Source organism: Pseudomonas jessenii (assembly GCF_002236115.1).
Classification (GTDB): Bacteria; Pseudomonadota; Gammaproteobacteria; order Pseudomonadales; family Pseudomonadaceae; genus Aquipseudomonas; species Aquipseudomonas jessenii.
In genome coordinates, this window is record NZ_NIWT01000006.1 from 401,602 (window position 1) to 516,597 (window position 114,996).

The following is a 114,996-nucleotide window of genomic DNA, read 5'->3' on the forward strand; positions in this document are numbered from 1 at the left end:
AGCGTAAACAGCGATACGGGGATGCGCTCTGATGTCGGGTTGGAAGCTGGAACCGGCCTACAGCGAGCTGGCCGATGACTTCGGCAGCCTCGAGGCTGTGTTTGCGCTGCAAGGCGAGCGTTTGACCCGTGACGCGCTCTCGGAGGTCATCCGTGTCGAGCGCAATGGCGTCAACTATTACGTCAAACGGTATGTGGGCGCCGGCAAAGGCTTGCGGCGTTACCTGGGCAAGCCTCGGGTGAAGATGGAATGGCAGAACCTCAAGCGCTTTGCCAAGTGGGGTATCCCCACTGCCGAAGTGGTGGCCTGGGGGCTGGAGCGGCGCGGTGCGGCCTACGCTCGCGGCGCGATGATTACCCGGGAGCTGCCGGGTACCGAGGACTTGTCGGCATTGGCTGAGCGCCACGACCCGAAGCTGGCGGACCGCGCCTGGGTCGATACCGTCAGTCGTCAGCTGGCCCAATACACCCGGACCATGCACGACCACCGCTTCACCCATAATGATTTGAAGTGGCGCAACCTGCTGATCGACGATCAGGCTCGAGTGTTTTTGATCGATTGCCCCAACGGCGATTTCTGGCGCGGTTTCTGGCTCAAGTACCGTATTACCAAGGATCTGGCGTGCCTGGACAAGGTCGCCAAATATCAATTGTCGGCTACACAGCGCCTGCGCTTTTACCTGCAATACCGCAACCGGACCCGGCTCAACGCTGCGGACAAAAAACGCATCCGGCATGTGGTGAGATTTTTCGAGGGACGCGAATGACTGACTTTCTGGCCGCTGAAGACCGTGCGCTGCTTGAGCGCCATGGCCTCGGCACGTTCGAGGCGCTCTGGACCAAACAGCTCGATGCGGTGGACGAACCCAACACCGGTGGCGGCGGCTGGAGCAGCGTGTTTCGGCTGGACCTGGAAGGTCATGGTTTCTACCTCAAGCGTCAAAGCAACTACCTGACCCGCACCTTGCGCGCACCGTTCGGCGAGCCGAGTTTCGCTCGCGAGTTTCGCAACATCTCCCGTTACCGGAAGATGGGCATTCCGGCGCTCGAAGCGGTGTTCTACGGGGAGCGCAAGGTCAATGGCGAGGTCCGCGCGATCCTGCTGACCCGTGCGCTGGACGGTTGGGACGACCTCGACTCGCTGTTGCAGCGCTGGACTCAATTGAGCCCTGAGCAGCACTCGGAAATCCTCAAGGCCAGTGGCGAACTGGCCCGGCAGCTGCACGCCGCACGCCAGGTGCATGGGTGCTTCTATCCCAAGCACATTTTCATGCGCGCCACCGGCAACGGCTATCAGGCTCAATTGATCGACCTGGAAAAGACCCGGCCGCTGCTGTACGGGCAGCGTGACCGAATCAAGGACCTGGAGCCGCTGACGCGCCGTGCGCCCGAGTGGGGCGAGTCGCAACTGCGGCAATTGCTGGCCGCCTATCTGGATCAGCCGCAGGACAGCTCGCTGATCGATAGCTGGCTGCAGCGATTGACTGCGCGGCGCAGCCAAAAGAGGCCGCGCTGATGCGTTTATCCGAACTGAAGACCGCAGGCCGCAATCCCGTTTTGCCGCTGAGCGTTTCGCTGGCCGACGCCGCCGGCCCTGCCGAGTTGCAACTGCTGAGCCTGTTGCGGGTGTTGCCGGGGCAGCGTTATGTCGGTGCCGGCGTCTGGCGTGGCCGGCCGGTGTTGGCCAAATTGCTGGTCGGCAGCAAGGCTGCACGGCATTTTCAGCGCGAACTGGATGGCGTGCGCCTGCTCTCTGCCCAGGGGCTGACCACGCCGCAGCTGTTGGCCGATGGCCTGAAGGACGGCGAGGGTGGCTGGCTGCTGTTTGATTTCCTTGAGCATGCCGAAAGCCTGGGCGACACCTGGATGCAGGTGGAGCAGCAGCCCGTACTGTCCGATGGGCAAGGGGCGGTGCTGGCCGAGGCGTTGGGCGCGATCGGCCAGATGCATCGCAAGGGCCTGTGGCAGGAAGACCTGCACCTGGACAATTTGCTGCGCCAGGGCGGTCGCCTGTACCTGATCGATGGCGCAGGTATCTGCTGCGAGACACCTGGCCAGCCGCTGTCCCGGCAGAAGGTCCTGGAAAACCTCGGGGTGTTCTTCGCCCAGTTGCCGAAGTCGATTGAACCCTTCATTGAAGAGTTGCTGGTGTATTACCTGCTTAGCAACGGCGAACACGCCTTACCCATGGAGGCGTTGCAGAAGCAGATCGACAAGGTCCGCAGTTGGCGCCTCAAGGACTTCCTGATCAAGGTCGGCCGCGAGTGCACGCTGTTCAGCGTCCAGCGCGGAGCCTTCGGGTTACGGGCGATTCGCCGCGAGGAAGTGCCGTCGATGGTGCCTGTGCTGGAGCAGGCCGATGCCTTGCTCGATCAGGGGCACCTGTACAAGACCGGCGGTGCGGCGAGCGTCGGCAAGGTCGAGGTAGATGGCCGCACGCTGGTGATCAAGCGCTACAACATCAAGGGTTTTGCCCACTGGCTCAAGCGCTTCTGGCGTCCGAGCCGGGCCTGGCATTCATGGCGCGAAGGCAACCGCCTGGCGTTCCTCGGGATTGCCACGCCCAAGCCGCTGGCGTTGCTGGAAAAGCGTTTCCTGTGGCTGCGTAGCCGGGCTTACCTGATCACCGAGTACCTGCCGGGGCCGGACATCATCGAGCGTTTTGCGCCGTATGTGGAGCGTGGTGATGCACCGGAAGCCGAACTGGCGGCACTGGATCATCTGTTCGCCGAGTTGATTCGTCTACGCATCAGCCATGGCGACTTCAAGGGGCATAATCTGTTCTGGCAGCAGGATCGCTGGGCGTTGATCGACCTCGATTCGATGTGCCAGCACGGCTCCCTCGGTAGTTTCTCCCCAGCGTATGCAAGGGATCGCGCGCGGTTCATGCGCAATTGGCCTGAAGGCAGTGCCCTTTATCAGGTCATTGATCAGCGGTTGCCCAAGGACATCTCCAGCGCTGCTTAAACCGCTATCGCGAGCAAGCTCGCTCCCACACTGAATCTTTGTCGGGCACATATTTTGTGTGCGACCGAGAACCACTGTGGGAGCGAGCTTGCTCGCGATGAGGCCGGTACTGCCAACCGAGAAAGCAGACAAGTTCTTGTGAACCGTCCTACGCGATCTTGGGAAGTCGTGAACTGTGGCCCAAATCGCCCGGATGCTAGTTTGCCTGACGTTCTCGGAGGGCAGATTGTGACGATCAAAATGGCAGTTTCAGCGGGTGTTTTATCAGTGTCGCTAACGGGTTGCGGGACCGCAGCCACCGTCCTGCAGGATGAAGCCCAAGCCGCGCAGGGGCTGCGTCGGCAAAAGACCTATTGCCAATCCATTCCACGGGTCTACAGCGGCCTCGCCTACGACTTCTGTGTCTTGAATGCACCGCCAGACCCTACGGGTATCCTTGTGCCGCTCGTATTGGTGGACCTGGCCGTGTCTGGCGCGCTGGATACCGTTGTCCTGCCGTACACGATTTACCGGCAAAGCGTGGACGGCAGTATCTCCATCTATTGGCGGCCTGCGCGCGGATAAAAAATGCCGTGAGGTCCCGGCCGTGGTTGCATGCCGCTTGCTGCTAGAGGTTTGCCGCCGCTTTTACGCTATAATCCCGCCCTTTAGCTGTCTCTCGCTCATTGCGAGGGCACATTAATTTTTGAGGCGCTTGCGCCTGCATGCAGACTAAAGAGGCTAGACCCCTGTGGCATTGACGATTCTTGGCCTGTCCGGCGCCCTTAGCCATGATCCTTCCGCAGCCCTGTATATCGACGGCAAGCTGGTCGCGGCGGCTGAAGAGGAGCGCTTCGTACGCGATAAACATGCAAAGAACCGCATGCCCTACGAATCGGCGAAATTCTGCCTGGAACAGGCCGGTATCAAGCCGTCCGACGTTGACGTGGTCGCGATCCCATTCGCACCGATCAGTCTGTTCGGCAAGGCCCGCTGGCAGTACGCCAAGCGTTACTGGTACGCCCCGGACCGTGCACTCGACGCGATCCTGATGGGCAACCGTCGCTACAAGCGCTATCGCAACAAGATCGTCTGGTGCCTGGAGCAACTGGGTTTTGATCCGAAGAAGATCAAGATCGAGCCGGTCGAGCACCACCTTGCCCACGCCTCCAGCGCTTATCACTGTTCCGGTTTCAAAGAGAAAACCGCGATCCTGGGCATCGACGGCAAGGGCGAGTACGCCACGACCTTCTTCGGTTATGGCGAAAACGGCAAGATCCACAAGATCAAGGAATTCTTCGATCCGGACTCCCTCGGCGGCCTGTATGGCGCGATCACCGAGTTCCTCGGTTTCGATATGCTCGACGGTGAGTTCAAGGTCATGGGCATGGCGCCGTACGGCGACGCCAGCAAATATGATTTCTCGCGCCTGGCTTCATTCGAAAACGGCGAACTGGTGATCAACACCGACTACGCCAACGTCATCGGCCTGCGTCGCTACAAAGAAAAGGGCAAGGGTTACTACTTCTCGCCGAAGCTGATCGAGTGGCTGGGTCCAAAGCGCGAAGGCGACATCGCCGACGAGCCTTACATCCACTACGCCGCCAGCATTCAAGCGCTGTTCGAAAAGATTGCGCTGCAGATGATCGACCACTACCTGGGCGACGTGCTCAAGGAAACCGGCAAGCTGGCCTATGCCGGTGGCTGTGCGTTGAACGTCAAGCTGAACCAGAAAATCATCGCCCGCGACGACGTCAAAGAGCTGTTCGTACAGCCGGCGTCCGGTGATGCCGGTACCGCAGTCGGCGCGGCAGCCTATGTGTCCCACGCCCGCGGCGTGCCGGTCGAGAAGATGGAGCACGTCTACCTCGGCCCGTCGTACAGCAACGAAGACGTGATCGCAGCCTGCGCCCGTCACGCCGACAAGCCAACGTGGCGCAAGCTCGACAACATGCCGGAGCAGATCGCCAAAATCATGGTCGATGGCAACCCGGTGGCCTGGTTCCAGGGCCGCATGGAGTTCGGTCCGCGTGCACTGGGCGGGCGTTCGATCATCGGTTGCCCAAGCGTGCCGGGCGTGGCCGACCGCATCAACCACCAGATCAAGTTCCGCGAGCGCTGGAGGCCTTTCTGCCCGTCGATGCTCGACACCGTGGCGCCGCAGATGATCAAGATCGATCACCCCGCGCCGTTCATGACCTTCACTTTCGAAGTGGCGGAAGAGTGGAAAACCCGCGTGCCGGAAGTCGTCCACGAAGACGGCACCTCCCGCGCCCAGGTGCTCAAGCGCGAATACAACCCGCGCTACTACGACATGATGAAAGCGCTGGAAGTGCTCACCGGCAACGGCGTGTCGCTCAACACTTCGCTCAACCGTCGCGGCGAACCGATGATCTGCTCGCCGACCGATGCGCTGAATATGTTCTTCGGCTCGGATCTGCAGTACCTGATCATGGAAGACATCCTGGTGGTCAAAGAGGGCGCAAACGCTTATGACTCGCTCGGCTGAACGCCATGTGCTGCAGTTCTGCCACGGCTATGACGGGCCGTTCCTGGACTGCGCACGGCAGTACGCCAGCCTGTTCGCGGGCACCGGTTATCGGGTGACCACGGTCTTTCTGACCGGGGCTGCCGATAGCGAGGTGGCCGCAGCGTGTGCTTCCGATGAAGTGTTGTTCATGGAATACAGCTCCAAGGCCATTCGTGGCCTGAAGCTGGGTGCCATCGGCGATCTGCGCAAGATCGCCGCGTCGCGCAACTTCAGTTTCTGCATCGCCCATCGCTTCAAGCCGATCTACATCGCCTTGCTCGGCACTTCGTTGCCGGTGATTGGCGTGCACCACGCGTTTGACGATTACAAACGCGGCACGCGCAAGCTGTTCGCGCATATTTTCCGCAAGCGTCTGAGCCTGCTCGGGGTGTCCGATGCGGTGCGCGACGACATGCGCCAATGCCTGCCGAAATGGCCGGCGACGCGTATTCAAACCCTTTACAACCGCATTGACGTGCCTGCGCTGCAAGCCAGTCAGGTTTCCGCTCGCGAAGCTCGGGAAACCCTCGGTCTCTCGGCTGATGCGTGGATTGTCGGCAACGTTGGCCGACTGCACCCGGACAAGGATCAGGCTACTCTGCTGCACGGTTTTGCTGCGGCGTTGCCGGGGCTTCCGGGTAACAGCCAACTGGTGATTCTCGGCAAGGGGCGTCTGGAGCAGGATCTCAAGGAGCTGGCTCGGGAGCTGGGTATCGGTGATCGGGTGCTGTTCCTCGGTCAGGTGCCGGACGCGCGTAATTACTTCCGCGCCTTTGATGTATTTGCCCTGAGTTCCGATCACGAACCGTTCGGCATGGTGCTGCTGGAGGCAATGGCTGCTGGCGTACCCTTGCTCGCCACAGCGTGTGGCGGGGCGAAGGAAGTGGTCGAAGGCGTGGGCATTCTGTTCCCGCTCGGCGATGCTGAACACCTTGCACAAGGCCTGCAACATTTGGCGGGTATGGATGATCAACAGCGCCGTCAATGCGCCGAGATGATGCTCGATCGCTTGCGTGAGCGTTTCTCCGACCGTGCGGTGCGCGACACCTTCTGGCGTCTGCCGCAAGTTACCGATCTGGCACCGAGGGGCTGATGCTCAACCGACTCCAAGGCTGGCGCGAACGTGGCTGGTCGCCCGTTGACGCCTCTACCTACGCAAAAGCCTGGCAGCAATTTGGCGGAAGCGTCGCGACTCACCCTCTGGTGGTCGAACGACTGGCGGATCTTGCCGGCATCCCGGTGCGATACTTGGCCTGGGAGCAACTGGGCGAAGTCAAGGCCGCGATCCCGACCTGGGGCCGCGATGTGGCGCTGTCCAAGGATGTGCTCAAGCGCAACGGCAAAAAAGGCCTGTTCGATCTCGGCAATGCCGAGCTGATTTTGCCGGCTGCCGCTGATGTTCAGGCTCCTCTGCGCCATCGTGCACGCTACTTGTCGGCACTCAACGAAACCCGCTTCAGCGGCATGAAGCTGCAGACAGAACAACTGGCCATGGCCCGTACCCCGGAAGAACTGTCGAAGAAGTTTCGCTACAACCAGCGCCGCGAATTGCGTCTGCTGGAAGAGGCGGGCGGTGTGGTGCGTCCGGTCGGCGAATTTTCCAGCGCTGAATTGGCGGCGATCTACTGTGATCTGTTCCAGCGTCGTTGGGGGTTCCCGGCTACCGGCGCTGCGCGCATGGCCGAAGTCCTCGAACTGCTGCGCGAGTTGCTGATCGGTTCGGTGATCTTCCTCAACGATGCGCCGATTGCGATTCAACTGGTGTACCGCGTCGAAGCACCGGAATGGATCAGCGTCGAGTACATCAACGGCGGCGTTGATCCCGAAACCCGCGAATTCAGCCCCGGTAGCGTATTGAGCTTCATCAATACGCAAAGCGCCTGGGAGCATGCCCGGGCGCAGGACAAACCGTTGCGCTTTTCCTTCGGTCGCGCCGACCGTGAATACAAGGATCGCTGGTGCAACCCCGTGCCGGTCTTCACCGTATGAGCCAAACCATGAGCCGCAAACAGCAACTGCTCAAGCGCCATCGGCGCAATAAACGTATCGGCCTGCTGATTGCGCTGGTGCTGTTGATCGTCATGGGGGTGCTGGTGGCCTGGTGGTTGCCGCTGGTGCTGGCGGTTCTGGGTTGGGTTGCCCACGAAGCCTGGTTTGCCGACCACCTGTTCTACTCACCGAAAGACGATTACCAGTACAGCTTTCCCCCCTACACGCCCCAGCCCAAGGTGCACCTGAACGGTGAACATTTGCGGCTGGACGAGGGCGTGATGCTGGTCGACGATGCGACGCTGGTGCTGGCCCTGCGGGTGAAAAGCACCTGGCTGGGACGTTTTATCGATCCAGTGGTCGAGTTGGTGGGGGGCGAAAACCCTGACCGACAAACCTTCGAACGAGGCGTAAACGGCCTGCGTTACCTCAATCTCAGTGGTCAGGCTCAGGCGCTGTCGCGTGGTGAGCTGCGCTTGCGCGGGCGTTTCTGTCGTGTGTTCGGTGAGCCTGTGCTGTGGGCACTGGAACATCCGGATTATCGGCGTCAAAGGGTGATGGTCATCGCGCCCCATGCCGATGATGCCGAGCTGGCAGCCTACGGTTTGTACAGCCAGGCCGACGAAACCTGGATCGTCACGCTGACAGCGGGCGAAATCGAAGCCGAACACTACCGGCAGATGGGACTGAACAAGGTCGATGCGGCCCGCTTGAAAGGCCGCCTGCGCACCTGGGACAGCATCACCGTGCCACGTTGGGCCGGTGTACCCGAGGCCCGCTGCGTACAACTGGGTTATTTCTGCCTGCAACTGGCGAGCATGCAGGCTGCGCCTGCGGTGGCCGCGGGATCGCGGGAAGCGGACCTGGGCGATACCCGGCTGTTCCGTCAGTTGAATCCTTTCACGCTGCCGGGCGATGCCGATGGCGCGCCGACCTGGAACAATCTGCTGGCGGATCTGCGTGAGTTGCTGCTGCGGGCCCGCCCCGAGGTCATTGTCCTGCCGCATCCGACCCTCGATCCGCATCCCGACCATGTCTGCGCCCAGGCGGCAGTTCTCGAAGCCTTGCAAGGCCTGGACTGGCAGCCGACCACGCTATTGGGCTATGCCAACCACCTGCACGACAACGACCGCTGGCCGATGGGTGATACCGGTGATGGCATCGCCTTGCCGCCGGCCTTCGATCCGGCCCAGCCGATGCAGCCTTATTGCCTGCCCTTGCCGCTGGAGCAGCAGCGAGACAAGGCCATGGCGTTGGGCATGATGCACGACTTGCAATCGGCGATGCCGTTCAAGCGTCGCTTGCGTCGGTTGATACAACGTTTGTTGGCCGGCCGGTTGCCGTCCACCTATGGCCAGAACGAATTCTTTCGCAAGGCCGTCCGGCGCCACGAGCTTTTGTGGTCCATCAAGCACACACCAGGCAATGTTTCTCAGCGGGGAGAGTTATGAGTCAGCGGTCAAAGGTCCTGCAACTGCAGCCTGACTACAACGTCAAAGCCCATGATTTCGCCGACCTCGCGGAGCAAATCGTCAAGGCCCTACCCGGTGATCGCTATGAAGTGACCGCCGCGTTTCTGCGCGGCAAACCCGGGCCGGGCGAAGCAGTGAGCCGAGCCGACCGTTCGGTGTACTTCGAATTTTCCGACAAATCCCTCAAGGGCATGCGCCTGCGGGCCATGTGGCAGCTGTACAAGTTCTGCCGTCGGGAAAAATTCGATGTAGTGATCTGCAACCGCTTCAAGCCGGTGAACATGATGCTGGCGCTCAACCGCTGGTTGAAAGTGCCGCTGTGCATCGGCATTTCCCACGGCTTTGGCGAGTACGACCGTTTTTACCGGCGCCGCCAGACCCAGCGCCTGATTGATCGTCACTGGCGCTTCGTCGGCGTGTCGCCAGCGGTGAAACAGTATCTGCTGGACTGTGACTGTGGCTTCACCGATCAGAATACCTATGCCATCACCAATGCCATCGACATCGAGCAGGCCGAAGGTCTGCAACACAGTCGTGAAAAGGCCCGTGAAATGCTGGGCATCGATCCGTCGGTGCGGCTGATCGGTGCGTTGGGGCGACTGGTGCCGGTCAAGGGCCATATCTATTTGCTGCAGGCCTTCGCGGCACTCAAGGACAAATACCCCAATACCCAACTGGCGATCATTGGTGCCGGCCGCGAAGAGTCGCGCCTGGCCGCGGAAATCGACCGCCTCGGCCTCAGCGGTCGCGCCCATTTGCTGGGGTTCAAGGAAATTGCCCTGCAGTACATTCGGGCTTTCGACATCTGGACCATGCCTTCCTTGGCCGAAGGCCTCGGGCTGGCGCTGCTCGAAGGCATGAGCGGGCATTTGCCGGTGATCGCCTCGAACGTGCCGGCCATGTTGCCGCTCATCGAGGGGGCCGGTGGCCTGGCGATTACGCCGAAGGATGTGCCGACGCTGCAGGCGGCGCTGGACACTTACCTTGGCCTTTCGGATGACGAGCTCAAGGCCAAGGGCGAGCAGTCCTTCCGTTATCTGCAGCAACACCATGACATTGAGGAGTTCCGTCGCGAATACCTCAATCTGATCGATTCCGGCCTGGAACAGGCCCGCAAGGAGCAGCCATGAACGACGCGCAACCCATCGTCACGGTCATCATCGCGTCGTACAACCACGCTCCTTACATCGAGGAAAGCATTCTCAGCGTCCTCAACCAGACCTATCGGAACATCGAGTTGCTGGTGGTCGACGACGGCTCAAAGGATGACAGCGTCGCGCGGATCAAGGCATTGCAGGCCATCCATGGCTTCGACTTCCGGGTTCAGGAAAACCAGGGGCTGACCAATACCCTCAACGGTGCAATTGCCCGGGCCAAGGGCAACCTGATCGTGCCGTTCGGTTCGGATGACATCATGTTGCCGGAGCGAATCGCCACTCAGGTCGCGCATATGGAGGGCAAGCCCGAGGTCGGCATTTGCGCCGGTAACATCGAACTGATCGATGCCGACGGCAATCTCTACCCCGAGAAGCGCCAGCGTCGGGATGTGCCGTTCCGTCGTCTGGATTTCGACGACATGTTCCTCGAGCGCAAGCCCTATCCTCCGGCACCCACCCTGATGATCCGCCGCGAAGCGCTGGACAAGGTGGGTGGTTTCGACCCGACCATTCGCCTGGAAGACTTGCTGATCGAGCTGAAGGTGACCCATGCCGGTTACTTCATCGACGGTCTGAATGTGTTGATGGCGCGCTATCGCAAGCACGCCACCAACTCCTACAAGAATCACCGCTTCATGATCGATAGCATCCTGCGCACCTACGCGCTCTTCAGCGATCACCCGCTGTATGACGAGGTGCGCTACAAGTTTCTCAATTCCATGTTCCTCAAGACCGCCAACCGTGATCGCAAGCTGGCGCGGGAGTTGCTGGCGCAGATTCCGTTCAAGGCCTGGAACAAGAAAACCTGGCGTGGACTGGGCCGGATGTATTTCTCACGGCTGGAGAAAGACTGAGCCGGAGGCTGGATTCAAGGAGGGGAAGGCGGGCATTGTCCTCGGTGACATGCCCCGGCAATGGCTCAACGTTGTTGAGCTGTTTCCTCCGGAAGTTCTTTCCTCGGCTTCCTGTTTTGGCGCAACCAGTGCAGGGTTTTCTTGCCGGCATTGATACCGGGCTTTTCGATGTACAGGTAAGTCAGGCTGCTGATGATGATCAGCAGGCAACTGCACACGGCCAGCAACGGCAGGAAGACCCAGGCTTGCCGGACGTCAAGGTGCAATATCGGCGGCAGCCGCTGCACCAGTACCCAGAGCACGAAACCGTGCAGCAGATACGTGCTGTAGCTGATTTCCCCCAGCCAGCGGATGCTGCGTGGTCTCAGGGCGCCGAACAAGGTATTGCCGGACGCCACGATCACAAAGAACAGTGAAAGCAGCAGCAGCGCTCCCAGGTTGAATGCCCGGTTGAACGCCGTAAAGGCGATCGCCAATGCGAGCAGGGCGATGATGCCCGCCAGCGGAGACAGGCTCCAGGCGACGCATTGTGGACGGCGAATCCAGTACGCCGCAGCGATGCCGCCGAGGAAGCTGGCCAGGAAGTGCTTCTTCAGCGAGTGTTCCCAGCCGACCACCTGGTACAGGGTATAGATGCCGATGAGGCACAGCACCGTCTGCATCCAGCCGCCGCGATAAATGAACACCATGGCGGCCAGTGGCAGGGCCAGATAGAAAAACAACTCGTACCCCAGCGTCCAGGTGACGTTGGAGATCAGCATGCCGGTCTGGTGGTACTGGTTGACGTCTGGCCGGTCGAAGATCAGCCAGGCCAGGGTCTGGCCAATGAGTTGGGTGCCGGAGTCCTTGAGTTCCCAGTCCTGCAAATAGAACACGCAGACAAACACGATTAACATCAGCGGCAGGTAGAGCGGGTAGAGGCGAAACAGCCTCGATACCGCAAATGCCAGCCAGTCGTGTTGCCGTCCGTGGGTGAGCAAGCGGTTCCAGAACAGAAAGCCGGTGATCATGAAAAAGAGGGCGACGCTACCCTGGCCGAGCTGCGAGTAGAAGTTGCTCGGTGGAAAATCCATCACGCCGGTTTGCAGAAAGATCCAGGTAATGATCGAGTGGTGCACGAACACGCCGAAGGCCAGATACCCGCGTAAGCCGTCGATGCCGGCAAAGCGGCTTTCGCCGCAATGCTCCAGCTCTCGGGGGATTCTCGGCACGCTGCGCAACAGTAGCGCAGCGGTCGCGATGGCGAGCAGGTAGGCCGCCATCGCGATAAGCGGGTTGGTTTCTGTCATCAGTGAGCCTGGGCCGGAGGACTCCCGGCCAGCACGTGCCTGTGCAAATTATCCACGTCGGCTTTCGAGGCCGTCGCGGCGTATCCCAGCAGCAGTGCTTCGAAGTGATCCTCGAACAACCAATGCCGATCAGATGCGTAGCGCTGCATGTGGCGCAGGTTACGCCGACGCAGGGAAGGGCTCAATGCCGAGGGGTGAATTCGCAGGTCGGCCAGGTCGATCAGGCCGAACTCGCCGTCCTCCAGCACCAGCACATTGCCCAGGTGCAGGGAGCGGAAGTAGACCCCTTGCTGGTGCAGTTGAGCCATGAATTTGCCGAAGCGCTCCACCAGTGCCTGGCGTACCGCCGGGGCGGTGATGCCTTGCAGGATCTGGCGCAGCGTGTTGCCCGGCAACGGGGAGTAATGCACGGCGGTGCTGCCGTCTTCGAACCGGTAAAGGTCGAGGATGTGCGGTGTCGGGATGCCCATGCCGCGCAGTTGCACGCTATTGACGGCAAAACGATCGGAGTAGGGCGTGAAACTGCCCGAGGTATACCAGCGACGGCGACGGAACAGCTTGAGAAAACTGCCATCGCTCAGGCGCAGGACCTTGGGGCCCAGACCATCCTCTTCGATGACCCTGGCATCGGCAGTCAGCTGTTGCAGGGCGCTTGGTGTCGCCGTCTTGATCGGTGTGTCCAGCAGGCGCCGGGCCCGCTGATTGATGCTCAATGCGGCAATCAGCGCCAAGGGGATCCACAGCAGGAACCAGTGTTCCTTGGGGCGAGAGATGATCCCGCCACCCTCGGTCAGGCCTGCACCGATACCGAAGGCCAGCCAGGCTGAGGCAATGATAAACAGCGGTTGCACGCGATGGCGTCGGCTGCTGATGAAGCCCCATGCGAGAAAGAACAGCCATGGCAGCAGGCCGATAATGCCGACGTAGTAGAGCACGCCCAGGGCAAAGCTATGGGGTTCCTGAAGACTGTAGCCGACGCCGGGGTCCAGTCTCAGTGCGGCGTTGTAGCCGTGCCCGATCCATGGGTGCTCAGCGATCCTGTTCAGGGTCAATTGCCAGAGCTCGATGCGGAAGGAACTGCCTCTTTCGAAGATTTTCTCCGCAAACAACGCGAAAGTCGCCGTACCGGCGAAGAACATGGCGCCAAGCATGAAGACCGAGCGTCGATTCCAGCAGATGAAACACAGCCAAAGCGCAGCCAGCGTCAGTGCAACCAGTGGGGTCCTGGAACCGGTGGCCAGCACTGCGGCGAACATGATCGCCATCGCCGGTACGCTCAGCCAAAGTACCTGGCGTCGCTTGCACGTCATGCTCAGGCTCAGCCAATAGGTACAAAAAAAGCCGAAAACGTGGGAGCTGAGCAGTGGATTGTCAAATGCGCCTACACCGATCAGGCGCATTTCCGGTTGGTAGATCTGGTCGAACCTGTACAGGTTGTAGGCAGAGATGACCAGTGCCACCGTCGCGGCGCAGAACAGCAGGGGCTGGATGATTTCACTGCGAAAGCGCACCAGCAGGTAGCAGCCAACGAACAGTAACAAGGTGTGCAATGGCGGTTTGAACTGGCCAAAGTCGATGTCGTCGTCTGGCCTCCAGCTCAGGCTGAGCAGTGCCCACGCCATAAATAGCAGGACTGCAATGACGATCGGCTCGCGCAGCAACTCTTTGCCGAGCCGCGGCCGCAGGCACAGTGCAAAGAGTGCCGGAATGCTGAACAGGCCATAATAAAGCTTGTGATGCACACTGCGCCCCGGCAGGAAAAACAGCGCACAAAGCAGCAACAAATAACCGAGCGGAAGGATCCACAAACAAATGAAATCGAAGATTCTGTTGGACGTGCTGTTCAAAACGTTTAATTGCATGCTGGGTAACTTATTCCTGAATTGAGCGACCATACCAAGGCAGGGACATCTGGTGGCTGTTTGACGCGCCACAATACACAGACTGTATGCGATTGCCAGAACCCTGGGGAAGCTGTGGTAAAGTCAGCGTCCTTTTCATCGACATTCGCGTGATATGACCGACTCCAGTCTCTGCGCAAGCCCATCGAGCTTGAAAATCTACTTCCGCCTGCTCGGCTATGTCCGGCCGTATATCAGCCTGTTTCTGATCAGCATCGTCGGTTTTCTGATTTTCGCTTCGACACAGCCAATGCTGGGCTACATCCTCAAGTACTTCGTCGACGGTCTATCCAATCCTGAAGCGGTGCTGTTTCCAACAGTGCCCTACCTGCGGGATCTGCAACTGCTGCAGGCGGTGCCATTGTTGATCATCCTGATCGCCGCGTGGCAGGGGTTGGGGTCGTACCTGGGCAACTACTTCCTGGCCAAGGTTTCCCTGGGCCTGGTCCATGACTTGCGGGTCCAGTTGTTCAACAACCTGCTGGTGTTGCCAAACCGGTATTTCGACAAGCATAACTCGGGGCACCTGATTTCACGTATCACCTTCAACGTGACCATGGTCACGGGGGCGGCAACAGATGCGATCAAGGTCGTAATCCGTGAAGGCATGACGGTGATCTTCCTGTTTGCCTCGCTGTTGTACATGAACTGGCGCCTGACGCTGGTCATGGTCGCCATCCTGCCGTTGATCGCCCTGATGGTGCGCACGGCCAGCAAGAAATTCCGCAAGCAGAGCAAGAAAATCCAGCTGGCCATGGGGGACGTGACGCATGTGGCGTCCGAAACGATCCAGGGCTATCGCGTGGTGCGCAGCTTCGGCGGTGAAAAGTACGAAGAGAAACGCTTCTTCGATGCCAGCCAGGGCAACACCGACAAGCAATTGCGCATGACCCGCACCGGCGCCATCTACACGCCGTTGCTGCAACTGGTGATCTACACCGCCATGGCCGTGCTGATGTTCCTGGTGCTGTTCCTGCGGGGCGATGCGTCGGCCGGCGACATGGTGGCCTACATCACTCTGGCTGGCCTGCTGCCCAAGCCGATTCGCCAGCTGTCCGAAGTCAGCTCGACCATCCAGAAGGGCGTGGCCGGCGCTGAAAGTATCTTCGAGCAACTGGATGTCCAGCCTGAAGTCGATACCGGCACCGTCGAGCGTGATGTGGTCAGCGGTCGCCTGGATGTGCGCAACCTCAGCTTTACCTACCCTGACACCGAGCGTCAGGTGCTCAATGACATCAGTTTCTCGGTCGAGCCCGGGCAAATGGTGGCCTTGGTGGGACGTTCGGGCAGCGGCAAGTCGACCCTGGCCAACCTGATTCCGCGTTTCTATCACCACGACAAGGGCGAAATCCTGATCGATGGCGTCGAAGTGGAGCAGTACAAGCTGTTGAACCTGCGTCGGCATATCGCCCAGGTGACTCAGCACGTGACCCTGTTCAGCGATACCGTGGCCAACAACATCGCCTATGGCGATCTGGCTGGCGCACCCCGTGAAGACATTGAAAAGGCGGCCAAGGATGCCTACGCGATGGACTTCATCGCTCAATTGCCTGAAGGCCTGGACACCCAGGTCGGGGAAAACGGCGTGCTGCTGTCCGGTGGGCAGCGCCAGCGCCTGGCGATTGCCCGGGCACTGTTGAAGAATGCTCCGCTGCTGATCCTCGATGAGGCGACTTCGGCGCTCGATACCGAGTCCGAGCGGCATATTCAGGCAGCCCTGGACCAGGTCATGAAAGGTCGCACCACGCTGGTGATCGCTCACCGCCTGTCGACCATCGAGAAGGCCGACCTGATCCTGGTCATGGATCAGGGGAAAATCGTCGAGCGCGGCACCCATGAACAACTGCTGGCGCAAAACGGCTACTACTCGCGCCTCAACGCGATGGGCCTAGACGCCCCGGCCGAAGACATCGCCTGACCCCGAAAGGGCGAGCCTGGCTCGCCCTTTCGCACTCCCGTCGAAACCGGTCAGCCACTACCGTGACTTTGATGATTTCGCCTAGCGGGTTTATTGCTCAAAAAATGAGCGAAAAATGCTGGCGAATCATCCCGTTGCAGCCACCGCACTAGCCGACACCAACCCTGTGTTAATATCGCGCCCCTGTTCATTCTGTATGTGGGTTGCACCATGAAGTTGTCCATGCCGCGATTCGATCAAGCCCCTGTCTTGGTAGTCGGCGATGTCATGCTCGACCGTTACTGGCATGGTGGTACCTCACGGATTTCTCCTGAGGCACCGGTGCCGGTGGTCAAGGTCGATCACATCGAAGACCGCCCGGGCGGTGCTGCCAACGTTGCCTTGAACATTGCCGCCCTGGGGGCTCCGGCTTCGCTGGTCGGTGTCACCGGTGACGATGAAGCCGCCAACAGCCTGGTCAACAGCCTCAAGGGCGCCGGCGTGCGGGCCATCTTCCAGCGCATTGCGCACCAGCCGACCATCGTCAAGCTGCGGGTCATGAGCCGTCACCAGCAATTGCTGCGTATCGACTTCGAAGAACCCTTCGCCACCGACGCGCTGGCGCTGGCCGCGCAGGTCGATGAGTTGCTCGAAGGCATCAAGGTGCTGGTGCTGTCCGACTATGGCAAAGGCGCGCTGAAAAACCATCAGGCGCTGATCCAGGCTGCCCGTGCCCGCGGCATTCCGGTGCTGGCCGATCCCAAGGGCAAGGATTTCTCGATCTACCGTGGTGCGAGCCTGATCACGCCAAACCTCAACGAATTCGAAACCATCGTCGGTGGTTGCGCCGATGAGCACGAATTGGTGAGCAAGGGCGCGCAACTGATGCACGACCTGGACCTCGGTGCCTTGCTGGTGACCCGTGGCGAGCACGGCATGACCTTGCTGCGCCCGGATCATCCAGCGCTGCACTTGCCGGCCCGGGCCCGTGAAGTGTTTGACGTGACCGGTGCCGGCGACACAGTAATTTCCACCCTGGCGGCCGCGATTGCTGCGGGTGAGGAGTTGCCCCACGCGGTGGCCCTGGCCAACCTGGCGGCCGGTATTGTGGTCGGCAAGCTCGGTACGGCGGCCATCAGTGCGCCTGAACTGCGTCGTGCGATTCAGCGTGAGGAAGGTTCCGAGCGTGGAGTGCTGGGCCTTGAGCAGTTGTTGCTGGCGGTCGATGATGCCCGCGCGCACAACGAGCGGATCGTGTTCACCAACGGTTGCTTCGACATCCTGCACGCCGGTCATGTGACCTATCTGGAGCAGGCGCGGGCCCAAGGCGATCGCCTGATCGTGGCGATCAACGACGATGCATCGGTCAGCCGCCTGAAAGGGCCAGGCCGTCCGATCAACAGTGTCGACCGGCGCATGGCCGTACTGGCCGGCCTGGGTGCGGTGGACTGGGTGATCAGCTTCTCGGAAGGCACCCCGGAAAACCTGCTGAGCGCGGTCAAGCCGGACGTGCTGGTCAAGGGCGGCGACTACGGCATCGACCAGGTGGTCGGCGCGGACATCGTGACGGCCTATGGCGGTACCGTGAAAGTGCTGGGGCTGGTGGAAAACAGCTCGACCACCGCGATTGTCGAGAAGATCCGCAAGTCTGAATAATCTGCGGCCACCTGTGGCGAGGGGGCTTGCTGTGGCGAGGGGGCTTGCCCCCGTTGGGTTGCGAAGCGACCCTAAAACCTGCAACTGCGGGGTATCAGGTACACCGCATGCACGGGTTCTACGACTGCTTCGCAGCCGAACGGGGGCAAGCCCCCTCGCCACAAGAATCCACGTGATCTTCCTATCGTGCCGCTTTACGCGGCACTATTTTCTTCAGCAACAGCTTGGCCTTCCCGCGTAACCGCGCCAGGCCCGAATCCTTCCCCGGCGGGGTCAGGCCCTGCTGCCTCACCCAGTCCTTCCAGCGAATTCGCTCGTCGCGAACCAGCCAGCCTTCCTGTCGGGCAAAACTCTCGGCCAGGTACAGTCCGCGCGTGCTGGCGGGACACAGCTGATCCTTTTTCAAGGTGTAGAGCTCAGCCATCGGGTGGCCGTCCTGCAAGGGCATCAAGTACAGATCGGGGCGCTTGCGGTCGAGGCGGGCGACGAGTTGATCGCCTTCCAGTCGTTCATCGACATGGAACAGGCTCAGGGATTTGGCTTCCTTGGGAACGTCCAGGCGCAAGTCGTAGATCAGTTGCAGTGACGCCGTTGGCAAATGCACGTAAGCCCGCGGACGCTCCATCAGCATCAGGTTGGCGCAACGTACCGGTCGCGCCGAGCCAGACAGTGGCGACAAGCGAAACGGCAGGGCTTCACGGTAATGCAGGGCGGCCGAGTAGGGCGCTGGCAGCCAGGTGTCGTTGAACCGCCCACCGAGCCAGCCTTCCGGGGTTTCCAGCAGGCATTCTTCGGCTATCTCCTGGATCGCCGTGTGCAAGGGCAGATTCAGTTCATGGGCGGGCACGTAACCGGAGATCAGCTTGAGTACCACATCGCCACGGTCCTGCCGGCGTTGGCGCACCAGCACCCAATAGTCGCGATTCTGCCAATGCAGGGTCAGGCGCACCGAAACCCCGAGGTTGGCCAACTCCAGGGCAAACCGTTCGCTGTCGCCAACCGTCACCGGCCGACGACGTTGCAGGGTCTGGGAGAAATTCAGCGGCCTGCCGACGCTCTGATAAGCCAGGCCTTCGGGGGTCGCTTCGACGAATAACGGCAGGGTCTTGAAGTTGCTCGGGTTCTTTCTGATGAGCGTACGCGACATGTCGGCTCCTGCTTAAGGCCGCGTGAGCGGCGTCAGTGGCTACGTAGGACCTGGGCAACGGTCGCGACATTGTGGGCGAGGTGCAGCGGATTGATGGTCCCGACAATAGCACTGGCAACACCCGGATGTTCAAACAACAACTCGAAACTGGCGCGCACCGGATCCACGCCCGGACTCAGGCAGACATGACCACTGGCGAGGGCTTTCTTGACCAGAATGGCTTTGCCGTGTGCAGCAGCATAGTCAATGACGGCCTTCTCGTTTTGTTCGTTCAGATTGTAGGTGACCATCGCGCAATCGCCTTGCTCCAGTGCCTTGAGGCCACCGTCGACGGTTTTGCCGGAAAAGCCGAAGCCGCGAATCTTGCCTTCGGCCTTGAGCGCGGCGAGGGTGTCGTAGACTTCGCAGTCATTGAGGATCGCCAGGTCGTTACCATCGGAGTGCACCAGCACCAGGTCGATGAAGTCGGTTTCCAGGCGTTGCAGACTGCGTTCCACCGACATACGAGTGTGCGCGGCGCTGAAATCGTGACGGGACTGGCCGTCGGCAAACTCCTCGCCGACCTTGCTGACAATCACCCAATCCTGACGCTGACCGCGCAGCAACGGGCCGAGGCGTTCTTCGCTGCGACCATAGGCCGGGGCGGTGTCGATCAGGTTGATGCCCAGGTCGCGGGCGAGTTTGAGCAGCCTGCGTGCTTCATCGTCATCGGGAATCTGAAAGCCGTTGGGGTACTTCACCCCTTGGTCGCGGCCCAGTTTCACGGTGCCCAGGCCCAGGGGTGAAACCAGCAGGCCGGTGCTGCCCAACGGGCGATGCAGGTCGTGCAGGGTCGGTTGGCTCATGGCAGCAGTTGCTCCCAGGCCGGTACGCCCATCGGCGGCTTCGGCAGTTCAGGCAGTGCTGCCGGGTGGCTTGGCTGGATACCGTCGCGGGTCAGGCTGGCGATCACCCGGTCGGCGAAGTCCGGGGCCAGGGCGAGTTTGGTCGGCCAGCCCACCAGCAGTCGGCCTTCCTCGGCCACAAAGGCGTTGTCGGGGCGGGTCAGGCCTGATTGCAGCGGTTCGGCGCGATCCACGCGCAAGGTGGCCCATTGCACTGTGCTCAGGTCGATCCATGGCAGCAATTGACCTAGTTCTTTCTGTGCGGTGGCGATCTGCTCGGCGGGCTCACGGGTCACGCCTTCGGATTCCGCGATATCGCCGCCCAGGTACCAGACCCATTGGCCATCCGCCGCCGGGTGCGTGGTCACGGTGATGCGCGGTTTGGTGCCACCACCCAGGCAGTGGGCGTACAGCGGTTTGAGGCTTGGCCCCTTGGCGATGATCATGTGCAACGGGCGGCGCTGCATGGCGGGCTGGCTCAGGCCCAGCGTTTCAAGCAATGCCGCGGTTCCGGCGCCGGCGCTCAGGACGATGCGTTGGGCACGGATCTCGCGCTCGTCCACCTTCAGGCCGACCAGCACGCCGCCTTCGAGCAGCGGCTCGATCTTCTGCCCGGCGAGCAAGCCATCTCCGGCCAGATCGGCCAGGCGCTGGATCAGGCTTGGCACGTCGACCACCAGTTCCGCCAGGCGATAGACCTTGCCCTTGAAACGTTTGTCTTGCAGGGCTGGCGGCAATTGCTCGCCCTTGACCTGATCGACGCGGCCGCGCACGGCTTTGCTGGCGAAGAAACTGGTGAGGTTGCCGGCGAGGGTGCCAGGGGACCAGAGGTAATGGGCTTCGGACAACAGTCGCACCCCGGACAGGTCCAGTTCGCCGTCGCCAGCCAAGGCTTCACGCCAGCGGCGCGGCATGTCGGCGATGGCTTCCGAGGCGCCGGTCAGGGCGCCATGCAGCGCGTATTTGGCGCCCCCGTGGATGATGCCCTGGGACTTGACACTCTGCCCGCCGCCGAGGCTGGCGCTTTCCACCAGCACGGTCGAAAAACCCTGGCGACGCAGGCGCGCATTCAGCCAGAGGCCGGCGACACCAGCGCCGACAATCAGCACGTCGGTGGAAATAACGGATGGCATTCGGCGACCTCTGTGTTCAAGACGAGGGCGCAGTATACAGACTCGAAGATTGGAGGGGCTGACGCCAGTACTCTCGAGTCAACGAGTAACCCTGTGGGAGCGAGCTTGCTCGCGATAGCGGTGGGTCAGTCAACATTGATGCTGAATGCCATGCCGTCATCGCGAGCAAGCTCGCTCCCACAGGGGGGGGCGTGTTTCGAGCTCTAGTGCCCGGCAGTCTTGGAGAAGAGCTGGATGACCACAACACCCAGCACAATCAGCGCCATCCCCATCATCGCCGGCACGTCCAGCTTCTGCCCATAGATAAACAGCGCTGCGATGCTGACCATCACGATCCCCATGCCGGCCCACACGGCGTACGCCACGCCCACCGGAACGCTGCGCACCACCAGGGTCAGCATCCAGAAGGCGATCCCGTACCCGACGATGACCAGCACCAGTGGCAGCGGGGTGCTGAAGCCTTTGACCGCTTTCATCGAAACAGTGGCAATCACTTCGGCGCAGATGGCAATGGCCAGGAAGTAGTAAGCGGTCATGGGTCAATCCTCGTGTGAAGTGTTGCTCTCTGAGGTCGGCATTCTAGAGATTCGCCAGATGCGGTAAAGTCATTACCTATCTGTTTGAGAGATGGGTTGAGCCATGAGCATGCAATGGAATCTGGAGCAGCTGCGGTTGTTTGTGAGCGTAGCGGAGCAGCGTTCGTTTTCTGCTGTGGCGCGCGATCAGCGCAAGGCGCAGTCGGCGGTCAGCAGTTCGATAGCGTTGCTGGAAGAAGACCTGGGCGTCAGCCTGTTCGACCGCAGCAGCGGCCGTCAGCCGAAACTCACTGAAGCCGGCACGGCTTTGCTGGACGAAGCGCGGGAAGTGTTGCGCCAGTGCGAACGGCTCAATGGCCGGGCGCTGGCGATGATGCGCGGGCAGGAAGCTCGACTGCGTGTGGCACAGGATGAGGCGATGCCTTATCAGCCGATCATCGAAAGCTTCGAAGCCCTGGCGGAAAAATTCCCCAGTCTTGAAGTGCAACTGACCAGCGCTGCCCAAGGCGATGTCGCGCGCAAGCTGGTGGAGCGGCGCGCCGATCTGGGGTTGCTGTTCTTTCACGATCAGATTCCCGAGGCACTTGAGCGGCGGGTGCTGGGCAGCGTGGAAATGGTCACGGTGTGCGGCAAGGATCATCCGTTGGCGCGCAAGGGCGCAGTGGACGGCCAGCAACTGGCGCAACATCGGCAGTTGCTGATGTCCACAGAGTCGAGCATTTATCCCGGCAGTGATCCGGCCAGCCCGCAGGTCTGGCGCGCCGACAGCTTTTATGTGATGGCCGAATGGCTGGTGCGCGGCCTCGGCTGGGCCTGGTTGCCACGCCACGTGGTGCAGTACCCGACCTATCAGAACCAGATGGTCGAACTGGTCAGCGAATGGACCCCGCCGGCCCTGGTGGTGGAACTGGTATGGCGCCGGGATGAACCGCTCGGTCCGGCCGCGCGCTGGCTCGCCGAACGTTTTGCCGTGCACTTGCAGACGATAGGCGAAAAAAGCCGATAAACTCCGCCGCCATGAATAGAACTCTCTACACCGCGCTGTTTTATCTGGGGCTGCCATTGGTAGCGATTCGGCTTTGGCTACGCGCGCGCAAGGCGCCGGCGTATGCCAGGCGCATCGGCGAGCGCTTTTCCTACGGGATGCCGACGATGAAACCGGGCGGCATCTGGGTGCACGCCGTGTCGGTGGGCGAAAGCATTGCGGCCGCGCCGATGATTCGCGCCTTGCTGGCGCGTTATCCGAATCTGCCGATCACCGTGACCTGCATGACCCCGACCGGTTCGGAACGCATCCATGCACTGTTCGCCAATGAGCCGCGCATCCAGCACTGTTATCTGCCCTATGACCTGCCTTGCGCTGCCCGGCGCTTCCTCGATCGGGTCCAGCCGAAATTGGCGGTGATCATGGAAACCGAACTGTGGCCCAACCACATCCATCAATGTGCCAAGCGCGGGATCCCCGTCGCGTTGGCCAATGCGCGGCTGTCCGAGCGTTCGGCCAGAGGTTACGGCCGGTTCCCCAGGCTGACCCAGCCGATGCTGGCCGAGATGAGTCTGTTCGCGGTGCAGACCGAAGCCGAGGCCCAGCGCTTGTGCGACCTGGGTGCGCGGACGGAAACCGTCGAAGTGACCGGTTCGATCAAGTTCGACCTGACCATCGACCCGCAACTGCTGGAGCGCGCCGTTGAGTTGCGCGGGCAATGGCAGGCGCTGGAACGACCGGTGTGGATCGCGGCCAGTACCCATGACGGCGAAGACGAGGTGGTGCTGGCGGCCCATCGTCAGTTGCTGGCCAGTCACCCCGATGCCCTGCTGATTTTGGTGCCGCGTCATCCTGAGCGCTTCAATTCGGTGTTCGGGTTGTGCCAGCAACAAGGGTTTGCCACGGTCCGGCGTTCCAGCGGCGATGCGGTCAGTGCGAATACTTCAGTGCTGCTGGGCGACACCATGGGCGAGTTGCTGTTTCTCTACGCCCTGGCGGACAGCGCATTTGTCGGTGGCAGCCTGGTGCCGAATGGCGGGCATAACCTGCTGGAGCCGGCGGCCCTGGCTAAACCGGTGTTGAGCGGTCCGCATCTTTTCAACTTCCTCGAAATCGCCGCGCAGTTGCGCAGTGCCGGGGCGTTGCAGGAAGTGGAAGATGCCGAAGGGCTGGCGGTGGCGGTGCAGCGACTGTTCGAACTGCCGCGAGATGCGCAGCGCATGGCTGAAGCTGGGTTGACGGTGATGCGCACCAATCAGGGGGCGTTGCAGCGGTTGCTGGACGGGTTGGGGCGGTTGATCGACAAGTCTTCAGTTCGCCGCTGATCCTGTGGGAGCGAGCTTGCTCGCGATGGCGGCTGTACATCCAACACCTAAGTTGCCTGTCAGTCCGCTATCGCGAGCAAGCTCGCTCCCACAAGGTTTGTGCTGCCTTGAACTCTGATGGTCAAGGTCGCGCTTTCAACTGCTCCTCTGCCGCCTTGGCCAGATCCGGAGGCAGGAAGTCCTTGTCCGGGTTGTAGTTCGGGTTGAGCCAGCGAGCCAGGGTTTGCAGGTCCCCCGGATTCAACGTACCGGCCTGTTGCTTCAAGCGCAGGTTGTCGAGGATGTAGTCGTAGCGGGTGTTGTTGTAGTCGCGCACCGAGGTGTAGAGCGAGCGCTGCGCATCCAGCACGTCGACGATGTTTCGCGTACCCACCTGATAGCCGATTTCAGTCGCTTCCACCGCGCTCTGGTTGGAGATGATCGATTGCTTGCGCGCCTGTACCTGCTCGACATCGGTGTTCACCGCGCGGTGCAGGTCGCGGGTGTTTTCCACGATGCTGCGGCGCAGGGATTCGCGTTGCTGTTCGGTCTGGTCCAGTTGTGCATAGGACTGACGCACCTGGGAGTTGATCAGGCCACCGCTGTAGATCGGGATGTTCAGTTGCAGGCCCACGGTCGTTTGCTCGACGTTGCCGCCATACGCCTGGGGCAGGTTGTTCGGGTTGCTGAAGCCCAGTGCGTCGTTGTCGCCTTTCTCGTACTTGGCGATCGCGTCAACCGTTGGCAAGTGACCGGACCTGCGTTGCTTGAGGGTTTGCTCGGCGGCGCTGACGGCATAGTTGCTGGCCAACAGATTGAGGTTCTGCCTGCCCGCGGTTTCGACCCAGGCCTTGGCGTCGTTCGGTACTGGAGGCAGGATCGGCAAGTCATGCCTGATGCCCCAGATCGAGTTGTACTGACGGTTGGTCAGGGTAATCAATGCTTCAAAGGCGTCGTCCACCTGGCGCTGCGCAACGATGCGGTTGGCGCGAGCGGTGTCGTAGCTGGCCTGTGAGTTCAATACGTCGGTCTTGTCCGAGAGGCCGACATCGAAACGCTCATTGGATTGATCGAGCTGGCGTTTGAACGCCGCTTCTTCGGCCTTGGTCGAAGCCAGGTTGTCCTGGCTGCGCAGCACGTTGAAATAGCTGTCAGCGGTTTGCAGGATCAGGTTTTGCTCGGTCGCCGAGAGTTGCAGGGCGGCCTGTTCGTTGACTTCCTTGGCGGCCTGGAACTGGAACCAGCGATCGGCGCGGAACAACGGCTGCGCCAAAGTGGCCTGGTAGGAATGAGCGTCGCGGTTGGTCGTGCCCGAAGGTTGATCGAGCGACGTACGCACCTCGGAAACATTGGCGCCGCCCGAGAGGTTCGGCAGCAGCCCGGCGCGAGCCTGGGGCACGACTTCTTTCTGCGCGCCATATTGGGCGATGGCAGCCGCCAGGTCGGCGTTGTTGTTGACGGCTTCTTGATAAACGCTGACCAGGTCCGTCTTGGCCGATAAGGGCACATCTGCTGCCCAGGCCATTCCGTTGGACGCACAAGACACGGCGAGGGCCAGTGAGAGTTTGCGCAGCATAGACGATCCCTAGAATTGATATTACAGAGGTAATTTGAGCGCCAAGGCTAAGGCCCTGCTTTGACAGCGTCAATGCGCGGCTCAGCGTAGCGAGTGTAGTTGTGCATTCGGACGGCAACAATCCTGATACTGCGTGTAATTACGCCATTCATCATGGTGTTTGCCGTGGGGTTGGCGTTCTTTGCCAGTTGTGTCTAGACTGGCCGGGTTCTTGTCGGGGTGCCTTGCTTTGAGGCTGAGATCGAATAATTTCGGATCCCGTTGAACCTGATCAGGTTAGCGCCTGCGTAGGGAACAAGATTTCTCGTCACCCGGCGAGTCCTCTTGTGCTTCGTCCGGGATGTTGTTCGACAATCGAACACCCCTCGAGCACTGAGCACAGCACAGCTGGTTTTCCCAGTGCCCGTGCGTCCATTCGTTTACAGGTTCGCTCCGACAAAAATCCACTGCCTGGATGTGTGTCTGGAGAGCCCGTGATGACTACAAAAGCAAAAATCGCCACCAACCTGAGTGATTCGGCCAAGGTCGATCAGCAATCGGTTCAGCCGTTTACCCGCTCGCAAAAAATCTATGTTCAGGGCACTCGCCCGGACATCCTCGTGCCGATGCGCGAAATCAGCCTGGACGTGACGCCGACCGACTTCGGTGGCGAGGTCAACGCACCGGTGGTGGTGTATGACACCTCGGGCCCGTACACCGACCCCAATGTCATCATCGATGTGCGCAAAGGCCTGGCCGATGTGCGTTCGCCGTGGATCGAATCCCGTGGTGACACCGAGCGCCTGAGCGGCCTGAGTTCGAATTTTGGCCAGGAGCGACTTGCCGATCCGGAGCTGACCAAGCTGCGCTTCGCCCACGTCAACAACCCGCGCCGCGCCAAGCCGGGCGCCAACGTCAGCCAGATGCACTATGCGCGCAAAGGCATCATCACCGCCGAGATGGAATACGTCGCCATCCGCGAAAACATGAAGCTGGAAGTGGCCCGTGCCGCCGGCCTGCTGGACCAGCAACACGCCGGCCACAGCTTCGGCGCCAGTGTGCCGAAAATCATCACCCCGGAATTCGTCCGTGACGAAATCGCCCGTGGCCGGGCGATCATTCCGGCCAACATCAACCACACCGAACTGGAACCGATGATCATCGGCCGTAACTTCCTGGTGAAGATCAACGGCAACATCGGCAACAGTGCACTGGGTTCGTCCATCGAAGAAGAAGTGGCGAAACTGACCTGGGGCATTCGCTGGGGTTCGGACACGGTCATGGACCTGTCCACGGGCAAGCACATCCACGAAACCCGCGAGTGGATCATCCGTAACTCGCCGGTGCCGATCGGTACGGTGCCGATCTACCAGGCCCTGGAAAAAGTCGGCGGCGTGGCCGAAGACCTGACCTGGGAGCTGTTCCGCGACACGCTGATCGAGCAGGCCGAGCAGGGTGTCGACTACTTCACCATCCACGCCGGCGTTCTGTTGCGCTACGTGCCTATGACCGCCAAGCGCGTGACCGGCATCGTCTCCCGTGGCGGTTCGATCATGGCCAAGTGGTGCCTGGCGCACCACAAAGAGAACTTCCTCTACACCCATTTCGAAGACATCTGCGAAATCATGAAGGCCTACGACGTCAGCTTCTCGCTGGGCGATGGCCTGCGTCCGGGCTCGATTGCCGACGCTAACGACGAAGCGCAGTTCGGCGAACTGGAGACCCTCGGCGAGCTGACCAAGATTGCCTGGAAACACGACGTGCAGTGCATGATCGAAGGCCCGGGCCACGTGCCGATGCAGTTGATCAAAGAGAACATGGACAAGCAGCTCGAATGCTGCGACGAGGCGCCGTTCTACACCCTTGGCCCGCTGACCACCGACATTGCGCCGGGCTACGACCACATCACCTCCGGTATCGGTGCGGCGATGATCGGCTGGTTTGGTTGCGCCATGCTCTGCTACGTGACGCCGAAGGAGCACCTGGGCCTGCCGAACAAGGATGACGTGAAGACCGGGATCATCACCTACAAGATCGCCGCGCATGCCGCCGATCTGGCGAAGGGGCATCCGGGCGCACAGATCCGCGACAATGCCTTGAGCAAGGCGCGCTTCGAATTCCGTTGGGAAGACCAGTTCAACCTGGGGCTCGATCCGGACACCGCGCGTTCGTATCACGATGAAACCCTGCCGAAGGATTCGGCCAAGGTGGCGCACTTCTGCTCCATGTGCGGGCCAAAATTCTGCTCGATGAAGATCACCCAGGAAGTCCGCGAGTATGCGGCCAACCAGCGGATCGAAGCGGTCGACGTGGACGTCGCCCAAGGCATGGCCGAACAGGCCGAGCGCTTCAAGCAGGAAGGCAGTCAGCTGTATCAGAAAGTTTGATCTGAGCTGAGGGCGGCGGTGCTTGCACCGCCGCCATCGCGAGCAAGCTCGCTCCCACAAGGGATTTGTGAGCGCCGCAAGTCCCCTGTGGGAGCGAGCTTGCTCGCGATGACGATCATACAAACAACAAATGTCCCTCTGAGATAACACCCTTGAGCATTCAACCCAGCACTTACTCCCCCGATATCGCGGTGCCGACCGACAAACGCGTATTCGGCGGCCGTGATTTGTTTTCCCTGTGGTTCTCCCTCGGCATCGGCCTGATGGTCCTGCAGACTGGTGCATTGCTCGCGCCGGGCCTTGGCCTGTCCGGTTCGTTGCTGGCAATTTTTCTCGGCACCCTGGTCGGCGTTCTGCTGCTGGCGGCGGTCGGCGTGATCGGTAGCGACACCGGCCTGTCGTCGATGGCCGCGCTCAAACTCAGCCTCGGCGCCAAAGGCGCAAGCCTGCCGGCGGTACTGAACCTGCTGCAATTGATCGGCTGGGGTTCGTTCGAAATCATCGTCATGCGCGATGCTGCCAGCCTGCTGGGCGCGAAGGCCTTCAACGAAGGTAGCCTGCTGTCCAATCCCGTGCTGTGGACGCTGTTTTTCGGTGCCCTTGCGACCTTGCTCGCGGTCAGCGGTCCGCTGACTTTCGTGCGCCAGATCCTGCGCAAATGGGGTATCTGGCTGCTGCTGGCCGCGTGTGTCTGGCTGACCTGGAACCTGTTCGCCAAGGCTGACCTGGCCGCATTGTGGGCCCAGGCCGGTGACGGTTCGATGCCGTTCGCCGTGGGTTTCGACATCGCCATTGCCATGCCGCTCTCGTGGTTGCCGCTGATCGCCGACTACTCGCGCTTCGGCAAGCGGGCGAAAAACGTCTTCGGCGGCACCGCCATCGGCTTCTTCATCGGCAATTTCTGGCTGATGAGCCTGGGCGTGGCCTACACTCTGGCGTTCGCGCCGAGCGGCGAAGTCAATGCCTTGCTGCTGGCGCTGGCCGGCGCCGGCCTGGGGATTCCGCTGCTGCTGATTCTTTTGGATGAATCGGAAAACGCCTTTGCCGATATTCACTCGGCGGCAGTGTCCAGCGGGATTCTGTTGCGCGCCAAAGTCGAGCACCTGGCGTTGGCCATCGGCGTTATCTGCACGCTGATTGCCCTGCTGGCGCCGTTGGCCCAGTACCAGAACTTCCTGCTGCTGATCGGTTCGGTGTTTGCGCCGTTGTTCGGCGTGGTGCTGGTGGATCACTTCATCCTGCGCAAACGCAGTGGCCTGGTGGCGTCAGCCGCGTTGCGCTGGCCGGCGCTGCTCGCCTGGCTGGGCGGGGTCAGCACCTATCACTTGTTGGCCAACCTGTATCCGGATGTCGGCGCAACCCTGCCGGCACTGATAGTGGCAGGGTTGCTCCAGCTAGTGCTGGGTCGGGCCTTCAGTTACGGCCGGGAAACAGCTCGGGCTTGATGATGCCGTTCAGGCGAGGGTAGGGGATCTTCAGTTCGACATGGCCCAGCGCGTAAGGCGCGATGGTGCTGGTTTCGTATTTGAGGATTACCCCGCCGTAGGTCAGCGCCACGTTCTGGGTTGTCTGGAACGGCCAGCTCTTCACGAACTCCGGTTCCTGATCGAGCTTGGTGCTGATCAGCCAGCTGTTGTGCGCCACTTGCGCGGCTTTCCAGAACGCGTCTTCCTGCCCTGGCACCAGCATGTCCGACAGCGTCAGCACTTTATGCTGTTGGCGTGAATAGTTGATGAACCCTCGACCTGGGGTGCCATGGGCACCGCCGGTGTCCAGGTAGCTGGACAATTCGACGATCACCAAGCCGTCATGCTGCTCACGTACCTTTGCCTGCAGATAGCTGCTGAAGCGCGGGCCGGCGGTGCGCAAAAACTCTTCGCGATAGGCCGCCAGGGTCGGGGCGACCGGCGCGTCGGGCGAGGTGCGGGTCATTTGCAGCAGGCGCTTTTCGATGATGCCGTCCAGTGCAGGCTCGTCCGGGAAGTGCAGGGTGTCGATGTTGACCAGCGGGCAATCCGGGTTGCTGCAACCGGGCTTGAGTTGCTCGGAGGCGTCGCGGGTGGTTTCCAGCGGCGTCCGGTAGTTGGGCTGGAACAGGCTCGCGCAAGCGCCCAGGGTCAGGGCGATAGCGGCCACGGAGGCGATTTTGAAAAGCGACATGAGCGTCCTTTCTGAAACAGGGAAGGCAAAAAGTTACCGGCTTCGACTCTCAACAAAGCAGTCAGTTCGCCACTAAGCTAATTAGAGTGGGTTTCGCCCTCACCGTCCATCCCGCTGACGGGAAAGGGGCTGCATCAAACGTCACGGGCGCGTTAGGATGGCGCGAAGTCGAGGCCCAGGAAAAAAGCAGCCTCGAACAGGATTTGCAGTAAAAGAGGATAGTCATGACGGATTTTGCCAACGCCATTCCGACCGCCGTTGATATCGTGCGGCGCGAAAAGTGCTACGAGGGCTTCTACAAACTCGAACGCGTGCACTTGCGCCACGAATTGTTCGCCGGGGGCATGAGTCGCGAGATCAATCGTGAAGTGTTCGTTCGCCATGACGCGGTATGCATGCTGCCTTACGATCCACAACGCGATGAAGTGGTGCTGATCGAGCAGTTTCGCGTCGGCGCCATGGGCAAGACCGACAACCCGTGGCTGATCGAACTGGTCGCTGGTCTGATCGACAAGGATGAAGTGCCGGAAGCAGTTGCTCACCGCGAAGCGCAGGAGGAAGCTGGGCTTGAAATCGGGGCGCTCTGGCCGATAACCAAATACTTTCCATCGCCGGGCGGCAGCAACGAATTCGTGCATCTGTACCTGGGGCGTTGCGACACTACCGGGGTTGGCGGCCTGCATGGGCTGGAGGAAGAGGCAGAAGACATCCGCGTCACGGTCTGGGCTTTCGAAGATGCCCTGCAAGCCGTGCGCGACGGGCGTATTGCCAACGCGGCGAGCATCATTGCCTTGCAATGGCTGGCTTTGAACCGCGTTGAAGTGAGGGGGTTATGGTCGTAAACAAGCTGCGCGATCGCTATCGGGTGGACCTGGTGGGGCTGCAAGCGTCCTGCGAGGCGAACTACGCGCGCTTGATGCGACTGCTGCCGGACATGCGCAGCGAGCCCGCCGCGCGGCGCATCGCCGTGACCCATGGCGACCAGATGCTCGGTGTGCTGGCCCTGGAAGTCCTGCTGACCTGCCCCTACACCACGACCCTGCAAGTGCGTCAGGAACACAGCCTGCCCTGGCTGCCGGTGCCGCAACTGGAAGTGCAGGTCTATCACGACGCGCGCATGGCCGAAGTGGTCAGCGCCGAACATGCACGACGCTTTCGCGGCATCTATCCTTACCCGAACGCCTCGATGCACCAGCCGGACGAAAAGGCCCAGCTGAACATGTTTCTGGGCGAGTGGCTGAGCCATTGCCTGGCGCTGGGGCATGAGTACGAAGTGGTACGTTAATTGTGATCAGCAGTTGTGAACTGCGTCAGGTTCACAGATTTCCCCTTTCGATCGTCCCCCAGCATAATTGCGGCACTTACCCATCCCCGTGATCACGCCCTGGGAGAACGCCTTGCCGAGCGTATCCACATTGACCACCGCCGATCCGGCGTTGCTGGTGCAACTCTCCGACAGTCACCTGTTTGCCGAAGCGGACGGCGTGTTGCTGGGCATGAACACCCGCGACAGCCTGCAAAAGGTCATCGAACTGGTGCGCGCGCAACAGCCGCGGATTGACTTGATCCTGGCCACGGGTGATCTGTCCCAGGACGGGACGCTGGAGTCCTACCAACAATTTCGCGACATGACGCGTCAGCTTGATGCGCCGGCGCGCTGGATTCCCGGCAATCACGATGAGCCGCAGATCATGGCCGAGGCGGCGGTGCAGAGCGCTTTGCTCGAACCGGTGGTGGATATCGGCAACTGGCGGGTCACGTTGCTCGATTCGGCGGTGCCAGGCTCGGTGCCGGGTTATTTGCAGGATGAACAGCTGCAGTTGCTCGCCCGCTCATTGAGCGAAGCGCCGGAACGCCATCATCTGGTGTGCTTCCACCATCACCCGGTGTCCATCGGTTGTGCATGGATGGAGCCGATAGGCTTGCGCAATCCCGAGGCGCTGTTCGCCGTGCTGGATCGCTTCGAGCAGGTACGTGCGGTGTTGTGGGGGCATGTGCACCAGGAAATCGACCGGATGCGCAACGGCGTACATTTGATCGCCTCGCCCTCGACCTGCATCCAGTTCGAGCCCGGCAGTGAGGATTTCAAGGTCGGGGAACAGGCCCCCGGGTATCGCTGGCTGCGGTTGCTGCCCGATGGGCGGCTGGAAACGGGTGTCGAGCGGGTCACCGGGTTTGATTTCACTGTGGATTACGGTTCCAACGGCTACTGACCCCCCCCCTGTAGGAGCGAGCTCGCTCGCGATTAGCCTGAGAGCGCCGTGGGGCGTCAGGTTGCACCGTTATCGTTGACGACCATCGCGAGCAAGCTCGCTCCCACATTGGATCTGCGTTGTTCATAAATCCCTTGTAGGAGCGAGCTTGAACTGGTCAAGTAATCCCGGACACCGGTTACGGTGTTTATGCCGCTTTTTGCTCCATGGCTATTGGCGACAGATAGTTGTTGTAGCTGTGGAGCCTGGTGCGGTTGTAGTACATGAAGAAGCGCACCATATCGGTTTTGGCTTCCTCGATCTTGCTGTAGCCACTACGAGGCACCCATTCTGATTTCAGCGTGCCGAAAAATCGCTCTGTTGGAGCGTTGTCCCAGCACTGCCCGCGATGGCTCATGCTTTGCAATATGTCACGACGCTTCAGTTCTTCTTGAAACTTGCGGCTGGTGTACTGACAACCCTGATCCGAGTGAAACATCAGCCCCGCAGGGCACGTTCGAACCTCTGCCGCCATGCGTAGCGCCTTGCTGACCAAGTTGGCGTCATTGACCAGCGAAAATGCCCAACCGATGACCCGGCGAGCAAACAAATCGATGACGATGGCCAGATGAACCCAGCGCTCGCCCACCATCAAGCTGGTCACGTCGCCACACCAGACCTGATCGACTGCAGCCGGTTTGAAGTTGCGCTTGAGCCGATTGGGCGCGACAAACGCTTCCACTCCTTTGGATCTGAATGGGTGAGGCTGGCGTTGTTTACTGACAATGTTGGCCTCCCTCATCAGCGCTCGGACAAGGCCTCTTCCAACTGCAATGTTTTGGGACTTCAGGCCCTTGCTGATCATTCTGGAGCCCATGGCTTCGCGGCTTTCGCTGTGCAGTTCAACCACTTTGAGCTTGAGCTCTTCGCGCCTGATCCGCGGTTGGGCTCGCCGCTGAAGCCACTCGTAAAAGCTGCTGCGCTTCACATCGAAAACACGACACACGACAGCTGTCGGGAACGACTCTCTTAGTTCCGCAATCATCGAAAACGATCGGGATCCGACATCAAGAGAGCGGTAGCCTTTTTTAAGATCTCGGCTTCCATTTCCATGCGCTTGATCTTGGCCTTTAGTTCCTGGATCTGGCGCTGATCTTCGGTAATCGCCTTGGTGCCTTTGACTGGCTGCCCCTCGCGCTCCTTGCGAACCTGATCGACCCAACGCCGTAAAGCGGTGGGCCCGATATCCAGCGATGCACAAACGTCTGGAACCGGGCAGTTATCATCAAGCACCATGCTGGCAGCATGCAGCTTGAACTCGCGGGTATAGACCTTTCTTTCGTTCATGGAACCTCCAAGTTGGCGAAATCATATCGCCCTTAAGAGGTGTCCGGAATTATTAGGCCAGTTCAGCTCGCTCGCGAAAAGCGCTGAGAGCGCCGCGGGGCGCCAGGTTTGCACCGTTATCGTTGACGACCATCGCGAGCAAGCTCGCTCCTACAGTAAACTCCGCCTCTTTAGCCGACGCACAGGGAGCTCAAATGTCCGGTTCGATCCTTTATATCCACGGCTTCAACAGCTCGCCGTTGTCGAAGAAGGCCTGTCAGTTGGTCGAGGTGATGGAGCGTCTGGGCCTGAGCGAACACTTGCGCGTTCCGGCATTGCACCATCACCCGCGCCAGGCTATCGAGCAGCTGGAGCAAGCGATTGCCGAGCTGGGGCGGCCACTGCTGGTCGGCAGCTCGCTCGGCGGCTACTATGCCACTCACCTGGCCGAGCGCCATGGCTTGAAAGCCCTGTTGATCAACCCTGCCGTCAGCCCGCACCGGATGTTCGACGGCTTTCTGGGGACGCAGAAAAACCTGTATACCGAAGAGACCTGGGAAATGACCCACGACCACGTGGTGGCCCTGGCCGAACTGGAAGTGCCGGCGCCCCAGGATCCACAGCGTTATCAGGTATGGTTGCAGACGGCTGACGAAACGCTGGACTATCGCCTCGCCCAGCAGTATTACCGGGCATGCGCCTTGCGTATCCAGGCCGGCGGCGACCACAGTTTCCAGGGTTTTGCCGGGCAATTGCCGGCCATGTTGAGTTTTGCCGGCATTGGCGCCGATTTGTATCAGGCAATCGATTTCACCGCACTGTGAGCGATAGCCCCATGAATTCTTTTTTCACCGAACACTGACGACGAGACCCCATGGCCACTCCCAGCGCTAGCTCTTATAACGCAGACGCCATCGAAGTCCTCTCGGGCCTCGACCCGGTGCGCAAACGCCCCGGCATGTACACCGACACCAGTCGGCCGAACCACCTTGCCCAGGAAGTCATCGACAACAGTGTCGACGAAGCCTTGGCCGGGCATGCCACATCGGTGCAGGTGATCCTGCATGCCGACCATTCCCTGGAGGTCAGCGATGACGGCCGAGGCATGCCGGTGGACATTCACCCCGAGGAAGGTGTTTCGGGCGTCGAGTTGATCCTCACCAAGCTGCATGCCGGTGGCAAGTTTTCCAACAAGAACTACCAGTTCTCCGGCGGCTTGCACGGGGTGGGTATTTCCGTGGTCAACGCCTTGTCCACCGAAGTGCGGGTGCGTGTAAAACGTGACGGCAACGAATACCAGATGACCTTCAAGGATGGCTACAAGGCCACCGAGCTTGAAGTCGTCGGTACTGTCGGCAAGCGCAATACCGGGACCAGCGTGTTCTTTGCGCCGGACCCGAAATACTTCGACTCACCAAAATTCTCCATCAGCCGCCTCAAGCACGTGCTCAAGGCCAAGGCCGTTCTGTGCCCGGGCTTGCTGGTCAGTTTTGAAGACAAGGCCACCGGCGAGAAAGTCGAATGGCATTACGAAGACGGCCTGCGTTCCTATCTGGTGGATGCGGTCAGCGAATTCGAGCGTCTGCCGAACGAACCGTTCTGCGGCGCTTTTGCCGGTAACAAGGAAGCCGTGGATTGGGCGCTGCTGTGGCTGCCGGAAGGCGGCGATGCGGTGCAGGAAAGCTACGTCAACCTGATCCCGACGGCCCAGGGCGGTACCCATGTCAACGGTCTGCGTCAGGGCCTGCTCGACGCCATGCGCGAGTTCTGCGAATTCCGCAGCCTGCTGCCGCGTGGTGTGAAGCTGGCACCGGAAGACGTCTGGGAACGCATCGCCTTCGTTCTGTCGATGAAGATGCAGGAACCGCAATTCTCCGGGCAGACCAAGGAGCGCCTGTCGTCCCGTGAAGCGGCGGCGTTCGTCTCCGGTGTGGTCAAGGATGCGTTCAGCCTGTGGCTCAATGCCAACCCGGAAACCGGCATGCTGCTGGCGGAACTGGCGATCAACAACGCCGGCCGTCGCCTCAAGGCCAGCAAGAAGGTCGAGCGCAAACGCGTTACCCAAGGCCCGGCGCTGCCGGGCAAACTGGCCGACTGTGCCGGACAGGACCCGATGCGTTCCGAGCTGTTCCTGGTCGAAGGTGATTCCGCCGGCGGTTCGGCCAAGCAGGCGCGGGACAAGGAGTTCCAGGCGATCCTGCCGTTGCGCGGCAAGATCCTCAATACCTGGGAAGTCGACGGCAGCGAAGTGCTGGCCAGCCAGGAAGTGCACAACATCGCCGTGGCCATCGGTGTCGATCCGGGCGCGGCGGACATGAGCCAGCTGCGCTACGGCAAGATTTGCATCCTCGCCGACGCCGACTCCGACGGTCTGCACATCGCGACCTTGCTGTGCGCCTTGTTCGTCCAGCATTTCCGCCCGTTGGTCGATGCCGGTCACGTTTACGTCGCGATGCCGCCGTTGTACCGCATCGACCTGGGCAAAGAGATCTACTACGCCCTCGATGAAGCCGAGCGCGACGGGATTCTCGATCGCCTGGTGGCCGAGAAGAAGCGCGGCAAGCCGCAGGTCACCCGATTCAAGGGTCTGGGCGAAATGAACCCGCCGCAGTTGCGCGAGACCACCATGGACCCGAACACCCGGCGTCTGGTGCAGTTGACCCTGGAGGATTTCGAGGCTACCTCGGAGATGATGGACATGCTGCTGGCGAAGAAGCGTGCCGGTGACCGCAAGACCTGGCTGGAGTCCAAGGGCAACCTGGCCGAGGTGCTGGGCTGATGCGCTTGGGCTTTGCCCTGGCGTGTGCGTTGCTGCTGACCTCAATGACGGTGTCTGGCGAACCGACACCGCAACTGCGTCTGTTGTCCGAGCATGCCGTCGATGGCATGCGCGGCGGCAACCTGTCCGGGCTGGCCCAGTGCGGCAAGGAGCTGTGGACGGTCTCCGACCGTGACGATGATCAGATCTATCGTCTCGATACCCAGGCCAACGTCTGGCGCGCAGAGGCCGTGGGCATCGGCGTACCTGAAGTACCTGACAGCGGGTTGCCCTGGGGATTGCGTTCGCGGACCTGGGCCGCTTCGTTCGTGCGTGGCGGCAATCTGGATTTCGAAGGCATCACCTGTGACCGCGCCGGCAATCGTTACGTGGTCAGCGAATCCCATGCAGCGGTGTTGCAAATACCGCCAACCGGGCCGACTTCCTGGCTGAAGATTTCGCCGCTCATGGCGCGCGAAGCCCGGGCCAGAGGCATGTTGTTGCGCTTCAATGCACTGTTCGAAGGCTTGGCAATCAATCCTGAAGGTGACCAGTTGTGGTTGGCTGCCGAGCGCGAGAACCGCGGGTTGCTGCTGATCAAGCGCAAGCAATCGGTGTGGGACTGCGATGGTGGATGCGTGCTGCTGAGTGAAGCCGGGAAAGAAATGCAACCCGCACAGTTTCCCCACGCCAGAGCGATGCCTCGGGATTTTGCCGATCTGTCATTGTTCAACGGCAAGCTGTTTACCTTGGAGCGCAATGCGTTCGAGGTCTGCCGCCGAGATGCGCTGACCGCCAAAGTCGAGCGTTGCTGGTCGTTTGCCGAAGAGGCATTGCAGGAAAATCGGCGTTATCCACAGGATTATGGCCTCGCGGAAGCGCTGGTAGTGGACGCTGACGGTGCCTGGATCGGTATCGACAACAACAACGGTGCTCGCGCCGATGGCGAAGTCCGTCCGGTGGTCTGGCGTTTTGCTGCACCGGAAGGTGGCTGGAGTGCCAAGTCATGAGACAACGAAGCCCGGGGCAGCGCATCGGCCGGGTGTTTATGGTACTGGCCTGGTGTGCCGCGTTGTTTCTGGCCACGCGTTTTTTCGGCCAGTGGGAAGCGCGTCAGCAAAATCCGAACGTGGTGGTCAGCTCGGAGCAGGGCGAGGGTTTCATTGAGGTGAAACTGGTGAGCAATGCACAGGGGCATTTCGTCGCCAGCGGTCAGATCAACGGCCATCCGGTGGACTTCATGCTCGATACCGGGGCGACCGATGTGTCGATTCCGGCGGACCTTGCCAAGCGTTTGAAGCTCGAAGAAGGATTCGGCGTGACCCTGAGCACGGCCAATGGCTTGAGCCAGGGCTATCGCACCCGTATTGAACGCCTGCAACTGGGCGACATCGTGCTGCGGGATGTACGCGCACTGGTGGCCCCGGGGCTGCATGGCGATCAAGTGTTGCTCGGCATGAGCGCACTGAACAAACTTGAATTTACCCAGCGCGGTGGCACCATGCTGCTGCGCCAGACAACGAACCGATGAGGCCCGCATGAGCGACTCCCTTGATCTCAGCCTGGACGGTGTAGAACGCCGGTCACTGGCTGACTTCACCGAAAATGCCTACCTCAACTACTCCATGTACGTGATCATGGACCGTGCCCTGCCGCATATCGGCGACGGCCTGAAACCGGTACAGCGGCGTATCGTCTACGCCATGAGCGAGCTGGGGCTGGACGCTGATTCCAAGCACAAGAAGTCGGCACGTACCGTCGGTGACGTGCTCGGTAAATTCCACCCCCACGGCGACTCGGCCTGCTACGAAGCCATGGTGCTGATGGCCCAGCCGTTCAGCTATCGCTATACGCTGGTCGACGGCCAGGGCAACTGGGGTGCGCCGGATGATCCCAAGTCCTTCGCCGCCATGCGCTACACCGAAGCGCGGCTGTCGCGTTATTCCGAAGTGCTGCTCAGCGAACTGGGCCAGGGCACGGCGGATTGGGGCCCGAACTTCGACGGTACGCTGGACGAGCCGCTGGTGTTGCCGGCTCGCCTGCCGAACATCCTGCTCAACGGCACAACCGGTATCGCCGTGGGCATGGCCACCGACGTGCCGCCGCACAACCTGCGGGAAGTCGCCACGGCATGCGTGCGTTTGCTCGATGAGCCCAAGGCCACGGTCGAACAGCTCTGTGAACACATCCAGGGCCCGGACTACCCGACCGAAGCGGAAATCATCACCCCGCGCGCCGACCTGCTGAAAATCTACGAAACCGGTCGCGGTTCTGTGCGCATGCGCGCCGTGTATCACATCGAAGACGGCGACATCATCGTCACCGCGCTGCCGCATCAGGTCTCGGGCGCCAAGGTGCTGGAGCAGATCGCCGCGATGATGCAGGCCAAGCCGTCCAAGGCGCCGCAAATTGCCGACCTGCGTGACGAATCCGACCACGAAAACCCCTGCCGGATCGTGATCATTCCGGGCGCACGGAAAAACTTCGACCACGATGCGCTGATGCAGCACCTGTTCGCCAGCACCGAGCTGGAGTCGAGCTACCGGGTCAACATCAACATCATCGGCCTGGACGGCAAGCCGCAGCTGAAAAACCTGCGGGCGCTGCTGGTCGAGTGGCTGGAGTTCCGGGTGCAGACCGTGCGTCGTCGCCTGCAATTCCGCCTCGACAAGGTCGAGCGTCGCCTGCATCTGTTGGACGGTTTGCTGATTGCCTACCTCAACCTGGATGAAGTGATTCACATCATCCGTACCGAGGAGCAGCCGAAAGCCGCGCTGATCGAGCGCTTCGCCCTCAGCGAAATCCAGGCCGACTACATCCTCGACACCCGTCTGCGTCAGTTGGCGCGACTGGAAGAGATGAAGCTGCGTGCCGAGCAGGATGAACTGCTCAAGGAACAAGCCAAGCTGCAAGCCCTGCTGAGCAGCGAAGCCAAGTTGAAAAAACTGGTGCGCAGCGAACTGATCAAGGACGCGGAAACCTACGGTGATGACCGCCGGTCGCCTATTGTCGAGCGCGCCGAAGCCAAGGCCCTGACCGAGCACGATCTGCTGCCGAACGAGAAAGTGACGGTCGTGTTGTCGGAAAAAGGCTGGATTCGCTCAGCCAAAGGCCACGAAATCGACGCCACCGGGCTTTCCTACAAGGCCGGGGACGGCTTCAAGGCACTGGCAGCCGGGCGCTCCAACCAGTTTGCCGTGTTTATCGACTCCACGGGCCGCAGTTATTCGGTGGCCGCCCATACCTTGCCGTCGGCCCGTGGCCAGGGCGAGCCGCTGACGGGTCGCCTGACGCCGCCGCCAGGGGCGAGTTTCGAGTGCGTGCTGATGCCGGAAGACGATGCGCTGTACGTGATCGCCTCCGACGCCGGCTACGGCTTCGTGGTCAAGGGTGAAGACCTGCAGGCCAAGAACAAGGCGGGCAAGGCCCTGTTGAGCCTGCCGAACAACGCCAAGGTCATGCTGCCGCGCCCTGTGGCCGATCGTGAACAGAACTGGCTGGCGTCGGTGACGACCGAAGGTCGCCTGCTGATCTTCAAAATCAGCGACCTGCCACAATTAGGTAAAGGCAAAGGCAACAAGATCATCGGGATTCCCGGTGAACGAGTGGCCAGTCGCGAAGAGTATGTGACGGACATCGCGGTATTGCCGGACGGTGCAACACTGGTGTTGCAGGCCGGGAAACGTACCTTGTCACTGAAAGCGGACGATCTTGAACACTACAAGGGTGAACGTGGTCGTCGTGGCAACAAGTTGCCGCGTGGCTTCCAGAGGGTCGATGCGCTGCTCGTCGAAAACCTCAATTAGGCGACCTGGGGGCGTTCTCGACTAGTTTCACCGCCGCGCCGGGTCTGCTGTTGAGCAGGGCAAGGCGCGAGAAGCGAGGTTTGGTCATTCCAAATAAGCTTCGAGCAACACAGCCCTGCACAACAGCAGGCCCGGCCCTTCGGGTTGTGCCTTAAAGCGGGCCAGGCTGCGTTGGAGGCCTTGGAAAGGGAACAACCATTACCTGCGGCCTCCGCCTTGCCTGGCCCGCTTTAAGGCGACAACTCGGTGGTGAAACTAGGCGAGAACGCCCCCTGGAAGCGCCGAACTACGAATTAACCCGTAGTTCGGCGCTTTACGCTGGAGTCGGAACGCATATTCACGGATGATATGGCCTTTCAAGCGCCGGCGTTGCCGCGCGTTCTTCATATTTATTGAGTATTTTCACTGTGGTCAGCCTTTTAGCGACCACCTGGATGGGACGATGACTGCTCTGCGCCTTCCTTTTTTTCTTTTGCTCGCCGGCGTTCTTGGCCTGGCGGGTTGCAGCGTTCACCAGCCGGTGTCGTTGTATCAACTGGACGCTGGTAGTCCGGTTCAGCCCGCACAGAACGCGGGCATGGCGGTATTGTTGGGGCCGGTCACCGTGGCCGACTACCTGCAACGCGAAACCCTGTTGCAGCGTCAGCCGGATGGCAGCCTGCAAGCCTCGACCGACGGTCGTTGGGCTGGCAGCCTTTCGTCGGATATCGATCAACTGCTGCTGCGCCAGGTCGCAGGTCGCCTGGACAGCCAGCGCGTTGTGCTGGCCCCGGCGACATTGGGCTTCACCCCGGACGTTCAGGTGCTGCTGACCATCACGCGCCTGGATTCGGGTGAAAAACAGCCGGCGATCCTCGACGCGCAATGGCGCCTGATCGACCGTCGCGGGCAGGTCCGCGACAACCGCATCATCCATTTGCAGGAACAGCATGCCGGTACCACGGCGGCTCAGGTCCAGGCACAGGGTGTGTTGTTGCAGCGCCTGGCCGAACAACTGTCGGTGGCGCTCAAGCCTTTGGCCAATCAGCCTCCGATCGCCGAAGCCCTACGCAAGCCGGCAGCCAAGGCGGCAGCACCTGCGGTAGAACAGGAAAAGCAGCCGAAGATCCCGATGGCCGCGCCTATTCGTACGGATATGGAAGTGTTCCGCTTCTAAGTGTGGACTGAATCCATACAAAGCCCGCATTGATGCGGGCTTTGTTGTTTTTACAGGTTGGAGATATCTAGCGCCTGTTCTGGCCTCTTCGCGAGCAAGCTCGCTCCCACAGGGGATCTTCAGTGAGCACACCCTTGGGCTAACCCGGATCAAGTGTGGGAGCGAGCTTGCTCGCGAAGAGGCCAGAACAGGCAACAAAAAAGCCCGCAGACGATCACTCATCTGCGGGCTTCTTCATATCGAGGTTAAGGCTTAAGCTCGACGCTCATGCATCCGCGCCAATTGCCGTTCAAGCATCGACGGATACGGCTCCATCAACCGCTCTACGCAGCAAGCACCCTCAGGGCTGGCGATCGGGCGGATCCGTGCACGTTGGCGGATCAACGCGTCGTCACTGATCTTGCGCTCCACCAGCAGCAGGTTGCGGCTGTGTTGCGACAGGGCCAGGGCGTCCTGGGCAGGGTCGGTCAGCAGCAAGTCGATCTGGCTCAGGCCAAACAGTTCGTCGCCCAGGGTCAGCCCCAGCTGCAATTGCAGGGTGATGCCACTGTCCGCGACTTCGATCTGCAACTGGTGGCCCAGGGCCCGCAGCAGCTCGCCACAGCAAATGGCGTTGGTCAGGTAATCGTCGCCGCTGTCTTCGGTGTGGAACAGCATCAGCGTGCTGCCATCGTTCAAGGTCTCTACTTCGCCCTGATACAGGGAAGCTGCCTGGTCTAGGCAATCGCGATAGCGCTCGAGCAGTTCTTCAAGACGCGCCCGCGGCAGGCGTCGCAGTTGCTCCTGGGAGCCCAGTTGCACCGCCAGCACCGCGCTGTGTTGCGGCACGCTCGGCGTGGCTTTGCGAATCACCGGTTGTGGGGTGCTGTCCAGCGACTCGTCGCGCAGATCGGCGAACGGGTCTTCGTCATCGTCGTCTTCAACGGTGCTGACGATCTGTCGTGGCGCTGGTTTGAGCGCCGCTACCGGGCGGCTCTCGTCGAAACTCGGATCGCGCAGGTTACGGACTTCGAAGGCCGGGTCGGCCTCGTCATCCATGTCGTCGAACTCCAGTTCCGGTTCTGGCACAGGGGCGGGCTCAGGGGCGAAGTTGGCGTGCAGCTGGCGCGCCAGGTCGCCGATTTCGTCCTGGCGGTCGGTGGCCGGGGTGAATTCATCGATATTGCGCAGCCACACCCGCAATTGCAGCAGCGGCGTGGAGAGATAACGCCCCATGCGCAGGCTCAGGGCCAGGGACAGGGCAAGCAGGATTGCACTCAGAATGCCCATGCTTTGCAGGCTGATGGTCATCGGCTGCTGGAACTGGTCCATGTCCAGGCTGATGCGCAATTGCCCGGCAGTCACGTCCTGGAAGGTGATCTTGCTTTGGTACATGCCCTCGGCTTCGCCCAGCAGGCCATGCTTGGGGCGCTGGCCGGATTCGGCGAGGATGCGGTTGTCCGGGCTGTAGATGGCGGCGTGGGCCACCAGCTTGTTCTTGGTCAGGTTGTTGAGCAGCACGTTCAGGCTGAGGATGTCGTTGGACACCAACAGCTCGGTGGCCGAGGTGGCCGTCTGCGTGGTCAGGCTTTCGCCCAGCGCATCCGCCTGCTCGTGCATGGTCTGCTTGAACTGCAGGCCCATCACACCGGCATAGATGACCAGAGCCAGGGCGACCAGGATCACGTTATGGCTGGCGATGCGCAATGCAATCGGTACACGGCGGTGGCGCAGTGCCCGGAAGATCAGCAGGAAGAAGTTGTCGGTTTTTACTGGCGTGGGCCGGTTCACTTGAGCTCGGCTCTTTTGTCCGTGAAGTTGACGCGCAGTATAGCGACAGGCCCTAGACCGTCAAAGCGCTCACGGTGCCCGATGGTCACTGAAAGTGGGTAGAATGCGGTTTTTTTCCACTTGCGGGGGTGCGCCTTGCGCGAAATCGTCCTGATAAACATCACGGGAGTCGACCGTCCGGGTCTGACTGCGGCCATTACCGGCGTTCTGGCCCAGGGTGGTGTGAACATTCTCGACATCGGTCAGGCGGTGATCCACGACACTTTGTCGTTCGGCATCCTGGTTGAAATTCCCGACACCGAGCAAGGCAAGTCCGTGCTCAAGGACATCTTGTTCAAGGGCTATGAACTCGATCAACAGGTGCGTTTCACGCCGGTGTCCGAACAGGATTACCAGCAGTGGGTCGGCAATCAGGGCAAAAAGCGCCACATTGTGACCCTGTTGACCCGCAAGGTGACAGCCGGGCAGTTGCAGGCCGTGAGCTCGATCACCGCCAAATATGGCCTGAACATCGACCACATCGATCGCCTGTCCGGGCGCATGCCGCTGGACACCCCGGCCGACAAGGGCAAGGGCTGCATCGAGTTTTCCGTGCGTGGCGAGGCGGCTGATCCACAGGCGCTGCGTGCCGAATTCCTCAGCGTCGCCCAGGAACTGAACGTCGACATTGCCTTCCAGGAAGATTCGCTGTTCCGTCGCAACCGTCGCCTGGCGGTGTTCGACATGGATTCAACGCTGATCGAAGCCGAAGTGATCGATGAGCTGGCCAAGGCGGCCGGCGTCGGCGACAAAGTGTCGGAAATCACCGAACGGGCAATGGCCGGTGAGCTGGATTTTCGCGCCAGCTTCAAGGAGCGCCTGGCCTTGCTCAAAGGTCTGGACGTCAATGTGCTGGACTCCATCGGTGCCTCGCTGCGCCTGACCGAAGGCGCCGAAACCCTGTTCGCCGAACTCAAGCGCCTGGGCTACAAGACCGCGATTCTGTCGGGCGGCTTCACCTACTTCGCCAAGCAATTGCAGGCCAAGCTGGGTATCGACTACGTGTTCGCCAACGAACTTGAAGTGGTCGACGGCAAAGTCACCGGCGTGGCGGTCGAGCCGATTGTCGATGCACAGCGCAAGGCGGATTTGCTGAAGGAACTGGCACACAAGGAAGGCTTGCGCCTGGAGCAGACCATTGCGGTCGGTGATGGTGCGAATGACTTGCCGATGCTGGCGATTGCCGGGTTGGGCGTGGCGTTCCGGGCCAAGCCGCTGGTCAAGCAGTCGGCCAAGCAGGCGATTTCCACCTTGGGGCTGGATGGTGTGCTCTACCTGCTGGGTTTCCGCGATCGCGACGGCCAGCTGTAACACCGCAAAACAACTGTAGGAGCGAGCTCGCTCGCGATGGTCGTCAACGAAGACGCGGGCTTTCTGAATGCCCGCGTCGCTCTATGGTTCATCGCGAGCAGGCTCGCTCCTACAGGTATGTGCGTTGATCAGGCTTTTGGTGAGCCCATGCCCTGACCCATCTGCACCGCTGTGCCAGCGGTCATTTCTTCAGCCCACTTCACCTGATCCGGCCCGAACAGCACGACGGCGGTCGAACCCAGTTTGAAGCGACCCAGTTCCGCACCTTTTTCCAGGTGGATCGGCGCGCGTGCGGCTTCGTCGTAACGGAAGGTTTTCAGCTCGCGCTTCGGCGGTGTCACCAGACCGGCCCACACGGTTTCAATCGAAGCCACAATCATCGCACCCACCAGTACCACGGCCATCGGGCCGCGTTCGGTGTCGAAAATGCACGCCACGCGCTCGTTGCGGGCAAACAACTCCGGAACGTTTTCAGCAGTGGTCTGGTTGACCGAGAACAGACGGCCCGGGATGTAGACCATCTCGCGCAGGGTGCCGGCCAGCGGCATGTGCACGCGGTGGTAGTCCTTCGGCGACAGGTAGATGGTCGCGAAGTCGCCACCCATGAACGGCGCAGCGTTTGCCGCATCGCCACCCAACAGTTCCAGCACGCTGAAGCTGTGGCCCTTGGCCTGGAACACGCGGCCGTGCTCGATCGGGCCGAGCTGGCTGATCGCGCCGTCGGCGGGGCTGAGGATCGCGCCCGGAGTTTCGTCCAGCGGACGGGCACCGTCTTTCAGTGCGCGGGTGAAGAACGCGTTGAAGTGCTCGTAGGCGGTCAGGTCTTCGACCAGCGCCTGGGACATGTCCACCTGATAACGCTTGGCGAACCAGGCGGTGAAGGCATTCTTGAACCAGCGCACGCGGCATTCGGCGATGCAGCCGGCCAGACGCGAGAGCAAGTTGTGGGGCAGCAGGTACTGGCCGAGGAGAAACAGACGCTTGTTCATTAACGGTCCTTAAAAATCTTAAATTTCTACCGGGGTATCGGGATGATTGCCCCATTCGCCCCAGGAGCCGGCGTAGCCTTTGACCCGCGGATAACCGAGAGCCTTGGCCACCAGATAGGTGAAACCAGAACGATGATGTGTCTGGCAGTGGGTAATCACTTCTTTGTCTTTGCTGATCCCGAGTTGTTCGAGGATCTGCGGCATGTCGGTGCGGATGCGTAGCTGGCGTGCCCGATCCATGCCAGCAGTCCATTCGAAATTGATCGCGCCGGGAATGTGTCCGCCCTTGGCTGCCAGGACTTTCTCGCCGGAGTACTCCAGCGGCCCGCGCGCATCCCAGATTGCCAGGTCGGCGGCGCCGAGACGGCTTTGCAGGTATTCGCGGGTGGCGGTGGGTTCATCGTGCAAGGTCAGTGGAACCGGGCCGCCCACCGGTGGCGGGACCTGGATCGACATGGGCGAACCTTCCGCCAGCCAGGCCGGCAGGCCGCCATCTATATAGTGGTACTTGCTGTGGCCGATGACATCCAGCAGCCAGATGAAGCGTCCGGCCCAACCGCCGCCTTCGTCGTCATACACCACGTAGACCGCATCGGGGTTGTGCCCCAGCTCACCAAACAGCGTTTCGAGTGCTGCCTGCGGGGGCATCAGCCCCGGGGCGGGGGCCTGGCCGAGCTGCGTACGCTTTGGATCGACAAAGCGCGCGCCGGGAATGTGCCCTTCGGTGTAGCGGGCGGCACTGGTCAAGTCCACCAGAATCAGTTCGCGGGCGTCGAGGCGAGGGAGCAAGTCGCTCGGCTCGATCACCAGCGGCAAGCCAGAGAAGTCAGACATGTGAGGTCTCCAGAGCACAAAAGGGAGGATTGTAACGCAGCTTATTGGCCACGGTGGCTAAAGCTGTGCAGGGCTTTCTCGATGCACTGTGCGGTTTTGCCGAAGGCCTGTACGGAAATTTCCGAAAACGGCCCGCCGCCTTGGTCCGCCACGACGATCATGATCACCCGGCCATTGTTGATCAGCGAACGCAGCAGCAAGTGTTCACCGCTGAACTGCGAGCGCAGGCTATTGGGCAACATGGCCGAGAATTGCGCGTTGTTGGCAGGCGTCAGGCGCACCTGGGCCTGCTGCGCGAGCAGGCGTTGCAACACGTTGCTCTGGCTGACCACGAAATTCAACCCGGCCGCTTCCTTCGGCAGGCCAGCCGTCTGGTGCACGCGCAGGTTGGCGTGGGTGCGATCGGCCATCAGGATCATCACCCGGCGCATGCCGCAGGCCACGAGGGCGTCACGGGCGGCGATGGTCAGGTGCATGGCGTTGGTGAAACGGCTCGGCTCGACCAGCAACTCGGCGCATTGCTTGCGCCACTTCGCCAGGTCTTCGGCGGTAGGTGCCGCTGCCGGCAGCAAGCCTGCGTGGACACGGTTCATGCCCCACGGCCAGATCAGCGACTCGGCAGGGTGCCAGAGGTCGGGCATGGCGTGTTGGCGTGCGCTGTTGGCGGCTTGCTGGTGCAATTGCTGCTGCAGTTCGTCCATCGGCATTTGCAGGTAAAGGCTGGTCAGGTACTGCCAGCGCTCGCTGTGGGGGCTGTCCCAGGCGTGTTGCGCCGACAGCGCCAGCCCATTGGCCAGCAGCACTGTATTGGCCGGTTGATTGAGCCAGCGGCGCAGGGTCGGATCGTCGTCAAGGCGATTCTGCTGGCGCAGTGGATGGTCGCTGTCACGGGCGATGCGCAGGACTTTCACCAGTTCCCGCTGCTCGGTGAGCAGCAATCGATAGCCTTGCTGCACCCAGATCGGCAAGCGCCAGACCTCCACCAGCGCCTGGCCGATATCCAGCAGGCGTACGCCAAACAGTTGCTGCTCGACTTTGCGTGCCGACTCGCCTTTATGGATGACCCGTAGCTCCCAGTCTTCGAGCAGTTTCGGATGGGTCAGTGCCAGCGGCCACAGGGGCGAAAGAAACAGCAGGCTGCCCCAGTGGATGTCCTGCCACAGGCGCGCCAGGCGGCTGGCAAAAAAACCGTTGGCCTGTTGCGTGGCGTGCTGGCTGATCATCTGCAACTGACGCAGGGCTTTGGGAATCTCGAGCTCGGGTTCGGCGGGTAGCCGCGCGAGCAGCTCTTCGGTGCGCGTCAAACCGAGGCGGTTGATTGCAATTTCAAGGTTTTCCGCAGGCTCGGTCATGCTGCCATGGGTATGCCGGTTGGCTTCGCGAATCACGCTCAAGGCCAGGGCCGGGCTGCCTTGCATGAGGTCGGCGATGTCGCGCAGCGAGCTGCGATTATCGCGGATGGCCTTGCAGACACGGTCATGGCTGGCTTGCGGGACGGGAAGACGTACGCCATCGAGCAGCTTGACCCAGCCTTCGAGGGTCGTTGGTTTTGGCGTTGGAACGTTCGTTTCGTTAACCATGGTGGGAGGCGATCATCGTCAACATTACCTGTGCCCGGAGGGGGTCAAATTAGCTTTTCGCCTGAACGGGCTATAGTCTGGCGCAGTTTTGCCGATAAGTAGAAGAAGAGATTTTTTAACTTCCGAATATGACCTTGAACCCGACTCAGTAAGTGCTCTCCTAACCTATGGCTAAAATTATCGGCATCATCGTCGTATTCGCGAGCGTGCTCGGCGGATACGTGCTTTCCCACGGCAAGATTGCCGCCCTGATACAACCTTTCGAGGTCATGATCATTGGCGGTGCTGCCCTCGGCGCCTTCTTGCAGGCCAACCCCGGCTACATGACGATGCACGTGCTCAAGAAGTCCCTGAGCATGTTCAGTTCACGTTTCAACCACGCCTTCTACCTTGAAGTGCTGGGCCTGATCTACGAGATCCTCAACAAGAGCCGCCGCGAAGGCATGATGGCCATCGAAGGCGACATCGAAGATGCCGCTGCGAGTCCGATCTTCGCGAAGTACCCGACGGTACTCAAGGACGAGCGCATGACCGCGTTCATCTGCGATTACCTGCGCATCATGTCTTCCGGCAACATGGCGCCGCACGAGCTGGAAGGCCTGTTCGACATGGAATTGTTCAGCCTCAAGGAAGACCTGGAGCATCCGTCCCACGCGGTGAACGGCATCGCCGACGCCATGCCCGGTTTCGGTATCGTCGCGGCGGTACTGGGTATCGTGGTGACCATGGCTTCGCTGGGTGAAGGCGACCAGAAGTCCATCGGCCTGCACGTAGGTGCGGCACTGGTGGGTACCTTCTTCGGTATTCTCGCCGCCTACGGCTTCTTCGGCCCGCTGGCCCATTCCCTGGCCCATGATGCCAAGGAAGAGCTGAACGTCTACGAAGCCATCAAGGCCTCGCTGGTGGCTTCGGCTTCCGGCATGCCGCCATCGCTGGCCGTGGAGTTCGGGCGCAAGGTCCTGTACCCGGCGCATCGTCCAAGCTTCGCCGAGCTGGAACAAGCGGTTCGCGGTCGTTAAGCCATGGAAAATAACCAGCCGATAATCATCAAGCGCGTCAAGCGCATCGCCGGCGGGCATCACGGGGGCGCCTGGAAAATCGCCTTCGCCGACTTCGCCACGGCGATGATGGCGTTCTTCCTGGTGTTGTGGCTGTTGTCCACCGCTACGCCGGAACAGAAAATTGCCATCGCCGGTTACTTCAAGGACCCGATCGGCTTTTCCGAAAGTGGCACGCCCTACATCATCGATCTGGGCGGCACGCCGACCCTGGCGCCGGAAAACACTCTCAACCCCGAGGTGAAGTCCCAGCCGCAGCCGGACAAGGTCACCATCGATACCGATCAGGTCGAAGGCATGGCCGAGCAGGTCGAAAAAGAGCGCCTCGAGCTGTTGCTGCAAGAACTGCAGAACAAGGTCGAAGAAAACCCGCAGATGCAGAAGTTCAAGGATCAGATCCTGTTCGAAATCACGCCGGACGGCCTGCGAATCCAGATCATGGACGCGGAAAACCGCCCGATGTTCGATTCAGGTTCAGCGCGCTTGAAGCCGTATTTCGAAGACATCCTGCTGGCCATGGCCGACACCATCAAGGCGGTGCCGAACAAGATCAGTATCAGCGGCCACACCGATGCCAAGCCATACACCGGCACCGGTGATTTCGGTAACTGGGAACTGTCTGCCAACCGTGCCAACGCCGCACGGCGTGCGCTGGTGGCGGGCAGCTATCCGGATGCGCAGGTGGCACGCGTGGTCGGTTATGCCTCGTCGGCCCTGTTCGATCGCGAGCATCCGTTCAACCCGGTGAACCGCCGTATCGACATCGTCGTCCTGACCAAGAAAGCACAGCGTGCCATCGAAGGTTCGCAAGGTGCTGAACCTGCTCCTGATGCACCGCAAGGTTCGACTGCGCCGGGAGCCGCACCGGCTGCACCGGTTGACCCGAACGCGTTGCCGGCGGACAAGGAACCGCTGCCGGCGCACGAACTGCGCGAGCGTCTGAATCTGTTCGATGATCCGGCACCGAAGCCGGGTGAGCCAGCCAAACCGGCTGAACCGCCCAAGCAGTGACCGACAAAAAAGCCGACAGCGATGTCGGCTTTTTTGTGTCTCGTGCCAGTGCTTCCGAGTTTTGTGTTTGCTTAGTAGTTGTAGGAATGATCTGAAATTTCGTACCAAGGTTTTCAGTCGTGCACGCATCTATTTATAGTTCAGCCGTTGCTGCTCACGTGGTGACCGATCTTAGCCGGTCGAAACAAAGATGGAACCTCACCCACATGATCGGAGTTAGACCTATGGCTAAGTACCACCCTCTACAAGGCAACTTCAGTGTCGGCACGACGTTGTACATCGACACCGAAGCCAAAGTTTCGGATCTTCTCGAAACCGCCACTCACCGCATCAAAGCCGCACGTAATCTGCTCAATAGCGTCACCTGCCTATGCGTCAAAGAAGCAGAAGGACATGACCTGGAGCATTTTGCCAACGCTGCGCATATGTTGATCCAGGACGGCTGTGACGCCTTGGATGTGCTGGGGTGGAAGCTGGAAAAAGCAGCAAATGGTATTTAGTCCTGGACTAGAGACCCCCGATCATCTTCGTGACGTCACGAAGATAATCGGGGGCTGTGAGTCGATTTCAGGACTAGACACGACAAAAAATCTGCTTACCGCAGTCCTGTAGGAGCCAGCAATTCGGCTCCTACAGATGTTGTGTGAGAGAAAACCCGACCGGTCAAGAGGATGGATCTGGGAGCGAAGTGGCGTCAGAAACCGCGGATGATTCGCGACTTGAGGTCGGCGTGAAAGCGATCCGCATTGGATTTGTTAACTCTGCGCACCGACTCGCTACCGGTCACCGAATCCAGTGACATCGAGCGCTTGAGCATCGACTCGTTGCGATAGGCATCGATGAAGAACTCGATGTCCCGGTCGCTGGTCAGCTTCGGCCATTTGTCGAGGTACAGCGGCAGCTCTGTCGGGCCGGTCTTGAACGAGCAGATGCGCCGGTTGGTGATGGTCGCTTCGCCGATTTCGAACGGCACCCACCAGGACAGTGCGGTTTTCTCCGACACTACCGCCAGCAGGTGTGTGCATTCGCTGATATTGCGGGTGATCACCCCGGTGATGTCGTCGGTGGTCTGGGATTCGGCATCCAGTACGTCGAGGTAGGTCTTGATGTTGGCCTGCATCAGGCGCGTGTTGATGTTGATCGCGTGGGCGCGGTCCATGTGGCGGTAGCTGATAAACACTGGCATCAGAAATGTCCCTTGATCGCGAGCTCGCGGTAATAGGCGCCGAGGGCGGTGAGGCGGCAGCCGGTGGAGTGGATGGCGGCGTAGTACATGTGTTCGGCGTCCACCGGTTCGACCAGGCTGTGGCGGTTGCACTTTTGCAACTGGGCGAAGACCTCGCCCTGTTCCGGGTTGAACTCGGGCTCGGTGGGCTCAAAGCTGGGGGCGAGGGGGTACACCGACTCTGCTTCGGCAAACCATTCGGGGAGTTTGCGCAGGATTTCCTTGGGGATCAGCGGGGACACTTCGCGCAGGGAAATGAACTGCGAGACATTGGTCTTGAACACCGGACGCTGTTCCCAGGCATCAAGGGCATTGTCGACAAACGAATAGAGGCTGCCGGGGGTGATCTTGCCCAGGATATTCGCGGCTCCGCCGTGCAGGGCCTGGAGCAGCAATCCGGTGAACACGCCGTGCTGCATGCCCTCCATCGCCGGCTCTTCCTTTTTACAGGCGGTCAGAATGGTCATGCCTTCGCCGACCACGCTGCCTTCGCTGCGCAAGGCGCGCAGTTCGCCGGCCGAGCCGCTCTGGCAACAATCGAGAATGATCACTTTGTTTTTGATCTTGGTGGCCTTGCTCGCCCAGTTGAGGATGTCGCTGAGGCGAATCCCGTCCTTGGCGCTCTTGTAATCCTGCGGGATCAACATGCCTTCGTCAGTGTCGGTATCGAAGCTGCCGTGGCCGGCGAAATACAGTAGCGCGACGTTGCAGTCACCGGAAAACAGCTCGCGGATCTGGTCTTCGAGTTTTTCCCTGCTCAGGAAGTCCTCGGCGGAAGTCAGCACGATGTTCTTGAAGTTCGGATCGCCATTGGCGTCGGTTTTCAGCACGGAGGCCATGGCCATGGCGTCATTGCTGCAACCGCTCAGGCGCGACACATGGGTGTAGTCGTTGATGCCGATAAACAGTCCCTTGCGCATGGTTACACCGCCGTATGTTGGCGAATCGCGTTGATGATGCTGTTGGTGTTCCACGCACATTCGGCATGTGCCGCGTCACGTACCACCGTGGAAATGCGCTCGGCACCGAACGGCTTGATCGCAATGATCACCTTGCCCATGCGCTTGGCGATTTCGATTTCCTTGTTGATCCACTTGCTGTAGGTGGAGTACATCCCGGCCATGATCAACACCGCCGAACACGGGCGAATCTTGTTTTCGATGGCCTCCTCAAGTTGTTTGTCGGTTTTCGCGCCGACAATCGGGTTGTCCGGTGGAACCGAAAAATTCTTGTACGTGAAACCAGGCTTGGCGTTGAGCAGGCGCACGAGATTGTCGTGGGCGTCGGAGTAGTTCCACGAGTGGCTGATGAACAGGTGGTAGGTTTGCATAGGTGTCCCTCGGAGTCGCTGAAGTGCGAAGAGGGCTAGAACTTAGGCGAATACAGGGCGGCTACAAGGGGGCGGTGCGGAAAGAGAAATGCCCTACAAGCGAGCGTGCACAGGTCTTACAGAAAGGTCTGATGTTTAAGCGGGGGGAAGATCCAGCCGCCGGCCACCCCGCTGAAGGCAGGGTGGTCGGCGCGTCTGTTTAGTAGCCGTTTTCCGGCAGACTGGCGATGATCGAGCGGTAGCTGTTCATCCGCTGTTGCTGCACGCGGCCGTCTTCAAGGGCCTTGAGCAGGGCGCAACCGGGTTCGCGGTCATGCTTGCAATCACGGAAACGGCAGGTGCCAAGCAGGTCGTTGAACTCGATGAAGCCGGCTTCGACGTCGGCACGGCTGACGTGGCCCAGGCCGAATTCGCGGATACCCGGGGAGTCGATCAACTCACCGCCACCGGGGAAGTGGAACAACCGCGCGGTAGTGGTGGTGTGGGTGCCCTGGCCGGACAGTTCGGACAACGGGCCGACGCGGGTTTCGACATCCGGCAGCAGGCTGTTGACCAGCGACGACTTGCCGACGCCGGACTGGCCGACGAATACGCTGATGCGTCCGTCCAGCTGTGTCTGCAATTGCTCCATGCCGTTGCCGTGGTGCGCCGACACTTCCAGCACCGGATAGCCCAGGGTGCGGTATACGGCGAGCAAGGCATTCAGTGCAGGAGCGTTGTTTTCGTCGATCAGGTCGAATTTGTTCAGCAGTAACAGTGGCTTGATGCCAGCATGCTCGGCCGCCACCAGGTAGCGGTCGATCAGGTTGGCATGGGGCTCGGGCAGCGGTGCAAACACGATGACGATCATGTCGACGTTGGCCGCAACCGGCTTGAGCTGACCACGGCTGTCCGGGCGACACAGCTCGGTGTTGCGCGGCAGTTGCGCCACGATCACGCCGATACCCTGGTTGCCGGCACGCCAGACCACCTGATCGCCGGTCACCAGCGCCGGCAGGTTGGCGCGCAGGTGGCAACGGAATACCTGGCCGGCCAGTTCGCCGTCGCGGGCCTCGACCTCGACCTGCACACCGAAGTGCGCGATCACCAGGCCGTGCTGTTCCGGGCCCAGATCGCCGCCCTCAAGTGCCTCGACGGCCGAGGACTCGCGTTTGGCGGCGCGGGCAGCGCGTTCGCCCTGAATCTTTTCGATGCGCCAGTTTTGACGACGATTGAGTTGGCGTTTGGCCATGGGTGTTCCGTATCAAGAATGCAGCGATTAGGTAAAACGGCCGCGAGTTTAGCACGCCCGGCCACCGGCCTAGGCTAAACTGCGCAGCATTGCCTAGGAGCCGACACATGCAAAACCCACAGAACCTGATCTGGATCGACCTGGAAATGACCGGTCTGAACCCGGACACCGACGTCATCATCGAAATGGCCACCATCGTCACCGACAGTGACCTGAACACCCTGGCCGAAGGCCCGGTGATCGCCATTCACCACAGCGACGAAATCCTTGCCGGCATGGACGAGTGGAACACCCGTCAGCATGGCGGTTCCGGGCTGACCCAGCGGGTTCGCGACAGCCGCATCAGCATGGCCGAAGCCGAAGCCGAAACCATCGCCTTCCTGGAGAAGTGGGTGCCGAAGGGCAAGTCGCCGATCTGCGGCAACAGCATCTGCCAGGATCGTCGCTTCCTTTATACCCACATGAAATCCCTGGAAAGCTTCTTCCACTACCGCAACCTCGACGTGTCGACCCTCAAAGAGCTGGCTGCGCGCTGGGCACCGGATGTGCGTGACAGCTTCAAGAAGGGCAGCACGCACCTGGCCCTGGACGACATCCGCGAATCGATCGCTGAGCTGCAGCACTACCGCAAGCATTTCATCAAATTCTGATTCACGGTCGTCCGTTCCGGCCCCATCGCGAGCAAGCTCGCTCCCACAGGTGCAACGCCGCCCCTGTGGGAGCGAGCTTGCTCGCGATGGCGTCAGTTCAGTCACCTTAGATGGTTGGAGCGAATCTCGGGCGCCCTCTTTTGGTGCCAGGGTGAACTGAGTAGACTGCGCGCCTTTCTGCAAGGACCGCCACTATGCTGCTGATGCTCTACCTGATCGCCATCACCGCCGAAGCCATGACTGGCGCCCTCTCTGCGGGCCGACGGGGCATGGACTGGTTTGGTGTGGTGCTGATCGCTTGCGTCACGGCGCTGGGTGGCGGGTCGGTGCGCGATGTGCTGCTCGGGCACTACCCGTTGACCTGGGTCAAACACCCGGAATATCTGGTGCTGACCACGGCAGCCGCGATGATCACAGTGTTCACGGCCCGCTGGATGCGGCATTTGCGCTCACTGTTCCTGGTGCTCGACGCCATGGGCCTGGTGGCGTTCACCCTGATCGGCTGCATCACCGCCCTGGAAATGGGCCATGGCATGTTGGTCGCCTCCGTTAGCGGCGTGATCACCGGCGTCTTCGGCGGCATCCTGCGGGACATTTTCTGCAACGATATTCCGCTGATCTTCCGGCGTGAGCTTTATGCCAGCGTTTCGTTCGCCGCGGCGTGGTGCTACATGCTCTGCATCTATCTGCAATTACCCGACGAACAATCGATTCTGATCACCTTGTTCGGCGGTTTTCTGCTGCGCTTGCTGGCGATCCGTTTTCATTGGGAAATGCCCAAGTTCGTCTATAACGACGAAGCCTGACGTTCGGCGTGTTGCCGCAACGCCCACGCGACATGTTCACGTACCAGTTCCGAAGGATGTTCCCGTCGCGCCTTCAGCGCCTCCAGCACCGGGATCGTTGAAGGCGCATTGCCCAGGCCCACCGCCAGGTTGCGCAACCAGTTTTCATAGCCCGTCCGGCGCAGCGGCGAGCCTTCGGTGCTGCTCAGGAATTTCTCTTCATCCCACATGAACAGTTCCGCCAGCCCGGCATTGTCCAGATTGTGCCGCGGCTTGAAGTCGCTTTCACCGGAAGGGCGGGCGAAGCGGTTCCACGGGCAGACAATCTGGCAGTCATCGCAACCGAACACCCGGTTGCCGATCAGTGGCCGCAGGTCTTCAGGGATCGCGCCTTTGAGTTCGATGGTCAGGTAGGAAATGCAGCGTCGGGCATCCAGCACATAGGGGCCGACGAAAGCGTTGGTCGGGCAGATGTCGAGGCAGGCACTGCACCGCCCGCAGTGTTCGGTAGCATGGGGCGGGTCGACCGGCAGCGGCAGGTCGACGAACAGTTCGGCGAGAAAAAAGTAACTGCCGGCCTTGCGGTTCAAGACCAGGGTATTTTTGCCGATCCATCCAAGCCCCGCCTGTTCGGCGATGGCTTTTTCCAGCACCGGGGCACTGTCGACGAAGGCGCGGTAGCCAAACGGGCCGATCTGCGCCTGAATTTTTTCCGCCAGGTGTTGCACGCGTTTGCGGATCAGCTTGTGGTAATCGCGACCCAGGGCATAACGCGAGACGTAGGCTTTTTCCGGTTGGGCGAGCATTTTTGCCATCTGCGTGTCGCCGGACAAGTAATCCATGCGCAGGGACACCACGCGCAAAGTGCCCGGCACCAGCTCTTCGGGGTGCGAGCGTTTGCTGCCGTGGGCGCCCATGTAATCCATTTCGCCGTGGTAGCCGGCTTCGAGCCAGCGCTCCAGGTGCTGCTCATGCTCGGCCAGGTCGAGGCCGCTGATGCCGACTTGCTGAAAGCCCAGCTCGCGGCCCCAGTCCTTGATGGATTGGGCGAGGGCGGGCAGATCTGTGGTAATAGCGGGCATGAGACGAGAGAAACCGGGGCTGAGATGCGTATAATTCTGCCAGACATCGGAGCCCGAAGACGCATGCCGCACACTAAAGATGAATTACCCGACGTGCTGTATAGCGCCGCCCAGGTGCGAGCACTCGACGCGAGCCTGATCGCCGCCGGCACGGCGGGCTTCGAATTGATGCAGCGCGCGGCGCGGGCGACGTGGCGGGCGCTGGTGCGGCAATGGCCGACGGCAAACGAGCTGAGCGTGCTTGTCGGACATGGCAACAACGCAGGCGACGGGTACCTGGTGGCCGTACTGGCCCAGCGTGCCGGTTGGTCGGTGCGGGTGCTGGCGGTGGGCGATCCGCAGCGCTTGCAGGGTGATGCGGCGTCGGCCCATGCCGAGGCGGTGTCTGAACAGGTGCTCATCGAGCCCTGGACGGCACAATCCGGATTGCGCGGCATTGTGCTGGATGCTTTGCTTGGCACCGGTCTGAGCGGTGACGTGCGTGATCCCTATGTCAGCGCCATCGCCGCGATCAATGCCAGCGGACTGCCGGTTGCGGCGGTGGATATTCCGTCAGGGTTGTGCGCGGATACGGGCCGCATCCTTGGTGATGCAGTGCATGCCGACCTGACGGTCACGTTCATTGGCTTGAAGGTGGGGTTGTTCACCGGTGATGCCGCGGATGTGACGGGTGAGTTGGTGTTCAACGATCTGCAGGCTGATCCGCAGTTGCTGAACGGTACTGCGTTCACGGCTCGGCGCTTGTGTATCGCTAACCTACCGCGTCTGGTGTCCCGGGCACCGGCATCCCACAAAGGCAAGTTCGGCCATGTGCTGCTCATTGGCGGTGATCGCGGTTACGGTGGGGCAATTTTGCTGAGTGCACAAAGTGCTCTGCGCAGCGGTGCGGGCATGGTTTCGCTGTCCACCCGTCCGGAACACGTTTCGCCAGCGCTTTCTCGAATTCCGGAAGCCATGGTGCTGGGCACGTCGTCGGCCAATCAACTGATGGGGTTGCTTGAGAAGGTATCGGTGTTGGTGGTCGGGCCGGGCCTGGGTCAGGCAGGGTGGGGGCGCAGCCTGCTGTCGACTGCGGCCAATGCGCCTTTGCCGCAAGTCTGGGATGCCGATGCCTTGAATCTGTTGGCGGGTGGACAGGTCGATCTGCCCAAGGGTTGCGTGATTACCCCGCATCCGGGGGAGGCGGCACGTTTGCTTGGGGTGAGCACTGCCGACGTTCAGTCTGACCGTCCCGCCGCAGCCCATGCATTGAGTAAAAAATATACAGCTGTCGTCGTCCTGAAAGGTGCCGGCAGCCTGATCGCCCATCCCGATGGACGTCTGGCGCTGTGTCATCAGGGGCACCCGGCCATGGCCACCGCCGGTTTGGGCGACGTGCTGGCCGGTTTGCTCGGCGCATTGCTGGCCCAGGGCATGGAGCCGTTCGACGCGGCCTGCCTGGCGGTCTGGCTGCACGCCAATGCCGGCGAGCAACAAGGAAAATTGGGCCGTGGGCTGGCGGCCAGTGATCTGATCCCAGCCATTCGTCAGTTGTTGGAGGAGCAAGCACCGTGTCTGAAGTAACCCTGTACCTGGCCGATGAACAGGCCATGAGCGACTTTGGCGCACGCATTGCCCGAATCACCCAAGGCCATGGCCTGATCTTCCTTGAGGGCAACCTGGGGATGGGCAAAACCACGTTGTCCCGAGGCATCATTCGCGGTCTGGGACATGTCGGGGCAGTCAAAAGCCCGACCTTCACCCTGGTCGAACCCTACGAGATCGGCGACATTCGCGCCTTCCATTTTGATTTGTACCGTCTGGTCGATCCGGAAGAGCTAGAGTTCCTCGGTATCCGCGACTACTTCGAAGACGATGCCCTGTGTCTGATCGAATGGCCCGATAAAGGTGCAGGCTTTTTGCCAAAGCCTGACCTGACCATTACCATTAGCCCGCAAGACAGCGGGCGTTCGCTGAAAATTTTATCCCAGGGCTCGCGTGGCGAGGCCTGGTGTGCCGCTTTGGCATTGGAATCCAAATAGATGATGGGGTTAGGTATGCGCTTTCGCGCGTTGGTGGCTGCCGTAGGGGTGTTGTTCTTGGCGGTGACCGTCGACGCTGTGGCCGATTCGAAGGTCAACAGTGTTCGTCTGTGGCGGGCACCGGACAACACGCGACTGGTGTTTGACCTGACCGGCCCGGTGCAACACAGCGTCTTTACCCTGACGGCTCCGGACCGCCTGGTCATCGACATCAATGGCGCGACCCTCGGTGCGCCGCTCAACGTCAACACCTCGAACACCCCGATTACCGCCATGCGCTCGGCCCAGCGCACGCCGACGGACCTGCGGGTGGTCATCGACCTGAAAAAGGCCGTGACGCCGAAAAGCTTCTCCCTGGCGCCGAACGCTCAGTACGGTAACCGATTGGTGGTCGACCTGTTCGATAACGCCGCCGACGCCGCGCCACCGCCAGCGCCGACACCGTCGGTCGCCACGGTGCCTGCCGTGCCGGTCACGCCTGCGGAACCGGCGATCAAGCTGCCACCGGCTCCGGCCGGCAAACGCGACATCATTGTGGTGATCGACGCCGGTCACGGTGGCGAAGATCCGGGGGCTTCCGGCTCCCGAGGCCAGCGCGAGAAAGACGTGGTGCTGCAGATTGCCCGTGAAACCCAACGCCAGGTCAACGGCATGAAAGGTTTCCGTGCCGAACTGACCCGTACCGGCGACTACTTCATTCCATTGCGCGGCCGTACCGAAATCGCCCGCAAGAAAGGCGCCGACCTGTTCGTCTCAATCCACGCCGACGCCGCGCCTTCTGCCGCCGCTTTCGGTGCCTCGGTATTTGCCCTGTCCGATCGCGGCGCAACTTCCGAGACCGCCCGTTGGCTGGCCGACAGCGAAAACCGTTCCGACCTGATCGGCGGTGCCGGCAACGTCAGCCTCGATGACAAAGACCGCATGCTCGCCGGCGTGCTGCTCGACTTGTCGATGACGGCATCCCTGACCTCCAGCCTGAACGTTGGCCAGAAAGTCTTGAGCAACATCGGTCGGGTCACGCCATTGCACAAGCAGCGGGTTGAGCAGGCCGGGTTCATGGTACTGAAGTCGCCGGATATTCCGTCGATCCTGGTGGAAACCGGGTTCATCTCCAACGCCAACGAAGCCTCGAAGCTTGCCGCGTCAAGCCATCAACAGGCGCTGGCGCGCTCGATCAGCAGCGGCGTGCGCCAGTTCTTCCAGCAGAACCCGCCGCCAGGCACTTACATTGCCTGGCTGCGTGATTCCGGAAAAATCGCCCAAGGTCCACGTGACCATAGGGTAAACCCTGGCGAGACGCTGGCGATGATCGCCGTTCGTTATCAGGTTACGCCGGCCACCCTGCGCAGCGCCAACAACCTGTCGAGCGATGAACTCAAGGTTGGTCAACACTTGACCATTCCGGGCACTGAACTGGCGGCCAAAGAATGAATCAGGTCGTGAACAACAGCGCTCGCATCGAGCTGCTCAGCCCGCGGCTGGCGAACCAGATTGCCGCGGGTGAGGTGGTCGAGCGCCCGGCTTCGGTGATCAAGGAACTGCTGGAAAACAGCCTTGACTCCGGCGCTAAACGCATCGACGTCGATGTGGAGCAGGGCGGCGTCAAGCTGCTGCGGGTGCGCGACGATGGCAGTGGCATTTCCGCCGATGACCTGCCATTGGCCCTGGCCCGTCACGCCACCAGCAAGATCCGCAACCTGGAAGACCTCGAACAGGTCATGAGCCTGGGGTTTCGCGGCGAGGCCCTGGCATCGATCAGCTCCGTCGCGCGCCTGACCTTGACCTCCCGCACCCGCGACGCCGATCAGGCGTGGCAGGTCGAGACCGAGGGCCGTGACATGGCGCCCCGTGTGCAACCTGCGGCCCACCCGGTGGGCACTTCGGTTGAAGTGCGCGACCTGTTCTTCAACACGCCGGCGCGACGCAAGTTTCTCAAGACCGAAAAAACCGAATTCGATCACCTGCAAGAAGTGATCAGGCGCTTGGCCCTGGCGCGCTTCGATGTGGCGTTCCATCTGCGCCATAATGGCAAGACCATCCTCAGCCTGCACGAGGCCCATGATGATGCGGCCCGTGCCCGGCGCGTGGCGGCGATCTGCGGGCCGGGTTTCCTGGAGCAGGCGCTGCCGATCGAAATCGAGCGCAACGGCCTGCATCTATGGGGCTGGGTCGGCCTGCCGACCTTCAACCGCAGCCAGGCCGACTTGCAGTATTTCTTCGTCAATGGCCGTGCCGTGCGCGACAAACTGGTGGCCCACGCGGTACGCCAGGCCTATCGCGACGTGCTGTTCAATGGTCGGCACCCGACCTTCGTGCTGTTTTTCGAAGTCGATCCGACCGGCGTCGATGTCAACGTGCACCCGACCAAGCACGAAGTGCGCTTCCGTGAAGGGCGCATGGTCCACGATTTCCTCTATGGCACCTTGCACCGCGCCTTGGGCGATGTGCGCCCCGACGATCAACTGGCGGCGCCGGTTGCCACGGCCATCGTCCGGCCTACCGGCCTCGAAGCCGGTGAATTCGGACCCCAGGGCGAAATGCGCCTGGCCGCCAATGCGCTGCTGGAACAGCCTCAGGCTCAGCCGTCGTTCAATGCGCCGGCGGGTTCGGGGGCTGGCGCGGGTTATCAATATCAATACACGCCGCGACCGCAGTCCGGTGCACCTGTCGCCGAAGCGCAGGCCGCCTATCGCGAGTTTTTTGCACCGCTGCCCGAGGCCAATGCCGTCGCGCTGCCGGCCGGGCAGGACGACATCCCGCCGCTCGGTTATGCGCTGGCACAACTCAAGGGCATCTACATTCTTTCGGAAAACGCTCAGGGCCTGGTGCTGGTGGACATGCACGCCGCCCACGAGCGGATCATGTATGAGCGTCTGAAGGTGGCGATGGCCAGTGAGGGCCTGAGCGGCCAGCCGTTGCTGGTGCCGGAGTCCCTGGCCGTCAGCCAGCGTGAAGCCGATTGCGCCGAGGAGCATGTCGCCTGGTTCCAGCGCCTGGGCTTTGAATTGCAGCGTCTGGGCCCGGAAACCCTGGCGATACGGCAGATTCCGGCACTGCTCAAGCAGGCCGAAGCCAACCGGCTGGTCGCTGACGTCCTGGCTGACCTGATGGAGTTCGGCACCAGCGACCGCATTCAGGCGCACCTGAACGAATTGCTCGGGACCATGGCCTGCCACGGCGCGGTTCGTGCGAATCGGCGATTGGCCCTGCCGGAAATGAACGGTCTGCTGCGTGACATGGAAAACACCGAGCGCAGTGGTCAATGCAACCATGGCCGACCGACCTGGACCCAACTGGGCCTGGACGATCTGGACAAACTGTTCTTGCGCGGTCGTTGATGAGCCAGTTCCCACCTGCGATTTTCCTGATGGGCCCGACCGCCGCCGGCAAGACCGACCTGGCCATCGAGCTCACCAAGGTCCTGCCTTGCGAGTTGATCAGTGTCGATTCGGCGCTGGTCTACCGTGGCATGGACATTGGCACCGCCAAGCCTTCCAAAGAGCTGCTGGCGCAATTTCCGCATCGTCTGATCGATATTCTCGACCCGGCCGAGAGCTATTCGGCTGCGGATTTCCGCCGTGACGCCCTGGAAGCCATGGCCGATATCACCGCACGGGGAAAAATTCCGCTGCTGGTGGGCGGCACCATGCTCTATTACAAGGCTTTGGTTGAAGGTCTGGCAGATATGCCGGCCGCCGATCCCGAGGTCCGTGCGCAAATCGAAGAAGAGGCTGCGCGCCTTGGCTGGCAAGCCTTGCACGAACAATTGGCGGTGATCGATCCGGAGTCCGCGGCGCGAATACATCCGAACGATCCCCAGCGATTGAGTCGAGCGCTGGAAGTTTATCGTGTCAGCGGTCAAAGCATGACCGCCCTGCGTTTGCAACAATCTGCGCAAAGTACTGAAGCAGCCGCTTCGGGACTGCAACAATTGCCCTATACTGTCGCGAACTTGGCCATTGCTCCGGCAAATCGCCAGGTACTGCACGAGCGAATTAAACAAAGATTCACTTTAATGTTGGAACAGGGATTCATTGACGAGGTCGTAGCCCTGCGTAATAGAGGAGACCTGCATACCGGGTTGCCGTCTATACGTGCAGTAGGCTATCGCCAAGTCTGGGACTACCTGGATGGCAAGCTGACGTCAGCCGAGATGCAGGAGCGTGGGATCATTGCCACGCGCCAATTGGCGAAACGCCAGTTCACCTGGCTGCGCAGTTGGACTGATCTGCATTGGCTGGACAGTCTGGATTGCGACAATCTGCCGCGCGCCTTGAAATACCTTGGGACCATCTCCATATTGAGCTGAGTCCTTGCAATTGCCGTCTATCCTTGGGGGTGTGACGGCCAAAGCCATCTGATTACCTATTTTTTATATTGAATCCTTAAAGGAGTGCGGCACATGTCAAAAGGGCATTCGCTACAAGACCCTTACTTGAATACTTTACGTAAAGAGAAAGTTGGGGTGTCCATCTACCTGGTCAACGGTATCAAGCTGCAAGGCACGATCGAGTCTTTCGACCAGTTCGTTATCCTGCTGAAAAACACCGTCAGCCAGATGGTCTACAAACACGCCATCTCTACAGTGGTGCCGGTTCGTCCAATTCGTCTGCCTAGCGCAACCGAATCCGATGCAGGTGATGCTGAGCCAGGTAACGCCTGATAGGAGTCTCCTTTGTTCTTTGAGCGCCACGGTGGTGGTGAACGAGCCATTCTCGTTCACTTGGATGGTCAGGACCCTGAGGCGCGCGAAGATCCGCAGGAGTTTCAGGAGTTGGCAATTTCGGCTGGCGCCGAGACCGTCGCGTTTTTCAACGTGCCGCGTCATCGGCCAACCGCCAAAACCCTGATCAGCAGCGGCAAGGTCGAAGAGTTGCGCGACCTGGTCCAGGCCGAACAGGTCGATCTGGTGATTTTCAATCACATCCTCACGCCCAGTCAGGAACGTAACCTCGAACGTATTTTCGAGTGTCGCGTGATCGACCGCACGGGTTTGATTCTCGATATTTTCGCCCAACGCGCCCGCACCCATGAAGGCAAGCTCCAGGTCGAACTGGCCCAGCTTGAGCACATGAGTACGCGGCTGGTTCGCGGCTGGACTCACCTTGAACGGCAGAAAGGCGGTATCGGCCTGCGCGGTCCGGGTGAAACCCAGCTGGAAACCGACCGGCGCCTGTTGCGGGTTCGCCTGCGGCAGATCAAGGGGCGCCTGGAAAAGGTCCGCAGCCAGCGTGAACAATCGCGCCGTGGCCGCAAACGGGCTGACATTCCGACGGTTTCGCTGGTGGGTTATACCAACGCCGGCAAATCGACGCTGTTCAACTCGGTGACCGACTCCGACGTCTTTGCTGCTGACCAGTTGTTCGCCACCCTCGACCCGACCTTGCGCCGGCTCGAGCTCGATGACCTCGGCCCGATCGTGCTGGCTGACACCGTGGGCTTCATTCGTCACTTGCCACACAAGCTGGTCGAGGCATTTCGGGCTACGCTCGAAGAGTCGAGCAACTCCGACCTGTTGCTGCACGTGATCGACTCCCATGAGCCTGAGCGCATGGCCCAGATTGAACAGGTCATGGTGGTTCTTGGAGAGATCGGGGCTCAAGACTTGCCGATCCTGGAGGTCTATAACAAACTCGATTTGCTCGAGGGCGTGGAGCCGCAGATCCAGCGCGATGCCGATGGCAAACCGCAGCGGGTCTGGCTTTCGGCGAAAGATGGCACAGGTCTTGATCTGCTCAAGCAGGCCGTGGCCGAGTTGCTAGGCGATGAGTTGTTTGTTGGCACCTTGCGCTTGCCGAACCGATTTGCTCGACTGCGTGCGCAGTTTTTCGAACTCGGTGCGGTACAAAAGGAAGAACACGATGACGAAGGCATCAGCTTGCTGGCCGTTCGTTTGCCACGGGCCGAATTGAATCGGCTGGTGAGTCGCGAAGGTTTGCAACCGATGGAGTTCATCGAGCAACACACTTTGCAATAAAAGCCTGAGAAAGCGGTTGTGCCGCGGTGACAGGCATTCTGTAGCATTGGTCGGCGCGCCGTGGGTGCGTCTTTGCTTTATCAGATGGAGAGCGCTATGGCTTGGAATGAGCCGGGTGGCAACTCGAATAATCAGGATCCTTGGGGTGGCAAGCGTCGTAACAACGGCGACCGCAAGGGGCCACCGGATCTCGACGAGGCCTTCCGAAAGCTGCAGGAAAGCCTGAACGGTTTGTTCGGTGGTGGTAAGAAACGTGGTGGCGACGACGGCGGTGGTCCGGGCAAGAGTGGCGGCTTTGGCGGCCTGCTCGGCATCGGTCTGGTCGTGTTGGCGGCCGTTTGGCTGTACAGCGCGGTCTATGTCGTCGACGAACAGGAGCAAGCTGTGGTGCTGCGCTTCGGCAAGTACTACGAAACCGTGGGTCCGGGCCTGAACATCTACTTCCCGCCGATCGACAAGAAGTACATGGAGAACGTCACGCGTGAGCGTGCCTACACCAAGCAGGGCCAGATGCTGACCGAAGACGAGAACATCGTCGAAGTGCCGCTGACCGTGCAGTACAAGATCAGCAACCTGCAGGACTTTGTGCTGAGCGTCGATCAGCCGGAAATCAGCCTGCAGCACGCGACCGACAGCGCCTTGCGCCATGTGGTGGGCTCCACCGCGATGGACCAGGTACTGACCGAAGGTCGTGAGTTGATGGCCAGCGAGATCAAGGAGCGTCTGCAACGCTTCATGGACACGTATCGCACCGGTATCACCGTCACCCAGGTCAACGTACAGAGCGCAGCGGCACCGCGCGAAGTCCAGGAAGCCTTCGATGACGTGATCCGTGCCCGGGAAGACGAACAGCGTTCGCGCAACCAGGCCGAAACCTATGCCAACGGCGTCGTGCCGGAAGCTCGTGGTCAGGCCCAGCGCATCCTTGAGGATGCCAATGGTTACCGTGACGAGACCGTCTCGCGCGCCAAGGGTGAGGCCGATCGCTTCACCAAGCTGGTCGCCGAGTACCGCAAGGCCCCTGAAGTCACCCGCCAGCGTCTGTATCTGGACACCATGCAGGAAGTCTTCACCAACACCAGCAAGGTTCTCGTGACCGGCAACAAGAACGGCCAGAACAACCTGTTGTACCTGCCTCTGGACAAGATGGTCGAAAGTGGTCGCAGCACCAGCACCCAGGTGAGCAGTGCGGCAGCCACCAGCAATGAAGCGAATGCGCGTGCGGCAGCTGATCTGCAGCAACAGCCAGCACGTACCAGGGAGAGTCGCTGATGAGCAATAAATCGCTGATCGCCCTTATTGTCGGCGTCGTCGTGGCGATCGCTGCCTGGAACTGCTTCTACATCGTGGCTCAGACCGAGCGTGCGGTGTTGCTGCAGTTCGGTCGCGTGGTCCAGGCCGATGTTCAGCCAGGCCTGCACGTGAAAGTGCCCTACGTCAACCAGGTGCGCAAATTCGACGCACGCCTGATGACGCTGGATGCACCGACACAACGCTTCCTGACGCTGGAAAAGAAAGCCGTGATGGTCGATGCCTTCGCCAAGTGGCGCGTGAAGGACGCGGAGCGTTACTACACCGCGACTTCCGGCCTCAAGCAGATCGCCGACGAGCGTCTTTCCCGTCGTCTGGAATCGGGCCTGCGTGACCAGTTCGGTAAGCGCACCCTGCACGAAGTTGTGTCGGGTGAGCGTGATGCGCTGATGGCGGATATCACGGCATCGCTGAACAAGATGGCCGAGAAAGAGCTGGGCATCGAAGTGGTCGATGTTCGGGTCAAGACCATCGACCTGCCGAAAGAAGTGAACCGCAGTGTGTTCGAGCGTATGAGCACCGAGCGTGAGCGTGAAGCTCGCGAGCACCGCGCCAAGGGTAACGAACTGGCCGAAGGCATCCGTGCCGACGCCGATCGTCAACGCCGCGTGCTGCTGGCTGAAGCCTATCGTGAATCCGAAGAGGTTCGCGGTGACGGCGATGCCCAGGCTGCTGCGATCTACTCCAAGGCCTACGGTCAGGATCAGGAGTTCTACGCGTTCTACCGTAGCCTGCGCGCCTACCGTGAAAGCTTCGCGAACAAATCCGACGTCATGGTCCTCGACCCAAGCAGCGACTTCTTCCATTACCTGGAAAAAGCCAAGCCTTGATACGGCGTTGACCTGAATTATCCCCCGCCGGGCGGCTAAAACCTCTGGCGGGGTGATCCTTTGGGAAAACGTGTGTATGATGCGGCAGCCGGGAAATTCCCGGCTTTTTTGCGTCTGCATGTTTGATTGCTGTTTTCAAGCAGATGCCGGGCCGATTGGCTCGACAGTTTTTCGAGGAAAGTGGTTGGCGAAGCCGGTAGAAGGGCTTTTCGCTCCGTCGCTCATGCGCGTGGTTTGTGCGCAAGCCGACCATTTTCTGCTTCACTCAAGGCTCGCCGACAGGCTGGTCGCCCGGAGATAGGGGAAGGCGTAATGGCAACGGTAGACCGCTGGCTTCTGCCAGATGGCATCGAAGAAGTACTGCCACCGGAAGCTGCGCGTATTGAAGTCGCGCGTCGTCAGGTGTTGGATCTGTTCCAGAGCTGGGGTTACGAGTTTGTCGTGACTCCCCATATCGAGTACCTGGAATCCCTGCTGACCGGCGCGGGCCAGGACCTGGATCTGCGCACCTTCAAGGTCATCGACCCGCAATCGGGCCGTCAGATGGGTTTCCGCGCCGACATCACGCCGCAAGTGGCGCGCATCGATGCGCATACCCTGCGTCGTGAAGGCCCAAGCCGCCTGTGCTATGCCGGTAGTGTCCTGCACGCTCAGCCTCGCGCCCTGTCGTCCTCGCGCAGCCCGATTCAACTGGGTGCCGAGTTGTACGGCGACGGCAGTCCGAGCAGCGACGTCGAAGTCATCAGCCTGATGCTGGCCATGCTGCAACTGGCCGATGTGCCGGATGTGCACATGGACCTCGGTCATGTTGGCATCTATCGCGGCCTGGCCCGTGCGGCCGGTTTGTCCGGTGAAGTCGAGCAGCAGTTGTTCGATGCCTTGCAACGTAAGGCCATCGACGAGGTCATTACCTTGACCGAAGGCTTGCCTGCCGATCTGTCGGGCATGCTGCGGGCGTTGGTCGACCTGTGTGGCGGTCGTGAAGTGCTGGCTGCGGCCCGCGAGCGTCTAGCCAAGGCGCCGGCCCCTGTTCTGGCAGCGCTGGACGACTTGCTGGCGATTGCCGAGCGGCTGTCCGTGCGTTTCCCTGAGCTGCCGCTGTATTTCGACCTGGGCGAGCTGCGTGGCTACCACTACCACACCGGTGTGGTGTTCGCTGTGTTCGTACCGGGTGTTGGCCAGTCCATTGCCCAGGGCGGTCGTTACGACGACATCGGCGCCGACTTCGGTCGCGCCCGTCCGGCGACCGGCTTCTCCACCGATTTGAAAACCCTGGTGACCCTGGGGCGTGCTGAGATCGAGCTACCGTCTGGCGGTATCTGGATGCCTGACAGTACGGATGCGGCACTCTGGCAGCAGGTTTGCCAGTTGCGCAGTGAGGGTCAGCGTGTCGTTCAGGCTTTGCCTGGACAACCTTTGGCCGCCGCCCGTGAAGCGGACTGCGACCGGCAATTGATTCAGCAGAACGGGCTTTGGCAAGTATCGCCACTGGCTTCTTGAGTTTTCCTGCCGGCTGCCGCCGGCACCAAGTTTGCGCGAATGAGGACAAGTGTTATGGGTAAGAATGTCGTAGTCCTGGGCACCCAATGGGGTGATGAGGGCAAAGGCAAGATCGTTGATCTGCTGACCGAACATGCTGCCGCCGTAGTGCGCTACCAGGGTGGCCACAACGCTGGCCACACCCTGGTGATCGACGGTGAGAAGACCGTCTTGCACCTGATTCCGTCGGGCGTGCTGCGCGAAGGCGTGCAGTGCCTGATCGGCAACGGCGTGGTGGTTGCACCCGACGCTCTGCTGCGGGAAATCACCAAGCTGGAAGAGAAGGGCGTACCGGTGCGCGAGCGCCTGCGTATCAGCCCATCCTGCCCGCTGATCCTGTCCTTCCACGTAGCGCTGGACCAGGCCCGTGAAAAGGCCCGTGGCGAGCTGAAGATCGGTACTACCGGTCGTGGCATCGGCCCGGCATACGAAGACAAGGTTGCACGTCGTGGCCTGCGTGTTGGCGACCTGCTCAACATGCCGCGCTTTGAAGACAAGTTGCGTGAACTGGTGGATTACCACAACTTCATGCTGGTTGGTTACTACAAAGAGCCAGCCATCGACTTCGACAAGACCCTGGCCGAGTGCAAAGACTACGCTGAGCTGCTCAAGCCGCTGATGCTGGACGTTACTGCCGAGCTGCACGACCTGCGTCGTGCTGGCAAAGACATCATGTTTGAAGGTGCCCAAGGTTCGTTGCTGGACATCGACCACGGTACCTACCCGTACGTGACCAGTTCCAACACCACCGCTGGCGGCGTTGCTACCGGTTCGGGTGTTGGCCCTATGTTCCTGGACTACATCCTGGGCATCACCAAGGCTTACACCACCCGTGTAGGCTCGGGTCCATTCCCGACGGAGCTGTTCGACGAAGTCGGTGCGCACTTGGCTAAACAAGGTCACGAGTTCGGCGCGACTACCGGCCGTGCCCGTCGTTGTGGCTGGTTCGACGCCGTTATCCTGCGTCGCGCTATCGATGTGAACAGCATCTCGGGCATCTGCCTGACCAAGCTGGACGTACTCGACGGTCTGGAAACCATCAACATCTGCGTCGGCTACAAAGATGCAGAAGGCAAGGCCGTTGCCCCGACTGATGCTGACAGCTATGTAGGCCTGCAGCCTGTGTACGAAGAAGTGCCGGGCTGGACCGAATCGACCGTGGGTGCCAAAACCCTGGAAGAGCTGCCAGCTAACGCCCGTGCTTACATCAAGCGCGTCGAAGAGCTGATCGGCGCGCCGATCGACATTATTTCGACGGGCCCGGACCGCAACGAAACCATCGTCCTGCGCCATCCGTTTGCTTGATAAGTCGTTGATGTAAAACACAAAGGCCCCTTCATTGGGGCCTTTGTCGTTTATGCCTGCTGGACGGCATGACCTTTGCTATTAGCTTTGCCTAAAACGTCACTTTTGGCGTGCCATCAATTTAATGGCGCTTTTGCAGAGGGATATCAAGTGTCGGCCGTTCTCTCATTGTTACAGAGCCGTTTGTTGCGGCCCGTGTTCGTTACCCTTGGTATCGCCCTTTTGGTGCAGGTGCTGGTAGCTGTCGCTCTGACCCGGAGCACGGTGACCGCGCTGGAAGCCGATCTGGGCCTGCGCCTGGGCGCGGACAGTCAAAAGCTTTCCGCTGAGCTTGAGCAGGCGGGACGCGAAGTCACGTCGAGCCTCGACAGTCTCTCTACCAGTACGCGTCAGCGCCTGACCGCCGGTTTGTCCTCGCGTCTTGAGCAGGAGCAGGCGCAATTGCGTTTGACCCTGGAAAAGGACCTGAAGGACTCCGCCAGCGACATGGCGCAGCTTCTGGCTTCCGTCGCGCCTCGCGCCATGTGGGACAACGACATTCCGACACTTTCCGAGTTCGCCCGCCGGGCCCAGCGCAATCCCAATGTGCTGTTCGTGGTGTATGACGACGCCACCGGTCAGCACCTGACGCGCTACCTCAATCGGGAAAACCCGATCAACAAGGCGCTGCTGGAAAAAGGCCAGGGCGAGCGTGCGCTGGACAAGGTACTGGATGCGGCGAAGAACGATCCTTCGGTGTTCTACATCGAGGCCCCGATCAATCCTAACGGCGTAGAAATCGGCAAGGTCCTGATGGGGGTCTCGACGGCTTCCGTGGAGACTGATCTGGCGGCCCTCGACAAGCGCTTCTCGGCGTTGATCGCCAGCAGCGATCAACTGGTGGGCGACAGCCTCAAGGGTGCGGCTGCTGACAGCGCAACGGCCATGCGCTCGCGTCTGCAGTCGGCGCAGTCCACGGCGGCGGAAATGAAGGCCAATACCACCAGCACCGTGCAGGAGGCTGCTACGACATTGCGCTGGCGCATCGGCGTGTGTCTGGCGGTGGTGGGCTTCGGTGTTCTGCTGTTGTTGGCGGTGGTGCTCGGTCGCCGAGTGGTCAATCGCCTGAAAATGCTGATCGTTGCCATGGATGACCTGGCGGCGGGCGAGGGTGATCTGACCAAGCGTGTGCAGATCAACAGCAAGGATGAAATCGGCGACATGGCCTCGGCGGTCAATCGCTTTGTGGATAAGTTGCAGCCGATCGTGCGTGAGGCGGGGGATGTCGCCCAGCGTACCGGCGTGGAGATCGGCGCCATGACCTTGCGCAACGCCGGTGCGGACGCGGCGGCTGGCATGCAGCGCGACGAGGTGGCGGAGAGTTTGCGCGCCTTGTCGCAAATGGCTGATGAGGCGCAGTCGGAAAGCCATGCCATGCAGGCGGCGCTGAAGCAGGTGGTGGACATTCGTCAGGCCACCGATGAAAACACCCGGACCTCGGCGAAAGTCGGCAGCCTGATCGAGGAGCTGGCGGGTCAGGTCAACACTGGCGCGCAAGTGATCGAGCGCCTGGCGCAGCAAAGTGAGCAAATTGAGGTGGTGCTGACGGTGATTCACGGCATCGCCGAACAGACCAACCTGCTGGCGCTGAACGCAGCGATTGAGGCGGCGCGTGCCGGCGAGACCGGGCGCGGGTTTGCCGTGGTGGCCGATGAGGTGCGGGCGCTGGCGAGCAAGACGCAGAGCTCCACCGGCGATATTCAGGCGCACATCGTGGCCTTGCAGCAAGGTGCGCGTGAGGCGGTGGCGGCGATTGGTCAGGCCGGGCGCCAGGCCAGTGAGGGTTTACTGGTGCTGCGTGACAGTGCGCGGTTGCAGCAGTCGGTGCAGGCATCCGTCGAGCAGGTCCATGCGGCGATCGGTTTGGCTACCCAGGCTGCAGCGCATCAGGCGCAGGGCGCGCAGGCAGTTCGGGGGCGGGTGCAGACCATTCATGCCCAGGCCGAGAAAGCGGCGCAAGCTGTCGTGGAGACTACGGCGAGCGGCAAGGTGCTCGATGGTCTGGCGGCGCAGTTGAAGGCGAGCCTGGGGCAGTTCAGGGCTTAATGCTGTTTCAGGGATGGCCTCATTGCGAGCAAGCTCGCTCCCACATTTGATCCGGGGTGTTCACAAACTTTGTGTCCACCATCGAAACCTGTGGGAGCGAGCTTGCTCGCGATGACGGTCTTAGCGGCTCAGATACATCCGGGTCGTCAGTAGATAGACCGGCAACCCCGACACCAATATCAACAACGCCGCATAAGGCGCCGCCGCCGCAAACTCCACATTCGCGGTATGCGCCCAGACTTCCGTCGCCAGTGTATTGAGCCCGGTGGGGCTCAGCAGCAAGGTCGCCGTCAGCTCCTTCATCGCATCCAGGAACACCAGGGCAAAAGCCGCCCCCAGCGCCGGGAAAATAATCGGCAGTGTCACTCGGCAGAAGGCACTGAATGACGAGGCTCCCAGCGTGCGCGCCGCCTCCTCAAGCTGCGGTGCCGCCTTGTTCAGGGCGGTGCGGATCGGCGCCTGGGCCAGCGGCAGAAACAGCAGGGCATAGGCGATCAGCAGCAATGCCGAAGTCTGGTAAAGCATCGGCACGTAGTGCAGGGCGAAATACACCAGGGTCAGGGCAATGACCAGGCCCGGCAGCGCATGCAGCAGATAGGGCAGGCGCTCGGCCCAGATCGCCAGTTGGCCTTTGTAGCGCACGACCAGCAGGCCGACCGGCACCGCCAGCACCAGGCACAGAGCAGCGCCACCCAGCGACAGAGCGAGGGACGACAGCAATGCTTCGCCGATTGCCGCTACGGGAAAGGCTGCCGATGTTCCTACCGCCAACCAGTAGACCAGCATCCCCAGCGGAATCCCGCTGCCAATGATTGCCAGCAACAGGCAATAAAGCTGTCCCGCCACAGCCCAGGGTCCCAGTTGAACCTGTTCCGCGCGTCGCGCCGCACCCTGTCCGGTGCGCACGTGTCGACCCTTGCCGCGCACGCGCAGCTCCAGCCACAGCAGCGCCAGGCACAACATCAGCAGTACGGCGGAGAGCATCGCCGCGTTGGCATTGCTGAACTCCAGCTCGAACTGCTGATAGATCGCCGTGGTGAAGGTTTGCAGGCCGATGATCGACAAGGCGCCGAACTCCACCAGCATGTGCAGGGCAATCAGCAACGAACCCGCCAGCAGCGAAGGCCAGAGCAGGGGCAGGGTGACGCGAAAGAACACGCCCCAGCGATTTTGCCCCAGCGTGCGAGCCGACTCTTCCAGGGACGGATCGAGATTGCGCAAGGTTGCCGCCACGGGCAGAAAGATCAACGGATACTTGGACAGGCTCATCACCAGGATCGCCCCGCCGAGTCCTTCGAAATGAGCGCTGAGGGAAACCCATGTGAAGCTGCTGACAAAGGCCGGTACGGCAAACGGCAGGCAGAGAATCACGCCCCACAATCGTCGGCCCGGCAGATTGCTGCGCTCGAGCAACCAGGCCAGCGACAAGCCGATCACCCCGCAAACAATGGTGACGCCAATCATCAATGCGAGTGTGTTGCGCAGCAAGCCGAACACATAAGGTCGCCATAGCAAATGCAGTGCTTCTGCCCAGCCAGCTTGCCAGGCTTTGAGTCCGACATAGGCCAGCGGCAGGAAGCTGAGTACGACCAGCAGCAAGACCGGCAACACCAACCCTATGGGAGGACGCTTGCGGCGGGGCACGTTGTTACTGCGCAGACTGGTGGCGGATAGCGATGCGCTCATCAGTTCAAGCCAACGTCACGTTCCAGGTCCAGGGCCTCTTCGGCATTGCCGAGGTCGGCTGGCGTGACTTTCGGCGCTTGCAACTCGCTGAATGGCTTGAGTCCGCGATCAGACTCCATGCCTTTGTGCAGCGGGTATTCGGCGGTGGTCTGGGTGATCACGCGCTGGCCTTCCTCGCTGGCCATGTAGGCGAGCAACTGCTGTGCTTCCTTGGGGTGTTTGCTGGATTTGAGCACCGCAGCACTGGAAACCGTGATCAGTCCGCCGACATCGCCACCGCTGAAGTAATGCAGTTTCGAGTCGAGCTGGCCTTTTTCACGCTGCAGGGCGAACCAGTAGTAGTTGTTGACGAGTACGGTGGCGACTTCGCCATTTTCCACCGCTTTCAATGCAACCATGTTGTTGCTGTAGGTCTTGCCGAATGCTCGCAGACCGGTCAGCCACTCTTCGGCTGCGTCCATGCCGTGCACCTTGATGATCGCGACCGCTTGCTCCTGGAAGGCGCCGCTGGTGGGTACGAAGCCGACCTTGCCTTGCCATTTCGGGTCGGAAAATTCCATCACCGAGGTCGGCAGGTCTTTTTCATCGATCAGCTTGGGGTTGAACGCAACGACGCGCACCCGAGCGGTCACGCCAATCCAGGTGCCGTTGCCGGCGACGTATTCCTTGGGCAGAACGGCCAGTGTGGCGTCATCAGTCTTGGCCAGCAGGCCTTGTTCGCCGAGTTTGTTCAGGGGTGGCGATTCTTCGGTGTAGATCACGTCGGCGGGGGAGCGATCGCCTTCTTCGACGATCTGGCTGGCGAGCTGGTTGCTGCTGCCTTTGCGCACATTGACGTGGATCCCGGTCTTGGCTTCGAAGGCTTTGGCGACCGCATCGCCGACTTCTTTGTGCTGGCCGTTGTAGAGGGTCAGGGCAACCGGATCGGCGGCTTGGGTGAGGGGAGTGGCGAGTGCCAGGCCGAGGAGGGTGGTGATCAGGCCGCGGCGCAGGGTATTTCGAAACATCATTCGCAGGGTTCCTCACTGTCACATTGCAAAAACTTGTAACAATGATAAACGATATTGTTTCTCAAATGCGCCGATAAATCCTGTAGGAGCGAGCTTGCTCGCGATGGGCGTGAACGAAAACGAGGGGTGTCTGGGGAAATGCGTCGCCTGTACATCCATCGCGAGCAAGCTCGCTCCTACAGGGGGAGGAGGCGTGTTTTTAAACCCCGGAAACGCAAAAACCCGCTTTCGCGGGTTTTTGTGAAATCCAAGGTCGTAACCTTGAATTTGAATTGGTGCCCAGAAGAAGACTCGAACTTCCACGACCGTAAGGTCACCAGCACCTGAAGCTGGCGTGTCTACCAATTTCACCATCTGGGCATTCATCTTCAGCGTTGCCGCTGTTGATGTGGCGCACTATACGGAGAGCGTTTTGATCTGTAAACCCCTGATTTTAAAATTAATAAACCAGCGGTCAAAAATACAAAAACCCGCTTTCGCGGGTTTTTGTGTGAGCCTTGAAATTGAACTAATCTCAAGCTCGAAATTGGTGCCCAGAAGAAGACTCGAACTTCCACGACCTTGCGGTCACCAGCACCTGAAGCTGGCGTGTCTACCAATTTCACCATCTGGGCATTATCGACAACGTCTCCGTCGTCGATGGCGCGCACTATACGGAGCGTCTTTTTAACTGTAAACCCCCGGCCTCAAAAAAACCTGAAAAAATTCACCAACGGTCTGCAATTCAGCTTTGAGGTGTCGATACAGGGCTTTAGATGGGTCGTCTTAGCTTGAAATTTCCCGTTTCATTACGCCTATGCCAAACTAACCCGCATATAGACAAGGTGAAAACTCTCTAATGGCCGATTGGCAGTCCCTCGATCCCGAGGCCGCTCGTGAAGCGGAAAAATATGAAAACCCTATTCCTAGCCGCGAACTGATCCTTCAGCACCTTGCTGATCGAGGTTCGCCTGCTAACCGCGAGCAACTGGTCGAAGAGTTTGGTCTGACCACAGAAGACCAGATCGAAGCCCTGCGCCGCCGTCTGCGCGCCATGGAGCGCGATGCTCAACTCATCTATACCCGTCGCGGCACTTATGCACCGGTGGACAAGCTTGACCTGATCCTGGGTCGCATCAGCGGTCACCGCGACGGCTTCGGCTTCCTGGTGCCGGACGACGGCAGTGACGACCTGTTCATGAGCCCGGCGCAGATGCGTCTGGTGTTCGATGGTGACCGTGCCCTGGCCCGGGTATCCGGCCTGGACCGTCGTGGTCGCCGCGAAGGCATGATCGTCGAAGTGGTGTCCCGCGCTCACGAAACCATCGTCGGCCGCTACTTCGAAGAGGGCGGCATCGGTTTCGTGGTTGCGGACAATCCGAAGATCCAGCAGGAAGTGCTGGTGACGCCGGGTCGTAACGCCAACGCGCAGATCGGTCAGTTCGTCGAAGTGAAGATCACTCACTGGCCGACGCCACGCTTCCAGCCGCAAGGCGACGTGGTTGAAGTCGTGGGCAACTACATGGCGCCGGGCATGGAAATCGATGTTGCCCTGCGTACCTACGACATTCCTCACGTCTGGCCTGACGCCGTGCTCAAGGAAGCCGGCAAGCTCAAGCCGGAAGTCGAAGAGAAAGACAAAGAGAAGCGCATCGACCTGCGCCATCTGCCGTTCGTCACCATCGACGGCGAAGATGCCCGCGACTTCGACGATGCGGTCTATTGCGAAGCCCGTCCGGGCAAGCTGCGCCTGTTCTCGGGCGGCTGGAAGCTGTACGTGGCGATTGCCGACGTATCCAGCTACGTGAAACTCGGTTCGGCGCTGGATGCCGAAGCGCAGGTTCGCGGCAACTCGGTGTACTTCCCCGAGCGCGTGATTCCGATGCTGCCTGAGCAGCTGTCCAACGGTTTGTGCTCGCTGAACCCGCAAGTCGATCGCCTGGCCATGGTTTGCGAGATGACCATCTCCAAGTCCGGTGAAATGACCGACTACTGCTTCTACGAAGCGGTGATTCACTCCCATGCGCGCCTGACCTACAACAAGGTCAGCGCGATGCTGGAAACGCCGAAAGCCACCGAAGGGCGCAAGCTGCGCGGTGAATACACCGACGTGGTGCCGCACCTCAAGCAGCTGTACTCGCTGTACAAGGTGTTGCTGGCGGCCCGTCACGTACGTGGCGCGATCGATTTCGAAACCCAGGAAACCCGGATCATCTTCGGTTCCGAGCGCAAGATCGCCGAAATTCGTCCGACCGTGCGCAACGATGCGCACAAGCTGATCGAGGAGTGCATGCTGGCGGCCAACGTGGCCACCGCCGAATTCCTGAAGAAACACGAAATTCCGGCGCTGTATCGCGTTCACGATGGCCCGCCACCGGAGCGCCTGGAAAAGCTGCGCGCGTTCCTCGGCGAGCTCGGCCTGTCCCTGCACAAAGGCAAGGACGGTCCGTCGCCGAAGGATTACCAGGCACTGCTGGCCGGTATCAAGGATCGTCCGGATTTCCACCTGATCCAGACTGTCATGCTGCGTTCGTTGAGCCAGGCGGTGTACAGCGCCGATAACCAGGGCCACTTCGGCCTGAATTACGAGGCGTACACCCACTTCACTTCGCCGATCCGCCGCTACCCGGACTTGCTCACGCACCGGGCGATTCGCAGCGTGATCCATTCGAAACAGGACACCCCACACGTTCGCCGTGCCGGTGCGATGACCATTCCGAAAGCGCGCATCTATCCGTACGACGAAGCGGCCCTGGAGCAACTCGGCGAGCAGTGCTCTATGAGCGAGCGCCGTGCCGACGAAGCGACCCGCGATGTAGTGAACTGGCTCAAGTGCGAGTTCATGAAAGATCGCGTTGGCGAGTCGTTCCCGGGTGTGATCACCGCCGTGACCGGTTTTGGCCTGTTCGTCGAACTGACCGATATCTACGTCGAAGGCCTGGTGCACGTCACCGCGCTGCCGGGCGATTACTACCACTTCGATCCTGTGCACCACCGCCTGGCCGGTGAGCGTACCGGTCGCAGCTTCCGCTTGGGCGATACCGTGGAAGTGCGCGTCATGCGCGTCGACCTCGACGAACGCAAGATCGACTTCGAGATGGCCGAGAAAACCATCAGCGCGCCGATCGGCCGCAAGAAGCGTGGTACCGAAAGCACAGCACCCGCTGCGAAAGTCGAAGCAGAACCGGCCACGGCGAAAACCGGTCGTCGTCCTGCCAAGGAAAAGGCTGTAGAGGCCTATCGCCCGAGCGATGCAGCGGCGAAAAACGCCGAAGTGCGCAAAAGTCGTGAAATGAAGCAGGCGTTGCTCGCCGGTGCGAAAAGCGGCGGTAAAGCGGCGTCTGGGGGAAAGACCAGTCGGTCGACGCCTGACAAGGCCGTCGGCGGCAAGCCAGCCAAACCGAGCAAACATCGTAAAGGCCCGCCAAAAGCGGGCTCGGCTCCAGCCAAGAGTGGCGGGGCGCGTAAACCTAAGGCCAAGCCATGAGTCAGTTGGAAAAGATCTACGGCGTACATGCTGTAGAAGCGTTGTTGCGTCACCACCCGAAACGCGTGAAGCAGATCTGGTTGGCCGAAGGTCGCAATGACCCTCGGGTCCAGACGCTGATCGAACTGGCCAACGAAAACCGGGTCCAGGTCGGCCAGGCCGAGCGCCGTGAAATGGACGCCTGGGTTGAAGGCGTGCACCAGGGTGTTGTCGCGGACGTGAGTCCGAGCCAGGTCTGGGGTGAGGCGATGCTCGACGAGCTGCTCGATCGCACCGACGGCGCACCGTTGTTGCTGGTGCTCGACGGCGTGACCGATCCGCACAACCTCGGCGCGTGCCTGCGTTCGGCCGATGCGGCGGGCGCGCTGGCAGTGATCGTGCCGAAGGACAAGTCGGCGACCCTGACTCCGGTTGTACGAAAAATCGCCTGCGGTGCGGCGGAAGTGATTCCGCTGGTTGCCGTGACCAACCTGGCGCGCACCCTGGAAAAGCTCCAGCAGCGCGGCTTGTGGGTTGTCGGCACGGCCGGAGAAGCTGAGGTCAGCCTGTATGACCAGGATCTGACCGGCCCGACCATCCTGATCATGGGTGCCGAAGGCAAGGGCATGCGTCGCCTGACCCGCGAGCATTGCGACTACCTGGTCAACCTGCCGATGGCCGGTAGCGTCAGCAGTCTCAACGTTTCCGTGGCGACGGGTGTCTGCCTGTTCGAAGCCCAGCGTCAGCGCAGTGTCAAAGCCAAGGCTGCTGCCAAGAAATCCTGATCCAGTTGCAGTCCCTGTGGGAGCGAGCCTGCTCGCGATAGCGGTGTAACATTCAGCATTAATGTCGAATGTTGCGACCCCATCGCGAGCAAGCTCGCTCCCACAGTGTTTTTGTAGTGAGGGAAAGATTGGGGGTTGTTCAAATAATCGCCAATTACCTTGCGCCTCCCTCGCCCCTTCTCTACAATTGCGCCCCTTGCTGTGATGGCAGGCACCAACGTGTCTAGCGTCCGCAAGTCCATAAGTGTCATTCACTCCTTGTCTGACCGCTTTTGAGCGGCAGGCTACAACCCGTAAGGAGCATTCATGCGTCATTACGAAATCATCTTTTTGGTCCACCCGGATCAAAGCGAGCAAGTCGGCGGCATGGTTGAGCGTTACACCAAGCTGATCGAAGAAGACGGCGGCAAAATCCACCGTCTGGAAGATTGGGGCCGTCGTCAACTGGCCTACGCAATCAACAATGTTCACAAGGCTCACTACGTGATGCTGAACGTTGAGTGCACTGGCAAGGCCCTGGCCGAGCTGGAAGACAACTTCCGCTACAACGATGCAGTGATCCGTAACCTGGTCATCCGTCGCGACGAAGCCGTTACCGGCCAGTCCGAGATGCTCAAGGCTGAAGAAAACCGCAGTGAGCGCCGTGAGCGTCGCGACCGTCCTGAGCACGAAGGCGCTGAAAGCGCTGATAGTGATGACAGCGACAACAGCGATAACGCTGACGAGTAATCCACGGACCTTTTAAGGAGCCAATTACATGGCACGTTTCTTCCGTCGTCGTAAATTCTGCCGCTTCACCGCTGAAGACGTGAAAGAGATCGATTACAAAGATCTCAACACTCTGAAAGCCTACGTATCCGAGACCGGCAAAATCGTTCCAAGCCGCATCACCGGTACCAAAGCTCGTTATCAGCGTCAGCTGGCCACCGCTATCAAGCGCGCCCGCTTCCTGGCCCTGCTGGCCTACACCGACAGCCACGGCCGCTGAGACCGGGCAGTCGACACGTAGCAAAGGATTGAATGCATGCGGGCCATAGCTGAGTTCATCATGCGCGGCCGTATGCAGGCCACTCTGGTAGTGGCTGGATGCGCGGCATTGCCGTTGTTGTATTGGTTGGGTGCTGCCGCCGGATGCCTTGTGCTCCTGCGGCGCGGATTGAGGGACGCCCTGGGCGTTCTTGCTCTGGGACTGCTGCCGGCATTGGCCTGGTGGCTTTACTCCGACGACCCACGGGCACTTCTGGTGCTGCTGGGGTCTGCGAGCCTTGCGTTGGTTTTGCGCGCAAGCGAGTCCTGGAACCGCGTGCTGCTGGTCAGCATAGCGACGGGGGTGGTGTTTTCAGTGGTGTTGGGGACAGCTTTTGCTCCCCAGATCGAGATGCTGGCGCAGGCTTTGATCAAAGTCATGCCGTCGCTACTCGGTGATGTTTACCAGAAGTTGTCGGTAGACGAACAAGCGCGTTTCGCGTCCCTGATTGCACCGGTCCTGACCGGCCTGATTGCGGCGTTGTTGCAAATCGTCAGCTTGCTGAGCCTGCTTGTCGGGCGTTACTGGCAGGCGTTGTTGTACAACCCGGGCGGTTTTGGTCGCGAGTTTCGCGCCATCCGCATCCCGCTGTTGCCGGCGATGTTGCTGCTGGCGTGCATGCTTCTGGGGCCGAATCTCGGTTCACAGATGGCCATGTTGACGCCGTTGTGCAGCGTACCGCTGGTGTTCGCCGGGCTGGCCCTGATTCACGGGCTGGTGGCGCAGAAGCGACTGGCCAGGTTCTGGCTGGTGGGGTTGTACGTGACGCTGTTGCTGTTCATGCAGCTGATCTATCCGTTGCTGGTGGTCCTGGCCATCGTCGACAGCCTGATTGATTTTCGCGGTCGTTCGGCACCGAAAGATGCCGATAACGCGAACGGTGAAGGTTAAAAGTTAAGAGGATTTTCACATGCAACTGATCCTTCTGGAAAAAGTCACCAACCTGGGCAACCTGGGTGACAAAGTGAACGTTAAGGCTGGCTACGGTCGTAACTACCTGCTGCCTTACGGCAAAGCTACCGCTGCGACCCCAGCCAACCTGGCTGCGTTCGAAGAGCGTCGCGCTGAGCTGGAAAAAGCTGCAGCAGATCGCAAAGCATCGGCTGAAAGCCGCGCTGCCCAACTGGCCGAGCTGGAAGTGACCATCACTGCCACCGCTGGCGACGAAGGCAAGCTGTTCGGTTCGATCGGTACTCACGACATCGCTGACGCACTGACCGCCTCCGGCGTTGAAGTGCAGAAGAGCGAAGTTCGTCTGCCGAACGGCACCATCCGCAACGTAGGCGAATTCGACGTAGCCGTGCACCTGCACGCCGAAGTTGAAGCCACCGTACGCGTTGTCGTGGTAGCAGCTTAAGCAGCACTTGTCGGCTGGCACCCTCGGGTGCTTGCCGGTAACATCGGGCACGATCCTGTTTACAGGTCGTGCCCTTTGTCTTTCTGAAACTTCTGCTTTTTATCACCAAGAACCAAGTGGCCATGAACGATATCTCCGCTCCTGAGCAATACGATCTGCAAACCGCCGCGCTGAAAGTGCCGCCGCATTCCATCGAAGCCGAACAGGCTGTACTCGGTGGTCTGATGCTGGACAACAACGCCTGGGAGCGTGTGCTCGATCAAGTCTCCGACGGCGATTTCTATCGACATGACCACCGCCTGATTTTCCGTGCGATCGCCAAGCTGGCCGATCAGAACATGCCGATCGACGTCGTGACCCTGTCCGAGCAACTGGACAAGGAAGGTCAGACTTCGCAAGTCGGTGGCCTCGGTTACCTCGGTGAACTGGCGAAAAACACCCCGTCCGTCGCCAACATCAAGGCCTATGCGCAGATCGTTCGCGAACGGGCGACGTTGCGCCAGCTGATCGGTATCAGTACCGAAATCGCCGACAGCGCGTTCAACCCTGAAGGTCGCACTGCCGCCGAGATTCTCGACGAGGCTGAACGGCAGATCTTCCAGATCGCCGAGGCCCGACCGAAAACCGGTGGCCCGGTGGGCGTCAACGACCTGCTGACCAAGGCCATCGACCGCATCGACACCCTGTTCAACACCGACAACGCCATCACCGGCCTGTCCACCGGCTACACCGACCTCGACGAGAAAACCAGCGGCCTGCAACCGTCCGACCTGATCATCGTCGCTGGCCGTCCATCCATGGGTAAAACCACCTTTGCGATGAACCTGGTGGAAAACGCCGTGTTGCGCAGCGAGAAGGCCGTCCTGGTTTACTCCCTCGAGATGCCAGGCGAATCGCTGATCATGCGTATGTTGTCTTCCCTGGGGCGTATCGACCAGACCAAGGTCCGTTCCGGCCAGTTGGAAGATGACGACTGGCCGCGCCTGACCTCGGCGGTCAACCTGCTCAACGACCGCAAGCTGTTCATCGACGATACCGCCGGCATCAGCCCGTCGGAAATGCGCGCCCGGACCCGCCGTCTGGTGCGTGAACACGGCGATGTCGGCCTGATCATGATCGACTACCTGCAACTGATGCAGATCCCGGGCTCCAGTGGTGACAACCGAACCAACGAGATTTCCGAGATCTCCCGATCCCTGAAAGCCCTGGCCAAGGAATTCAACTGTCCGGTGGTGGCGCTCTCGCAGCTCAACCGTTCCCTGGAGCAACGGCCAAACAAACGCCCAGTGAACTCCGACTTGCGGGAATCCGGAGCGATCGAGCAGGATGCCGACGTGATCATGTTCGTTTACCGCGACGAGGTGTATCACCCGGAGACCGAGCACAAGGGCATCGCCGAAATCATCATCGGCAAGCAGCGTAACGGGCCGATCGGTTTTATCCGCCTGGCGTTCATCGGCAAGTACACCCGTTTCGAGAACCTGGCGCCGGGTAGCTATAACTTCGACGATGACGAGTAATTTGTAGCGTCTGATCGGTCCTCATCGCGAGCAAGCTCGCTCCCACAAGGATCACGCCGAACTTGTGGGAGCGAGCTTGCTCGATGGGGTCACCGCAATTTCCGACCATGGCCGTCGGAATTGGTCAAAATTTGTGCTATATTCCGCGCCCGCGAAATTCAATGAAAGCCAACACCGGTTATCGACATGCAAGCAGCCAAGCCGTTATTTGACTATCCCAAGTACTGGGCCGAATGTTTCGGGCCAGCGCCGTTCCTGCCCATGAGCAGGGAGGAGATGGATCAGCTCGGCTGGGATTCCTGCGACATCATCATCGTCACCGGTGATGCCTACGTCGACCACCCGTCGTTCGGCATGGCGATCATCGGCCGGCTGCTGGAGTCCCAGGGCTTCCGCGTCGGGATCATTGCCCAGCCGAACTGGCAGTCCAAAGACGATTTCATGAAGCTCGGCGAGCCGAACCTGTTCTTCGGTGTCGCGGCCGGCAACATGGACTCCATGATCAACCGCTACACAGCGGACAAGAAAATCCGTTCCGACGACGCGTACACGCCGGGTGGCCTGGCCGGCAAGCGTCCGGACCGCGCCAGCCTGGTCTACAGCCAGCGCTGCAAGGAAGCCTACAAGCACGTGCCGATCGTGCTCGGCGGCATCGAAGCGTCCCTGCGCCGCATCGCCCACTACGACTACTGGCAGGACCGTGTACGCAACTCGATCCTGATCGACGCCAGCGCCGACATCCTGCTCTACGGTAACGCCGAGCGTGCGATTGTCGAAGTCGCCCAGCGCCTGTCCTACGGTCACAAGATCGAAGACATCACCGACGTGCGCGGCACCGCGTTCATTCGTCGTGACACACCGCAAGGCTGGTACGAAGTCGACTCCACGCGCATCGACCGTCCGGGCAAGATCGACAAGATCATCAACCCGTACGTCAACACTCAGGACACCCAGGCCTGCGCCATCGAGCAGGAAAAAGGTCCGGTTGAAGATCCGCAGGAAGCCAAGGTCGTGCAGATCCTGGCCAGCCCGCGCATGACCCGTGACAAGACCGTGATTCGTCTGCCGTCGGTGGAAAAGGTCCGTAATGACGCAGTGCTCTACGCCCACGCCAACCGCGTGTTGCACCTGGAAACCAACCCGGGCAACGCCCGTGCGCTGGTGCAGAAACACGGCGAAGTCGACGTCTGGTTCAACCCGCCACCGATTCCGATGACCACCGAAGAAATGGACTACGTGTTCGGCATGCCTTATGCGCGCATTCCGCACCCGGCGTATGGCAAGGAAAAAATCCCGGCCTACGACATGATCCGTTTCTCGGTGAACATCATGCGTGGCTGCTTCGGCGGCTGCACCTTCTGCTCGATCACCGAGCACGAAGGCCGGATCATCCAGAACCGTTCCCACGAGTCGATCATTCGCGAAATCGAAGAAATTCGTGACAAGGTTCCGGGCTTTACCGGCGTGATTTCCGACCTCGGCGGCCCGACCGCGAACATGTACCGCATTGCCTGCAAGAGCCCGGAAATCGAATCCGCTTGCCGCAAGCCATCGTGCGTGTTCCCTGGCATCTGCCCGAACCTGAACACCGACCACTCGGCGCTGATCCAGCTGTACCGCAGCGCCCGTGAATTGCCGGGTGTGAAGAAGATCCTGATCGCTTCCGGCCTGCGCTATGACCTCGCGGTCGAGTCGCCGGAGTACGTCAAGGAGTTGGTGACCCACCACGTCGGTGGCTACCTGAAGATCGCCCCCGAACACACCGAGGAAGGTCCGCTCAACCAGATGATGAAACCGGGCATCGGCAGCTATGACAAGTTCAAGCGCATGTTCGAGAAGTACTCCAAGGAAGCGGGCAAGGAGCAGTACCTGATTCCGTACTTCATCGCCGCCCACCCGGGCACCACCGATGAAGACATGATGAACCTGGCCCTGTGGCTCAAGGGCAACGGCTTCCGTGCCGACCAGGTGCAGGCGTTCTACCCGTCGCCGATGGCCACCGCCACCGCGATGTACCACTCGGGCAAGAACCCGCTGCGCAAGGTCACCTACAAGAGTGACGCGGTGACCATCGTCAAGAGCGAGGAGCAGCGCCGACTGCACAAGGCGTTCTTGCGTTATCACGACCCGAAAGGCTGGCCGATGCTGCGTGAGGCACTGACCCGCATGGGCCGCGCCGACCTGATCGGGCCGGGCAAGAACCAGTTGATTCCTTTGCATCAGCCGTCGACTGACAGCTACCAGAGCGCCCGTCGCAAGAACTCGACGCCGGCGGGCAGCCATAAGGTTGCAGGGGAAAAGACCACCAAGATCCTGACCCAGCACACCGGCCTGCCACCGCGTGCCAGCGATGGCGGCAACCCGTGGGACAAGCGCGAACAGGCCAAGGCTGCGGCATTCGCCCGCAACCAGCAGGCGGCCAAGGAGCGCAAGGATGCGGCCAAAGGCAAGGGGCCAAAGCCGACCCGCAAGCCGGTCGTGCCGCGCTAAGCTTCGCTTGAACTGAACAGAACGCCAACCTTCGGGTTGGCGTTTTGCGTTTCAGGGTTCAACCATTTGTGCTGGAACCAATGGCCTCTTCGCGGGCAAGCCCGCTCCCACAGGTTATTGGGGTTGTCCGCAGTTTTGTGTTCACAGCAAAACCCTGTGGGAGCGGGCTTGCCCGCGAAGAGGCCGGAATTGCCAACCAATTTCTGGCTGGTTGCCACATTTACGTGCACCTGTGCCAAACCATTTTCCCGCATCGCCCGATTTTGGTGCTGTACTGCCTCAGGCAACCGAGGAAAGCGCCAGCATTGCTGGATGGCATAAGTCTTGCACGCTTTCCAATACGCTCAAGGCTCGCAGGAGGCACGCCGTGTCGATTCATGTCGCATTGCACCACGTCACGCATTACCGCTATGACCGCGCTGTCGAACTCGGCCCGCAGATCGTTCGCCTGCGTCCCGCCGCCCACAGCCGCACGCGGATTCTGTCCTATGCGTTGAAAGTCTCCCCCGAACAGCACTTCATCAACTGGCAGCAGGACCCTCAGGGCAATTACCTGGCGCGGCTGGTGTTCCCGGAAAAAACCGAAGAGTTGCGAATCGAAGTCGATCTGCTGGCCGAAATGGCGATCTTCAATCCGTTCGACTTCTTCCTCGAACCCTACGCGGAAAAAATCCCCTTCACTTATGCCGCGGATGAGCGCAAGGAGCTGGCGCCGTACCTGGAAACCCTGCCCCTGACGCCGAAGTTCAAGGCCTACCTGGACGGCATCGACCGCACACCGTTACCCGCCGTGGACTTTCTCGTCGCGCTCAACCAGCGTTTGAGCGAAGACATCGACTACCTGATCCGCATGGAGCCCGGCGTACAAACACCTGAGCACACCCTCGACCAGGCCTCCGGTTCGTGCCGCGACTCCGCCTGGTTGCTGGTGCAACTGCTGCGCAACCTGGGGCTGGCGGCGCGTTTCGTGTCGGGCTACCTGATCCAGCTGACCGCCGACGTCAAAAGTCTCGACGGTCCGTCCGGCACCGACGTGGATTTCACCGACCTGCACGCCTGGTGCGAGGTGTACCTGCCCGGCGCCGGCTGGATCGGCCTGGATGCAACCTCCGGGCTGTTTGCCGGTGAAGGACATATTCCGTTGGCCTGTAGTCCCGATCCGTCCTCTGCGGCGCCGATCAGTGGCTTGGTGGAACCCTGCGAGTGCGAATTCAGCCACGAAATGTCCGTGGAGCGGATTTGGGAAGCACCACGGGTCACCAAGCCCTACAGCGACGATCAGTGGCTGGCGATCCAGGCCCTGGGCCGACGGATCGATGCTGAGTTGCTGGAAGGCGATGTACGCCTGACCATGGGCGGCGAGCCGACCTTTGTGTCCATCGATGACCCGGACGGCGCCGAGTGGAATACCGCGGCACTGGGGCCGGATAAACGACGGTTGTCCGCCGAACTGTTCCAGCGCATGCGCAAGCACTACGCGCCCCAGGGGCTGGTGCATTTCGGGCAGGGCAAGTGGTATCCCGGCGAGCAACTGCCGCGCTGGTCGCTCAATTGCTACTGGCGCCGTGACGGCCTGCCGATCTGGCACAACAGCGCGCTGATCGCCGATGAGCAGGAAGGCTACGGTGCCGATGGCGCACTGGCCGGGCGTTTTCTGGCGAGTGTCGCCGAACGCTTGAAGATTCCGACACGCTTTGTGTTCCCAGCCTACGAAGACAATTTCTATTACCTCTGGCGCGAAGGCATGTTGCCGCAAAACGTCAGCGCCGAAGACTCACGCCTGGAAGAGCCATTGGAGCGTGCGCGTCTGCGCAAGGTCTTCAGTCAAGGCCTGGACAAGGTCATCGGCCAGGTTCTGCCGCTGGCGCGCACCGCCAAGGGCGACCAGTGGCAGAGCGGGCGCTGGTATCTGCGCGATGAGCACTGCCGTCTGGTGCCGGGGGATTCTCCACTCGGTTATCGCTTGCCGCTGGGTTCGCAGCCTTGGGTGAAGGCGGCGGAGTATCCGTTCATTTATCCGCAGGACCCGAATCAGGATTTCCCGCCGCTGCCCGACACAGGGCAGCATCAGAGCCAAGGCGCAGCCGTCGCAGAAGACCGTGCGCCAAACATCGACGAATCCGCCGACTGGCTGACCCGCACGGCGTTCTGTGCCGAGGCGCGGGAAGGCCGTTTGTACCTGTTCATGCCGCCGCTGGAACGGGTCGAGGATTACCTCGAGCTGGTCGCTGCCATCGAAGCCACCGCCGAAGAGCTGATGTGCCCGGTGTTGCTGGAGGGGTATGAGCCGCCGAGCGATCCACGCCTGAGCAACTTGCGCATCACCCCGGATCCGGGGGTGATCGAGGTCAACGTGCAGCCGTCCGCGACCTGGGATGAGCTGGTCGAGCGCACCGAATTCCTCTATGAAGAGGCGCGCCAGACTCGGCTGACCACCGAGAAATTCATGATCGACGGCCGGCATACCGGCACGGGCGGTGGTAACCATTTCGTGCTGGGTGGCGCGACACCGGGGGACTCACCGTTTCTGCGTCGCCCGGATCTGCTGCGCAGCCTGATCAGCTACTGGCATAACCATCCGTCGCTGTCCTACCTGTTTTCCGGATTGTTCATCGGCCCGACGTCCCAGGCGCCGCGGGTCGATGAGGCGCGCAACGATGCCTTGTACGAGCTGGAAATCGCCTTCGCGCAGATGCCTGAAGCGGGTGAGGAGTGCCCGCCATGGCTGGTGGATCGACTGCTGCGCAACCTGCTGATCGATGTAACCGGCAACACCCACCGCGCCGAGTTCTGCATCGACAAACTCTATTCGCCGGACGGTGCCACCGGGCGCCTCGGATTGCTGGAGCTACGTGCGTTCGAGATGCCGCCCCATGCGCGCATGAGCCTGGTGCAACAATTGTTGCTGCGGGCGCTGGTTGCGCGGTTCTGGCGCGAGCCCTATGCGCCGCCGAAACTGGCGCGCTGGGGCACGGAGCTGCACGATCGCTTCCTGTTGCCGCACTTTATCGAGCAAGACTTCGCCGATGTCATCGTCGACCTCAACGCCGCCGGTTATCCGGTGCGTGCCGAATGGTTCGCCGCGCATCTGGAATTCCGTTTCCCCAAGGTTGGCGACTACGCCGTCAGCGGCATTGCGCTGGAACTGCGCCAGGCGCTCGAGCCCTGGCACGTGCTGGGCGAAGAGGGCGCCATGGGCGGTACGGTGCGCTACGTGGATTCGTCACTGGAGCGTTTGCAGGTCAAGCTCAGCGGCTTGCCGCCCCAGCGATATCTGCTGACCTGCAACGGCATTCCGGTGCCATTGCAGCCCACCGGGCGTGTAGGCGAATTCGTCGCGGGCGTGAGATTTCGTGCCTGGCAACCGGCTAACTGCCTGCAACCGACCATTGCGGTCCACGCGCCCCTGGTGTTCGACCTGCTCGACACCTGGATGCAGCGCTCGCTGGGCGGTTGCCAGTACCACGTCGCCCATCCGGGCGGGCGCAACTACGACAGTTTGCCGGTGAATGCCAACGAAGCGGAGAGCCGGCGAATGGCGCGCTTTTTCCGCATCGGACACACGCCGGGAAAGTTTCCTGTACCCAATCTGGAAATCAGCGACGAGTTGCCGATGACACTCGATTTGCGACGTTTCTAAACCGTACGCGACGCTCGGGTTTTTCGTATATCAGGGCGTCACGAGCCTGCGTTAGTCTGACCGTTCATTGCTGTCTGCCGAGCTTTCCATGCCTGACCTGCTAGACCGCTACCCGCTGACGGCGGGCACCTATCACGAACTGCTCGACGACAGTGGCGCCGTGCGCCCGCACTGGCGCCGGCTGTTCGAACAGTTGCAACGCAGCACGCCGGCACAACTGGTGCAGCGTCAGGCCCTGCTGACCCGGCAGATTCAGGAAAACGGCGTTACCTATAACGTCTATGCCGACCCCAAGGGCGCGGACCGGCCGTGGGAGCTGGACCTGCTGCCCCATGTCATCGCGGCTGACGAGTGGCAACAGTTGTCGGCCGGCATCGCTCAGCGGGCGCGGTTGCTCAATGCGGTGCTGGCTGACCTTTACGGTCCGCAACGGCTGATCGCCGAAGGTCTGCTGCCCGCCGAGCTGGTGTTCGGTCACAACAACTTCCTTTGGCCCTGTCAGGGCATCAGTCCGCCTGACGGAGCCTTTCTGCATCTGTATGCCGTGGATCTGGCGCGCACACCCGATGGCCGCTGGTGGGTGACGGCGGATCGTACCCAGGCGCCTTCGGGAGCCGGATATGCGCTGGAAAACCGCACGATCGTGTCCCGGGCCTTTCCCGAGCTGTACCGCGATCTGAAGGTGCAGCACCTGGCCGGGTTCTTCCGCACCTTGCAGGAAACCCTGGTCCGTCAGGCCCCGAGTGACGGAGACGCACCGTTGGTGGTGCTGCTGACACCGGGGCGTTTCAACGAAAGCTATTTTGAACATCTGTATCTGGCTCGTCAGCTCGGTTATCCGCTGGTGGAGGGCGGCGACCTGACGGTGCGCGATGCCACGGTCTACCTGAAGACCCTGAGTGGCCTGCGTCGGGTCCACGCGATCATGCGCCGGCTCGACGATGACTTCTGTGATCCGCTGGAGTTGCGAACCGATTCGGCCCTCGGTGTCCCAGGCCTGCTGGAAGCCGTGCGGCAGGGGCGGGTGCTGGTGGCCAACGCCCTCGGCAGCGGTGTGCTGGAATCGCCGGGTTTGTTGGGTTTTCTGCCGAAGATCAATCAATTCCTGTTTGGCGAAGAACTGATCCTGCCGTCCATCGCCACTTGGTGGTGCGGTGAAGCGCCGGTTCTGGCCCAGGCCCTGGAGAAACTTCCAGAGTTGCTGATCAAGCCGGCGTTTCCGTCCCAGAGCTTTGCACCGGTATTTGGCCGTGATTTGAGTGATAAACAGCGCAAGGAGCTCGCAGAGCGCATGCAGGCGCGTCCTTATGCCTATGTGGCGCAAGAACTTGCTCAATTGTCCCAGGCGCCGATCTGGCAAGCCGAAGACGGTCAACTGCAACCCCGTGCCATCGGCATGCGTATGTATGCAGTGGCCAGCCGCGAGGGATATCGGGTACTGCCCGGTGGCTTGACCCGGGTCGCCGCCCAAGCCGATGCCGAAGTGGTGTCGATGCAGCGCGGCGGCGCCAGTAAAGACACCTGGGTGCTGGGCGATCGTGCGCCTAGCGGCGAACAATGGAAGGCCCAACGCAACATCGGTGTGCATGACCTGGTGCGGCGCGATCCGTACCTGCCATCGCGGGTGGTGGAAAACCTGTTCTGGTTCGGTCGTTATTGTGAGCGTTGCGACGACAGCGCCCGTTTGCTGCGAATCATGCTGGCGCGCTATGTCGACGGCGACGACCCGCAAGCCCTGCAGGCAGCGGTGGACCTCGGCGAACGACTGATGTTGCTGCCCGAGGAGGGCGAGTTGCCAGAGCGCCTGTTGGCGGCGCTGCTCGGCGATGACTGGCCGTTCAGTCTGCGTTCCAACCTGCAACGCTTGCAGTGGGCTGCTTCGCAGGTGCGCGGCAAGCTCTCGCGGGAAAACTGGCAGGCGCTGGTGGAGTTGCAGCGCGAAGCCATGGAGCTGGAAACCGAAGAGCCGGATTTCGGTGAGTTGCTGGATTTTCTCAATCGTCTGGTGATGTCTCTGGCGGCGCTGTCCGGCTTTGCCCTGGACGACATGACCCGGGATGAAGGCTGGCGTTTCCTGATGATTGGTCGGCGAATAGAACGCCTGCAATTTCTCAGCGGCAGCCTGGCGGCGTTCCTGCGGGGTGCCGGGGCTTTCGATCAGGCCGGGCTGGAGTGGTTGCTGGAACTGGGCAACAGCAGCATCACTTACCGTTCTCGATACCTGGCGGTGGCGCAGCTGATCCCGGTGCTCGACCTGCTATTGCTCGATGAGCAGAACCCTCACGCCGTGTTGTTCCAATTGAAACTGGTGACCCGCACACTCAAACGCCTCAACGATGACTTTGGCGCGCCGCGTGAAGCAGCGCTGCCGCAATTGGTCGAGCGTCTGGCGCGATTCGATCTGGGCTGCCTGGAAAACCCGCTGTTCGGCGACGCGAGTGTTCGCGCTGCCATCGAGGGGCTGGCCGCGCTGCTGCAAGAGATCGCCGACGCCAGCGGGCAAGTTTCCGATCGCCTGGCGCTGCGGCATTTCGCCCATGTCGATGATGTCAGCCAGCGCACGGTGTCCGTCTGATGAGCGCTCACTACCAGATTTTCCACGACACCCATTATCACTACGACAGCCCGGTGTCCCTGGCCCAGCAACTGGCGCATTTGTGGCCGCGGCCTTGTGCCTGGCAGCGCTGCACCGACCGGCAATTGCAGATCAGTCCGCAGCCGACCTCGCGCCGCGATGAACTGGATGTATTCGGCAATCCGCTGACCCGGCTGGCGTTTGAACGTCCTCATGATGAGCTGCTGGTCAATGCCAGCCTCACGATCGAGGTACTTCCCCGGCCCGCGCTGGACTTCAATCTTTCACCCGCATGGGAAGACACCCGTAGCGCGCTGACTTACAGCAGTCAGCCGCTGTCGCCCGAATTGCTTGAAGCCTGCCGTTACCGCTTCGAATCACCTTACGTGCATCTAAAGCGAAACTTCGTCGAATTTTCCGAGAGCTGCTTCCCGACGGGGCGGCCGCTGTTGCTCGGCGTTCAGGCTTTGATGGAGAAAATCTTCAGCGAGTTTACCTTCGATGCCGAAGCGACTCAGGTGGCGACGCCGCTGGTGGAAGTGCTGGAACGCCGACGCGGGGTCTGCCAGGATTTTGCCCACCTGATGCTCGCCTGTGTACGCTCCCGTGGATTGGCCGCGCGCTACATCAGCGGCTACCTGCTGACCCAGCCGCCACCTGGCCAGCCACGGCTGATTGGTGCCGATGCATCCCACGCCTGGGTCTCGGTGTTTTGCCCGGTGCTGGGTTGGGTGGATTTCGATCCGACCAACAATGTGCAACCGGCACTGGAGCACATCACCCTGGCCTGGGGCCGGGATTTTTCCGATGTGTCGCCGTTGCGGGGGGTGATTCTTGGGGGAGGGAACCACGACCCGGAAGTTCGCGTCACTGTGATGCCACTGGATTAACGAAGATCAACTGTGGGAGCGAGCTTGCTCGCGATAGCGGTGTGTCAGTCAATTTGATATTGGATGTGCGGCCGTCATCGCGAGCAAGCTCGCTCCCACAGGGAATTACGGTGTGTTTGGGTCATTCGATTGGCCTGTGTGGGTCGGCAGCAAAGCTGCCAACCCTTTACACAGATCCGGTGGGCCTGTTCAGATCAACCGGCCCGGAGGTTCTCAGGCGTCGGGCGCCGAGTCTTTCGGTGCATCAACATCGTCTTCTGCCGCCACTTCACCCTCAGGGTTCAGTGCCGCTTCTTCAGCTGTAGCTTTCTTGCGCTGAAGCTTTTCCTCTTTCTTCTGCTCCTTGGCCAAGTCTCTCTGACGTTTGGCGAAGGAATAATTAGGTTTAGCCATGGGCGATCCTCTGGGGTCGAAGGTGAGGTTGAGCGGCGCATATTCTGCCCTGTATCGGTGCCGAGCCGTTAGCTGGGTTTTTGCTCGGCCCATTTTGGCGCTATGGACGGTTGCCAGGCATCCAGAGCATCGAGCAGGGTTTGCGGCGATTCGCTCACTTGCAGCATGTCACGGTGCTGCCCGCGAACGAAGCCTTCGCCGACGATGTGATCAAGAAAAGACGTCAATTTGCTGTAGAAACCATTCACTTCCAGCAAACCCAGCGGTTTGCCGTGGTAGCCGAGCTGGCCCCAGGTCCAGACTTCGAACAGCTCTTCGAGGGTGCCAAGGCCGCCGGGCAGTGCGATAAAGGCATCGCTGAGCTCGGCCATCCGCGCCTTGCGCGCGTGCATGCCATCGACGACTTCCAGGCGAGTCAGGCCGCTGTGGCCGATTTCCTTGTCTTTGAGGCTTTGCGGGATGATGCCGATCACTTCACCGCCGGCCGCTAGGGCCGCATCGGCGACGATGCCCATCAAGCCCACGGCGCCACCACCATACACCAGGGTCAGCTTGCGCTCGGCCAACGCCCGGCCAAGGGCCACGGCTGCTTCGCGGTAAGCCGGATTGGTGCCGGTGCTGGCACCACAAAATACACAAACGGATGTTAAAGACATGCCTTGCTCCTTGGTCGATCAGGGCCACAGAGTAAAGGCAGGCGCACGGCACTCCAAGGGCTAGACTTGGTGTTCTGGGGTTTCGTACGTGCCGCTGGCGCCGCAGGCGTAGGCGGCCAGCAAACTGCACAACAGACTGTTGATCAACATGATGGGCATTCCATTTGAAGGGGGACGGCCTGATGATAGGCCCGGACCAGACACTTGGCCGGTAGATATTTCGCATCGGTGCCATAGCGCGAAAGTTGTATACAATTTTTGATTCAAGTCATATGAACTTGCGAAGTTTTCAGGCAGTCTTCTGTTTATTCGCGATTTCCTTAACCCTGCCTTGGAGATTCACCATGTTTGCCAAACTTGTTGCGGTATCCCTGTTGACACTGGCCAGCAGCCAATTGATGGCTGCAGAGTGCAAAGTCACCGTCGACTCCACCGACCAGATGTCTTTCGACACGAAGGCTATTGAAATCGACAAGAGCTGCAAGACGTTTACCGTGGAACTCAAGCATTCCGGCAGCTTGCCGAAGAACGTCATGGGCCATAACTGGGTGCTGAGTAAAGAAGCCGACATGCAGCCGATCGCCACCGACGGCCTGAGCGCCGGCATCGACAAGAACTACCTGAAGGAAGGCGATGCCCGCGTGATCGCCCACACCAAGATCATCGGCGCCAAGGAAACCGACTCGGTGACCTTCGATGTGTCGAAGCTCGACGCTGCTGAAAAATACGGTTTCTTCTGCTCCTTCCCGGGCCACATCTCGATGATGAAAGGCACCGTGACTCTGAAGTAAGACTGACCACCGCGTTATCGTTCATCGCGGGCAAGCCACGCTCCCACAGGGCCACCACCGTACCTGTGGGAGCGGGCTTGCTTGCGAAGGGGCCAGAAGCATCAACGCATGTTTTGGCCAAAGAAAAGCCCGCTGGGGATCACTCCTCAGCGGGCTTTTTCATTCACTCACGCCTCAAGGCGCAAACGGCATCACCCGCTTGTGATGGGTCTTGTTGTAGGTATCAACAATGATCTTGAACGCCTCTTCACGCACCGGGTTGCCGTGCAGGAACGCATCGATCTCGGCATAGGTCACGCCGTGTGACGCTTCGTCCGGTTTGCCGGGCGACAGGTCCTCCAGATCGGCGGTCGGGACTTTCTCCACCAGCGACTCCGGCGCGCCGAAGCTGCGGGCGATGGCGCGGACCTGATTTTTCACCAGGCCACTCAGTGGCGCCAGGTCGCAGGCGCCGTCACCGAACTTGGTGAAGAAACCCATCACCGCTTCCGCCGCGTGATCGGTGCCGATCACCAGGCCATGGGCCGCGCCGGCGATGGTGTACTGGGCGACCATGCGCATGCGCGCCTTGGTGTTGCCGAGCACGAAGTCCACCGACACCGCATGTTTGCCTTCGAAGGCCGCCACTTCATTGGCCAGGGATTTGACCGCCGGACCGATGTTCACGGTATGGCGCTCGTCCGGCTTGATGAAATCCACTGAAGCCTGGGCGTCGTGTTCATCGAACTGGGTTTCGTATGGCAGGCGCACGGCGATGAATTTGTAGGCGGCATCACCGCTGCGCTGGCGCAGTTCACGGACGGCCCGTTGGGCCAGCAGGCCGGCGGTGAGGGAGTCGACACCACCACTGATGCCCAGTACCAGGGTCTTGAGCCCGGAATTGACCAGGCAGTCCTGAATGAAGGTCACCCGCCGGGCGACTTCGGCCTCAAGGGCGGCTTCGTCGGCGAATGGCGGCTGGACCTTGAGCTGTTCAGCAATCTCACGCTGTACGGCTTGCATGAATTCACTCCTTGCTTGATGTACTTGAAAGGGCGGCAGGAACCTGGAAAACGTGTCGCAAGTAAGCGACGAAATTCGGGTCTTTGCAGTGCGTCTTGCCTGGCTCGTCGGAGATCTTCGCCACCGGCTGGCCGTTGCAGGCGGTCATTTTAAGCACGATGCTCATCGGTTCGACACCCGGAATATCACACGTCAGGTTGGTGCCGATGCCGAAGCTGACATTGATCCGACCGCGCAGCGCCCGGAATATCTCCAGAGCCTTGGGCAGGGTCAGGCTGTCGGAGAAAGTCAGCGTCTTGCTCATCGGGTCGATGCCGAGCCTGTGATAGTGGGCGATGGCTTTTTCCGCCCAAACCACCGGATCGCCTGAGTCGTGGCGCAAACCGTCGAAAAGCTTGGCGAAAAACAGATCGAAATCGCCGAGGAAGGCATCAATGGTGATGCAGTCGGTCAGGGCAATCCCCAGCAGGCCACGGTATTCACGGACCCAGCAATCGAGTGCGGCGATCTGGCTGTCGATCAGCCGCGGGCCAAGTTGCTGGTGCGCCATGATCCATTCGTGGGCCATGGTGCCCAGGGGTTTCATGTCCAGCTCCCGGGACAGGTGAACGTTGCTGGTGCCGACGAAGCGTCCGGGGAAATCGTGCTTGAGCACATTCACCACTTCTTCCTGCACGCGGTAGGAAAAGCGACGACGGGTGCCGAAATCGGCCACCTGCAATTCGGACAATTCGTCGCTGCTGGCGTTGGCGCTCAGCCAGTCGAACTTGCGGTAGAGCTGCTCGCGGGCCTGTTCCAGCACGACTTCGCGGTAGCGATAGCGGTTGCGCACCTCGCTGACCAGCGCCAGCAGCGGCACTTCGAACAGGATCACATGCAGCCAGGGGCCCCGCAGGCGGATAAACAGTTCACCGTTTTCGAGGCCGGTGTGGATGTAACGCAGGTTGAAGCGAAACAACCCGAGAAAGCGCAGGAAGTCCGGCTTCAGGAAGCTGATGCGTTCCAGAAAGCTCAACTGGTCGGCGCTCAGGCTCAGTTCGGCCAGGCGCTCGATCTGGAATCGGATTTCCGCCAGGTACGGGCGCAAGTCCTCGCCGTTACGGCAACGAAACTCCCATTCGACTTCGACGTTCGGGTAGTTGTGCAGCACCGCCTGCATCATCGTCAGCTTGTAGAAGTCGGTGTCGAGCAGGTTCTGCACGATGCGATCGGCAAATACACTCTCGCTCATAACGGGGGTTCTCCACATTGAATAGAGCTAGTGGCGCATAACGGTGATGGGGATTGCCAGCAATTTTTTAGCCTGCAGCAGATCCTTGTGGGAGCGAGCTTGCTCGCGATAGCGGACTGACAGGCAATTCAAATATTGAATTCAATGACGCCATCGCGAGCAAGCTCGCTCCCACAGGGATTGTGCAGGGGCTTAATGTTGCACCGATTCCGGGCTATCGATCTGCTCCAGCATCCACTTCACAAAGTCCCGCACCTTGGGGACTTCCGCCGAGTGCTCCGGGTACGCCAGGTAGTAGGCGTCGGTGCTGGGCATTGCATGCTGCCAGGGAATGACCAGCTTGCCGTCGGCCAGTTCCTCTTCCACCAGAAAACGGGGTAACAGCGCCACGCCGCAGCCGACCTGGGCGGCGCGGATGCACATGTAAAAGGTTTCGAAGCGCGGTCCGTGGTAGCTGTGCTCGGTGTGGTAGCCCTGATGGTCGAACCAGTCATGCCAGGCCTGGGGGCGGGAGGCGTTTTGCAGCAGGACCAGGTCCGTCAGCTGTGTCGGATCGGTAAACGGTGCGTCCGGCAGGCTGCCCGGGGCGCACACCGGCACCAGCTCTTCGCCGAACAGCTTCAGGCATTCGGTGCCGGGCCGTGAGCCCTGGCCGAAGTAGAACGCCAGGTCGCTGCGACCTTGCAGCAGGTCGTCGGCTTCCTGCTCGCTGCACAGGTCCAGATGGATCGACGGATGCCGCAGGCGCCAGCCTTTCAGGCGCGGCACCAGCCAGCGTGCACCGAAAGTGGGGGGCGTCGAAACCCGCAGGACTTCTGTTTCGCCGCCGTAGGAACGCAGGTAATGGGTCGACATCTCGACCTGCGTGAGGATTTTTCGCACCTCAACCAGGTACAGATCGCCAGCCGGCGTCATCTGCAGGCGGCGGCGCACCCGGCGAAACAGCAGGTGCTGCAACAGCTCTTCGAGTTGCGCGACCTGTTTGCTCACGGCGCTTTGGGTCAGGTTCAACTCTTCGGCGGCCCGGGTGAAGCTCAAATGCCGGGTGACGGCCTCGAAGCACTGCAATGCAGCGATCGATGGCAAGTAGCGTTTATTCAGCATGGGCGGTCCTTGGTTCTTGTTTCTTATTGCCAGCAATGCACAGCATGAATAAACGGAATGATATCTCTCTTAAAGGTCGTTTGTTGAGTAACCTCCGGGCAGCTAAAACTACAGGTCTGATCAGCCGTGATTTTCCGGCTGCACGTGTTCTGTCTTTTGCTTGAGGAGTGACCCATGGTTGCCGCATTGCTTGATCGTCTAGGTGTGAACCCGGCCCTGTACCAGAACGGCAAAGTGCCGGTGCATTCGCCGATCGATGGCAGCAGGATCGCCGCCGTCAACTGGGAAGGCGCTGCTGAAGTCGAGCAACACATCAGTCGCGCAGATCATGCGTTCGAACTGTGGCGCAAGGTTCCGGCACCGCGCCGTGGCGAGCTGGTGCGGCAACTGGGTGACATTCTGCGTGAATACAAGGCCGACCTCGGCGAGCTGGTGTCGTGGGAGGCCGGCAAGATCACCCAGGAAGGCCTGGGTGAAGTTCAGGAAATGATCGACATCTGCGACTTCGCCGTCGGCCTGTCCCGTCAGTTGTACGGTCTGACCATTGCCTCCGAGCGTCCTGGCCACCACATGCGCGAAACCTGGCATCCGCTGGGCGTTGTCGGGGTGATCAGTGCGTTCAACTTCCCGGTGGCGGTCTGGGCCTGGAACGCCACGCTGGCGCTGGTCTGCGGCAACCCGGTGATCTGGAAGCCGTCGGAAAAGACGCCACTGACCGCACTGGCTTGCCAGGCGCTGTTCGATCGCGTGCTGAAGAACTTCAGCGATGCGCCACCGCACTTGAGCCAGGTGATTATTGGTGGTCGCGATGCCGGCGAAGCCCTGGTCGATGATCCGCGTGTCGCGCTGGTCAGCGCCACTGGCAGCACCCGCATGGGCCGTGAAGTGGCGCCGAAAATCGCCGCGCGTTTTGCCCGCAGCATCCTCGAACTGGGTGGCAACAACGCGATGATCCTCGGCCCAAGCGCCGACCTGGACATGGCCGTACGAGCCATCCTGTTCAGCGCCGTCGGCACTGCCGGTCAGCGTTGCACCACGTTGCGTCGCCTGATTGCCCATGAGTCGGTGAAAGAAGAAATCGTCACTCGCCTGAAAGCCGCTTACTCCAAAGTGCGTATCGGCAACCCACTGGAAGGCAATCTGATTGGTCCGCTGATCGACAAGCACAGCTTCGAAAACATGCAGGACGCGCTTGAGCAGGCCTTGAGCGAAGGCGGCCGGGTGTTTGGCGGCAAGCGCCAACTGGAAGACAAATTCCCTAACGCCTATTACGTCTCGCCGGCCATCGTTGAAATGCCGGAGCAAAGCGATGTGGTCTGCCACGAAACCTTCGCTCCAATCCTGTACGTGGTTGGCTACAGCGATTTCCAGGAAGCCATGCGCCTGAACAACGCCGTGCCACAAGGCCTGTCCTCGTGCATCTTTACCACCGACGTGCGTGAAGCCGAGCAGTTCATGTCGGCGGTGGGCAGCGACTGCGGCATTGCCAACGTCAACATCGGCCCGAGCGGCGCGGAAATCGGCGGCGCGTTTGGTGGCGAGAAAGAAACCGGCGGCGGTCGTGAGTCCGGCTCCGATGCATGGCGCGGCTACATGCGCCGCCAGACCAACACCGTGAACTATTCGCTGGAATTGCCGTTGGCGCAGGGCATCACGTTCGATTGACAGGTGCCTTCCTGTAGGAGCGAGCTTGCTCGCGATGGACGTCAACGATAACGCGTGTTTGCTGCATAACCGTGTTGCCCTGACGTTTTTCGCGAGCAAGCCCGCTCCCACATTTGAAGTATGTGTTTGTTAGGTTTCTGCTTGGAGTCTGGCAATGCCGTTACGCGAAGAGTGTCTGTGGGAAAAACTGACGCCGCAAAGGCCGGACAATTCGGCCCTCAAGGGTGAGGTCACGGTGGATGTCTGCGTCATCGGCGCCGGGTTTACCGGTTTGTCGGCGGCGGTGCATCTGCTGGAGCAAGGCAAGACTGTTTGCGTGCTGGAGGCCCATCGCGCCGGTCATGGTGGTTCCGGGCGCAACGTCGGGCTGGTCAATGCCGGGATGTGGATTCCCCCGGACGAGATCGAAGCCGGGTTTGGCGAGGCGGTTGGCAGCCAGCTCAACCGCATGCTGGGGGCGGCGCCTTCCCTGGTGTTCAGCCTTGTGGACAAGTACAACATCGATTGCCAGTTGCGCCGCGAAGGTACGCTGCACATGGCGCATAACGCCCGTGGCGAGGCCGACTTGCGCAGTCGTGAAGAACAATGGAAGCGTCGCGGTGCGCCCGTAGAGCTGCTCACCGGTCAGGCCTGCGAGCAAGCCACCGGCACGAAAAAGATCGCCGCGGCATTGCTCGATCGCCGCGCCGGCACACTCAACCCGATGGCCTACACCACGGGGCTGGCCAAAGCGGCCATCGGCCTGGGCGGTCAATTGTTCGATCATTCCCCGGTCACCCGACTCGAACGTCAGGGTCAGCGCTGGTCAGTACAGACTGCCCAGGGCTCGGTCATGGCCGAGAAAGTGGTGATTGCCTCCAATGCCTACACCGAAGGCGACTGGACGGAGCTGCGGCGCAATTTCTTCCCCGGTTATTACTATCAGGTGGCCTCGGTGCCGCTGACCGAAGAAGCCGCCCGACAAATTCTGCCCGGTGGCCAGGGTTCCTGGGACACCCGCCAAGTGCTCAGCAGTATCCGTCGAGACAAAGACGGTCGCCTGCTGCTTGGCAGTCTCGGTAATGGCAATCAGAAACCGGCCTGGTTCCTCAAGGCCTGGGCCGACCGCGTGCAGCAACACTATTTCCCGTACCTCAAGCCGGTGGAATGGGAGTGCACCTGGACCGGTTGCATCGCCTTCACCCCCGATCATTTGATGCGCCTGTTCGAACCGGCGCCCGGTTTGGTGGCAGTCACCGGTTACAACGGCCGGGGCGTGACCACGGGCACGGTCGTCGGCAAGGCCTTTGCCGATTACCTGTGTAACGGAAATCCTCAAGCGCTACCGATTCCCTTTGCACCCATGCAGCCATTGGCCGGGGTGGGGTTGCGCAGCTGTCTGTATGAGGCGGGATTCTCGCTGTATCACGCGGGCCAGTGCCTGCGGATCGTGATCTGAATGTTGATTTTTGCAGTGGGAGGCGGCGCTTTTTCGATCTGCGGCTAGCCTGTAGTGGTGCGGGTTGTAGCAGTTCCGCACCAGCAGTGTGCACTTCGGTGACGCACGTTGTTACAGGCTGGTTGCACGTTGTTTAAAGCCGCGGTTGCAATGATGGCGCAGTCGGGTTGCGCCTCAAATAAAAAATGGTTTTACCTTCCGCGGTTTAGACGGTTGCACGCCCAATGAAAATGGGACCGAAACAGTCGAAATAACAAGAAAGCAGCGACTTTTTTCAGAATAAAAAACCGATGGCACGGCCCTTGCTCTGAGCATTCAGTGAAGTCGCAGTGCCAATTAAAAAAACCATGGAGCACCACCTCATGTCCCAGACGTTTTACAAGAAAGGCTTTCTGGCCCTCGCAGTGGCAACTGCGCTGGGTGTTTCTGCGTTTGCTCAGGCTGACATCAAGATCGGCGTAGCGGGACCAATGACGGGCGCCAACGCGGCATTTGGCGAACAGTACATGAAGGGTGCACAGGCCGCGGCCGATGCGGTCAACGCGGCTGGCGGGGTTAACGGGGAAAAAATCGTACTGGTCAAGGGCGATGACGCCTGCGAACCGAAACAGGCTGTGACGGTCGCCAAGGACCTGACCAACCAGAAAGTCGCCGGCGTAGTCGGTCACTTCTGCTCCTCCTCGACCATTCCGGCCTCCGAGATCTACGACGAAGCAGGCATCATCGCCATCACCCCGGGTTCCACCAACCCGGCCGTTACCGAGCGCGGCCTGAGCGCCATGTTCCGTATGTGCGGGCGTGACGACCAGCAAGGCATCGTGGCCGGCGACTACATCGTCGACGTGCTCAAGGGCAAGAAAGTTGTCGTGCTGCACGACAAGGACACCTACGGCCAGGGCCTGGCGGATGCTACCAAGGCTCAACTGGTCAAGCGCGGCGTAACGCCTGTGCTGTATGAAGGCCTGACCCGTGGCGAGAAAGACTTCAGCACCATCGTGACCAAGATCCGCGGCGCCGGCGCTGACGTCGTCTACTTCGGTGGTCTGCACCCGGAAGCCGGTCCTCTGGTGCGTCAACTGCGTGAACAAGGCCTCAAGGACGTCAAGTTCATGTCCGACGACGGCATCGTGACCGACGAACTGGTGACCACCGCTGGCGGCCCGCAATTCGTTGACGGCGTGCTGATGACCTTCGGCGCCGACCCACGCCTGCTGCCAGACAGCAAGACCGTGGTAGACGCCTTCCGCAAGGCCGGTACCGAGCCTGAAGGCTACACCCTGTACGCCTACGCTTCGGTCCAGACCCTGGCAGCAGCCTTCAACGGCGCCAAGTCCAACAAGGGCGAAGAAGCGGCTGCATGGCTGAAGAAAAACCCGGTCAAGACCGTCATGGGCGAGAAGACCTGGGACAGCAAGGGCGACCTGAAAATCTCCGACTACGTGGTTTACCAGTGGGACAAGGATGGCAAATACCACCAGCTGGAAAAACAGAAGTAAGGGCTGACTCAATTGGGTGAACCCCACGGTTCCCCTGTGGGAGCGAGCTTGCTCGCGATGACGGACCGGCAGGCAACTCATTCGTTGAATGTTAAACCGCAATCGCGAGCAAGCTCGCTCCTACAGGGGGCCGTGGTGGCCTGCCTGATCGTGGCTGACATTGCTCCGACGTATATCTGTATTTTCCTTAGAGGAACCGCACAGCCACATGTGCAGGTTCTCATTGCGTGAGATTGCGTTATGGATGGTATTTTCCTGCAGCAACTGGTCAACGGCCTGACCCTCGGGTCGGTCTATGGCCTGATCGCCATCGGCTACACAATGGTCTATGGCATCATCGGCATGATCAACTTCGCCCACGGCGAGGTTTACATGATTTCCGCTTACCTCGCGGCAATCAGTCTGGCTCTGCTGGCTTACTTCGGTATCGAATCTTTCCCGCTGCTGATGCTTGGCACACTGATCTTCACCATCGTCGTCACGGCGGTGTATGGCTGGGTCATCGAGCGTGTCGCCTACAAACCCCTGCGTAACTCCACTCGACTCGCACCGCTGATCAGTGCGATCGGTATCTCTCTGATCCTGCAAAACTACGCACAGATCTCCCAGGGCGCGAAGCAACAAGGCGTTCCGACTTTGCTCTCGGGTGCCTGGCGCGTTGATATCGGTACCGGTTTCGTTCAGTTGACCTACACCAAGGTCTTCATTCTGGTTGCAGCGTTCGTCGGGATGGGCCTGCTGACCTACGTCATCAAGTACACCAAGCTCGGCCGCATGTGCCGTGCAACCCAGCAAGACCGCAAGATGGCTTCGATCCTGGGGATCAACACCGATCGGGTGATTTCCTACGTGTTCATCATCGGTGCAGCGATGGCGGCCCTGGCCGGCGTGCTGATCACCATGAACTACGGCACATTCGACTTCTATGCCGGCTTCATCATCGGGATCAAGGCGTTCACTGCCGCGGTGCTCGGCGGGATTGGTTCACTGCCCGGCGCGATGCTCGGCGGGATCATTCTCGGGATTTCCGAGTCGCTGTTTTCCGGTCTGGTGAACTCGGACTACAAAGACGTTTTCAGCTTCTCGCTGCTCGTTCTCGTTCTGGTCTTTCGGCCCCAAGGCCTGCTCGGCCGTCCTCTTGTGTCGAAGGTGTAAGCGATGTCTTCAACCACTAAAAAAACCATTGATCTCAAAAGAAGCCTGGTTGACGCGATTCTTGCCGGCCTGGTGGCCCTGATTGTGTTCGGCCCGATTGTCGGCGTAGTCCTCGACGGCTACGGCTTCAACCTGGAAGCGACCCGGGTGGCCTGGATTGTCGCCATCGTCATGGCCGGCCGTTTTGCCCTTAGCCTGTTCCTGCAAACCCCCAAGGGCCTGAGGATCCTCGAGGGTTTTGAAACCACCGGATCCGGGGTCCATGTACTGCCACCTGATTACAAATCCCGGTTGCGCTGGATCATCCCGCTGATGATTGTTATCGCGGTGGTATTCCCGTTTTTCTCCAACTCGTACCTGTTGGGCGTGGTCATCCTCGGGCTGATCTACGTGCTGCTGGGGCTGGGGCTGAACATCGTGGTCGGCCTGGCCGGCCTGCTCGACCTTGGTTACGTGGCGTTCTACGCCATCGGTGCCTACGGCCTGGCGCTCGGTTATCAGTATCTTGGGCTGGGCTTCTGGACGGTGTTGCCGCTGGCGGCGATTACCGCCGGACTGGCCGGTTGCATCCTCGGTTTCCCGGTGCTGCGCCTGCACGGTGATTACCTGGCGATCGTGACCCTGGGCTTCGGTGAAATCATTCGGTTGATCCTCAATAACTGGCTGACCCTGACCGGCGGCCCGAATGGCATGGCAGCGCCGTTGCCCACTTTCTTCGGCATCGAGTTCGGAAAAAGGGCGAAAGAGGGCGGGGTGCCGTTCCATGAGTTCTTCGGCATCGCCTACAACCCCGACGTGAAGTACTACTTCATCTACGCCGTGTTGTTCCTGGTGGTCCTGGCCGTGCTGCACATCAAGCATCGCCTGACCCGCATGCCGGTCGGCCGCGCCTGGGAAGCCCTGCGCGAAGACGAAATCGCCTGCCGCTCCATGGGTCTGAACCACGTGCTGGTCAAGCTCTCGGCGTTCACCATCGGCGCCTCGACGGCCGGTCTGGCCGGGGTGTTCTTCGCCACCTACCAGGGCTTCGTCAACCCGACCTCGTTCACCTTCTTCGAATCGGCACTGATCCTCGCCATCGTGGTACTGGGTGGCATGGGTTCGACCATAGGCGTCGTAATTGCAGCCTTCGTGCTGACCGTCGCCCCGGAGCTGCTGCGTGGCTTCGCCGAGTACCGCGTGCTGCTGTTCGGCATCCTGATGGTGTTGATGATGATCTGGCGACCGCGCGGCCTGATTCGGATCAGCCGTACCGGTGTGACCCCGCGTAAAGGAGTAGCGCCATGAGCGAAGTCGTACTCAGTGTAGAAAAACTGATGATGCACTTCGGCGGCATCAAGGCGTTGAATGATGTCAGCCTGAAGGTCAAGCGCAACTCGATCTTCGCCCTGATCGGCCCCAACGGCGCCGGCAAGACCACCGTGTTCAACTGCCTGACCGGGTTCTACAAGGCCTCCGGCGGCAAGATCGAGCTCAACGTGCGTGGGCAACAGACCAATGTCATCCAGTTGCTCGGCGAATCGTTCAAGCCGACCGACTTCGTTTCGCCAAAAAGCTTCATCACCCGGATGCGCTACAAGATGTTCGGCGGCACCCACCTGGTGAACCGCGCCGGCCTGGCGCGGACCTTCCAGAACATTCGCCTGTTCAAGGAAATGTCGGTGCTGGAAAACCTGCTGGTGGCCCAGCACATGTGGGTCAATCGCAGCATGCTCGCCGGCATCCTCAACACCAAGGGCTATCGCAAGGCCGAAAGCGATGCGCTGGACCACGCGTTCTACTGGCTGGAAGTGGTGGATCTGGTGGACTGCGCCAACCGCCTGGCCGGTGAGCTGTCCTACGGTCAGCAACGCCGCCTGGAAATCGCCCGGGCCATGTGCACCCGTCCGCAGATCATCTGCCTCGACGAACCGGCCGCCGGCCTCAACCCTCAGGAAACCGAAGCGCTGAGCGCGATGATCCGGCTGCTGCGCGACGAGCACGATCTGACCGTGGTGCTGATCGAACACGACATGGGCATGGTTATGAGTATCTCCGACCACATTGTGGTGCTGGACCACGGCATCGTCATCGCCGAGGGTGGCCCCGACGACATTCGCAACGACCCGAAAGTGATCGCCGCTTATCTGGGCGCGGAAGAAGAGGAGGTGGTATGAGTAAACCCATCCTCGAGCTCAAGGAACTGGACGTGTTTTACGGGCCGATCCAGGCCCTTAAAGGTGTCTCGCTGCACATCAACGAAGGGGAAACCGTCAGCCTGATCGGCTCCAATGGTGCCGGCAAGTCGACCCTGCTGATGTCGATCTTCGGCCAGCCAAGGGCGGCGGACGGACAGATCCTCTATCAGGGCGTGGACATTACCCACAAGTCGTCCCACTACATCGCCTCCAACGGCATTGCGCAATCGCCGGAAGGGCGGCGGGTGTTCCCCGACATGACTGTCGAGGAGAACCTGCTGATGGGCACCATCCCTATCGGTGACAAGTACGCCAAGGAGGATATGCAGCGCATGTTCGAGCTGTTCCCCAGGCTTGAAGAGCGGCGTACCCAGCGGGCGATGACCATGTCCGGCGGCGAGCAGCAGATGCTCGCCATCGCCCGGGCCCTGATGAGCCGGCCCAAGTTGTTGCTGCTCGATGAGCCAAGCCTGGGCCTGGCGCCGATCGTGGTGAAGCAGATCTTCGCCACCCTGCGGGAATTGGCCAAGACCGGCATGACCATTTTCCTGGTGGAGCAAAACGCCAACCACGCCCTGCGGTTGTCTGACCGGGCTTACGTGATGGTCAACGGCGAAATCCGCATGACCGGCACTGGCAAAGAGTTGTTGGTCAACGAGGATGTGCGTAGCGCCTATCTCGGCGGGCACTGAGTCTGCTTTGTTATGCACAAGCCCCGGCGCGCAATCGCCGGGGCTTTTTTACATCTTCTAAACACCACTGAACCCTGTGGGAGCGAGCTTGCTCGCGATAGCGGTGTGTCAGTCTCCACGATGCAAGCTGTGCCGCTGTCATCGCGAGCAAGCTCGCTCCCACAGGTTTTGGCATGCCTCTGGGAAATTGTGGAAAACAATATTCCCAAGCTCGCAAAGCGCGACATAAAGACGCTGCAAATAGTTGTTTTGTCACGGTTTTGACTTGTCCCCGTTTGCTGTGGAACCGGCTGTGAATAACGTGGGAGTAGCTGGCTGCAGGCCTTTTAAACCGTGGCTTGTAGAGGTGTGGTTGTTTTTTGATCAGGTGTTTTTGCGCAGCTTGCAGGCTGCTTTGTCAACCTTTTTGTTCGGGATGAAAATGCATGGAATCGGCGTGGACAAGCCTGTGGATAAGTCTGTGACTAAACTCTGGAAAGACTCGGCTGAAGGCCGTGGTTACTGGCTTGGCGCCATCGCCGGTTTGACCCGTCAGTCATGAAAATGGCCAAGGGCTACACAGCAGGCGGTTGAGGGTCAAGCAAAAAAGTTTCAAAACCCCGCGCAAAGCCTTGTGGATAGCGGCTTGCAGCTTTTCCACTTGCCCCCAAAGACTGTGGACCGGCCTGTGGATAACATGCGCGCACATGGCTGTAGGCCACGCTGGTCAAGGGGTTGCCGGGATTGAGCGTTTTTTGAACAGATTGAACAGTGGTTGCCGCTGTGAACAAGGCCGGGCATGCTGCCTGCTGATTTTCTATTCCAATGGCTGGCGATCAGCCGAAGCAAGGAGAACACGATGTCCAACACCCTGTTTATTACCGGCGCGACCTCCGGTTTTGGTGAAGCCTGTGCCCGTCGTTTTGCCGAGGCCGGCTGGAAACTGGTGCTGACTGGCCGTCGTGAAGAGCGCCTCAATGCGTTGTGCGCCGAGCTGTCGAAGCAGACCGAAGTCCATGGCCTGGTGCTCGATGTGCGTGATCGCAAGGCCATGGAGGAGGCGATTGCCAATCTGCCGCCATCCTTTGCAAAACTGCGCGGGTTGATCAACAACGCCGGGCTGGCCCTGGGGGTTGATCCGGCGCCCAAGTGCGACCTGGACGATTGGGACACCATGGTCGATACCAACGTCAAAGGCCTGATGTACAGCACCCGTCTGCTGTTGCCGCGCCTCATCGCCCACGGTCGTGGTGCCGGTATCGTCAACCTGGGGTCCATCGCCGGCAACTACCCGTACCCGGGCAGCCACGTGTATGGCGCGACCAAGGCGTTCGTCAAACAGTTCTCCGTGAACCTGCGCTGCGACCTGCAAGGCACGGGCGTGCGGGTCAGCAACATCGAGCCGGGCCTGTGCGAGAGCGAGTTCTCGCTGGTGCGTTTTGCCGGTGACCAGGAGCGCTACAACGCCACTTACGCTGGCGCCGAGCCGATTCAGCCGCAAGACATCGCCGAGACAATCTTCTGGGTGCTCAATGCCCCGGCGCACATCAACATCAACAGCCTGGAGCTGATGCCGGTGAGCCAGACCTGGGCTGGTTTTGCAATCGAGCGTAAGTCTTAATTGTGGCGAGGGGGCTTGCCCCCGTTGGGCTGCGGAGCAGCCCCGAAACCATAGCGCTCAATTTTCAGATGTACTTCATCCACCGGTTTGCGACTGCTCCGCAGCCGAACGGGGGCAAGCCCCCTCGCTACAAGAGCGGTCAAAACCGGACATCAGCTAGACTCCTCCCTCAAGCAATCCGCCGCACCCGGCGGTCTAGAGGTATCTGAGGAGATCAAGTGAGTAATCGAGGCGAGCAGGCGCTGCTCAAACAATCGACCTTCCTGATGCTCGCCGTGACATTCGCCGGGATCATCACCGGTTTTGTTTCGGGCGCCCAATCCATTCTGTTCGATGGCTTCTTTTCGTTGATCGCGGCCTTCATCAAGGTCCTGATGCTGATCACCGCCCGGCTGATCGCCAAGGAAAGCAACCATCGCTTTCAGTTCGGTTCCTGGCACCTGGAGCCCATGGTGCTGGTGATCGAAGGCAGTTTCATATTCCTGGTGGCCGTTTATGCCTTTCTCAACGGTGTGTTCGGCATCATCAGTGGTGGTCGCGAAGTCGAACTCGGTCTGGTGATTTTCTACGCGGCCTTCTTCACTGTCGTTGAGCTCATTTATTTCTTCTACGTCCGCCAACGCAATCGCACGCTCAACTCATCGCTGATCCAGTTCGACAACATCAGTTGGCTGGTGGACGCGATGCTGTCGGCGGGACTGCTGGTGAGTTTCCTCATCGCGCTGCTGCTCAAGACTCAGGGTTACGACAAGTGGGCGGTGTATGTCGACCCGATGATCCTGATTCTGCTGGCCTTGGGCATGCTCCCCCCGGCGTTCAAAATCCTCGGGCCGGCCTTGCGCGATGTGCTGGGGATCGTCCCGGATCAACTGGACGACAAGGTGCGTCAGGTGATGGAGGTGGCGAAAGTCGAGCATGGTTTCGACGATTACATTTCCTACGTGCAGAAACACGGCAGGGCCTGTTTTATCGAGATTCACATCGTATTGCCGAAGGATTACTGGCTGGACGGTGTGGGGCAACTGGACAGTTTGCGCGAGGAAATCTCCACGAAGCTTGGCGAGCCGGATGCCGCACGATGGCTGACCATCAGCTTTACCGGGGACCGCAAGTGGATTGAGTGATTGGATTTCCTCTTGCCACTCAGTCAGCCGAGATACTGCGCCAACCCGCGATAACAGGTCGCCAGGTGATAAGGCGTGGTCGACGGCATGTCGCGGCGGCTGACTTCTCCGTGCTCGTCACGGCACTCGTACCAGCCGCCGTCATGCAGCGAGCGCTGCTGCAATGCCTGCAATTGACGCAGTACAGCCGCTTCGCTGTCCGGGCGCAGCGTTAATGCACGTAGGTACTCGGCCTGGGCCCAGATGCGTTGCGTGGCGTCCCGGGTACCGCCATCGGCTGCGAAATCGAGCATCGCCCGCACGGCGCCAGTCTGCTGATCAACGCCCACTTGCTCGGTAAAGGCGAAGGCCCGCTCCAGATCGGCATGCAGCGTCGAATTGCGCAACAGTGCCGAAGATTCCAACAGGAAGTACCACTCGAACTGATGCCCCGGTTCAAACCAGTTATCCACAGACCCCAGCGGTTTTTCCATCAACACGCCGTGCTGCGGATCGATAAAGCGCGCGTGCATGGCTGTGCATAACCCGACGAGCGCCTGTTGCACGTCGAGGTCTTCACGCACCGACAGGGTGGCGAGGAAAGCTTCGGCCAGGTGCATCAGCGGGTTTTGCAAAGGGCCGCTGTCCAGCGATGCCCAGTCGCGGTCGAGCGTGGCTTCGTACAGACCGTCGTCCGTGGCGAAACGCTGCGCGACCACTTCCAGCGAGGCATTGAGCACCGACTCCACCAGCGGCTCGCGGACCTTGTCCCAGTAATGGGCGCAGGCGAACAGGATGAAGGCGTGGGTGTAGAGATCCTTGCGCTGATCCAGCGGCGCACCTTGTGCATCGACACTGTAGAACCAGCCGCCGTGCTCGGCATCGTGGAAGTGCCGCTGCAAGGAGCGGAACAACGCGGCGGCACGCTCTTCGGCGCCCGGCACCTGACCGATCAGGCTGGCAAACAGATACAACTGCCGCGCACAGGCCATGGCCCGGTAGCGTTGCGGTGGCAGCGGTTGGTGTTTGGCATCCAGCGCCTCATAAGGCAACGCCATATCGGCGTTCCAGCCCGGACCTTGCCAGAGCGGCACGATGACGTTCAGGAAATGCTGTTGCACCGAGGCGAACAGGGCGGTCAATTCAGGCTGAGAGGCAGAGCGGGAAACAGGCGGCATTGGCTGGCGTCGTCACGGCAGGGGCGATTGCGCGACATGTTAACAGGCCTGAGAGGGGTGGTGTCTGTCAGGCCGCCATCGCGAGCAGGCTCGCTCCCACAATGGAACTATATCCACAGGAACAATGTGGGAGCGAGCCTGCTCGCGATGGGGCCGGGTCAGACACCAGAGAGTCAACCTGCCAGCAACCACACGCCAGTCGCCGCCGAAGCCGCGCCCGCCAGTCGCACCAGGGGCGCTGCGGCCAGCGGCAACACCCGCACCAGCGCATAACCCGCCGCGTGCAACACCGCCGTCGCCGCAACAAAGCCTGCGGCGTAGGTCCAGGGGCTCGACATTTCCGGCAGTTCCAGCCCGTGCGCGACACCATGAAACAGCGCAAACAACGCAGTCGCACCCACCGCCATCACCAACGGTGGACGCACTGCCAGGGCAACCGCCAGCCCCAAAGCCAATACGGAAGCGGCAATCCCGCTCTCCAGTGTCGGCAGGTTCAATCCTTCAAAACCCAACAGCCCGCCAATCAACATAGTGCCGACAAAGGCACATGGCAGCGCCCAGCGTGCGGCGCCTTGCTGCTGTGCTGCCCACAGGCCGACCGCGAGCATTGCCAGCAAGTGATCGAGACCGCCAAGTGGGTGGCTGATACCGGCGATCAAGCCGTTGTCGCCGTGTCCCGGATGGGCGAAGGCGAGGGTCGGAGTCAGCAGCAGGGCCAGGGCGCCGAAAATGCGTTTGAGTGTCATGGATAAGCTTCCTTGTTGATAAGTCGTGATCAGGCCGCGGTCAGCAAACCCTGGCGTTCGATGAAGGCAATGATCTCTTCCAGGCCCAGGCCGGTTTTCTGATTGCTGAAGACAAAGGGTTTGCCGTTGCGCATGCGTTGGGTATCGCTGTTCATCATCTCCAGCGAGGCGCCGACCAGAGGTGCCAGGTCGATCTTGTTGATCACCAGCAGGTCGGATTTGCAGATTCCCGGCCCGCCCTTGCGTGGCAGCTTGTCGCCGGCCGAGACGTCGATCACGTAGATGGTCAGGTCGGACAGTTCCGGGCTGAAGGTCGCGGAGAGGTTGTCGCCACCGGACTCCACGAGAATCAGGTCCAGCCCCGGAAAGCGGCGGTTGAGCTGATCCACGGCTTCGAGGTTGATCGAGGCGTCTTCGCGGATGGCCGTGTGCGGGCAGCCACCGGTTTCCACGCCGATGATGCGCTCCGGTGCCAGGGCTTCGTTGCGCACCAGAAAATCTGCGTCTTCGCGGGTGTAGATGTCGTTGGTCACGACGGCCAGGTTGTAACGCTCGCGCAGGGCCAGGCACAGGGCCAGGGTCAGGGCGGTTTTGCCGGAGCCGACCGGGCCGCCGATACCGACGCGCAGGGGTTGTGCGTTCATGTGATTCTCCAAAGTAAATGGCCCTAGGAACGGAACAGACGGCTGTACTGGCGCTCGTGGGCCATACACGCCAGGGACAGGCCGAAAGCGGCGCTGCCGTAATGATCGGGATCGATTCGAGTGGCGTTCTGTTGAGCCTGTTGAAGCAGCGGCAACAGTTCGCTGGTCAGGCGTTGAGCTGCTTGCTGACCCAGGGGCAGGGTCTTCATCAGCACCGCCAACTGGTTTTCCAGCCAGCTCCAGAGCCATGCGGCCAGGGCGTCCTGCGGGCTGATCTGCCAGGCGCGCGCGGCCAACGCCCAACCCAGGGCCAGATGTGGCTCGCTGCGCTGTTCGAGGAAGGCGCGGGCTGGGGCGTCGAGCTCCGGCAAGCCATTGAGCAATTGCTGCAACGAGTAGCCCATCTGCCGGCTCTCCTGATGCAGCTCACGGGTTTCGCGGCTGGCGCGGTGTTCCTCGCAGCGTTGCAGCAATTCGTCCCAGTTTTCCTCGCTGGCGGCCACGCAATGGGCGAGCAGCAAGGGTGCTTCGAAGCGTGCCAGATTCAGCAGCAACTGATCGCTGATCCAGCGTCGCGCACTGTCGGGGTCGTGAACACGGCCGTTATCCACAGCCATTTCAAGGCCCTGGGAGTAGCTGTAGCCGCCAATCGGCAATTGCGGACTGGCCAGGCGCAACAGCGCCCAGGCCGGGTTCATGTGCGTACGCCGAACTGGTGCAGTTTCGGCGCGTAGTTGAAGTCTTCATCGCCGTGACGCGAGTGGTGATGGCCACCGCCGTAGGCGCCATGTTCCGGCTGGAATGGCGCCTCGATGTTCACGGCAACGGCACCGAGTTGTTCGAGCATGGCCTTGAGCACGTAGTCGTCGAGCAGGCGCAACCAGCCGTCGCCGACCTGCAGGGCGACATGGCGGTTGCCCAGGTGATAGGCTGCGCGGGTCAGTTCGAAGGCATTGGCGCAGGTGACATGCAGCAGTTGTTCGGGACGGGCGCAGACGCGCACGATTCGCCCGTCTTCGGCTTGCAGGCATTCGCCGTCACGCAACGGCGGCTGGCCGCGCTCCAAAAACAACCCGACGTCTTCACCCTCGGCACTGAAACAGCGCAATCGGCTTTTGCTGCGGGCTTCGAACGTCAGGTGCAGTTCGGCGGCCCAAACGGGTTGAGGGTCGATTCTGCGATGAATCACCAGCATCGGAAGGCTTCCAGCAATGGACAATGCTCAGGCTAGAGCAAGGGGCTTGCCAATCGGCATGATGTGTAGGAAATGCCTGACGGTGGCGTAGGACTGGTATCGATGGAGTGAGTATTTTGGTTGAAGTTGGTGCGTTGTTTTTGATTTACGCACCAAGTTAAAGCGGCGAGGTTTAATGTGGGAGCGAGCTTGCTCGCGATGGCGGTGGAACTGTCACATCGATGGTGGATGTCATGCCCTCATCGCGAGCAGGCTCGCTCCCACAGGGATTTCATCCACAGAAAGTTACTCAGTGCTGCCGAGCCCTTGCCAATGCTTGAGGCCGATAAAGATAAACCGCAACTGCTGGGTGATTTTCGCCTGGGGCGTGAGGTGCTCTGGCAAGGCTTCGGCTGGCGGATCGATGATGTCCGGCAGGGTGGCGAACACGCTCTTGACGATCAGATCCGCCATGACGCTCAGGTCGGCGATGTCCAGATGCTGCAGTTTCGGCATCAGTGACAAATCCGCCGCCAGGTCCGAGCTGATGTTTTCACGCAAACGGCCGATGGCCTGGCGCACCGGCACCGAACCGCCGTACTGCTCACGGGCAAGAAACAGGAACTGCGAACGGTTGGCGCTAACCACATCGAGAAAGATCCGCACCGAGGCATCGATGATGCCGCCCATCACGAACTCGTTGTGTCGTACCAGGCGAATGGTTTCGCGGAATGTCTGGCCGACTTCGCTGACCAGTACCAGGCCCAATTCATCCATATCGGCAAAATGGCGGTAGAAACCGGTCGGTACGATGCCGGCGGTTTTCGCGACTTCGCGCAGGCTCAGGCTGCCGAATCCTCGGCCGCCATCCATCAGGCGCCGGGCAGCGTCCATCAGGGCGTTACGGGTTTGTTGTTTCTGTTCGGCGCGGGGCAGCATCGCAAGGGCGTTTTCTGGACAGGGACGCGGCGCACTCTAGCAAATCGGCTTTGCCGGCGTCGAACGACTGTGGGGGGATCACGCGGGGATGTGTGGAATCTATCAAGCGGGCCTATGAAAATTCAAAAGCCCAATCCGGGGATTGGGCTTTTTTTCAAGGCGGCCACGGAGCTTAGCTCACGGCGCTGTTGCGTTCGATCACGCGGTCACCACCGCCTTCAGCAAGGGTTTGACCTTGTGGAGTGCGATCCGAACCGTCGGCGGCAAGGGTCTGGCCTTGTGGAGTACGGTCGGAACCATCAGCAGCCAGGGTTTGACCTTGTGGGGTGCGATCCGAACCGTCAGCGGCAAGGGTCTGGCCTTGTGGGGTACGATCGGAACCATCGGCAGCCAGGGTTTGGCCCTGTGGAGTACGGTCCGAGCCATCCTGAGTAATCAGGCCTTTTTCTTTCAGGCGATCATTACCGCCTTCGGCAAGGGTCTGGCCTTGTGGGGTGCGGTCGGAACCATCGGCGGCGACGGTCTGGCTGAACACCGAGTGGTCTTGTTTCACTTGTGGGGTGGCCTGGTCAGCTGCTGGCAGGGCAAAGGCAGTGCTGGCCAGCATCGAAAGTGTAAGGCTAAGCAGTAGTTGGCGTTTCATGATTGTTTTGCTCCGTGGGGGTGCGAATAAGTGGGTACGAGAGCAATGCTACTCTCGATAAATCGATATGAAAGTTCATAAACGCAATGGTAATAATCAACGGAATTGATTGTTTGCTGCGGAGGCCCTAGGCCGGGCGTTTTCGGCGAGTTGTCTTGCACTTTTGTGGGTGTTTTCGACCCACCTGTGTTGTGCAAAAGTGCAGGTCCGGTAACGCAGGTCGACCGACTGGTCAGTATTGGACTGGGCGAAATCGGCGAAATCGGTCTACCGATTAAACCTGTCGGGTTTTTATCAGTCGTAATTTGCATGGCGAGCCGTTTGCGGCTCACCGTTTCACATGTGCGTCGCAGTCGGGGCGCCCGGTCGTATCAGGAGCCCTGTGCAATGACGCGCACTCAAAAGACGTTGGTCTGGACCCTTTCCACTTTCCTTACCTTGTTGGTGATGCTGGTGCTGATCATCGTGTTCTTCGACTGGAACCGGATCAAAGCGCCGCTCAACGCCAAAGTTTCCGAAGAGCTGCACCGCGCTTTCGCCATCAACGGCAATCTGTCGGTGGTCTGGCAACCCGAGCCCGATGAAGGCGGCTGGCGCGCCTGGGTACCGTGGCCTCATGTGGTGGCCGAAGACTTGAGCCTGGGCAATCCCGACTGGTCGAAACAGCCGCAGATGGTCACCCTCAAACGGGTGGAGCTGCGTATTTCACCCTTGGCATTGCTGGCGCAGCGGGTGGTGATCCCGCGTATCGATCTCACCGAGCCCAATGCCCACCTGCAACGCCTGGCTGACGGGCGCGCCAACTGGACCTTCAAACTCGACCCAAAGGACCCGGACGCCGAGCCTTCGAGCTGGGTGGTGGATATCGGAGCGATCGGCTTTGACAAGGGGCATGTCACCCTCGACGACCAGAACCTGAAGACCCAACTCGACGTACTGATCGATCCATTGGGCAAGCCGATTCCGTTCAGCGATATCGTCGGCGACAAAGCGGCGAAGGCCGCGCAGAAGAAGGGTTCGTCACCCCAGGACTATGCATTCGCCCTCAAGGTCAACGGCCAGTACCACGGCCAGAAACTCGCGGGCCAGGGCAAGATTGGCGGGCTGTTGGCGTTGCAGGACGCGGCACGGCCGTTTCCGCTTCAGGCACAGGTAAAAATCGCCGATTCCAGCGTCGAACTGGCCGGCACCCTGACCGATCCGCTGAACCTCGGCGCCCTGGACCTGCGCCTGAAACTGGCCGGTACCAGTCTGGGCAATCTCTACCCGCTGACCGGCGTGATCCTGCCGGACACGCCACCCTATGCCACCGACGGCCATCTGATCGCCAAGTTACACGAGCCGGGTGGCGCGGTATTCCACTATGAAGAATTCAACGGCAAGATCGGTGAAAGTGACATCCATGGCAACCTGACCTACGTGGCCAGCCAGCCACGGCCAAAGCTCAGCGGTTCGCTGTTGTCCAATCAATTGCTGTTCGCTGACCTGGCACCGCTGATTGGTGCCGACTCCAACGCCGAGCAGAAGGCCCGAGGCGGTGACAGCAAACAACCGGCGGACAAAGTGCTGCCGGTCGAAGAGTTCAAGACCGATCGCTGGCGCGATATGGACGCCGATGTCGAGTTCACCGGCAAGCGCATCGTGCACAGCGAAAAACTGCCGTTCAACGATCTCTATACCCATCTGGTACTCACCGATGGCGTGCTCAGCCTCGAGCCGCTGCGTTTCGGCGTAGCCGGCGGCAAGCTGGATGCGCAGATTC

General features: G+C 60.6%; 101 protein-coding genes, 2 tRNA genes and 1 riboswitch (2 of these 104 cut by a window edge). Of the genes, 67 read left to right on the plus strand and 36 right to left on the minus strand.

What is annotated here, in order from left to right; all coding sequences use genetic code 11:
- The 11 genes from rfaP to PSJE_RS21955 form a co-directional block, all read left to right on the plus strand.
- A protein-coding gene (rfaP, locus tag PSJE_RS21905) for a lipopolysaccharide core heptose(I) kinase RfaP (protein ID WP_057712288.1) crosses the window boundary here: on the plus strand, positions 1-32 show its 3' end. The gene continues 775 nt to the left of window position 1, outside the view; 32 of the gene's 807 nt are visible here — the last part of the coding sequence; the start codon falls outside the window, past its left edge; the stop codon is at positions 30-32.
- Positions 32-766, plus strand: a complete 735-nt coding sequence (locus tag PSJE_RS21910; protein WP_090452768.1) for a lipopolysaccharide kinase InaA family protein — start codon at positions 32-34, stop codon at positions 764-766. Before rfaP ends, PSJE_RS21910 begins: the two co-directional genes overlap by 1 nt.
- Positions 763-1,515, plus strand: a complete 753-nt coding sequence (locus tag PSJE_RS21915; protein ID WP_090452769.1) for a lipopolysaccharide kinase InaA family protein — start codon at positions 763-765, stop codon at positions 1,513-1,515. The genes PSJE_RS21910 and PSJE_RS21915 overlap by 4 nt, the downstream gene beginning before the upstream one ends.
- A complete protein-coding gene (locus PSJE_RS21920) occupies positions 1,515-2,966 on the plus strand; it encodes a lipopolysaccharide kinase InaA family protein (protein ID WP_090452770.1) in 1,452 nt (483 codons plus the stop codon). The genes PSJE_RS21915 and PSJE_RS21920 overlap by 1 nt, the downstream gene beginning before the upstream one ends.
- A 228-nt stretch (positions 2,967-3,194) precedes the next feature.
- Positions 3,195-3,530 carry a YceK/YidQ family lipoprotein gene (locus tag PSJE_RS21925; protein WP_079246814.1) on the plus strand — a complete coding sequence of 112 codons (336 nt, stop codon included), beginning with the start codon at positions 3,195-3,197 and terminating at the stop codon, positions 3,528-3,530.
- Between the two features lie 166 nt (positions 3,531-3,696).
- Positions 3,697-5,454, plus strand: coding sequence for a carbamoyltransferase family protein (locus PSJE_RS21930; protein ID WP_090452771.1), 1,758 nt, complete (start codon positions 3,697-3,699; stop codon positions 5,452-5,454).
- Positions 5,438-6,568 (plus strand): glycosyltransferase, encoded by a 1,131-nt coding sequence (locus PSJE_RS21935; RefSeq protein WP_057712282.1) that lies wholly within the window; start codon positions 5,438-5,440, stop codon positions 6,566-6,568. Before PSJE_RS21930 ends, PSJE_RS21935 begins: the two co-directional genes overlap by 17 nt.
- On the plus strand, positions 6,568-7,464 hold the full coding sequence (locus tag PSJE_RS21940) for an antimicrobial resistance protein Mig-14 (RefSeq protein WP_090452772.1): 897 nt from the start codon (positions 6,568-6,570) through the stop codon (positions 7,462-7,464). Before PSJE_RS21935 ends, PSJE_RS21940 begins: the two co-directional genes overlap by 1 nt.
- Before the next feature lie 8 nt (positions 7,465-7,472).
- Positions 7,473-8,915: a PIG-L family deacetylase gene (locus PSJE_RS21945; RefSeq protein WP_090457728.1), complete on the plus strand. Its 1,443-nt coding sequence runs from the start codon at positions 7,473-7,475 to the stop codon at positions 8,913-8,915.
- A complete protein-coding gene (locus PSJE_RS21950; RefSeq protein ID WP_057712280.1) occupies positions 8,912-10,066 on the plus strand; it encodes a glycosyltransferase family 4 protein in 1,155 nt (384 codons plus the stop codon). The genes PSJE_RS21945 and PSJE_RS21950 overlap by 4 nt, the downstream gene beginning before the upstream one ends.
- Positions 10,063-10,947 carry a glycosyltransferase gene (locus tag PSJE_RS21955; RefSeq protein WP_090452773.1) on the plus strand — a complete coding sequence of 295 codons (885 nt, stop codon included), beginning with the start codon at positions 10,063-10,065 and terminating at the stop codon, positions 10,945-10,947. Before PSJE_RS21950 ends, PSJE_RS21955 begins: the two co-directional genes overlap by 4 nt.
- 65 nt (positions 10,948-11,012) lie before the next feature.
- On the opposite strand, the gene PSJE_RS21960 is transcribed toward PSJE_RS21955, so the two are convergent.
- Together PSJE_RS21960 and PSJE_RS21965 are read right to left on the minus strand one after the other, a co-directional pair.
- Positions 11,013-12,236: an acyltransferase family protein gene (locus PSJE_RS21960; protein WP_090452774.1), complete on the minus strand. Its 1,224-nt coding sequence runs from the start codon at positions 12,234-12,236 to the stop codon at positions 11,013-11,015.
- Positions 12,236-14,098 carry an O-antigen ligase family protein gene (locus tag PSJE_RS21965; protein WP_090452775.1) on the minus strand — a complete coding sequence of 621 codons (1,863 nt, stop codon included), beginning with the start codon at positions 14,096-14,098 and terminating at the stop codon, positions 12,236-12,238. Before PSJE_RS21965 ends, PSJE_RS21960 begins: the two co-directional genes overlap by 1 nt.
- 154 nt (positions 14,099-14,252) lie before the next feature.
- Between PSJE_RS21965 and msbA the strand changes: the two genes are divergently transcribed.
- Positions 14,253-16,055 carry a lipid A export permease/ATP-binding protein MsbA gene (msbA, locus tag PSJE_RS21970; RefSeq protein ID WP_057712276.1) on the plus strand — a complete coding sequence of 601 codons (1,803 nt, stop codon included), beginning with the start codon at positions 14,253-14,255 and terminating at the stop codon, positions 16,053-16,055.
- Positions 16,056-16,265: 210 nt separating this feature from the next.
- Positions 16,266-17,690 carry a bifunctional D-glycero-beta-D-manno-heptose-7-phosphate kinase/D-glycero-beta-D-manno-heptose 1-phosphate adenylyltransferase HldE gene (gene hldE, locus PSJE_RS21975; RefSeq protein WP_090452776.1) on the plus strand — a complete coding sequence of 475 codons (1,425 nt, stop codon included), beginning with the start codon at positions 16,266-16,268 and terminating at the stop codon, positions 17,688-17,690.
- A gap of 181 nt (positions 17,691-17,871) precedes the next feature.
- Here the strand turns inward: hldE and PSJE_RS21980 are convergent, their stop codons facing one another.
- From PSJE_RS21980 to PSJE_RS21995, 4 genes are all read right to left on the minus strand, one after another.
- Positions 17,872-18,837 carry a hypothetical protein gene (locus tag PSJE_RS21980; protein WP_057712274.1) on the minus strand — a complete coding sequence of 322 codons (966 nt, stop codon included), beginning with the start codon at positions 18,835-18,837 and terminating at the stop codon, positions 17,872-17,874.
- A 32-nt stretch (positions 18,838-18,869) separates the two neighbouring features.
- On the minus strand, positions 18,870-19,682 hold the full coding sequence (locus tag PSJE_RS21985; RefSeq protein ID WP_090452778.1) for an aldo/keto reductase: 813 nt from the start codon (positions 19,680-19,682) through the stop codon (positions 18,870-18,872).
- The gene (locus PSJE_RS21990; RefSeq protein ID WP_057712272.1) at positions 19,679-20,854 is read right to left on the minus strand and encodes an NAD(P)/FAD-dependent oxidoreductase; all 1,176 of its coding nucleotides are present in this window, start codon (positions 20,852-20,854) and stop codon (positions 19,679-19,681) included. Before PSJE_RS21990 ends, PSJE_RS21985 begins: the two co-directional genes overlap by 4 nt.
- 203 nt (positions 20,855-21,057) lie before the next feature.
- On the minus strand, positions 21,058-21,390 hold the full coding sequence (locus tag PSJE_RS21995; protein WP_090452780.1) for a DMT family transporter: 333 nt from the start codon (positions 21,388-21,390) through the stop codon (positions 21,058-21,060).
- 103 nt (positions 21,391-21,493) lie between these two features.
- Between PSJE_RS21995 and PSJE_RS22000 the strand changes: the two genes are divergently transcribed.
- The gene (locus PSJE_RS22000) at positions 21,494-22,396 is read left to right on the plus strand and encodes a LysR family transcriptional regulator (protein WP_191622243.1); all 903 of its coding nucleotides are present in this window, start codon (positions 21,494-21,496) and stop codon (positions 22,394-22,396) included.
- An 11-nt stretch (positions 22,397-22,407) separates the two neighbouring features.
- The gene (gene waaA / locus PSJE_RS22005) at positions 22,408-23,700 is read left to right on the plus strand and encodes a lipid IV(A) 3-deoxy-D-manno-octulosonic acid transferase (RefSeq protein WP_090452784.1); all 1,293 of its coding nucleotides are present in this window, start codon (positions 22,408-22,410) and stop codon (positions 23,698-23,700) included.
- Positions 23,701-23,821: 121 nt separating this feature from the next.
- Here waaA and PSJE_RS22010 read toward each other — a convergent pair whose 3' ends face one another.
- Complete coding sequence (locus PSJE_RS22010; protein ID WP_090452786.1) at positions 23,822-25,255, minus strand: TolC family outer membrane protein; 1,434 nt, start codon at positions 25,253-25,255, stop codon at positions 23,822-23,824.
- A 205-nt stretch (positions 25,256-25,460) separates the two neighbouring features.
- Positions 25,461-25,566, plus strand: a riboswitch (TPP riboswitch).
- A gap of 165 nt (positions 25,567-25,731) precedes the next feature.
- Here PSJE_RS22010 and thiC point away from each other — a divergent pair.
- Together thiC and cytX are read left to right on the plus strand one after the other, a co-directional pair.
- Positions 25,732-27,621 (plus strand): phosphomethylpyrimidine synthase ThiC, encoded by a 1,890-nt coding sequence (gene thiC, locus PSJE_RS22015; RefSeq protein WP_008063536.1) that lies wholly within the window; start codon positions 25,732-25,734, stop codon positions 27,619-27,621.
- A gap of 152 nt (positions 27,622-27,773) precedes the next feature.
- Positions 27,774-29,066: a putative hydroxymethylpyrimidine transporter CytX gene (gene cytX / locus PSJE_RS22020; RefSeq protein ID WP_057712266.1), complete on the plus strand. Its 1,293-nt coding sequence runs from the start codon at positions 27,774-27,776 to the stop codon at positions 29,064-29,066.
- On the opposite strand, the gene PSJE_RS22025 is transcribed toward cytX, so the two are convergent.
- A complete protein-coding gene (locus PSJE_RS22025; protein WP_057712265.1) occupies positions 29,035-29,781 on the minus strand; it encodes an RsiV family protein in 747 nt (248 codons plus the stop codon). The genes cytX and PSJE_RS22025 overlap by 32 nt on opposite strands.
- A 224-nt stretch (positions 29,782-30,005) precedes the next feature.
- Between PSJE_RS22025 and PSJE_RS22030 the strand changes: the two genes are divergently transcribed.
- From PSJE_RS22030 to cpdA, 3 genes are all read left to right on the plus strand, one after another.
- A complete protein-coding gene (locus PSJE_RS22030) occupies positions 30,006-30,623 on the plus strand; it encodes an NUDIX domain-containing protein (protein ID WP_090452788.1) in 618 nt (205 codons plus the stop codon).
- Positions 30,614-31,066, plus strand: a complete 453-nt coding sequence (locus tag PSJE_RS22035) for a DUF1249 domain-containing protein (RefSeq protein ID WP_007977461.1) — start codon at positions 30,614-30,616, stop codon at positions 31,064-31,066. The genes PSJE_RS22030 and PSJE_RS22035 overlap by 10 nt, the downstream gene beginning before the upstream one ends.
- Before the next feature lie 112 nt (positions 31,067-31,178).
- A complete protein-coding gene (gene cpdA, locus PSJE_RS22040; protein WP_090452790.1) occupies positions 31,179-31,994 on the plus strand; it encodes a 3',5'-cyclic-AMP phosphodiesterase in 816 nt (271 codons plus the stop codon).
- 187 nt (positions 31,995-32,181) lie between these two features.
- Here the strand turns inward: cpdA and PSJE_RS22045 are convergent, their stop codons facing one another.
- Together PSJE_RS22045 and PSJE_RS31725 are read right to left on the minus strand one after the other, a co-directional pair.
- Positions 32,182-33,018, minus strand: a complete 837-nt coding sequence (locus PSJE_RS22045; RefSeq protein WP_235863926.1) for an IS3 family transposase — start codon at positions 33,016-33,018, stop codon at positions 32,182-32,184.
- A complete protein-coding gene (locus tag PSJE_RS31725; protein WP_008047186.1) occupies positions 33,015-33,320 on the minus strand; it encodes an IS3 family transposase in 306 nt (101 codons plus the stop codon). The genes PSJE_RS22045 and PSJE_RS31725 overlap by 4 nt, the downstream gene beginning before the upstream one ends.
- 194 nt (positions 33,321-33,514) lie before the next feature.
- Here PSJE_RS31725 and PSJE_RS22050 point away from each other — a divergent pair, with 194 nt between their 5' ends.
- The 6 genes from PSJE_RS22050 to PSJE_RS22075 all read left to right on the plus strand — a co-directional run bounded on the left by PSJE_RS22050 (position 33,515) and on the right by PSJE_RS22075 (position 41,019).
- Positions 33,515-34,123 carry a YqiA/YcfP family alpha/beta fold hydrolase gene (locus tag PSJE_RS22050; RefSeq protein WP_090452792.1) on the plus strand — a complete coding sequence of 203 codons (609 nt, stop codon included), beginning with the start codon at positions 33,515-33,517 and terminating at the stop codon, positions 34,121-34,123.
- 50 nt (positions 34,124-34,173) lie between these two features.
- Entirely contained in the window at positions 34,174-36,078 is a 1,905-nt protein-coding gene (parE, locus tag PSJE_RS22055) for a DNA topoisomerase IV subunit B (protein WP_090452794.1), read from the plus strand.
- Positions 36,078-37,067 carry an esterase-like activity of phytase family protein gene (locus tag PSJE_RS22060; protein ID WP_090452796.1) on the plus strand — a complete coding sequence of 330 codons (990 nt, stop codon included), beginning with the start codon at positions 36,078-36,080 and terminating at the stop codon, positions 37,065-37,067. The genes parE and PSJE_RS22060 overlap by 1 nt, the downstream gene beginning before the upstream one ends.
- Entirely contained in the window at positions 37,064-37,588 is a 525-nt protein-coding gene (locus PSJE_RS22065) for a retropepsin-like aspartic protease family protein (RefSeq protein WP_057712259.1), read from the plus strand. Before PSJE_RS22060 ends, PSJE_RS22065 begins: the two co-directional genes overlap by 4 nt.
- A 7-nt stretch (positions 37,589-37,595) precedes the next feature.
- Positions 37,596-39,863 (plus strand): DNA topoisomerase IV subunit A, encoded by a 2,268-nt coding sequence (gene parC / locus PSJE_RS22070; protein ID WP_057712258.1) that lies wholly within the window; start codon positions 37,596-37,598, stop codon positions 39,861-39,863.
- A 442-nt stretch (positions 39,864-40,305) separates the two neighbouring features.
- Complete coding sequence (locus PSJE_RS22075) at positions 40,306-41,019, plus strand: PqiC family protein (protein WP_090452797.1); 714 nt, start codon at positions 40,306-40,308, stop codon at positions 41,017-41,019.
- A 252-nt stretch (positions 41,020-41,271) separates the two neighbouring features.
- Here the strand turns inward: PSJE_RS22075 and PSJE_RS22080 are convergent, their stop codons facing one another.
- Positions 41,272-42,789, minus strand: coding sequence for an AhpA/YtjB family protein (locus PSJE_RS22080; RefSeq protein WP_090452799.1), 1,518 nt, complete (start codon positions 42,787-42,789; stop codon positions 41,272-41,274).
- A gap of 135 nt (positions 42,790-42,924) precedes the next feature.
- Here PSJE_RS22080 and serB point away from each other — a divergent pair, with 135 nt between their 5' ends.
- Positions 42,925-44,139, plus strand: coding sequence for a phosphoserine phosphatase SerB (gene serB / locus PSJE_RS22085; protein ID WP_057395688.1), 1,215 nt, complete (start codon positions 42,925-42,927; stop codon positions 44,137-44,139).
- Positions 44,140-44,267: 128 nt separating this feature from the next.
- Here serB and asd read toward each other — a convergent pair whose 3' ends face one another.
- From asd to PSJE_RS22100, 3 genes are read right to left on the minus strand one after another with little or no spacing between them, the layout of a single operon-like run.
- The gene (asd, locus tag PSJE_RS22090) at positions 44,268-45,128 is read right to left on the minus strand and encodes an archaetidylserine decarboxylase (protein WP_008048034.1); all 861 of its coding nucleotides are present in this window, start codon (positions 45,126-45,128) and stop codon (positions 44,268-44,270) included.
- Between the two features lie 18 nt (positions 45,129-45,146).
- Positions 45,147-45,962, minus strand: a complete 816-nt coding sequence (gene rhdA, locus PSJE_RS22095; protein WP_057712254.1) for a thiosulfate sulfurtransferase — start codon at positions 45,960-45,962, stop codon at positions 45,147-45,149.
- 41 nt (positions 45,963-46,003) lie between these two features.
- Positions 46,004-47,542 carry an HDOD domain-containing protein gene (locus PSJE_RS22100; RefSeq protein WP_090452801.1) on the minus strand — a complete coding sequence of 513 codons (1,539 nt, stop codon included), beginning with the start codon at positions 47,540-47,542 and terminating at the stop codon, positions 46,004-46,006.
- Between the two features lie 167 nt (positions 47,543-47,709).
- Between PSJE_RS22100 and motA the strand changes: the two genes are divergently transcribed.
- From motA to PSJE_RS22115, 3 genes are all read left to right on the plus strand, one after another.
- Positions 47,710-48,561: a flagellar motor stator protein MotA gene (gene motA / locus PSJE_RS22105; protein WP_015093220.1), complete on the plus strand. Its 852-nt coding sequence runs from the start codon at positions 47,710-47,712 to the stop codon at positions 48,559-48,561.
- A gap of 3 nt (positions 48,562-48,564) precedes the next feature.
- Positions 48,565-49,611, plus strand: a complete 1,047-nt coding sequence (motB, locus tag PSJE_RS22110; RefSeq protein WP_090452803.1) for a flagellar motor protein MotB — start codon at positions 48,565-48,567, stop codon at positions 49,609-49,611.
- A gap of 224 nt (positions 49,612-49,835) precedes the next feature.
- Positions 49,836-50,111, plus strand: a complete 276-nt coding sequence (locus PSJE_RS22115) for a hypothetical protein (protein WP_090452805.1) — start codon at positions 49,836-49,838, stop codon at positions 50,109-50,111.
- A gap of 194 nt (positions 50,112-50,305) precedes the next feature.
- Here PSJE_RS22115 and PSJE_RS22120 read toward each other — a convergent pair whose 3' ends face one another.
- From PSJE_RS22120 to rsgA, 4 genes are all read right to left on the minus strand, one after another.
- The gene (locus PSJE_RS22120; protein ID WP_057712251.1) at positions 50,306-50,797 is read right to left on the minus strand and encodes a toll/interleukin-1 receptor domain-containing protein; all 492 of its coding nucleotides are present in this window, start codon (positions 50,795-50,797) and stop codon (positions 50,306-50,308) included.
- Positions 50,797-51,756, minus strand: a complete 960-nt coding sequence (locus PSJE_RS22125) for a caspase family protein (protein WP_057712250.1) — start codon at positions 51,754-51,756, stop codon at positions 50,797-50,799. The genes PSJE_RS22120 and PSJE_RS22125 overlap by 1 nt, the downstream gene beginning before the upstream one ends.
- 2 nt (positions 51,757-51,758) lie before the next feature.
- Entirely contained in the window at positions 51,759-52,166 is a 408-nt protein-coding gene (locus PSJE_RS22130) for a TIR domain-containing protein (RefSeq protein WP_090452807.1), read from the minus strand.
- A gap of 199 nt (positions 52,167-52,365) precedes the next feature.
- Positions 52,366-53,397: a small ribosomal subunit biogenesis GTPase RsgA gene (gene rsgA, locus PSJE_RS22135; protein WP_007978809.1), complete on the minus strand. Its 1,032-nt coding sequence runs from the start codon at positions 53,395-53,397 to the stop codon at positions 52,366-52,368.
- 107 nt (positions 53,398-53,504) lie between these two features.
- On the opposite strand from rsgA, the gene orn reads away from it, so the two are divergent.
- Together orn and PSJE_RS22145 are read left to right on the plus strand one after the other, a co-directional pair.
- Entirely contained in the window at positions 53,505-54,047 is a 543-nt protein-coding gene (gene orn / locus PSJE_RS22140) for an oligoribonuclease (RefSeq protein WP_008035288.1), read from the plus strand.
- Positions 54,048-54,241: 194 nt separating this feature from the next.
- Positions 54,242-54,853: a trimeric intracellular cation channel family protein gene (locus PSJE_RS22145; protein ID WP_090452809.1), complete on the plus strand. Its 612-nt coding sequence runs from the start codon at positions 54,242-54,244 to the stop codon at positions 54,851-54,853.
- Here the strand turns inward: PSJE_RS22145 and queG are convergent.
- Positions 54,835-55,914 carry a tRNA epoxyqueuosine(34) reductase QueG gene (gene queG, locus PSJE_RS22150; protein ID WP_090452811.1) on the minus strand — a complete coding sequence of 360 codons (1,080 nt, stop codon included), beginning with the start codon at positions 55,912-55,914 and terminating at the stop codon, positions 54,835-54,837. The two genes, PSJE_RS22145 and queG, sit on opposite strands and share 19 nt — an antisense overlap.
- Before the next feature lie 63 nt (positions 55,915-55,977).
- Between queG and PSJE_RS22155 the strand changes: the two genes are divergently transcribed.
- From PSJE_RS22155 to PSJE_RS22210, 12 genes are all read left to right on the plus strand, one after another.
- The gene (locus PSJE_RS22155; RefSeq protein ID WP_090452813.1) at positions 55,978-57,477 is read left to right on the plus strand and encodes an NAD(P)H-hydrate dehydratase; all 1,500 of its coding nucleotides are present in this window, start codon (positions 55,978-55,980) and stop codon (positions 57,475-57,477) included.
- On the plus strand, positions 57,465-57,935 hold the full coding sequence (gene tsaE / locus PSJE_RS22160) for a tRNA (adenosine(37)-N6)-threonylcarbamoyltransferase complex ATPase subunit type 1 TsaE (protein WP_007973252.1): 471 nt from the start codon (positions 57,465-57,467) through the stop codon (positions 57,933-57,935). The genes PSJE_RS22155 and tsaE overlap by 13 nt, the downstream gene beginning before the upstream one ends.
- Entirely contained in the window at positions 57,936-59,366 is a 1,431-nt protein-coding gene (locus PSJE_RS22165; protein WP_057712244.1) for an N-acetylmuramoyl-L-alanine amidase, read from the plus strand.
- On the plus strand, positions 59,363-61,273 hold the full coding sequence (gene mutL / locus PSJE_RS22170) for a DNA mismatch repair endonuclease MutL (RefSeq protein WP_057712243.1): 1,911 nt from the start codon (positions 59,363-59,365) through the stop codon (positions 61,271-61,273). The genes PSJE_RS22165 and mutL overlap by 4 nt, the downstream gene beginning before the upstream one ends.
- Positions 61,273-62,244 carry a tRNA (adenosine(37)-N6)-dimethylallyltransferase MiaA gene (miaA, locus tag PSJE_RS22175; protein ID WP_057712242.1) on the plus strand — a complete coding sequence of 324 codons (972 nt, stop codon included), beginning with the start codon at positions 61,273-61,275 and terminating at the stop codon, positions 62,242-62,244. Before mutL ends, miaA begins: the two co-directional genes overlap by 1 nt.
- Positions 62,245-62,337: 93 nt before the next feature.
- Complete coding sequence (hfq, locus tag PSJE_RS22180) at positions 62,338-62,598, plus strand: RNA chaperone Hfq (RefSeq protein ID WP_003221112.1); 261 nt, start codon at positions 62,338-62,340, stop codon at positions 62,596-62,598.
- A 12-nt stretch (positions 62,599-62,610) separates the two neighbouring features.
- On the plus strand, positions 62,611-63,912 hold the full coding sequence (gene hflX / locus PSJE_RS22185; protein ID WP_057712241.1) for a ribosome rescue GTPase HflX: 1,302 nt from the start codon (positions 62,611-62,613) through the stop codon (positions 63,910-63,912).
- 96 nt (positions 63,913-64,008) lie between these two features.
- The gene (gene hflK / locus PSJE_RS22190) at positions 64,009-65,184 is read left to right on the plus strand and encodes an FtsH protease activity modulator HflK (protein ID WP_057712240.1); all 1,176 of its coding nucleotides are present in this window, start codon (positions 64,009-64,011) and stop codon (positions 65,182-65,184) included.
- Positions 65,184-66,053: a protease modulator HflC gene (gene hflC, locus PSJE_RS22195; protein ID WP_007995015.1), complete on the plus strand. Its 870-nt coding sequence runs from the start codon at positions 65,184-65,186 to the stop codon at positions 66,051-66,053. The genes hflK and hflC overlap by 1 nt, the downstream gene beginning before the upstream one ends.
- Before the next feature lie 312 nt (positions 66,054-66,365).
- Positions 66,366-67,553, plus strand: a complete 1,188-nt coding sequence (locus PSJE_RS22200) for an ATP phosphoribosyltransferase regulatory subunit (protein WP_007973265.1) — start codon at positions 66,366-66,368, stop codon at positions 67,551-67,553.
- A gap of 54 nt (positions 67,554-67,607) precedes the next feature.
- Entirely contained in the window at positions 67,608-68,897 is a 1,290-nt protein-coding gene (locus PSJE_RS22205) for an adenylosuccinate synthase (RefSeq protein WP_057712238.1), read from the plus strand.
- A gap of 150 nt (positions 68,898-69,047) precedes the next feature.
- Positions 69,048-70,982: a methyl-accepting chemotaxis protein gene (locus PSJE_RS22210; RefSeq protein WP_090452815.1), complete on the plus strand. Its 1,935-nt coding sequence runs from the start codon at positions 69,048-69,050 to the stop codon at positions 70,980-70,982.
- Positions 70,983-71,102: 120 nt separating this feature from the next.
- Here PSJE_RS22210 and PSJE_RS22215 read toward each other — a convergent pair whose 3' ends face one another.
- From PSJE_RS22215 to PSJE_RS22230, 5 genes are all read right to left on the minus strand, one after another.
- The gene (locus tag PSJE_RS22215; RefSeq protein ID WP_090452817.1) at positions 71,103-72,668 is read right to left on the minus strand and encodes an ABC transporter permease; all 1,566 of its coding nucleotides are present in this window, start codon (positions 72,666-72,668) and stop codon (positions 71,103-71,105) included.
- Positions 72,668-73,678, minus strand: coding sequence for an extracellular solute-binding protein (locus PSJE_RS22220; RefSeq protein ID WP_090452819.1), 1,011 nt, complete (start codon positions 73,676-73,678; stop codon positions 72,668-72,670). Before PSJE_RS22220 ends, PSJE_RS22215 begins: the two co-directional genes overlap by 1 nt.
- Before the next feature lie 18 nt (positions 73,679-73,696).
- Positions 73,697-73,981 carry a hypothetical protein gene (locus PSJE_RS31330; protein ID WP_157858916.1) on the minus strand — a complete coding sequence of 95 codons (285 nt, stop codon included), beginning with the start codon at positions 73,979-73,981 and terminating at the stop codon, positions 73,697-73,699.
- Positions 73,952-74,038: transfer RNA gene (locus PSJE_RS22225), tRNA-Leu, on the minus strand. Before PSJE_RS22225 ends, PSJE_RS31330 begins: the two co-directional genes overlap by 30 nt.
- A 167-nt stretch (positions 74,039-74,205) precedes the next feature.
- Positions 74,206-74,292: transfer RNA gene (locus PSJE_RS22230), tRNA-Leu, on the minus strand.
- 224 nt (positions 74,293-74,516) lie between these two features.
- Here PSJE_RS22230 and rnr point away from each other — a divergent pair.
- From rnr to PSJE_RS22285, 11 genes are all read left to right on the plus strand, one after another.
- On the plus strand, positions 74,517-77,144 hold the full coding sequence (rnr, locus tag PSJE_RS22235) for a ribonuclease R (RefSeq protein ID WP_090452821.1): 2,628 nt from the start codon (positions 74,517-74,519) through the stop codon (positions 77,142-77,144).
- A complete protein-coding gene (rlmB, locus tag PSJE_RS22240) occupies positions 77,141-77,908 on the plus strand; it encodes a 23S rRNA (guanosine(2251)-2'-O)-methyltransferase RlmB (protein ID WP_007973273.1) in 768 nt (255 codons plus the stop codon). The genes rnr and rlmB overlap by 4 nt, the downstream gene beginning before the upstream one ends.
- Positions 77,909-78,214: 306 nt before the next feature.
- On the plus strand, positions 78,215-78,637 hold the full coding sequence (gene rpsF / locus PSJE_RS22245) for a 30S ribosomal protein S6 (RefSeq protein ID WP_008048087.1): 423 nt from the start codon (positions 78,215-78,217) through the stop codon (positions 78,635-78,637).
- Between the two features lie 28 nt (positions 78,638-78,665).
- The gene (gene rpsR, locus PSJE_RS22250) at positions 78,666-78,896 is read left to right on the plus strand and encodes a 30S ribosomal protein S18 (RefSeq protein ID WP_002551829.1); all 231 of its coding nucleotides are present in this window, start codon (positions 78,666-78,668) and stop codon (positions 78,894-78,896) included.
- 36 nt (positions 78,897-78,932) lie between these two features.
- Positions 78,933-79,826, plus strand: coding sequence for a YybS family protein (locus PSJE_RS22255; RefSeq protein WP_090452823.1), 894 nt, complete (start codon positions 78,933-78,935; stop codon positions 79,824-79,826).
- Positions 79,827-79,845: 19 nt separating this feature from the next.
- Positions 79,846-80,292 carry a 50S ribosomal protein L9 gene (gene rplI, locus PSJE_RS22260; protein WP_007973276.1) on the plus strand — a complete coding sequence of 149 codons (447 nt, stop codon included), beginning with the start codon at positions 79,846-79,848 and terminating at the stop codon, positions 80,290-80,292.
- A gap of 122 nt (positions 80,293-80,414) precedes the next feature.
- Entirely contained in the window at positions 80,415-81,812 is a 1,398-nt protein-coding gene (gene dnaB / locus PSJE_RS22265) for a replicative DNA helicase (RefSeq protein ID WP_007915846.1), read from the plus strand.
- A gap of 186 nt (positions 81,813-81,998) precedes the next feature.
- Positions 81,999-84,302 carry a YgiQ family radical SAM protein gene (locus tag PSJE_RS22270; protein WP_007994999.1) on the plus strand — a complete coding sequence of 768 codons (2,304 nt, stop codon included), beginning with the start codon at positions 81,999-82,001 and terminating at the stop codon, positions 84,300-84,302.
- Between the two features lie 367 nt (positions 84,303-84,669).
- Positions 84,670-87,942, plus strand: a complete 3,273-nt coding sequence (locus PSJE_RS22275) for a transglutaminase family protein (protein ID WP_090452825.1) — start codon at positions 84,670-84,672, stop codon at positions 87,940-87,942.
- A gap of 88 nt (positions 87,943-88,030) precedes the next feature.
- Complete coding sequence (locus PSJE_RS22280) at positions 88,031-90,517, plus strand: circularly permuted type 2 ATP-grasp protein (protein ID WP_090452827.1); 2,487 nt, start codon at positions 88,031-88,033, stop codon at positions 90,515-90,517.
- Positions 90,517-91,407, plus strand: coding sequence for a transglutaminase family protein (locus tag PSJE_RS22285; RefSeq protein WP_090452829.1), 891 nt, complete (start codon positions 90,517-90,519; stop codon positions 91,405-91,407). The genes PSJE_RS22280 and PSJE_RS22285 overlap by 1 nt, the downstream gene beginning before the upstream one ends.
- 213 nt (positions 91,408-91,620) lie before the next feature.
- On the opposite strand, the gene PSJE_RS22290 is transcribed toward PSJE_RS22285, so the two are convergent.
- Positions 91,621-91,800, minus strand: a complete 180-nt coding sequence (locus tag PSJE_RS22290; protein ID WP_007973286.1) for a hypothetical protein — start codon at positions 91,798-91,800, stop codon at positions 91,621-91,623.
- A 68-nt stretch (positions 91,801-91,868) separates the two neighbouring features.
- A complete protein-coding gene (locus tag PSJE_RS22295; RefSeq protein WP_057397746.1) occupies positions 91,869-92,456 on the minus strand; it encodes a cytokinin riboside 5'-monophosphate phosphoribohydrolase in 588 nt (195 codons plus the stop codon).
- A gap of 344 nt (positions 92,457-92,800) precedes the next feature.
- Here PSJE_RS22295 and azu point away from each other — a divergent pair, with 344 nt between their 5' ends.
- Positions 92,801-93,247, plus strand: a complete 447-nt coding sequence (gene azu, locus PSJE_RS22300; protein WP_090452831.1) for an azurin — start codon at positions 92,801-92,803, stop codon at positions 93,245-93,247.
- A gap of 174 nt (positions 93,248-93,421) precedes the next feature.
- Here the strand turns inward: azu and nadE are convergent, their stop codons facing one another.
- The 3 genes from nadE to PSJE_RS22315 form a co-directional block, all read right to left on the minus strand.
- Entirely contained in the window at positions 93,422-94,249 is an 828-nt protein-coding gene (gene nadE, locus PSJE_RS22305) for an ammonia-dependent NAD(+) synthetase (RefSeq protein ID WP_090452833.1), read from the minus strand.
- A gap of 4 nt (positions 94,250-94,253) precedes the next feature.
- Positions 94,254-95,480 (minus strand): nicotinate phosphoribosyltransferase, encoded by a 1,227-nt coding sequence (gene pncB / locus PSJE_RS22310; protein ID WP_090452834.1) that lies wholly within the window; start codon positions 95,478-95,480, stop codon positions 94,254-94,256.
- Between the two features lie 192 nt (positions 95,481-95,672).
- On the minus strand, positions 95,673-96,584 hold the full coding sequence (locus PSJE_RS22315) for a LysR family transcriptional regulator (protein WP_090452836.1): 912 nt from the start codon (positions 96,582-96,584) through the stop codon (positions 95,673-95,675).
- A 174-nt stretch (positions 96,585-96,758) separates the two neighbouring features.
- Here PSJE_RS22315 and amaB point away from each other — a divergent pair, with 174 nt between their 5' ends.
- The 10 genes from amaB (at position 96,759) to PSJE_RS22365 (ending at position 107,931) form a co-directional block, all read left to right on the plus strand.
- Positions 96,759-98,249, plus strand: a complete 1,491-nt coding sequence (gene amaB / locus PSJE_RS22320) for an L-piperidine-6-carboxylate dehydrogenase (RefSeq protein WP_090452838.1) — start codon at positions 96,759-96,761, stop codon at positions 98,247-98,249.
- A gap of 154 nt (positions 98,250-98,403) precedes the next feature.
- Entirely contained in the window at positions 98,404-99,687 is a 1,284-nt protein-coding gene (amaA, locus tag PSJE_RS22325; RefSeq protein WP_057712223.1) for an L-pipecolate oxidase, read from the plus strand.
- Positions 99,688-100,049: 362 nt separating this feature from the next.
- Entirely contained in the window at positions 100,050-101,183 is a 1,134-nt protein-coding gene (locus PSJE_RS22330) for an ABC transporter substrate-binding protein (protein WP_008048115.1), read from the plus strand.
- A gap of 240 nt (positions 101,184-101,423) precedes the next feature.
- Entirely contained in the window at positions 101,424-102,338 is a 915-nt protein-coding gene (locus PSJE_RS22335) for an ABC transporter permease subunit (RefSeq protein WP_007979705.1), read from the plus strand.
- A 3-nt stretch (positions 102,339-102,341) separates the two neighbouring features.
- The gene (livM, locus tag PSJE_RS22340) at positions 102,342-103,625 is read left to right on the plus strand and encodes a high-affinity branched-chain amino acid ABC transporter permease LivM (protein ID WP_090452840.1); all 1,284 of its coding nucleotides are present in this window, start codon (positions 102,342-102,344) and stop codon (positions 103,623-103,625) included.
- Positions 103,622-104,494 carry an ABC transporter ATP-binding protein gene (locus tag PSJE_RS22345; RefSeq protein WP_090452841.1) on the plus strand — a complete coding sequence of 291 codons (873 nt, stop codon included), beginning with the start codon at positions 103,622-103,624 and terminating at the stop codon, positions 104,492-104,494. The genes livM and PSJE_RS22345 overlap by 4 nt, the downstream gene beginning before the upstream one ends.
- Complete coding sequence (locus PSJE_RS22350) at positions 104,491-105,207, plus strand: ABC transporter ATP-binding protein (RefSeq protein WP_057712220.1); 717 nt, start codon at positions 104,491-104,493, stop codon at positions 105,205-105,207. The genes PSJE_RS22345 and PSJE_RS22350 overlap by 4 nt, the downstream gene beginning before the upstream one ends.
- Positions 105,208-105,499: 292 nt before the next feature.
- The gene (locus tag PSJE_RS22355; protein WP_090452843.1) at positions 105,500-105,748 is read left to right on the plus strand and encodes a hypothetical protein; all 249 of its coding nucleotides are present in this window, start codon (positions 105,500-105,502) and stop codon (positions 105,746-105,748) included.
- A gap of 297 nt (positions 105,749-106,045) precedes the next feature.
- Positions 106,046-106,807, plus strand: coding sequence for an SDR family oxidoreductase (locus tag PSJE_RS22360; protein ID WP_056725413.1), 762 nt, complete (start codon positions 106,046-106,048; stop codon positions 106,805-106,807).
- A gap of 218 nt (positions 106,808-107,025) precedes the next feature.
- On the plus strand, positions 107,026-107,931 hold the full coding sequence (locus PSJE_RS22365; protein WP_090452845.1) for a cation diffusion facilitator family transporter: 906 nt from the start codon (positions 107,026-107,028) through the stop codon (positions 107,929-107,931).
- Between the two features lie 23 nt (positions 107,932-107,954).
- Here PSJE_RS22365 and PSJE_RS22370 read toward each other — a convergent pair whose 3' ends face one another.
- From PSJE_RS22370 to PSJE_RS22400, 7 genes are all read right to left on the minus strand, one after another.
- The gene (locus tag PSJE_RS22370) at positions 107,955-109,088 is read right to left on the minus strand and encodes an AGE family epimerase/isomerase (RefSeq protein ID WP_090452847.1); all 1,134 of its coding nucleotides are present in this window, start codon (positions 109,086-109,088) and stop codon (positions 107,955-107,957) included.
- Between the two features lie 173 nt (positions 109,089-109,261).
- On the minus strand, positions 109,262-109,834 hold the full coding sequence (locus PSJE_RS22375; protein WP_090452848.1) for a HupE/UreJ family protein: 573 nt from the start codon (positions 109,832-109,834) through the stop codon (positions 109,262-109,264).
- 29 nt (positions 109,835-109,863) lie between these two features.
- Positions 109,864-110,478 carry an urease accessory protein UreG gene (ureG, locus tag PSJE_RS22380; RefSeq protein ID WP_090452850.1) on the minus strand — a complete coding sequence of 205 codons (615 nt, stop codon included), beginning with the start codon at positions 110,476-110,478 and terminating at the stop codon, positions 109,864-109,866.
- A 23-nt stretch (positions 110,479-110,501) separates the two neighbouring features.
- Positions 110,502-111,176: an urease accessory protein UreF gene (locus PSJE_RS22385; protein WP_090452852.1), complete on the minus strand. Its 675-nt coding sequence runs from the start codon at positions 111,174-111,176 to the stop codon at positions 110,502-110,504.
- Positions 111,173-111,673 (minus strand): urease accessory protein UreE, encoded by a 501-nt coding sequence (ureE, locus tag PSJE_RS22390; RefSeq protein ID WP_057712213.1) that lies wholly within the window; start codon positions 111,671-111,673, stop codon positions 111,173-111,175. Before ureE ends, PSJE_RS22385 begins: the two co-directional genes overlap by 4 nt.
- A 285-nt stretch (positions 111,674-111,958) precedes the next feature.
- Entirely contained in the window at positions 111,959-112,591 is a 633-nt protein-coding gene (locus PSJE_RS22395; protein ID WP_057712212.1) for a TetR family transcriptional regulator, read from the minus strand.
- A 172-nt stretch (positions 112,592-112,763) separates the two neighbouring features.
- Entirely contained in the window at positions 112,764-113,234 is a 471-nt protein-coding gene (locus PSJE_RS22400; protein WP_057712211.1) for a hypothetical protein, read from the minus strand.
- Between the two features lie 387 nt (positions 113,235-113,621).
- On the opposite strand from PSJE_RS22400, the gene PSJE_RS22405 reads away from it, so the two are divergent.
- Positions 113,622-114,996 carry the 5' portion of an AsmA family protein gene (locus PSJE_RS22405; protein ID WP_090452853.1) on the plus strand. The gene runs 695 nt beyond the window's last position, so 1,375 of the gene's 2,070 nt are visible here — the first part of the coding sequence; the start codon lies at positions 113,622-113,624; its stop codon lies beyond the right edge, outside the window.

What these genes read in the sequence shown, in the direction of transcription:
- orn (WP_008035288.1), top strand. Translation starts at nt 53,505, where the DNA reads ATGCAAAACCCACAGAACCTGATCTGGATCGACCTGGAAATGACCGGT.
- azu (WP_090452831.1), top strand. Translation starts at nt 92,801, where the DNA reads ATGTTTGCCAAACTTGTTGCGGTATCCCTGTTGACACTGGCCAGCAGC.
- PSJE_RS22370 (WP_090452847.1), bottom strand. Translation starts at nt 109,088, where the DNA reads ATGCCGCCTGTTTCCCGCTCTGCCTCTCAGCCTGAATTGACCGCCCTG.
- PSJE_RS22010 (WP_090452786.1), bottom strand. Translation starts at nt 25,255, where the DNA reads ATGCTGCGCAAACTCTCACTGGCCCTCGCCGTGTCTTGTGCGTCCAAC.
- PSJE_RS22345 (WP_090452841.1), top strand. Translation starts at nt 103,622, where the DNA reads ATGAGCGAAGTCGTACTCAGTGTAGAAAAACTGATGATGCACTTCGGC.
- PSJE_RS22165 (WP_057712244.1), top strand. Translation starts at nt 57,936, where the DNA reads ATGATGGGGTTAGGTATGCGCTTTCGCGCGTTGGTGGCTGCCGTAGGG.
- PSJE_RS21935 (WP_057712282.1), top strand. Translation starts at nt 5,438, where the DNA reads ATGACTCGCTCGGCTGAACGCCATGTGCTGCAGTTCTGCCACGGCTAT.
- PSJE_RS22120 (WP_057712251.1), bottom strand. Translation starts at nt 50,797, where the DNA reads ATGCCAGTGTTTATCAGCTACCGCCACATGGACCGCGCCCACGCGATC.
- rplI (WP_007973276.1), top strand. Translation starts at nt 79,846, where the DNA reads ATGCAACTGATCCTTCTGGAAAAAGTCACCAACCTGGGCAACCTGGGT.
- rsgA (WP_007978809.1), bottom strand. Translation starts at nt 53,397, where the DNA reads ATGGCCAAACGCCAACTCAATCGTCGTCAAAACTGGCGCATCGAAAAG.
- PSJE_RS22030 (WP_090452788.1), top strand. Translation starts at nt 30,006, where the DNA reads ATGACGGATTTTGCCAACGCCATTCCGACCGCCGTTGATATCGTGCGG.
- msbA (WP_057712276.1), top strand. Translation starts at nt 14,253, where the DNA reads ATGACCGACTCCAGTCTCTGCGCAAGCCCATCGAGCTTGAAAATCTAC.
- ureG (WP_090452850.1), bottom strand. Translation starts at nt 110,478, where the DNA reads ATGAACGCACAACCCCTGCGCGTCGGTATCGGCGGCCCGGTCGGCTCC.
- pncB (WP_090452834.1), bottom strand. Translation starts at nt 95,480, where the DNA reads ATGAGCGAGAGTGTATTTGCCGATCGCATCGTGCAGAACCTGCTCGAC.
- PSJE_RS22335 (WP_007979705.1), top strand. Translation starts at nt 101,424, where the DNA reads ATGGATGGTATTTTCCTGCAGCAACTGGTCAACGGCCTGACCCTCGGG.
- motB (WP_090452803.1), top strand. Translation starts at nt 48,565, where the DNA reads ATGGAAAATAACCAGCCGATAATCATCAAGCGCGTCAAGCGCATCGCC.
- PSJE_RS22285 (WP_090452829.1), top strand. Translation starts at nt 90,517, where the DNA reads ATGAGCGCTCACTACCAGATTTTCCACGACACCCATTATCACTACGAC.
- rpsR (WP_002551829.1), top strand. Translation starts at nt 78,666, where the DNA reads ATGGCACGTTTCTTCCGTCGTCGTAAATTCTGCCGCTTCACCGCTGAA.
- PSJE_RS22060 (WP_090452796.1), top strand. Translation starts at nt 36,078, where the DNA reads ATGCGCTTGGGCTTTGCCCTGGCGTGTGCGTTGCTGCTGACCTCAATG.
- PSJE_RS22270 (WP_007994999.1), top strand. Translation starts at nt 81,999, where the DNA reads ATGCAAGCAGCCAAGCCGTTATTTGACTATCCCAAGTACTGGGCCGAA.
- PSJE_RS21915 (WP_090452769.1), top strand. Translation starts at nt 763, where the DNA reads ATGACTGACTTTCTGGCCGCTGAAGACCGTGCGCTGCTTGAGCGCCAT.
- PSJE_RS22360 (WP_056725413.1), top strand. Translation starts at nt 106,046, where the DNA reads ATGTCCAACACCCTGTTTATTACCGGCGCGACCTCCGGTTTTGGTGAA.
- amaA (WP_057712223.1), top strand. Translation starts at nt 98,404, where the DNA reads ATGCCGTTACGCGAAGAGTGTCTGTGGGAAAAACTGACGCCGCAAAGG.
- thiC (WP_008063536.1), top strand. Translation starts at nt 25,732, where the DNA reads ATGACTACAAAAGCAAAAATCGCCACCAACCTGAGTGATTCGGCCAAG.
- hflC (WP_007995015.1), top strand. Translation starts at nt 65,184, where the DNA reads ATGAGCAATAAATCGCTGATCGCCCTTATTGTCGGCGTCGTCGTGGCG.
- asd (WP_008048034.1), bottom strand. Translation starts at nt 45,128, where the DNA reads ATGAACAAGCGTCTGTTTCTCCTCGGCCAGTACCTGCTGCCCCACAAC.
- dnaB (WP_007915846.1), top strand. Translation starts at nt 80,415, where the DNA reads ATGAACGATATCTCCGCTCCTGAGCAATACGATCTGCAAACCGCCGCG.
- motA (WP_015093220.1), top strand. Translation starts at nt 47,710, where the DNA reads ATGGCTAAAATTATCGGCATCATCGTCGTATTCGCGAGCGTGCTCGGC.
- waaA (WP_090452784.1), top strand. Translation starts at nt 22,408, where the DNA reads ATGAATAGAACTCTCTACACCGCGCTGTTTTATCTGGGGCTGCCATTG.
- PSJE_RS22350 (WP_057712220.1), top strand. Translation starts at nt 104,491, where the DNA reads ATGAGTAAACCCATCCTCGAGCTCAAGGAACTGGACGTGTTTTACGGG.
- miaA (WP_057712242.1), top strand. Translation starts at nt 61,273, where the DNA reads ATGAGCCAGTTCCCACCTGCGATTTTCCTGATGGGCCCGACCGCCGCC.
- parE (WP_090452794.1), top strand. Translation starts at nt 34,174, where the DNA reads ATGGCCACTCCCAGCGCTAGCTCTTATAACGCAGACGCCATCGAAGTC.
- livM (WP_090452840.1), top strand. Translation starts at nt 102,342, where the DNA reads ATGTCTTCAACCACTAAAAAAACCATTGATCTCAAAAGAAGCCTGGTT.
- PSJE_RS22125 (WP_057712250.1), bottom strand. Translation starts at nt 51,756, where the DNA reads ATGCGCAAGGGACTGTTTATCGGCATCAACGACTACACCCATGTGTCG.
- PSJE_RS22400 (WP_057712211.1), bottom strand. Translation starts at nt 113,234, where the DNA reads ATGAAACGCCAACTACTGCTTAGCCTTACACTTTCGATGCTGGCCAGC.
- PSJE_RS22385 (WP_090452852.1), bottom strand. Translation starts at nt 111,176, where the DNA reads ATGAACCCGGCCTGGGCGCTGTTGCGCCTGGCCAGTCCGCAATTGCCG.
- hfq (WP_003221112.1), top strand. Translation starts at nt 62,338, where the DNA reads ATGTCAAAAGGGCATTCGCTACAAGACCCTTACTTGAATACTTTACGT.
- PSJE_RS22395 (WP_057712212.1), bottom strand. Translation starts at nt 112,591, where the DNA reads ATGCTGCCCCGCGCCGAACAGAAACAACAAACCCGTAACGCCCTGATG.
- PSJE_RS22050 (WP_090452792.1), top strand. Translation starts at nt 33,515, where the DNA reads ATGTCCGGTTCGATCCTTTATATCCACGGCTTCAACAGCTCGCCGTTG.
- PSJE_RS21990 (WP_057712272.1), bottom strand. Translation starts at nt 20,854, where the DNA reads ATGCCATCCGTTATTTCCACCGACGTGCTGATTGTCGGCGCTGGTGTC.
- PSJE_RS22155 (WP_090452813.1), top strand. Translation starts at nt 55,978, where the DNA reads ATGCCGCACACTAAAGATGAATTACCCGACGTGCTGTATAGCGCCGCC.
- PSJE_RS22375 (WP_090452848.1), bottom strand. Translation starts at nt 109,834, where the DNA reads ATGACACTCAAACGCATTTTCGGCGCCCTGGCCCTGCTGCTGACTCCG.
- PSJE_RS22255 (WP_090452823.1), top strand. Translation starts at nt 78,933, where the DNA reads ATGCGGGCCATAGCTGAGTTCATCATGCGCGGCCGTATGCAGGCCACT.
- PSJE_RS21945 (WP_090457728.1), top strand. Translation starts at nt 7,473, where the DNA reads ATGAGCCGCAAACAGCAACTGCTCAAGCGCCATCGGCGCAATAAACGT.
- PSJE_RS21980 (WP_057712274.1), bottom strand. Translation starts at nt 18,837, where the DNA reads ATGTCGCGTACGCTCATCAGAAAGAACCCGAGCAACTTCAAGACCCTG.
- PSJE_RS22205 (WP_057712238.1), top strand. Translation starts at nt 67,608, where the DNA reads ATGGGTAAGAATGTCGTAGTCCTGGGCACCCAATGGGGTGATGAGGGC.
- rhdA (WP_057712254.1), bottom strand. Translation starts at nt 45,962, where the DNA reads ATGTCTGACTTCTCTGGCTTGCCGCTGGTGATCGAGCCGAGCGACTTG.
- PSJE_RS22130 (WP_090452807.1), bottom strand. Translation starts at nt 52,166, where the DNA reads ATGCAAACCTACCACCTGTTCATCAGCCACTCGTGGAACTACTCCGAC.
- PSJE_RS21995 (WP_090452780.1), bottom strand. Translation starts at nt 21,390, where the DNA reads ATGACCGCTTACTACTTCCTGGCCATTGCCATCTGCGCCGAAGTGATT.
- PSJE_RS22280 (WP_090452827.1), top strand. Translation starts at nt 88,031, where the DNA reads ATGCCTGACCTGCTAGACCGCTACCCGCTGACGGCGGGCACCTATCAC.
- PSJE_RS21950 (WP_057712280.1), top strand. Translation starts at nt 8,912, where the DNA reads ATGAGTCAGCGGTCAAAGGTCCTGCAACTGCAGCCTGACTACAACGTC.
- PSJE_RS21960 (WP_090452774.1), bottom strand. Translation starts at nt 12,236, where the DNA reads ATGACAGAAACCAACCCGCTTATCGCGATGGCGGCCTACCTGCTCGCC.
- PSJE_RS22115 (WP_090452805.1), top strand. Translation starts at nt 49,836, where the DNA reads ATGGCTAAGTACCACCCTCTACAAGGCAACTTCAGTGTCGGCACGACG.
- PSJE_RS21940 (WP_090452772.1), top strand. Translation starts at nt 6,568, where the DNA reads ATGCTCAACCGACTCCAAGGCTGGCGCGAACGTGGCTGGTCGCCCGTT.
- ureE (WP_057712213.1), bottom strand. Translation starts at nt 111,673, where the DNA reads ATGCTGGTGATTCATCGCAGAATCGACCCTCAACCCGTTTGGGCCGCC.
- PSJE_RS21985 (WP_090452778.1), bottom strand. Translation starts at nt 19,682, where the DNA reads ATGAGCCAACCGACCCTGCACGACCTGCATCGCCCGTTGGGCAGCACC.
- amaB (WP_090452838.1), top strand. Translation starts at nt 96,759, where the DNA reads ATGGTTGCCGCATTGCTTGATCGTCTAGGTGTGAACCCGGCCCTGTAC.
- PSJE_RS22295 (WP_057397746.1), bottom strand. Translation starts at nt 92,456, where the DNA reads ATGTCTTTAACATCCGTTTGTGTATTTTGTGGTGCCAGCACCGGCACC.
- nadE (WP_090452833.1), bottom strand. Translation starts at nt 94,249, where the DNA reads ATGCAAGCCGTACAGCGTGAGATTGCTGAACAGCTCAAGGTCCAGCCG.
- queG (WP_090452811.1), bottom strand. Translation starts at nt 55,914, where the DNA reads ATGCCCGCTATTACCACAGATCTGCCCGCCCTCGCCCAATCCATCAAG.
- PSJE_RS22145 (WP_090452809.1), top strand. Translation starts at nt 54,242, where the DNA reads ATGCTGCTGATGCTCTACCTGATCGCCATCACCGCCGAAGCCATGACT.
- rlmB (WP_007973273.1), top strand. Translation starts at nt 77,141, where the DNA reads ATGAGTCAGTTGGAAAAGATCTACGGCGTACATGCTGTAGAAGCGTTG.
- PSJE_RS21910 (WP_090452768.1), top strand. Translation starts at nt 32, where the DNA reads ATGTCGGGTTGGAAGCTGGAACCGGCCTACAGCGAGCTGGCCGATGAC.
- mutL (WP_057712243.1), top strand. Translation starts at nt 59,363, where the DNA reads ATGAATCAGGTCGTGAACAACAGCGCTCGCATCGAGCTGCTCAGCCCG.
- PSJE_RS21920 (WP_090452770.1), top strand. Translation starts at nt 1,515, where the DNA reads ATGCGTTTATCCGAACTGAAGACCGCAGGCCGCAATCCCGTTTTGCCG.
- PSJE_RS22200 (WP_007973265.1), top strand. Translation starts at nt 66,366, where the DNA reads ATGGCAACGGTAGACCGCTGGCTTCTGCCAGATGGCATCGAAGAAGTA.
- PSJE_RS22075 (WP_090452797.1), top strand. Translation starts at nt 40,306, where the DNA reads ATGACTGCTCTGCGCCTTCCTTTTTTTCTTTTGCTCGCCGGCGTTCTT.
- PSJE_RS22065 (WP_057712259.1), top strand. Translation starts at nt 37,064, where the DNA reads ATGAGACAACGAAGCCCGGGGCAGCGCATCGGCCGGGTGTTTATGGTA.
- PSJE_RS22220 (WP_090452819.1), bottom strand. Translation starts at nt 73,678, where the DNA reads ATGATGTTTCGAAATACCCTGCGCCGCGGCCTGATCACCACCCTCCTC.
- PSJE_RS22215 (WP_090452817.1), bottom strand. Translation starts at nt 72,668, where the DNA reads ATGAGCGCATCGCTATCCGCCACCAGTCTGCGCAGTAACAACGTGCCC.
- PSJE_RS22000 (WP_191622243.1), top strand. Translation starts at nt 21,494, where the DNA reads ATGAGCATGCAATGGAATCTGGAGCAGCTGCGGTTGTTTGTGAGCGTA.
- PSJE_RS22035 (WP_007977461.1), top strand. Translation starts at nt 30,614, where the DNA reads ATGGTCGTAAACAAGCTGCGCGATCGCTATCGGGTGGACCTGGTGGGG.
- hflK (WP_057712240.1), top strand. Translation starts at nt 64,009, where the DNA reads ATGGCTTGGAATGAGCCGGGTGGCAACTCGAATAATCAGGATCCTTGG.
- PSJE_RS22330 (WP_008048115.1), top strand. Translation starts at nt 100,050, where the DNA reads ATGTCCCAGACGTTTTACAAGAAAGGCTTTCTGGCCCTCGCAGTGGCA.
- PSJE_RS21965 (WP_090452775.1), bottom strand. Translation starts at nt 14,098, where the DNA reads ATGCAATTAAACGTTTTGAACAGCACGTCCAACAGAATCTTCGATTTC.
- PSJE_RS22315 (WP_090452836.1), bottom strand. Translation starts at nt 96,584, where the DNA reads ATGCTGAATAAACGCTACTTGCCATCGATCGCTGCATTGCAGTGCTTC.
- parC (WP_057712258.1), top strand. Translation starts at nt 37,596, where the DNA reads ATGAGCGACTCCCTTGATCTCAGCCTGGACGGTGTAGAACGCCGGTCA.
- PSJE_RS21955 (WP_090452773.1), top strand. Translation starts at nt 10,063, where the DNA reads ATGAACGACGCGCAACCCATCGTCACGGTCATCATCGCGTCGTACAAC.
- PSJE_RS31725 (WP_008047186.1), bottom strand. Translation starts at nt 33,320, where the DNA reads ATGAACGAAAGAAAGGTCTATACCCGCGAGTTCAAGCTGCATGCTGCC.
- PSJE_RS22100 (WP_090452801.1), bottom strand. Translation starts at nt 47,542, where the DNA reads ATGGTTAACGAAACGAACGTTCCAACGCCAAAACCAACGACCCTCGAA.
- PSJE_RS22290 (WP_007973286.1), bottom strand. Translation starts at nt 91,800, where the DNA reads ATGGCTAAACCTAATTATTCCTTCGCCAAACGTCAGAGAGACTTGGCC.
- rpsF (WP_008048087.1), top strand. Translation starts at nt 78,215, where the DNA reads ATGCGTCATTACGAAATCATCTTTTTGGTCCACCCGGATCAAAGCGAG.
- rnr (WP_090452821.1), top strand. Translation starts at nt 74,517, where the DNA reads ATGGCCGATTGGCAGTCCCTCGATCCCGAGGCCGCTCGTGAAGCGGAA.
- PSJE_RS22025 (WP_057712265.1), bottom strand. Translation starts at nt 29,781, where the DNA reads ATGTCGCTTTTCAAAATCGCCTCCGTGGCCGCTATCGCCCTGACCCTG.
- PSJE_RS22045 (WP_235863926.1), bottom strand. Translation starts at nt 33,018, where the DNA reads ATGATTGCGGAACTAAGAGAGTCGTTCCCGACAGCTGTCGTGTGTCGT.
- hldE (WP_090452776.1), top strand. Translation starts at nt 16,266, where the DNA reads ATGAAGTTGTCCATGCCGCGATTCGATCAAGCCCCTGTCTTGGTAGTC.